The 115343-nt window shown below is 39.3% G+C and carries 77 protein-coding genes (1 of these 77 running past the window's edge); 22 read left to right on the top strand and 55 right to left on the bottom strand.

The features are described from left to right. The 6 genes from F5613_RS14835 to F5613_RS14810 all read right to left on the bottom strand — a co-directional run. On the bottom strand, positions 1-756 hold the 5' portion of the coding sequence (locus F5613_RS14835) for a pyridoxal phosphate-dependent aminotransferase (protein ID WP_079684504.1). Its footprint begins 444 nt before the window's first position; 756 of the gene's 1200 nt are visible here — the first part of the coding sequence; the start codon lies at positions 754-756; its stop codon lies off the left edge, out of view. Positions 757-861: 105 nt separating this feature from the next. Beyond that, a complete protein-coding gene (locus F5613_RS14830; protein ID WP_079684503.1) occupies positions 862-1752 on the bottom strand; it encodes a YitT family protein in 891 nt (296 codons plus the stop codon). A 127-nt stretch (positions 1753-1879) separates the two neighbouring features. Further along, complete coding sequence (locus F5613_RS14825) at positions 1880-2263, bottom strand: hypothetical protein (protein WP_179400342.1); 384 nt, start codon at positions 2261-2263, stop codon at positions 1880-1882. A gap of 186 nt (positions 2264-2449) precedes the next feature. After that, positions 2450-2833, bottom strand: coding sequence for a hypothetical protein (locus F5613_RS14820; protein ID WP_179400341.1), 384 nt, complete (start codon positions 2831-2833; stop codon positions 2450-2452). Between the two features lie 165 nt (positions 2834-2998). Continuing rightward, a complete protein-coding gene (locus F5613_RS14815) occupies positions 2999-4174 on the bottom strand; it encodes an MFS transporter (RefSeq protein ID WP_079684500.1) in 1176 nt (391 codons plus the stop codon). Positions 4175-4190: 16 nt separating this feature from the next. Further along, positions 4191-6074, bottom strand: coding sequence for an ABC-F family ATP-binding cassette domain-containing protein (locus F5613_RS14810; protein ID WP_179400340.1), 1884 nt, complete (start codon positions 6072-6074; stop codon positions 4191-4193). A gap of 180 nt (positions 6075-6254) precedes the next feature. Here F5613_RS14810 and nhaD point away from each other — a divergent pair, with 180 nt between their 5' ends. Next, positions 6255-7685: a sodium:proton antiporter NhaD gene (gene nhaD, locus F5613_RS14805; protein WP_179400339.1), complete on the top strand. Its 1431-nt coding sequence runs from the start codon at positions 6255-6257 to the stop codon at positions 7683-7685. 65 nt (positions 7686-7750) lie between these two features. On the opposite strand, the gene F5613_RS14800 is transcribed toward nhaD, so the two are convergent. From F5613_RS14800 to mtaB, 3 genes are read right to left on the bottom strand one after another with little or no spacing between them, the layout of a single operon-like run. Beyond that, on the bottom strand, positions 7751-8779 hold the full coding sequence (locus F5613_RS14800; protein WP_179400338.1) for a glycosyltransferase family 2 protein: 1029 nt from the start codon (positions 8777-8779) through the stop codon (positions 7751-7753). Further along, entirely contained in the window at positions 8776-9666 is an 891-nt protein-coding gene (locus tag F5613_RS14795; protein WP_079684496.1) for a lysophospholipid acyltransferase family protein, read from the bottom strand. The genes F5613_RS14800 and F5613_RS14795 overlap by 4 nt, the downstream gene beginning before the upstream one ends. A gap of 1 nt (position 9667) precedes the next feature. After that, positions 9668-10990, bottom strand: a complete 1323-nt coding sequence (gene mtaB, locus F5613_RS14790) for a tRNA (N(6)-L-threonylcarbamoyladenosine(37)-C(2))-methylthiotransferase MtaB (RefSeq protein WP_179400337.1) — start codon at positions 10988-10990, stop codon at positions 9668-9670. A 114-nt stretch (positions 10991-11104) separates the two neighbouring features. Between mtaB and F5613_RS14785 the strand changes: the two genes are divergently transcribed. The 3 genes from F5613_RS14785 (at position 11105) to F5613_RS14775 (ending at position 15287) form a co-directional block, all read left to right on the top strand. After that, the gene (locus tag F5613_RS14785) at positions 11105-12769 is read left to right on the top strand and encodes an AMP-binding protein (protein ID WP_179400336.1); all 1665 of its coding nucleotides are present in this window, start codon (positions 11105-11107) and stop codon (positions 12767-12769) included. Positions 12770-12927: 158 nt separating this feature from the next. Beyond that, positions 12928-13134, top strand: coding sequence for a PG1828 family lipoprotein (locus tag F5613_RS14780; RefSeq protein ID WP_068179575.1), 207 nt, complete (start codon positions 12928-12930; stop codon positions 13132-13134). 80 nt (positions 13135-13214) lie between these two features. Then, positions 13215-15287 carry an outer membrane beta-barrel family protein gene (locus F5613_RS14775; RefSeq protein ID WP_179400335.1) on the top strand — a complete coding sequence of 691 codons (2073 nt, stop codon included), beginning with the start codon at positions 13215-13217 and terminating at the stop codon, positions 15285-15287. Between the two features lie 75 nt (positions 15288-15362). On the opposite strand, the gene rplI is transcribed toward F5613_RS14775, so the two are convergent. The 3 genes from rplI to rpsF are packed head-to-tail and all read right to left on the bottom strand — an operon-like array spanning position 15363 to position 16454. Continuing rightward, complete coding sequence (gene rplI / locus F5613_RS14770; RefSeq protein ID WP_079684492.1) at positions 15363-15806, bottom strand: 50S ribosomal protein L9; 444 nt, start codon at positions 15804-15806, stop codon at positions 15363-15365. Between the two features lie 22 nt (positions 15807-15828). Next, entirely contained in the window at positions 15829-16098 is a 270-nt protein-coding gene (gene rpsR / locus F5613_RS14765) for a 30S ribosomal protein S18 (protein ID WP_068179566.1), read from the bottom strand. 2 nt (positions 16099-16100) lie between these two features. Beyond that, positions 16101-16454 (bottom strand): 30S ribosomal protein S6, encoded by a 354-nt coding sequence (rpsF, locus tag F5613_RS14760; RefSeq protein WP_079684513.1) that lies wholly within the window; start codon positions 16452-16454, stop codon positions 16101-16103. 241 nt (positions 16455-16695) lie between these two features. Here rpsF and F5613_RS14755 point away from each other — a divergent pair, with 241 nt between their 5' ends. Further along, positions 16696-17706, top strand: coding sequence for an alpha/beta hydrolase (locus F5613_RS14755; protein ID WP_179400361.1), 1011 nt, complete (start codon positions 16696-16698; stop codon positions 17704-17706). Between the two features lie 10 nt (positions 17707-17716). On the opposite strand, the gene F5613_RS14750 is transcribed toward F5613_RS14755, so the two are convergent. The 11 genes from F5613_RS14750 to F5613_RS14700 all read right to left on the bottom strand — a co-directional run bounded on the left by F5613_RS14750 (position 17717) and on the right by F5613_RS14700 (position 29192). Then, positions 17717-18151: a BT0820 family HAD-type phosphatase gene (locus tag F5613_RS14750; RefSeq protein ID WP_179400334.1), complete on the bottom strand. Its 435-nt coding sequence runs from the start codon at positions 18149-18151 to the stop codon at positions 17717-17719. A 76-nt stretch (positions 18152-18227) separates the two neighbouring features. Beyond that, the gene (locus F5613_RS14745; RefSeq protein WP_246303432.1) at positions 18228-20021 is read right to left on the bottom strand and encodes a polysaccharide biosynthesis protein; all 1794 of its coding nucleotides are present in this window, start codon (positions 20019-20021) and stop codon (positions 18228-18230) included. A gap of 243 nt (positions 20022-20264) precedes the next feature. Then, a complete protein-coding gene (locus F5613_RS14740; RefSeq protein WP_179400333.1) occupies positions 20265-21467 on the bottom strand; it encodes a sugar MFS transporter in 1203 nt (400 codons plus the stop codon). A 107-nt stretch (positions 21468-21574) separates the two neighbouring features. After that, positions 21575-22348: an NIPSNAP family protein gene (locus F5613_RS14735; protein WP_179400332.1), complete on the bottom strand. Its 774-nt coding sequence runs from the start codon at positions 22346-22348 to the stop codon at positions 21575-21577. A 131-nt stretch (positions 22349-22479) separates the two neighbouring features. Beyond that, positions 22480-23004, bottom strand: a complete 525-nt coding sequence (locus F5613_RS14730; RefSeq protein WP_179400331.1) for a DUF1858 domain-containing protein — start codon at positions 23002-23004, stop codon at positions 22480-22482. A 3-nt stretch (positions 23005-23007) separates the two neighbouring features. Then, positions 23008-24276 carry a DUF438 domain-containing protein gene (locus tag F5613_RS14725; RefSeq protein WP_179400330.1) on the bottom strand — a complete coding sequence of 423 codons (1269 nt, stop codon included), beginning with the start codon at positions 24274-24276 and terminating at the stop codon, positions 23008-23010. 199 nt (positions 24277-24475) lie between these two features. Then, a complete protein-coding gene (locus tag F5613_RS14720) occupies positions 24476-24880 on the bottom strand; it encodes a hypothetical protein (protein ID WP_079684486.1) in 405 nt (134 codons plus the stop codon). A 26-nt stretch (positions 24881-24906) separates the two neighbouring features. Next, positions 24907-25281, bottom strand: coding sequence for a hypothetical protein (locus F5613_RS14715; protein WP_068179539.1), 375 nt, complete (start codon positions 25279-25281; stop codon positions 24907-24909). A gap of 114 nt (positions 25282-25395) precedes the next feature. Next, positions 25396-25764 carry a hypothetical protein gene (locus tag F5613_RS14710; protein WP_179400329.1) on the bottom strand — a complete coding sequence of 123 codons (369 nt, stop codon included), beginning with the start codon at positions 25762-25764 and terminating at the stop codon, positions 25396-25398. A 225-nt stretch (positions 25765-25989) separates the two neighbouring features. Further along, complete coding sequence (locus F5613_RS14705; RefSeq protein WP_179400328.1) at positions 25990-27789, bottom strand: tetratricopeptide repeat protein; 1800 nt, start codon at positions 27787-27789, stop codon at positions 25990-25992. 236 nt (positions 27790-28025) lie between these two features. Next, positions 28026-29192: an IS4 family transposase gene (locus tag F5613_RS14700; protein ID WP_179398356.1), complete on the bottom strand. Its 1167-nt coding sequence runs from the start codon at positions 29190-29192 to the stop codon at positions 28026-28028. Between the two features lie 471 nt (positions 29193-29663). Between F5613_RS14700 and F5613_RS14695 the strand changes: the two genes are divergently transcribed. From F5613_RS14695 to F5613_RS14685, 3 genes are all read left to right on the top strand, one after another. Beyond that, positions 29664-29999 (top strand): YegP family protein, encoded by a 336-nt coding sequence (locus F5613_RS14695; RefSeq protein ID WP_079683612.1) that lies wholly within the window; start codon positions 29664-29666, stop codon positions 29997-29999. Between the two features lie 456 nt (positions 30000-30455). Beyond that, positions 30456-33695: a SusC/RagA family TonB-linked outer membrane protein gene (locus F5613_RS14690; RefSeq protein WP_179400327.1), complete on the top strand. Its 3240-nt coding sequence runs from the start codon at positions 30456-30458 to the stop codon at positions 33693-33695. 15 nt (positions 33696-33710) lie between these two features. Then, the gene (locus F5613_RS14685) at positions 33711-35717 is read left to right on the top strand and encodes a RagB/SusD family nutrient uptake outer membrane protein (RefSeq protein ID WP_179400326.1); all 2007 of its coding nucleotides are present in this window, start codon (positions 33711-33713) and stop codon (positions 35715-35717) included. 659 nt (positions 35718-36376) lie between these two features. Here the strand turns inward: F5613_RS14685 and F5613_RS14680 are convergent. Further along, positions 36377-39469 (bottom strand): glycoside hydrolase family 2 TIM barrel-domain containing protein, encoded by a 3093-nt coding sequence (locus F5613_RS14680; protein WP_179400325.1) that lies wholly within the window; start codon positions 39467-39469, stop codon positions 36377-36379. Positions 39470-39817: 348 nt separating this feature from the next. On the opposite strand from F5613_RS14680, the gene F5613_RS14670 reads away from it, so the two are divergent. The 3 genes from F5613_RS14670 to F5613_RS14660 all read left to right on the top strand — a co-directional run bounded on the left by F5613_RS14670 (position 39818) and on the right by F5613_RS14660 (position 46584). Further along, on the top strand, positions 39818-43894 hold the full coding sequence (locus tag F5613_RS14670; protein WP_394353478.1) for a hybrid sensor histidine kinase/response regulator transcription factor: 4077 nt from the start codon (positions 39818-39820) through the stop codon (positions 43892-43894). Between the two features lie 35 nt (positions 43895-43929). After that, complete coding sequence (locus F5613_RS14665; protein WP_179400323.1) at positions 43930-45384, top strand: carbon starvation CstA family protein; 1455 nt, start codon at positions 43930-43932, stop codon at positions 45382-45384. A gap of 219 nt (positions 45385-45603) precedes the next feature. Further along, positions 45604-46584 (top strand): Acg family FMN-binding oxidoreductase, encoded by a 981-nt coding sequence (locus F5613_RS14660; protein WP_179400322.1) that lies wholly within the window; start codon positions 45604-45606, stop codon positions 46582-46584. Between the two features lie 3 nt (positions 46585-46587). On the opposite strand, the gene F5613_RS14655 is transcribed toward F5613_RS14660, so the two are convergent. From F5613_RS14655 to F5613_RS14640, 4 genes are all read right to left on the bottom strand, one after another. After that, positions 46588-47190 (bottom strand): nitroreductase family protein, encoded by a 603-nt coding sequence (locus F5613_RS14655; protein ID WP_179400321.1) that lies wholly within the window; start codon positions 47188-47190, stop codon positions 46588-46590. Positions 47191-47249: 59 nt separating this feature from the next. Next, positions 47250-48152, bottom strand: a complete 903-nt coding sequence (locus F5613_RS14650) for a hypothetical protein (RefSeq protein ID WP_179400320.1) — start codon at positions 48150-48152, stop codon at positions 47250-47252. Between the two features lie 182 nt (positions 48153-48334). Next, positions 48335-49297, bottom strand: coding sequence for a hypothetical protein (locus tag F5613_RS14645; protein WP_179400319.1), 963 nt, complete (start codon positions 49295-49297; stop codon positions 48335-48337). Between the two features lie 4 nt (positions 49298-49301). Next, positions 49302-50771 (bottom strand): MBOAT family O-acyltransferase, encoded by a 1470-nt coding sequence (locus F5613_RS14640; protein WP_179400318.1) that lies wholly within the window; start codon positions 50769-50771, stop codon positions 49302-49304. A gap of 277 nt (positions 50772-51048) precedes the next feature. On the opposite strand from F5613_RS14640, the gene F5613_RS14635 reads away from it, so the two are divergent. From F5613_RS14635 to F5613_RS14605, 7 genes are all read left to right on the top strand, one after another. Further along, positions 51049-51960 (top strand): helix-turn-helix domain-containing protein, encoded by a 912-nt coding sequence (locus tag F5613_RS14635; protein ID WP_179400317.1) that lies wholly within the window; start codon positions 51049-51051, stop codon positions 51958-51960. Between the two features lie 189 nt (positions 51961-52149). Further along, the gene (locus F5613_RS14630) at positions 52150-52320 is read left to right on the top strand and encodes a hypothetical protein (protein ID WP_179400316.1); all 171 of its coding nucleotides are present in this window, start codon (positions 52150-52152) and stop codon (positions 52318-52320) included. 158 nt (positions 52321-52478) lie between these two features. Beyond that, positions 52479-53864: a carboxypeptidase-like regulatory domain-containing protein gene (locus F5613_RS14625; RefSeq protein WP_179400315.1), complete on the top strand. Its 1386-nt coding sequence runs from the start codon at positions 52479-52481 to the stop codon at positions 53862-53864. Beyond that, a complete protein-coding gene (locus F5613_RS14620) occupies positions 53860-54456 on the top strand; it encodes an outer membrane beta-barrel protein (RefSeq protein WP_179400360.1) in 597 nt (198 codons plus the stop codon). Before F5613_RS14625 ends, F5613_RS14620 begins: the two co-directional genes overlap by 5 nt. A gap of 49 nt (positions 54457-54505) precedes the next feature. Further along, positions 54506-55540 carry a sensor histidine kinase gene (locus F5613_RS14615; RefSeq protein ID WP_179400314.1) on the top strand — a complete coding sequence of 345 codons (1035 nt, stop codon included), beginning with the start codon at positions 54506-54508 and terminating at the stop codon, positions 55538-55540. 11 nt (positions 55541-55551) lie between these two features. Next, positions 55552-56259, top strand: coding sequence for a LytR/AlgR family response regulator transcription factor (locus F5613_RS14610; RefSeq protein WP_179400313.1), 708 nt, complete (start codon positions 55552-55554; stop codon positions 56257-56259). A gap of 70 nt (positions 56260-56329) precedes the next feature. Continuing rightward, entirely contained in the window at positions 56330-59185 is a 2856-nt protein-coding gene (locus F5613_RS14605; protein WP_179400359.1) for a bifunctional fucokinase/fucose-1-phosphate guanylyltransferase, read from the top strand. Positions 59186-59351: 166 nt separating this feature from the next. On the opposite strand, the gene F5613_RS14600 is transcribed toward F5613_RS14605, so the two are convergent. The 5 genes from F5613_RS14600 to F5613_RS14580 form a co-directional block, all read right to left on the bottom strand. Continuing rightward, positions 59352-61868 carry a glutaminase domain-containing protein gene (locus F5613_RS14600; RefSeq protein WP_179400312.1) on the bottom strand — a complete coding sequence of 839 codons (2517 nt, stop codon included), beginning with the start codon at positions 61866-61868 and terminating at the stop codon, positions 59352-59354. A 6-nt stretch (positions 61869-61874) separates the two neighbouring features. Continuing rightward, entirely contained in the window at positions 61875-64175 is a 2301-nt protein-coding gene (locus F5613_RS14595) for a GH92 family glycosyl hydrolase (RefSeq protein ID WP_179400311.1), read from the bottom strand. Between the two features lie 156 nt (positions 64176-64331). Further along, a complete protein-coding gene (locus F5613_RS14590; RefSeq protein ID WP_246303431.1) occupies positions 64332-67562 on the bottom strand; it encodes a sugar-binding domain-containing protein in 3231 nt (1076 codons plus the stop codon). A 9-nt stretch (positions 67563-67571) separates the two neighbouring features. After that, on the bottom strand, positions 67572-70880 hold the full coding sequence (locus tag F5613_RS14585) for a DUF5107 domain-containing protein (RefSeq protein WP_179400310.1): 3309 nt from the start codon (positions 70878-70880) through the stop codon (positions 67572-67574). 13 nt (positions 70881-70893) lie between these two features. Then, positions 70894-72267, bottom strand: coding sequence for a sugar porter family MFS transporter (locus F5613_RS14580; protein ID WP_179400309.1), 1374 nt, complete (start codon positions 72265-72267; stop codon positions 70894-70896). A gap of 166 nt (positions 72268-72433) precedes the next feature. On the opposite strand from F5613_RS14580, the gene F5613_RS14575 reads away from it, so the two are divergent. Then, a complete protein-coding gene (locus F5613_RS14575) occupies positions 72434-73321 on the top strand; it encodes an AraC family transcriptional regulator (RefSeq protein ID WP_179400308.1) in 888 nt (295 codons plus the stop codon). Positions 73322-73358: 37 nt separating this feature from the next. Here the strand turns inward: F5613_RS14575 and F5613_RS14570 are convergent, their stop codons facing one another. The 12 genes from F5613_RS14570 to gmd all read right to left on the bottom strand — a co-directional run bounded on the left by F5613_RS14570 (position 73359) and on the right by gmd (position 93105). After that, the gene (locus F5613_RS14570; RefSeq protein ID WP_218858945.1) at positions 73359-74843 is read right to left on the bottom strand and encodes a TolB family protein; all 1485 of its coding nucleotides are present in this window, start codon (positions 74841-74843) and stop codon (positions 73359-73361) included. A gap of 6 nt (positions 74844-74849) precedes the next feature. Then, on the bottom strand, positions 74850-76409 hold the full coding sequence (locus F5613_RS14565; protein ID WP_179400307.1) for a DUF6057 family protein: 1560 nt from the start codon (positions 76407-76409) through the stop codon (positions 74850-74852). 50 nt (positions 76410-76459) lie between these two features. Beyond that, complete coding sequence (locus F5613_RS14560; RefSeq protein ID WP_179400306.1) at positions 76460-78076, bottom strand: RagB/SusD family nutrient uptake outer membrane protein; 1617 nt, start codon at positions 78074-78076, stop codon at positions 76460-76462. Between the two features lie 18 nt (positions 78077-78094). After that, complete coding sequence (locus F5613_RS14555; RefSeq protein ID WP_179400305.1) at positions 78095-81364, bottom strand: TonB-dependent receptor; 3270 nt, start codon at positions 81362-81364, stop codon at positions 78095-78097. 372 nt (positions 81365-81736) lie between these two features. Then, entirely contained in the window at positions 81737-82726 is a 990-nt protein-coding gene (locus tag F5613_RS14550) for a FecR family protein (protein ID WP_246303430.1), read from the bottom strand. A 133-nt stretch (positions 82727-82859) separates the two neighbouring features. Beyond that, the gene (locus tag F5613_RS14545) at positions 82860-83438 is read right to left on the bottom strand and encodes an RNA polymerase sigma-70 factor (RefSeq protein WP_179400303.1); all 579 of its coding nucleotides are present in this window, start codon (positions 83436-83438) and stop codon (positions 82860-82862) included. A 349-nt stretch (positions 83439-83787) separates the two neighbouring features. Next, a complete protein-coding gene (locus F5613_RS14540) occupies positions 83788-85392 on the bottom strand; it encodes a SusD/RagB family nutrient-binding outer membrane lipoprotein (RefSeq protein WP_179400302.1) in 1605 nt (534 codons plus the stop codon). 30 nt (positions 85393-85422) lie between these two features. Beyond that, the gene (locus F5613_RS14535) at positions 85423-88824 is read right to left on the bottom strand and encodes a SusC/RagA family TonB-linked outer membrane protein (protein ID WP_246303429.1); all 3402 of its coding nucleotides are present in this window, start codon (positions 88822-88824) and stop codon (positions 85423-85425) included. 202 nt (positions 88825-89026) lie between these two features. Then, positions 89027-90007 carry a FecR family protein gene (locus tag F5613_RS14530; protein ID WP_179400301.1) on the bottom strand — a complete coding sequence of 327 codons (981 nt, stop codon included), beginning with the start codon at positions 90005-90007 and terminating at the stop codon, positions 89027-89029. A 122-nt stretch (positions 90008-90129) separates the two neighbouring features. Continuing rightward, complete coding sequence (locus tag F5613_RS14525; protein ID WP_068179427.1) at positions 90130-90672, bottom strand: RNA polymerase sigma-70 factor; 543 nt, start codon at positions 90670-90672, stop codon at positions 90130-90132. A 214-nt stretch (positions 90673-90886) separates the two neighbouring features. Continuing rightward, a complete protein-coding gene (locus F5613_RS14520) occupies positions 90887-91954 on the bottom strand; it encodes a GDP-L-fucose synthase family protein (RefSeq protein ID WP_179400300.1) in 1068 nt (355 codons plus the stop codon). Further along, a complete protein-coding gene (gmd, locus tag F5613_RS14515; RefSeq protein WP_179400299.1) occupies positions 91954-93105 on the bottom strand; it encodes a GDP-mannose 4,6-dehydratase in 1152 nt (383 codons plus the stop codon). The genes F5613_RS14520 and gmd overlap by 1 nt, the downstream gene beginning before the upstream one ends. Positions 93106-93436: 331 nt before the next feature. Between gmd and F5613_RS14510 the strand changes: the two genes are divergently transcribed. Further along, positions 93437-93958, top strand: coding sequence for a hypothetical protein (locus F5613_RS14510; RefSeq protein WP_179400298.1), 522 nt, complete (start codon positions 93437-93439; stop codon positions 93956-93958). Between the two features lie 193 nt (positions 93959-94151). Beyond that, positions 94152-95753: an IS66 family transposase gene (gene tnpC, locus F5613_RS14505; RefSeq protein WP_179400355.1), complete on the top strand. Its 1602-nt coding sequence runs from the start codon at positions 94152-94154 to the stop codon at positions 95751-95753. Between the two features lie 541 nt (positions 95754-96294). Here tnpC and F5613_RS14500 read toward each other — a convergent pair. From F5613_RS14500 to F5613_RS14490, 3 genes are all read right to left on the bottom strand, one after another. After that, positions 96295-98211 carry a SusD/RagB family nutrient-binding outer membrane lipoprotein gene (locus tag F5613_RS14500; protein WP_179400297.1) on the bottom strand — a complete coding sequence of 639 codons (1917 nt, stop codon included), beginning with the start codon at positions 98209-98211 and terminating at the stop codon, positions 96295-96297. A gap of 40 nt (positions 98212-98251) precedes the next feature. Continuing rightward, positions 98252-101845 (bottom strand): SusC/RagA family TonB-linked outer membrane protein, encoded by a 3594-nt coding sequence (locus tag F5613_RS14495; RefSeq protein ID WP_218858944.1) that lies wholly within the window; start codon positions 101843-101845, stop codon positions 98252-98254. A 258-nt stretch (positions 101846-102103) separates the two neighbouring features. After that, a complete protein-coding gene (locus tag F5613_RS14490; protein WP_179400295.1) occupies positions 102104-103159 on the bottom strand; it encodes a FecR family protein in 1056 nt (351 codons plus the stop codon). Positions 103160-103320: 161 nt separating this feature from the next. Here F5613_RS14490 and F5613_RS14485 point away from each other — a divergent pair, with 161 nt between their 5' ends. Continuing rightward, positions 103321-103872 (top strand): RNA polymerase sigma-70 factor, encoded by a 552-nt coding sequence (locus F5613_RS14485; RefSeq protein WP_179400294.1) that lies wholly within the window; start codon positions 103321-103323, stop codon positions 103870-103872. A 106-nt stretch (positions 103873-103978) separates the two neighbouring features. Here the strand turns inward: F5613_RS14485 and F5613_RS14480 are convergent, their stop codons facing one another. From F5613_RS14480 to F5613_RS14450, 7 genes are all read right to left on the bottom strand, one after another. Beyond that, positions 103979-106456: an outer membrane protein assembly factor BamB family protein gene (locus F5613_RS14480; RefSeq protein ID WP_179400293.1), complete on the bottom strand. Its 2478-nt coding sequence runs from the start codon at positions 106454-106456 to the stop codon at positions 103979-103981. Between the two features lie 17 nt (positions 106457-106473). Beyond that, on the bottom strand, positions 106474-107370 hold the full coding sequence (locus tag F5613_RS14475) for an alkaline phosphatase (protein ID WP_179400292.1): 897 nt from the start codon (positions 107368-107370) through the stop codon (positions 106474-106476). A 125-nt stretch (positions 107371-107495) separates the two neighbouring features. Beyond that, positions 107496-109295 (bottom strand): RagB/SusD family nutrient uptake outer membrane protein, encoded by a 1800-nt coding sequence (locus F5613_RS14470; RefSeq protein ID WP_179400291.1) that lies wholly within the window; start codon positions 109293-109295, stop codon positions 107496-107498. A 13-nt stretch (positions 109296-109308) separates the two neighbouring features. Further along, positions 109309-112701 (bottom strand): TonB-dependent receptor, encoded by a 3393-nt coding sequence (locus F5613_RS14465; RefSeq protein WP_246303427.1) that lies wholly within the window; start codon positions 112699-112701, stop codon positions 109309-109311. A gap of 227 nt (positions 112702-112928) precedes the next feature. Next, positions 112929-113897 (bottom strand): FecR family protein, encoded by a 969-nt coding sequence (locus tag F5613_RS14460; protein ID WP_179400289.1) that lies wholly within the window; start codon positions 113895-113897, stop codon positions 112929-112931. A gap of 79 nt (positions 113898-113976) precedes the next feature. After that, positions 113977-114528: an RNA polymerase sigma-70 factor gene (locus F5613_RS14455; RefSeq protein WP_179400288.1), complete on the bottom strand. Its 552-nt coding sequence runs from the start codon at positions 114526-114528 to the stop codon at positions 113977-113979. Between the two features lie 193 nt (positions 114529-114721). Beyond that, positions 114722-115343, bottom strand: a 622-nt coding sequence (locus F5613_RS14450) for an SGNH/GDSL hydrolase family protein (RefSeq protein WP_179400287.1), incomplete at its 5' end; no start/stop codon positions are given.

Below are 115343 nucleotides of genomic sequence, written 5' to 3'. Positions count from 1 at the left end.
ATTTTTGGTAATAAGAGCTCCGATACGCAACCCGCATTCGCTGTAACGTTTGGAAACAGAGTCGACCAATACCACATTGTTCTCAATCCCTTTTAAATGAAAAGCAGAAATATAAGGAGCTCCTGTATAACAGAACTCACGGTACACTTCGTCCGAGAACAGGAAAAGATCGTATTTCTTAACTAAATCACGAATCTGATCCATCTCTTTCTGGGTATATAAATAGCCAGTTGGATTGTTTGGGTTGCAGATCAGGATTGCTTTTGTACGAGGCGATATCAACTCTTCAAACTTTTCCATGGATGGAAGAGCAAATCCCTCTTCGATAGTAGATGGAACTGTTTTAATTACAGCTCCGCAGGATATGGCAAATGCCATATAGTTTGCGTAAGCAGGTTCGGGCACGATAATCTCATCACCGGGATCCAGACATGCCATAAATGAAAAGAATACAGCCTCCGATCCTCCGGTTGTAATTATAATGTCATCTACATCAACCTCGATATTAAACTTATGATAATATTTTACCAGTTTTTCACGAAAGCTGCGGATGCCTTCACTGGGAGAATATTCCAGCACGGTGCGGTCCAAATGGCGCGCCGCCTCGATCGCGACTTCAGGCGTAGGTAAATCGGGCTGACCGATGTTGAGGTGATACACCACAGTACCTTTTGCTTTGGCCTTATTGGCAAGCGGAACGAGCTTTCTGATTGGAGAAGCCGGCATATCGACTCCTCGTTGTGAAATATTAGGCATCCTATCCTATGTTAATTAGTAAATAAAAATAAAAATCCAATTATAAAATCACACAAAAGTAGGGCTATTTATAGTATTATGCAAATTATAAATAAACTATCCGCCTTATCTTCCCGGCAGAGGTGAATCTTTGCTGGCATGCATTGTTGAAACAAAAGCATCAGGATCGACTTCTTTGATTTCATTCTTAAGTCTTGGTAAATCTTTTCGTTCGGCAATGGTGAAAATGATCTCTTTCTCTTCGCCGGCATACATTCCTTTACCATGCAGGAAGGTTCCCCTCATTCCCAGTTTGTTGACTAAAATATCTTTCATTTCATTTGTTTTGCGTGAAACGATAAATACCGCCCTGCTGGGATTTTCTGTCTGAAGCATCTCTACTATCTTCCCGAAAACAAATATAGTGAACCACGAATACAAGGGTACTGCCCAATCCTGGAATGCAATCAGACCGATCAGCACAACCGTTGAATCTATCGCAATAATCATATCGCTTACCCTTAAGTTTGAATTATTAGCAAGCACTCTTGCCAACACGTCGGTTCCGGCACTGGTACTCTGGGCCTTGAAAATACAGGTTACCCCCATACCTAAGATCATACCTCCATAAAAACAGGCGATAAACGGATCATTTTCTACAAGCGTTCCTTCTCCTAAGATGTACGACAATGAGTCGGTAAACAAAGAGATCAGTACAAAAGTAAGCACAGTTTTTGGTCCTGATGACAGACCAATTTTCTTCATCGCAAGGAACATCAGCGGAATATTGAAACATAAAGCGGTTGCTCCGATGGGTAATCCTTCCGGAAGCAAAGGGATAAGTCCCTTTGTAGAGTAATGCAAAACAATGGATATTCCATATACCCCTCCAGGAACAATCTTATACGGGGCCAGGAATAATACGTAACTTAAGGCTTGCAAGAAAGAACCAACTATGATAAGTACATAATCGGATGGTTTAATGTTTGGCGCTTTAAACGCTAACTGTGATTTCATGTTATTATTTGTGTCGTTATTTGTGTTGTATTTATCTGCTCTTAAAATTGCGCAAAGATAGATAAAAAAAAGAGATCATATACTTTACATACATAATCTCTTTGTCCAATTTTAACGATCTACCAGTTTACTTCTCTGCATCTGCAAAATAGGTAACCTGTTCCTCTTTTGCAAACAACCGGTTATGGTTATTGGTGACATTAATCAGAACTAAATACTTACGATATTGCTCTTGATTCAGTGCTTTTTTCATAAGTTTCAAATTCCCGTAAACTGCTTTATATAATTTACCATTAAAACTGCTTTCTCTTGCAAATGATGCTTTCCTTAACTGATCATTGAAATAAGTATTAATAGCATACACATCATTCATTTGAGATGGTTTTAACTGCAAATACTGACTTAGCCTGTCATAATTGATTTCAGAAATCAAATGATCATTTTTGCCTTGTGAAAATCCCAATGCCGCAATACAAAATGTTGCGAACAAAATCATACCTAAACGTCTCATAATTCTTGTTGATTGAAATTGTTACATATTCAATTCTTCAACCTTTATTAGCTAATAATAAGTCTGTTAACTACATATAAGACGAGTTCCGCAAAAGAATGGTTACAGCATTAAGTCTTTTTTCAAAAAAAAAGAGACTACATACCTGCGTATGTAATCTCCCGATTCATTGTTTAATGTATTCGATTATTCATTAACCTCTGCCAGGTAAGTATCACCATATCCGGCACTGAACAAACGGTTGTTGTTGTTTGTAACATTAATCAAGGTTAAATATTTACGGTACTGGTCTTCAGAAAGAGTTCCTTTCATCAACTTCAGGTTGCTGTACACAGCCTGGTGAACTTTCTTGTCGTAACGACTTTCGCTTGCACGTGAAGCTTCGGCCAATTGCTCGCTGAAAAATTCATTAATGCTTGCGACCTCATTCATCTGTGATTGTTTCAGCTGCAAATAATTGCTTAGCTTTTCGAAACTAATATCTGAAACCAAATTCACTTTTTTACTCTGTCCAAAACTCATTGTAGCTACCAACACGATAGCGGAAAAGACTAAACCTAAACGTCTCATAATACTTACTAATTAAAATTGTTTCTACTCTTGTTCTCTTGTATTGCCCTAAACATCAGACTGCTGTCTAACTCTTTGACACAAAACTAAGAAAACGTTTAACACAAAAAATAGTGGTTCCGATTAAGAGTTAAAATGTGTCGGCAAAAGGGTTTATTATACCGACTAATTCTCAATCCTGTACTTTTCATAAGAGGGTTTAGCATAAAGCAGATAAACAAAGAGGGAAAGCAAACAACAAAAGGCTCCAACCAGATAAGCAGCAGATAAACTGCTGACTGAGGCTATAAACCCTGTTGACAACATTCCAATACCCATACCCAGATCTAATGACGTGAGGTAAGTAGAGGTTGCTGTTCCCCGTCGGTTAGGGTGTGCCACATTTACAAACAGAGATTGGAAAGCCGGAATACTTACTCCATATCCAATGCCTATAAAAAATGCGGCAACGAAAAAAATAAGAACGTTATGCAAGGTTGCAAAAACAACAAGTGATATTATTATTCCGACTATAGCACTAGTCAGCAATAAATGGAGCTTACCCCTATCAATCATCCTCCCGGAAAATATACGGGCAGAGCCTACACCTGTAGCCATAAAGATAAAGAAATAGCCCGGATTGCTCACATGAATCTCTTTACCATACAACACTGCAAAAGATACAACCATTCCATACCCGATGGAACAAAGCATGTGAGAGATACCTGCAGGAATTGCCTGAATCAGGATAAATCTATCCAAAGAAAAAGGAGGACGAGATACCTTCTCTTTTTGTACATGCTTGATGTTATATACGGCTATCACACCTAACAAGGCTGCAAGTAAACAAATTACAATCAAGGTATGAAACCCGAATGCATTGTAAACAGGCACCGCCAGAAGTGGAGCCAATGTCATAGCCAGACTTAGCGTTAGACCGTAAAAACCGATCCCTTCGCCCCGGCGTTTGGAAGATATTACGTCTATAGCAATGGTGTTGCCAGCCACGGACGATAATCCCACAGAACCTCCCTGAATAAAACGAACCAGCATTATTGATGCTACAGTTGCAGCTACCAAATAACCGGCAAACAAGGCTGTTGTAATAGTAAATGCTACAAGGTAAAGAGGTTTACGTTTAACCGCATCTACCACATAACCCGAAAACGGACGCACACACAACAAACCGATTGTATAACTTGCAAGTACAACTCCTACCCACGAAGACGAAATATTTAACTCCTCAACAAGGTAGACAGGTATTATTGGCATCAGCATATTCATCGGCAAACTCATCAAAAAGTGCGCCATGCATGCAAAAACAAAACTCCGGGTCCAAAGTCCCGGCTTCCGTTCATCCATTTCGTTTACTCTTTTATCAAGCCCACTCGCTTAATTCCAGCCATCGCATTGTCTTTTCATCAATCTCGTCCAGCAACTCTGCAATCCGCTGCGATTTGGCCATCAGGTCGTCATTACTTAAAGAACCGCTGCTCAGCGCTGTTTCCAGCGAAGATTTTTCGGTTTCCAATGAAGAAATCTCTGCCTCGAGAGCTTCGAATTCTCTTCGTTCATTAAAACTTAATTTCTTTTTTTGCTCAACACCACTTGATCGGGCTACCTTCTCAGTGGGAGGATTCAATTTTTGCTTGGCCGACTCTTCAGCTTTTGCGTTTTGCGATTGAATCTCCTTCCATTCGCGGTATTGAGTATAATTACCAGGAAAATCCTGAATATCAGCATTTCCCTTGAAAACTAACAAATGATCAACTACCTTATCCATAAAGTAGCGGTCGTGAGATACAACAATAACACAGCCCTTAAAGTTGCGAAGGTATTCCTCCAGCACATTTAAGGTCACGATATCCAAATCATTCGTTGGCTCATCAAGAACCAGGAAATTGGGGTTTCTCATTAAAACAGTGCAAAGATACAATCTTCTTTTTTCTCCACCGCTCAATTTGTAAACAAAATTGTGCTGTTTATCTACAGAAAACATAAAATATGTCAAAAATTGTGACACATTCATCGTTTTACCATCTCCTAGCTGTACAAATTCCGCTAAATCCTGTACAACATCGATCACTTTCATTTGCTCATCAAACTGTAGCCCATCCTGGCTATAATATCCAAACCTTACGGTTTCACCCACATCGAATCCTCCACTGTCGGGTTCAACCTCACCCATCAACATTTTAATAAAGGTAGACTTTCCTGTTCCGTTGTTCCCCACGATACCCATCTTTTCGTAACGGGCAAAAACATAATCGAAGTCCTTCACAATCTGCAAATTTCCGAAACTTTTGGAAACCTTCACCGCCTCAAAAATCTTAGAACCTATATAAGATGCCTTGACCTCCAAGCTTACGTTTCCATCCATCCGCTGTTGCTTTGCTTTAGCTTCCAGATCATAAAAGGCATCAATCCTATATTTCGCTTTGGTACCTCGTGCCTGAGGTTGTCTGCGCATCCAGTCCAACTCTTTTCTCAACAGGTTATTAGCCCGTTCAATCTCGGTATTGGTAGCTTCAACACGTTCTTGTCTTTTTTCCAGGTAATAGCTGTAATTTCCTTTATATTGAAAAAGTTGTTGACGATCGATCTCTATAATTTCGGAACAAACCCTGTCCAGAAAATAGCGATCATGCGTTACCATAAGCAGACTGATGGTAGAACGGCTGAGATAACCCTCAAGCCACTCCGTCATTTCCAGATCCAGGTGGTTGGTAGGTTCGTCCAGAATAATAAGTTCAGGATCGGTTATCAGCACATTGGCTAAAGCGACCCTTTTTAACTGTCCTCCTGAAAGTTCTTCAACCTTCTGATCGAAATTAGTAATCTTCAACTGAGATAGAATCTGCTTGGCTTTCTGTTCGTAGTCCCAGGCTTTATTGTTATCCATGCGCAACAGAATATCCTCCAGATTGGAATGATCTCCGCTAGCCATTGCCGCCTCGTATTCGGCAATCAGCCGTACTGTTTCGTTAGGAGAATAAAAGCAGGCCTGCATTACTGTAAGACCGGCCGGATATTGCGGAGATTGCTCCAGATAACCCACTCTTAAGTCGTTACGAAAAACAACCGATCCGGCATCGTAATCTTCTTTGCCGGCAATGATGTTTAAGAGTGTGGTCTTTCCGGTACCGTTTTTGGCGATAAGACCTATTTTTTGTCCTTGAACAATACCAAATGTAATCGAATTAAAAAGAACCAGTTCGCCAAAACTCTTAGTTAAACCGTCAATCTGTAAGTAGCTAATCATCTGCAAGTAAAGTTTGTTTCGATTGCAAAGGTAATATAAATAATAAGACGGAGTGAAAAGGATGATTTACCTTTAGTGATCTTTTAAGCTAACAATTACTTAAAACTGATATAAATTGCTAAATTTGCGGCTCAAATCAAGGAGTGAAATACAAACATCAAAACATCATAAACCATCATTATGTTAACAGCAATGACTCTTATCTTTTTAACAGGTTATCTGGCTATTGCTCTGGAGCACCCGTTAAAAATGAATAAAGCAGGAACGGCCTTGCTAACAGGAACCATTCTCTGGGTAATCTATACTTTTGCAGCTCCGGAATGTATTCCTACAGTATCAGCTGATGCATTCAAACTTTTTCTTACAACCAGACCGGAATTGGCAGAACTGTCATTTATCCAACAATGCAATCATTTTGTAGTTGAGCATCAAATCCTGGAAAGTATAGGTGAAATCTGTGAAACACTCATCTTCTTGATCGGAGCAATGATAACAGTGGAATTAGTAGATGCTCATGGAGGTTTTCTATTTGTAACCAACCGGATAACAACCAAAAACAAGCGGAAACTTCTCTGGATTATTGCTATAATCACATTTTTCATGTCGTCGGTGCTGGACAACCTTACAACATCCATTGTGATGATTATGGTAATCCGTAAACTTATCGCCAATTACAAAGAACGTTGGGTATTCGGTAGTATTATTGTAATTGCGGCCAATAGTGGAGGGGCATGGTCTCCCATTGGAGACGTAACAACAATCATGCTATGGGTGAGAGGAAACATTTCCACATCTTCTACAATACCTCATCTCTTTCTGCCAAGTGTAATTTCGGCTGTTATACCGATATTAATTGCTCAAAGATTCCTGCATGGAAATCTCTCTCAAGTTCGCGCTATTGATTTGGCCGAAGAGAACGAAATAATTAAAGAGCTAAAAACAAAAGAAAGGCTCTCTATACTGATTATTGGTGTAGCCTGTCTGCTTTTTGTGCCCGTATTTAAAACTATCACCCATCTTCCTCCATTTGTAGGCATATTATTCGGACTGGGTGTATTATGGTTCTTTACTGAAATGATGTACCGCAGGAAAGAACGCATACACGAAGATTTAAAACTAAGGGTTACTAAAATAGTACAAAGGATTGACGGAACTACCCTTCTGTTTTTTCTCGGTATATTACTTGCAGTCGATGCGCTTCGTTATGCCGGAATTCTAGATATGGTTTCTGAAGGTTTGGATAAATATATTGGAAATGTATATGCGGTGAATATGATTATCGGAACGCTTTCTGCCATAGTCGACAATGTGCCGCTGGTTGCAGGGGCAATCGCGATGTATCCGGTAGCTACAGATGCAATGGTAATGGCTTCTACGAATCCCGAATACCTCAATCACTTTACCCAAGATGGAATATTCTGGCAATTTCTGGCTTATTGCGCAGGAGTGGGAGGAAGTATGTTGATTATCGGATCTGCTGCCGGAGTAGTTGTAATGGGATTAGAGCGCATAAACTTCCTTTGGTATCTGCGGGTAATAACCCCAATGGCTGTTGCTGGATACCTGGCTGGTGCGGGCGTTTACATTATACAAAATTCAATTTTCCCTTAAAACATATTGAATAAAATCTTTTTCAATTTTATCCGTTAATCATTCTTTCTTTAGGGGACGATCGATTAACGGATAAATTTTAAAAGAGAGAATCGTTTCATTCCTTTTATATAGAAACTAACAAGCAGACTTCCTTTCATAATTTCAGGAATCTGTTTAACCACCCGTTGCTCCAGATTGGCCTTACGGATGCTTTCATATCTATATTTGATTCGATAAAACTCACGACGGGCTTCGTATACTGCTTTAGCATTGGAAGGATAGCCGTTCAACAAAAACTTTGCAGCTGCAATATAATCCAATATTCTCCTGGTCAACATTACTCGCCTTAATGCATATTCGGGGATATTCTTATATAACATCAATAAATTATTCCTGAAATTCAAAAATGTTTTTCTGGGACTTTCAGCCTCCAAAGTTCCACCGCCCACATGATATACAACTGAAGCAGGAATACAGCGCAACCTATACCCCCGGCATCTCATAAGCCAGCAAAGATCAATCTCTTCCTGATGCGCAAAAAATGTGGCATCCAGCCCCCCTACTTTAACAAATACATCCCGACGTACAAGCATGCAAGCCCCGGAAGTCCACAATACATCCGTTGGAGTATCATACTGTCCGTTGTCGGTTTCTAAGATATGCAACAAGCGGCCTCTGCAAAACGGATAACCATACCTATCCATGTAACCGCCGCATGCACCGGCATACTCAAATGAACTTTTTTCTTTCCATGAACGAATTTTAGGTTGCACCGCTACCACATCAACATGCTGTTCAACCTCCTCAACAAGCGGATAAAGCCAGTTTGGAGTAACCTCAACATCACTATTCAGCAAAACGACATAGGGAGTCTTAACTGCAGCAATTGCTTGATTGTATCCATCAGCAAACCCAAAATTCTTTTCCAGTTCTATAATGTGGACCGTAGGAAATTGCGTTTTAAGCAAAACGAGGGACTTATCAGTCGACCCATTGTCTGCAACCACAACATCGGCAATATCGTCCGGAGTATACTTCACAACAGAAGGCAGAAATTGCTTCAATAACTGCTCTCCGTTCCAATTAAGAATAATAACAGATACTTTTTTCATACATCAGCCGGTCTTTTATGTTTCCACCTTTTATGTGTCCACAACCAGTACGCTGGATTTCGTAAAATAGTTTTTTCCATTAAACGGGCATACTGTTCTGTGATCCAGAACTCTGAAGTTTCACGAGGGGACTCACAAAGTAATTTCATATCAACTTTATAGTAACCCCTTTTTAATTTTGTAGTATCTAAGTAGATTACAGGCAGATTCAATTTACGCGCGATGCGCTCCGGACCAGTAAGAATGGAACTGTCCTGATTTAAAAAATTCGTCCAATAGTGGAGGTTTGCTTTACTGGGTGTCTGATCGGCAAGGAAAATAACCACACTGGGAGTTTTATCCTGTTTCAATTTCATTATATCCCGAATCGTATCATTCTTCTTTATACCTAAAGATCCGAAACGAGTACGCAGATAAACAAAAAGCCTGTCGAATGCTAAATTAGTAAGCGGTCTGTATATCTGGTATACCCTGGCACTTTTAAAACGGCTGGAAGATGCTGAAAACCATTCCCAGTTACCATAGTGTCCCATCAGTAATATAAACGTTGTATGCCCTTTCTCCATTAAATCGTCGACCAACTCCGGATTACTTAGATAAGCCCGCCGCTGCACCTCTTCAAGCGAAATATGAGACAGTTTTAATGTTTCTACCACATAATCGCAAAAGTGATGGTAAAACTCCTGCTCCAGCTTCTTTAATTCTTCAGCAGATTTATCCGGAAATGACTTTTTCATATTCTTTCTTACAACTTTTAAACGATAGCCTACAAGTTTGTAAATAATAATATAAAACAAATCACTTAATATATATAGTATACGCATGGGCAGTACTCCATGAAGTTTTGCCCATGCATATAAAAAGCTATAAAGAATATTATTCATCATCTTACTCAATTATGGTTACCGTAAGAGCCGTTTTATCTTCGTTAAAATCGTGTAACAACACCCGGCGCGTTTCATTGACCAAATCTTTCCGATAGGGAGCCTCAACCTTTATATAATTCGCTGTGAATCCATGCATCACATCCCCATGTTTAGCCTCTTCGAACAAGACAACCTGTTCCTTACCAATATTTGCCTCATAAAAGGCATGTAATTTCCTTTCGGAGAGGTCAAGTAGTTGCTGACTACGAGTATGTTTTATTTTGGGATCTACCGAATGATCAATTTTGAGAGCCTGTGTACCTGGACGCTCTGAATAGCTAAACACATGTAATTGGGAAATGTCCAACCCTTCAATAAATACTCGTGCATCTTCAAATAATTCGTCGGTTTCTCCACGGGTACCAACTATTACATCCACGCCAATAAAGGCATTTGGCAGCAACTCCTTAATTTTTGAGACTTTGTGCTTAAACAATGAGGTATCATATTTACGCTTCATTAATCGAAGAACCTCATCGTTTCCACTTTGCAACGGTATATGGAAGTGGGGAGCAAATCGCTTGGATTGAGCCACAAAGTGAATCGCTTCATCTGTTATAAGGTTTGGCTCAATAGACGAGATGCGATAACGTACTATTCCTTCCACCTCATCAAGCGCCTTTATAAGATCTAAAAAAGTTTCACCGGTGGTCCGGCCAAAATCTCCAATATTGACTCCGGTAAGCACTATTTCTTTACCCCCTTTGGAAGCTACCTCTTCTGCCTGTTTCACAATGGATGCAATGGATCCGTTTCTACTTCTGCCCCTGGCAAATGGAATCGTACAATAGGTACAGAAATAATCACAACCATCCTGAACCTTAAGGAAATGTCTGGTCCGGTCGTCTGCCGAACACGACGGCGAAAAGGTTTTGATATCTTTTGTCTTGGATGCTACAATAGCCCCTCCCTCATTTTTCTTTTTAAAGTCATTGAGGTAAGACACTATATCCAACTTCTGTTCGGCTCCAAGAACCAAATCAACCCCTTCAATTGACGCAACCTCTTCTGGTTTTAATTGGGCATAGCAGCCCGTTACTACCATGTAGGCTCCGGGATGTTGTTTACTGATACGACGGATCGCCTGCCGGCATTTTTTATCCGCCAATTCGGTCACCGAACATGTATTTATGACGCAGATATCTGCTTTTTCTCCGTTACGTACTTTACGAATGCCTTGCGCAGCAAGTGTTTTGCCAATAGTTGAGGTTTCTGCAAAATTAAGCTTACACCCTAAGGTATAGTATGCTGCAAGTTTATTTTCAAAAACTGTATTATCTATCATTTTATATAGTAAATTTCGATGCAAAGTTACACAAAAGGAGCAAGTTACTCTCTTTTTTAGTTGTATATCTGCACTTTTGTCCATACTTTTGCGCAAATTTCACAATTTTGTGCTATGATTAAAGAGAATTTTATAAAGATTTACGAAGATAGTTTTAAAGCCAATTGGGACCTTCCAGCACTTACAGATTATAGCAAAGGTATCTCATTTTCTTTTGGAGAAGTTGCGACAGAGATAGCCCGCATTCATATCTTATTTGAAGAGTGTCAGATTCGCAGGGGAGATAAGATAGCTCTTATTGGTAAAGACAATTCCCGTTGGTGTATCACCTATATGGCGGCAGTTACTTACGGTGCTATCATTGTTCCGATTCTGCAAGACTTTAATCCTAACGACGTACATCACATTATAAATCATTCCGAATCTGTATTTCTATTTACAAGCGACCGTATATGGGATACGCTGGAAGAAGAAAAGATTGCCAATATACGTGGGGTTTTCTCTTTGACTGATTTTCGTTGCCTGCATCAACGGGACGGAGAAAGTATACAAAAGCTGCTTAAGACCTTGGATTCAAAAATGGCACATAAGTACCCCAAGGGATATTCTATAGAGCACATTAAGTATGCAGATCTTGACAATGAAAAAGTCGTATTACTAAATTATACTTCGGGAACTACAGGATTCAGCAAGGGAGTGATGCTTACTGGAAACAATCTGGCTGGAAATGTCACCTATGCCAAAACACTTGGTTTAATGTTTAAAGGTGATCGTGAACTCTGTTTCCTTCCGCTTGCTCATGCCTACAGCTGTACCTTTAATTTTCTGGTACCTATGGCTGTTGGAGCACATGTATTTTTGTTAGGCAAAACCCCTACTCCCAAAATCCTGCTTACTGCTTTCGAAGAGGTTAAACCTAATCTGATTCTGACAGTACCTCTGATTCTTGAAAAGATTTATAAGAAGATGATTCTACCCCAATTAAATAAACGAACAGTAAAACTGGCTCTGAATATTCCCTTATTGGATAACAGAATATATGCTCAGATACGAAAGAAACTGATTGATGCAATGGGAGGACGTTTCAAAGAAGTTATTGTAGGAGGTGCCGCAATGAATCAGGAGGTAACCGATTTCCTTTATAAAATCAAATTTCCCTTTACAATCGGATACGGAATGACTGAATGTGGACCGCTTATCAGTTACGATTCCAATGAAGCATTTATACCCGGATCTTGTGGCAAAGTATTAAACGGAATAATGGATGTGCGTATTGACTCGGAGGATCCCTATAATCAGGTTGGGGAAATTCAGGTACGGGGAGAAAATGTAATGAAAGGATACTATAAAAATGATGAGGCAACCAATGCCGTTTTTACCCAGGATGGTTGGTTAAAGACAGGCGATCTTGGAACAATTGATGTAGAAAAGCGTATCTACATAAGAGGGCGTTCCAAAACTATGATACTTAGCAGCAGCGGTCAGAATATTTTCCCTGAAGAAATTGAAGCCAAGCTGAATAATTTGCCTTACATTATGGAAAGTCTTGTCATCGAAAGAGACGGAAAACTGATTGCCCTTGTTTATCCGGATTATGACACCGTAGATGGTACTGGAATCATGCATACAGACTTACCTCTTATCATGCAGCAGAATCTGGTTGAGATTAATAAACTGGTTGCTCCTTACGAAAAAGTTGCATCCATACAACTTTATCCAACCGAATTCGAAAAAACGCCGAAGAAAAGTATCAAAAGATATCTTTACAGCAATTTTTAACATTAATGCAAACACTTAATATTCAGCATATTAAAAAATATTTGAAAAAAAACAAAAAAAAAGTGCTCTATGTTGTATAACATAGTCAAATTAATATATACATTTGCATCGTTTTACAACAACAAAGATATTATTGACCGTTTTAATTAAAAGACAAAATGAAAAAGTTATTTGCATTCGCTGCTATCGTTGCAGCTGTTTCTTTCTCTTCATGTGGTAACAAATCTGCTGAATCTACTGAAGCTGTAGCTGAACAACCAGCTGTTGAAGAAGTAGCTCCTGCTGTAGAAGAAGCTCCTGCTGTTGCTGACTCTGCTGCTGTAGCAACTGAAGCTGCTCCTGTTGAAGCTGCTCCTGCTCAGTAATTAGAAACTAAGCGTATTAAAAAATGGTCTGTATGTTAACATACAGGCCTTTTTTTTGTTTAATAAAAAACGGAATACTAATGAAACTTTCAACTTATCTTTTTCTTCTGCCTATTATTACCATACACCATCTTTCGTCCCAGTTTACGACTGATACGGTATTGACAATTCAAAATATAAATATTCAGGGACAATATTTCACTACGATAAACAGTGGAACGATCAAACAACTAAATACGTCGAGCAATATTTCCAGCAATTTGGGAACTACATCCGATATAATAAGCCAGCTCCCTTCTGTCAATACAGATATTGAAGGCTCCGTTTTTTTCAGAGGATCTTCTAAAAGTGCTCAACTGATCAGAGGTATTCCCTATGGATTTTTAGAAGAGCAAAGTGGAGATATTATAATCCAGTTGCCAGCCTCTTTTTTTAGACAAATAACCGTATTGTCTCAACCTGATTTATCTTTTTTGCCGGATGGGGAAAGTGGCGTGTTTTCTTATTCAAGCACTCCTGAATATTTAAAGTCGTCTTCTCTTGACCTGACTTTGGGTGGCGGAAGTAATCAACGATACACCGCAGGAATAAAAGCAACAATAGCTCCTGGGAAATGGTCGGTTACAACCAATTATAATTATAGAAGAGAATACAGGGAACGATCATTTTATAAACTAACCACCAATAGCAGTGGATCTACAGAGATGGATAACAACGCCTCTGCGCATCCGGAAGTACATATCGGAGACATTACAGTAGGGTATTTATTGTCAGACAAAGATTATCTTACAGTTTACACACTACTACAGCACATGCAATATGATAGATATGGTGGAATAAATAACACCAGAAGAAATTCTGTCGGAGACATTACAAACAAAATAATTCGTCACCGTTACAATAATCAAGGTCAGGATGCTTATGCCGCAGAAGCAACATGGTTACATACATTCTGGAATAAAGGAAAACTGAATATTCGATTCAATTATAATAATTTTTCGTACGACGAGAACAATCATTATGAAAATGAACAATTCACTACTGGAAAAATTATCGCACAAGACAACCTGAACGTAAATCAAGACAAGAGCAATTACTTTTTTTCAACGAAGGTGTATTATCCGTTCCAAAACGGTTACACGTTTAATATTGGATACATGGGTCGGATTCAAAATGAGGATTATAAGGCCAAAGCAGATAATCTAACAAATGGAGATTGGATGCCTAATTTATCTAAATCGACTGACTTTAATTTTGTCCGCTACATCAATTTAGGATATGCCTCACTTCAAAAGACAATCGCCCCTTTTACAATCGAAATAGGAATGCAAGCCGAACATACCAAAGAAGAAATAAACAGTCCTGATTTGAATGGAAAAATGAATAAGAATAAAGTTCAGATTTATCCCAAAGCAAACTTTGAATATCAGGTAGCTGAAAATGGGATTTTTAGTTTAGGTTATCAACAACGTACAAATCGGCCAATTGCTTCAGACCTTAATCCTTTTATTGACAGGGCGGATATCACCTATATTAAACAGGGTAATCCGAATTTGGCCCCTGAAGTAATACATTTAGCAGAAGCATCCTATGCATTCACAAATAATTACTTCAGCATTACCCCGGCAATATATTATAGACATAAGAGCAACAGAATTATGGATATTGCCAACCAAGTAAACGATGAAATTCGTTGGACAAAACAAAATACAGGAAATAGTAATACCTGGGGAATTGAGATTTCTACCAACTGGAAACCCATCAATCGGCTGTCAATGAGTGCCTCGTCTGACATTTACCGGGATCAGATTGACGGTCGCACAATTGGATACGATGAGAAAAAGGAGATGACCTGTATACTGGCAAAAGCACTGTTATCTTTCCAACTCACACCCAACACTCAGTTGCAAACTGATGGTTATTACATTTCAGATCAACTTACAGCTCAAGGTGAAATACAAAATCGCTATAGTGTTAATGTCGGAATAGCTCAATACCTATTAAAGAAGAAACTTAAGGCTTCACTGAGTGTAAATAATATTTTTGATAGTCTGGAAGAAACAACCAGAATTCAAACCAGCTCATTTCAGCAAAGACAAATTCGGAACCGCGACTCCCGAGTTACCTGGCTGACACTATCCTATAATTTATAAATAATAGAGGAAAATAGGATACAAAAAAAGAGGTATATCGAATGATATACCTCTTTTATATTTTTAGAATGTTGATTATTCAGCAACAACCTCAAAAGAAATTTCAACAGAAACTTCTTTGTGAAGCTTAACAGTAGCTTTGTAAGTACCAACTTCTTTTACAGATTCTTTGATGTAAATGATCTTACGATCTACTTCGAATCCAGCTTTTGCCAATGCTTCAGCAACCTGAATATTTGTTACAGAACCAAAGATTGTTCCTGTAGAACTTGTTTTTGCACCAATTGTAAGTGAAACACCTTCCAACTTAGCAGCCAATTCCTGAGCATCTGCCTTAATTTTGGCCAACTTGTGAGCACGTTGTTTTAAGTTTTCTGCTAACACTTTTTTAGCAGAATCTGATGCAATCACAGCTTTACCCTGGGGGATTAGAAAGTTACGTCCGTAACCGTCTTTAACTGTTACGATATCGTCTTTGTAGCCTAAGTTAACTACGTCTTCTTTCAAAATAACTTGCATATTCTGTTTCCTCCTTTTAAAATTATTTCATCAAATCGGTTACGAAAGGAAGCAACGCCAAGTGACGAGCTCTCTTTACTGCCTGAGCAATACGACGTTGGAACTTCAATGAAGTACCAGTAATACGACGTGGAAGAATCTTTCCTTGTTCATTCAGGAATTTCTTCAAGAATTCAGGATCTTTGTAATCGATGTACCGGATACCGTTCTTTTTGAAACGGCAATATTTCTTTTTCTTAACGTCTACTGATGGAGGAGTTAAGTATCTGATTTCTGATTGTGCTGCTGCCATAATTAGTTCTCCTTTACTGTTTCTTTAGATGATTTCAAATGTCTTCTCTTTGCTGCGTATTCTGCGGCATACTTATCCTGACGGAAAGTCAGGAAGCGAATCACACGCTCGTCACGACGGAAGTTAACTTCCAATGTAGCGATAGTTTCCGGATTTGCTTTGAATTCAACTAACTGGTAGAAGCCTGTCGTCTTCTTGTCGATAGGATAAGCAAGCTTGCGCAATCCCCAGTTCTCTTCATTCACGATTTCAGCACCTTCAGCTTTCAGAAGGTTTGTGAATTTTTCTACCGCTTCCTTCATCTGTGCGTCAGACAAAACGGGAGTCAAAATGAAAACGGTTTCGTAATTGTTCATAAAACGCTGTTTTGTTTTGTAATTAATAAAATTTAGCGGTGCAAAGGTAGGGAATATAAATTTTGCATGCAACCCTTTCTCTATATTTTTTCATTAAAGTATTTCGTGACTGCTGATTAACTATACAAAGTATTCGTTATCTTTGTGCCAGAAGGTTAATCTGGAAAAAATAGAATACTACCATTTTACCGGCTAACCGTCACTGGTCTGAAACTGAAATTTATCCAAACCAATTACAATGATGATAAAGAAGTTTTTATTTGCTTTTATACTGATATCTATTGGATTTTCTGCTCAAGGACAATATATAACCGAACTTCCCGGAACAGATTACAAATATAGGATACTGCATATGGCTGACGACTATGCAGGTAAAGTAGTTTGCACATTAGTAAAGAGAGAGCCTGTCAGTAAAGACGGACCAGCCATTTTGTATGTTCACGGATACAACGATTATTTCTTTCAACGAGCGCTGGGAGACAGTGCTGCAACACATGGATATAACTTTTATGCACTGGATCTACGGAAGTACGGTCGGTCCATTTTACCTGATCAAGATGCATTTTTCGCAAAAAACCTTTCAGAATATTTTGCCGACCTGGATACAGCAATTGCTATCATCAAAGCGGAAGGTAACCGGGATATTATCCTTATGGCACATTCTACAGGTGGACTTATTACTCCGCTTTACCTACAAAGTAAGGGCAACAAACTTCCTGTAAGTGCATTAATATTAAACAGTCCCTTCCTCGATATGAATATGAGCTGGTTTATGGAAGAGGTTGTCATACCTGTTATTTCATTTATTGGAAACTATTTCCCTAATCTGGAAGTGGAAGGAAAAGGAATTTCCCAATATGCACATAGCTTACTGAAACGCTTTCATGGAGAGTGGGAATATAACGAAAACTGGAAAAAAACAACCGGACATCCCAAAAAGGCAGGATGGATCCATGCAATACACAAAGGACATCAAACCATTCAAAAAGGATTAAACCTAACCTGTCCGATTCTGGTCATGTCGTCCGACAAGTCCATACCTGAAACGAAAATATGGAATGAGCTATATCATACTTCCGACATCGTACTTGATGTAAAAGATATCCAAAAGTACGGAAAGATGCTGGGAAGCCGTGTTACATGCAAGCAAATTCATAACGGCAAACATGACTTGATCTTATCCAACGAGCCTGCAAGAAAGGAAACTTATCAGGTTATATTCAGTTGGTTAAAACAACAATCAGGCAAGTAAGCACAACGTATCAGCGAATCAAACCAAAAAATTTACTTTTCTTAGGTTGTTCCTCCTGTACCATAGCACCCTTTAAAAAAACATCTGTAGAAAAACAGGCTCTGCTGTCATTGTTTTTCAGCGTATTGTAAATCAGCCCCCAATCAGGTAGTCCACCAAAGTTACGGTCGTCAATAAACAGATCGGCGGTCAGCTTACGTGGTGCCTTTCCAGCAACTTCTTCAGGATCATTCTTGTTAACGGCATAAAAGTTTAGCCCCCTCTCTTTACAAAAAGCAACAGCCTCATCTAATAGATCGCCTTCACGAACGGTCCACAAGATAAGTAAATGCCTACCCTCTTTCTGAATCAACTTAAGGGATTCAATGGCGAAAGGAATCTCTTCACCTATTTTAGGATATTTATGAGTTACAATAGTTCCATCAAAATCAACCGCAATTACCATAATTTATATTTCGTAAACTGATTTGAAGCACAAAGGTAGTAAATTCTCGCAACTAACAAAAGTAGATCTGTAATCACTAATTTTTAGGATCATAGATTTCGTATGGAGAATGGTTACTTATAAATTCGGGAACAAGTTTTTTCATTAAGCGAATAACCTGTTCAGATTCTTCCGATTCAGCCATCCGAATCAATTGATCCACAGCTGTACTAACCTCATTCCATTCATATCTTCTCACTTTCGCTATTCGGATTTTAGGGTGTCTGGTAGGAACTGTAAACTCCGAATCGGTCAGCAATTCCTCATAGAGTTTCTCTCCGGGACGCAATCCGGCAAAGACAACCTTCACCTGCTCATCAGGAATAAGCCCGGCCAATTGAATCATCCTCCTGGCCATATCAGCGATCTTCACAGGTTCACCCATGTCAAAAACGAATATTTCTCCACCTCTCCCTAAAGTAACAGCTTCGAGAACCAATCGAGAAGCCTCCGGAATTGTCATAAAATACCTGAAAATATCAGGATGAGTAACAGTAACAGGTCCCCCACGGCGAATCTGTTCCCTGAAACGAGCTACTACCGAACCATTTGACCCAAGAACATTTCCAAATCTGGTAGTAATAAATTGCGTTTTACCCCGTGCTTCATCTATTTTAAAACTAAGACTTTGTACGTACATTTCTGCAATGCGCTTGGATGCCCCCATAACATTGGTAGGATTTACAGCCTTGTCGGTAGATATCATAATAAAGCGCTTAACAGAATGCAAAACAGACATATCTGCAAGCTTTCTGGTTCCGTCAACATTGGTCCGAATCGCCTCACATGGATACTCCTCCATCAAGGGTACATGTTTATAAGCTGCAGCATGGAAAACCACCGTTGGAGCATATTTAGTGAAAACGAACTCCAATCTTGACTTAATACGTACATCTCCTATGATAGGTACAAAACTTTGCATGGGGTACCTATCTTGTATCTCGAGTCTTAAATCATGCATGGGGGTTTCTGCATTATCAAATAAAATAAGTTGTTTCACTCGGATACTTGCCAGCAACCTGCATATCTCGCTTCCAATAGAACCAGCGGCTCCAGTAACAAGAATCACCTCCTCCTTAAGTACTGATGAAATTTCATCCATGTTGATGGATATCTGTTCACGTCCGAGCAAATCCTCTATTTTAATTTCCCTCATATGCTCACGAGTCTTCTCTGGATTATCAAGTAATTCTACAGGAGGAGCTACAAGCAGTTCAATATTGGATTGAAGGCATACTTCAACAAATCGATTACGTTCGTGCTGCACTGTAGCATAATCTGGAAACATCACCGTTTGCAACCTCACATGAGTGAGAAGTTTCCGAAATGAATCAGGTGTACTAATAGCAAAAACGGGAAGTCCACCTATTCGCAATCCGCTTTGTGACATATCTGTAGACAGTAAACCCACAGCTACATAGGGGTGTAATGCACCGCTTCTAACCCAATTTATTAATGCTATGCTATGATTATCAGTGCCGTATATAAATAAAAGGCGATTTCCATTTAAATTACCTCCAACAAGAGTAAAATAGATACTAACCAACAAGGCCCTTACGCTGATTACCAAGAAGAAAGAGATTAGCAAATCCAGCAATACGATAGCAAGCCACTGTGAAGAAAATCCCGAATAAAGCAGGATAGCAATCAACAATATCAGTTCTTTACAAAATAAGGCAGCAAGCAATCTACTGGCTTCCTGAATAGAAGCGTGTCGGATTATACCACGGTATAGTTTAAAGACAAGTTGAATAAGCAGACCTGCTCCTAAAGCAAAACAAACAAAACGATAAAGCTCTCCCCTATTAAATTGAATTTGAAGAAATGCCAAAACAAGCAAGTAAGATACAATTGCCGAAAGGAGAGATAGAGACAAATCGAGTACCAATACAATCCATCAGTTCAGATACTTCATTGTAGAGAGCCATCTTACTAACGACGAAACATAACGAACCATTCGCTGTCTCATACTTTCCTAAATTGTATTAATAGATACCGGCAGATTCGAAGTGGTATCCTCTACTAAAATAACAATATAGAACAAGAATTGTTAGTCAGCTTCAGTATACGAAAATCAAATCTTTCGGTAGCCTCGAAATGCATACAAAGCTACAACCACAAAGCAAATCAAGGGAATCAAGAAACCATTCGCCATCTCGTTTTCTCCTAAAATTCCCATGCCAACGGGAGCAATAGCTCCACCAACTATGGACATAATAAGGAAGGAAGAGGCCTTTTCCGTGTGCTTACCCAAGCTCCGTATAGCCAAAGCAAATATGGTGGGGAACATAATCGATTCAAAAAGGTAACAAGCAAACAGTGCACCTACAGAAATCCACTGCAGCTGCATCATTACAAGCACCATAGTAATAATAGCACCTAAAGCACAGGATGCAAGAAGCTTTGCTGCCTGCATACGACGCATCAACCAGCTGCCAATAATTCTGCCGGTCATAAACAATCCCATCCCTCCCAGGGAGAGTAATAAAGCCGCATCACGATTCGTTATATCAGGAACTTCTTCCGTCACATAATTGATAAAGAAGCTATTGATTCCGGTCTGAGCTGCCACATAAAAGAACAATGCGACGACACCCCATACAAAATGAGGATAATGCCACAACGAAGCTTTCCCTTCATTGTCTTTTGATGACGTGACAGATGTACTTATTACAGGCAAAGGCAATTTCATAAACAATATTGCAAGCACTAAAACGACTACTCCTATAACCAGATAAGGCAACGCAATATCTCCAGCAGAACCATCTTCCGGGAAAATAACAAGTCCCCCTACAAATGGCCCCACAATCCAACCTAATCCATTAAAGGATTGAGAGAGATTAAGCCTGCTGGCACTCGTTTCGGGCTCCCCCAGAATAGTGACATATGGATTAGCCGCTGTTTCCAGACAAGTTAATCCACATCCGATTATAAACAGGGAAAACAGGAAAAAATTGAATGACATCAAAAAACTACCCGGGTAAAACATGAGAGCGCCGATTCCATAGAGTACTAATCCTAGTATTACTCCCCACCGATACCCAAACCGTTTCATAAATATTCCTGCCGGGAGTGCCATCAGGAAGTAACCACCATAGACTACGGCCTGTACCAAAGCAGAACGGGCTTTAGATATCACAAGAACTTCCTGAAAATGTTTATTTAAAACGTCTAGAATACTATGTGCAAATCCCCACAAAAAAAACAACGAGGTGATAACAATAAATGGATATAGATAAGAGACTCCTGTCTTAGTACGAACAATAGAATTTTTCATTTGGCAAATTAAATCGATTAAAGTTGGCTGTTATACCTTATATATACAGCCAACCTAAGTTATGAGGGCAAAGATAGTTTTTTAAATTTTAATAACCGAATTGTTTCTTATATTTGCGAGTATGCAAGCGGAGCAAGATAAATACTCTCCACCTTGGTTGCAGTATACGCATATTCTGGCTTAACCTTCATCTTATTCCACTCCTCACTAGATCCGAATGCTTTCCATGCTGCATCCCGGGATTCCTGATTTTTATTCCATGTAAGATACATCAAAGCCGGCATTTCGGGACCGGATAAGATATCTCCATAGCAAACTGACTGGATTCCTTTTTTATGGAAAAGATCTATTTCCTCTACATTAAACATACGGACTTTACGTCTGTTGGCATCTTCATTCGGACTTTTATAGATACGTAGCTCGTATAGCAAGCTATTCTTTTCTGCTGGTAACATAACCGGTAGCCGGTCGAAAGCTTCACATAGATAAGTATCGAAATGAGAATATACCGGAGCAGAAGCTGTTTGATCAAAATAAGTTTTGGAAGCAGCCAGATAAGTCTTATCCTCCCATATCTTTTTCTGTACCTGATGGTAAGTTTCGATGGATGGGTATACGAACAGATAGAATCGTTTTACAGCCGACTCCTCCTTAAATAATTTAAAAGCTCCAACTTTAACCTTGTATTTATTTAATGCAGGAGTCAAAGCCTTTTCAAGATAGGTATCCAGAACCGAAGCATCACCCGTCATGTTATAAATACGCCATTCGTAAATCTCTTTTTTAAGTTTATTACCGGAAACAGGTAACGCATTAACTCCTTTTGCTCCAGCCAACAGTCCTGCCAGAGCCGATAGTCTGATAAAGTTTCTTCTTTTCATTAAATTAGGTTTTTTACATGATCTAATTCATGCAAAGTAAACATTAATTTCAATTTAAAAAGAACATTTTGATTCTATTATTAAATAAAAAATCAGATACGGGATGATTCATATCTGATTTTTCTTCTGGACTATTTCCGCATAAAATAGGTATTTACTATATCCGGGGCTACCTTTTTACTCCACGAACTATATCCTTTTTTTCTCAATGTATCTATAATCGGTGCCGGATAAAATGGGGTAAGCAATTCAAATACCTCACCAGACTTTAGGTCATCCATCGCTTTAAGGATTTTGGGCATGGGAGTATCTCCGGAATCGATAAGAGGTCTCGCATCAAAAATTACTGAAATCGGAAGTCCCTCAAAACACTCCGGGCAATCTCCAAAGTCGCCCTCTTCTTTATCAGGTACAACCTCAGTGTCCGAAATTCCGGCTGCCCTTCTAAGCTCTTGAATCAGATAGCCGGCATTGAGTCCCCCTACTTTAGCCGCTTGCTGTAGCGTTGTAACACGGGCCACTGTTTTCCTTAGTACTGGATTTTTTAATTTTGCAAACGCCGGTGATAAAGAAAGCAGTGTATCCTCAATTTCAGGATAATCATTCAATAGTTCGGCAACCTTCATTTGAAGGGTTATAGGCAGGCGATCTTCCATATATTATCTCTTTTCGTAGGATAACAGCCGCTGATCACCCTCCAGTGCTCTTAACTGTGTAATATCCTGAGTAACTTCTATAACGCCTAGGTACTCATTATCTTTACCTCTTAATGCAGTATATTCAATATATACAAAACGGCCTTTAAAGGATGAAATCCAAAATGCAGCTTTGTTTTCTTTGCCAGATTTAAAATCGCTAATAATCTGCTCGACAATATGTACGCTTCCGGGAGGGTGACATAAACGCACATCCCTGCCAAGAATTGCTCTGTTACGCTCGAATACCCGGTTCGGACTATGGGAGAAAAATTTAACTTTATCATCTTTGTCGACAAACGTAATATCGACAGGCAATGTTACAAACAATGCCTCCAGCTCTTTGAGGGAGTAACTTCCGGAGGACAGTCGTATCGCCTCTCCTTGTATATAATTTGCACTTTTAGACCCGGTTGAATCTTGTTCGCTTTTAAACGTGCTTTCAGCAAGTGTTGGTGTCCATTCGTCCTGCGGATCATATAAACAAAATCCGAATTCCAGTGTTTCTGTGTAAATCTGATACCAGTTCTCATCGGTAAGTTTATCCAGGCACATCGGCAACAGAATCTCCTCTTCCTTCATTATCATACCTTCAATGGCATCTATGGCAGGTCTTAGTACAAGGTCGGCAACCGTTTGAACCTCCGATAAAGTAATGGAATCGGCGGTTTGCAACACTTCGTGAGCCGACTTTAACAATAACCTTGTTTCGTCGTGTTTACCCCACATAACGGTGGGAGGACCAGTTATACCGTATTTTTCCAGAAACGGGAATAGTAAATATTCTTTTCGTTTATAATGCTTGTCGACATCCGACAGACTGTTGAACAGGCCCTTTATCTTTAAAAAGTTTGTAGGAATATCTTCCGTTTTCCACTGAGACAAATCAGACAGAATAGCATGAAGCTTCTCTGTACACTTTCTCAATTCTATATTTTCTTTTTTGAACGTATCTACAGGATGTCCCGGAGGGTATGATTTTGCAGCAGAAACATCAATACTGCCATCCAATACCGCCGTATGTATATCGCAAAAACGAAGCACCTCTTCTTCTGGAAGTCCTTCCATAATAAGTTCCTGCTCTACTTCAACCACTTCATTATAGGGAATAGATCGTAACAAGTCTACCAGTCTGTTTCTTACCTCACCTGGAGCTTCCCCCTGATGCAATTGTAGAATCATATGCTTAAGCAACTCTTTTCTTTTTTCGGAATTATTTATCAGCTCACTCATAATAAAAGGTTTTATTGATTTATTTAACAAAAGTAGGTGATAGTATATAGGCAAATAGTCTCCTATGTTACAACCGTGTAAATATAAAACACGCCAATATGTGGAATGTTGATAATAACAAGCTAAACAATCATTTAAACAACAAAAAGCACCAGTACCCCGGGGTATCTGGTGCTTTTGAAGAAGCTAACATAAAATATTAGTATGATGCAAATAAAACGGTGCAACCTCTAACGGCAAAAAAAGCTGCCGATAATGATGTAACAAGATAAACAATACAGAAAAAATTACTCATCCACCTTGCGGTTTGGGGCATCTTCTCAATTTCTTTCAATATAGAACGATAACGTTCGTGTCTGCCATAATATAATGTATTAAAAATAAGAATGGCTCCTGTCAGAAACATTCCGCCTAAGTTTACATATATATTAATTTCGTCTAAAGAATCAAACGCCATTAAAATACATAGGCAAATAGTAAATATATTTAATACCTGATAGAACGATATTCCAACAATGGAAGGAAATACCGGAATTCTTAGATTCTGGGCAACAGAACCACTCAGGCTGTATAGTTTGCAAAACAAATAATTGAAGAATTTCATATTAGTTTCTTTTAGTCATTTTTTATTTACGACCACGCACGGGTCTCTATGGCGTTTTTCTTAGCGATTATATGAATCGTGCTTCCAGCAGGAAGCAAGTGAATTTCGTAGGAAATCAGGTCGGAAATGATTCTTTGTCCCAACACCGGATTCCAAACATCAAAAAAATCTTTATCTTTTTCCTGAATACATCCTTTAACAACGTAATTAACCACATCTCCAGCAACAATACCAAAGTTCATCTTCATATCCACTTTATATACATCATTAAAATGTACACTGTAAACAACTCCATCAACCGTTAGTTTCATCAAAAAAGAATCAACTACACCTGCGGCGCGTCTGTCGATATAAAACTCATTTATAATTGCCTTATGTTTTAATACATCATTAATATCCATACCTTGTTTGTTTTAGTATAGTAAGATCGTTTTTAAGTAAACTGCCTCCGGAAAGGATTTCCGGAGGACAGCTCTCCAGTGAACACTATTTAGTAACGGGTTAGTGCCTTTTTTTTATAAGTCTGCTAAAGTGAATACTGTGTACAACATTCCTTCGCTGTTTTCAATCATCAATAAATACATATCTGATGAATTTAATGTGGCAGGAAGAACAAATGAACCATTGGATACCTGTGGATACCCGTTATATAAAGTTTGTCCATCCATTGTTGAGATTGTAAATACCGAACCAACCAATGACTGATCGTACGATACTTTCATTATTCCATTTGCATAGCTAACAGTCAACATCACCGGCTGGTCATCACCAGCTCTTAAATTTTGATAATTAGCTCTCGTCATTGCCAAAATGTTATTTTCAGCAAAAGCTGAAACCGACAGCATCATTGCCATAAACAGTAATAAGAATTTCACTTGTTTCATTTTACATCTAAATTTTATACGTTAATATTTTATGTTCAGACGAACCCACCGCAGATTCATCCAATACAAAATTAGTCTGGACAGAGACTGAAACCTAATAAAATAGCAAAAAGAGTGTCTACAAGGCAAAAATATAAAGCCATGATATTCAGCAGAATACATGGCTAAAAAAAACAAAAGTGTCTACAAGGGGTAAAAAGACTCAAAAAAGAGCTCTTTTTTTGGCTACAGATTACATAAAAATTCTTCTAAAGTAGTTTGCGCATTGGTCAACCCGGCCTTAGCACGGATACGCATTTTACGCTGACGGATGGAAGATGGGTTAATAGATAAGACCACAGAAAGTTCCTTCGTTTCTAACCCGACAAGCAGTAAACAGCAAAAACGGATATCCTCGAAGGTCAGCTCGGGAACAGCCTGCTGAAGAGAAGTAGTAAATGATTTATAAACGGCATTCACCTCATTCAACAAGGAGGTCCAGTCAGCTTCCGAGAGCAATGACTTTCCGTCGTCCGTCCCCACCGTTACCTTCTGGGCACATTTGATAATCTTTTTGGAAATCGCCGTATTTTGAAGCACTTTGAGTTTTAGCGAGTTCACATCGTTCTTTAACGCCTCCACCTCTTTTTCCTGCAAACGGAGCTCTTCTTCCTGTTTTTCTATCTCATGCTCACGAAGTTCCAGGGCTGAGTTTTGTTTTTCAAGCAGGGTGTGATGCTCCTGCATCACCTTTCTTCTGTTAAGCAACTCGTATTCCTTCTTACTTAATTCGGTTTCCATCTGCCGTAACTCAAGCTGCTGCTTTACCAGGAACATATCCTTTTGATGCAGCACCTGCTCCTGTAGTCGTATTTTCTTATCTTTACGACGCATAATCAGCTGGAAAACAACAATAAGCAAAAGAGTGATAGCAATAATGAGAACCAGAGACAAGAAATAACGCTGACTTTTCAACCTTAACAAGTTATTTTCGTTACGAATCTTTTCAGTAGTATATTTCTTTTCTATTTCCAACAAATCAGTTTTTGCTTGGACACTTCGGATAGAATCGACATATGCCATTGATTCCTCGTAGTATTCCAAAGCTTTTCCCCAATTTTTGTCTTCTTTTTCTACAAGATACTGCTGGTAAATTAATCCAGCCTTCGCTTCTGGATTGCTCTCTGATTGTGAAATATTCTGTAATAATTCTCTGGATTTGTCAATTTTCCCCTGAAGCCCATATATATTACTTAGCGTTATATAATTTGGAATATTATCCCCTTTTGAATACTCCATCGATTTCAATAGATACTTTTCTGCTAAATCATACTTTTCCTGAACCCTATAAAAAAGAGCAATTCGATTATTAACCATTGAAGACACAACTGAATCTTTTAGCTCCAAAGCTAAAGAATCCGAAAGAGTGTAATAATTCAATACTATATTATCATTTTCTTTTAGAAAGAAACTCATAAAGCCTGTATTGGTCATAGCAATCACACGACTTCGTAAGTTATTTGCTTTTTCAAAATAAGTTGCTGCTTCCTGGTATTTCTCTTTTGCTTGGTTATATTTTTCTTCAAACTTATATTGGTCTGCCAAGTAAGTATTAATATATCCTGCTAGGTTGTAATCTTGTGAACGGTCTGCTAAATCAAGGGCAACCAGATAAATATTCATGGCTTTATCTCGTTGTTGACTCGCATTGTAAGCGTGTCCTAAAAACATCCCGATTCGGGCTTGTTCATTTATCCGCCCCTTGTTTTTAAAATAATTAAATGCACGAAGCATATAATCCGTAGAAAGAGGTTCTTTAAATAATATATCTCGTACATTAGCATTTGCTAAACACCAGGCTGCAAATGTTTCGTCCGATAAAACATCCAACTCTTCCACCGACTCAAGTAATGTAAATGCGCTGTCCGGATTACTCTGAAGCAGAGCATCCGATTTTGATAGAATATCCTTAACGTCTTTGTCCGAACCACAAGATATCCAAAGGAATATAGAGATACAAATAAGGAAATATCGTGTAAATTTCATATAAGCAGACTTAATCAGCAATTAACGTCCAATAACAAGAAACGCTCTTGAAAGTTCAAAAATAGTATTTATTTTTTTATTAACCGACAAATATTATCTTTATTTTAGAATTAAGAATGAAAAAAGCGTTTATATGTATAGAATTTAGTGATAAGTGGTAGAAACACTATTGTTGGGTAATTATTTCACATTAGTAAATAATAAAAACTCACTAGTGTCCCATTAAAAATAGGACGTTATTTATAATTAAATAAATTTGGCCCATTTGGTCCAAATCGTTCTTTGTCATTTTGAAATTTAGTTTTATCAAAGAGGTCTCGAAGAAGAGTTTTATCAGTCAATGAAATGCTTAATATTTGAAGAACTTCGTATGTACTTCTATCCAGTTGCATATCGTGTTGAACGATTGCCACCAGGCAGTATGTACATATGGCTGAATAGATTTGAACCCGGACAGCGTTTTCGGTAGTACCCCAAAACTTCTTGATTTTGAGGTGCTGCTTCAGCCATTTGAAGAACAACTCTACTTGCCAGCGGTTCTTGTAAAGTTCAGCCACCTGAAGAGCAGAAATGTGCATCGCATTGGTTAGAAATACAAACTCTCGTTTTTGTTCTTCATCCCAGTATCTTACAAGCCGGAACTGCTCGGGATAGTATTGCTTGGGATAAAAACCAATCAATTCGATTGTCACATCTGAAAGTACATTCTTGGGGAGTCTGCGTTTCCATTTGATGGATTTGTATTGCAGGTTTTTCTTTGCCCTGACAACGAAGAATGCGTCAATCTGATGAACCTTATACAACATCTTAAAATTGTTATAAGCCCGGTCAAAGATGTAGTAAGAACCAGATTCATAAGGGATTTCTTTCATTGTCTTTGAATCGTGTACTGCCGCTTCAGTGATATGAATGAATGCAGGTATCTGTGTTTCCACATCGTATAGTGTATGTACTTTGATACCACCTTTTTTCTTGCGGAATTTTGCCCACCAGAATACGGCCAGGCACAAATCAATGGTTGTCGAATCGAAGGCATAGATGTTCCCTCCAAGTTTAAAGATTTCCGTGGCTCGCTTTTGTCTTGCTTCGTTTATCAGGTAGTAGGCATACTCTTCAAAGATGTGATAGTCTCTATCTTGATTGGCTCTTGACAGAGATGATCTTGATACATTCCTTCCTATTCCTAAATGATAACATTTAGAGTGATGGGCATCAAGAGCGATAATCAAATCTCTCAAACTTTCACGATTGGAGAGTTGCCCGAACATCAAAGAAAGTAGTTGATTCCAGCAAGTGAAATGCTTGATGTAACGATTCCCTTGGAACTTGTTGACAATACGTCGGAATTTATCTTCATTCAGAAATGAGATCAACTGGGCAAACACATATTTCTCTTTATTCATTGCAGCCTTTATTATGGGCTGCAAAGTTATCAATTGAAATCGTCGCGCTCGAAAAACCTCTATAACTAACTAAATTTCAAATATTTCAAAGAACTATTTTAGATTTTAATGGGACAGCAATGATAAAAACTATATAAGAAAACTTCCCTCTTATAAGAGTTACATCTGTCTTTATATAAGGGATGTAATCTTTTACTAACGGAGATCTATGCAGTATGCAGCTGTCAAACGTAAAATATCCAATTGTCAAACGCAAGTTCTCCATATGTTGAACTAACAGTATCCAGCTGCCTACTGAATAGAAGCTCGTTATGTATGGAATAATAGATAGGATTATGAATTGTTTTTCATCGTATATGACAAAGTAGTCTTATAAGGTAAGATTTTAATATTGATCCTTAAACCTACATCTACTTCTAATTGTTTAATAATCAAGAAGAAATACTAATCACACCTAAAAAAAATACAATTATGGGGAAATTTATTATTTCAAAACGAACAAACGATGAGTTTCAATTTAACCTGAAAGCATCAAATGGCGAGATCATCCTTTCAAGTGAAGGCTATAAAACAAAAGTATCATGTAAAAACGGGATTGAATCAGTTCAAAAAAATTCGCCCGAAATCAAGATGTACGAAATTAAAGAGGCAAAGAATGGTAAATTCCACTTTAATTTGAAAGCATCCAACGGACAAGTAATCGGAACAAGTCAGCTTTATGCCTCCGAAGCGTCGTGTAAAAACGGAATTGAATCTGTAATGAAAAATGCTCCCACAGCAACTATTGTAGACGAAACGGAACAATAGACAACCATTACACACCAACACACAGATTAGCTTCCTACAATTTTAAGACGTTTATTTGTAAAGAAAGGCCTCCCAATCGGAGGCCTTTCTTTATCCTATTTTGTATATAAAATACATTTTTTATATACTAGAGATGCATTTGTTAAAAATAACAAATAGAATAGTTCTAGTTATTTATCAAATAATCCATGTATCATCAACGTGCTTATTTCAATGTTTTTAGACAATTCTGTAAAACAATTAGACGAAATCAAATCTTAAATCTGGCTTTTAAACCTTCCTTTGCAATGTATAAAATAGAGTCAACACACGAAGTGTTATGAAATATATTAAATTAATCCATGTGCAACACAATTATTATTTAAACAAGAGAAATAAATCACCCCACCTTCAATCAATAAATAAGAAACATTTTTATTAATAATTAAAATCAATATTTGTTAGTAAACTAATTTTATGAATTTAAAATCAAACACAAAAAAGAAAGTCTATGCCTTCAAATTAGGAAATTGGCCATTAGGTCTGGCGTTCCTGGCATTACTTTCGTCGACCTCTGTTTTCGCAGAAAACGGGTCAGAATTAAAAGCCGGTGTTACTGTTACGCAACAAAATTCGCGTACGGTTTCCGGTATCGTTAAAGACGCCACCGGAGAAACCATTATTGGAGCCAACGTTTCGGTAAAAGGTACTACAACCGGTACAATAACCGACATTGATGGTAAATTTTCACTGAATGTACCCGCAGGAAGTACATTAAAGATTTCCTATATTGGCTATCAGGATTTCGAAACGGTTATTACTACACAATCAACACTGGATGTTGTTCTGAAGGTAGATTCAAAAACACTTGACGAAGTAGTAGTTGTAGGTTTCGGCTCACAGAAGAAAGTGAACGTAACCGGTGCTGTTAGCATGGTTGGATCTGAAGTGATCGAATCGCGTCCGGTTCAGAACGTATCTCAGGCTTTGCAAGGGGTTGTTCCCGGTTTGAACTTTTCTGTAAACACATCAGGTGGTGCCCTGGACAATAGTTTAAATGTAAACATCCGTGGAGCAGGTACTATCGGAGACGGATCTAATTCATCTCCATTGGTATTGATTGATGGAGTAGAAGGAAACATGAATGCCATCAACCCGCAGGATATCGAAAGTATTTCTGTTCTTAAGGATGCGGCTTCGGCTTCTATCTACGGAGCCAGAGGTGCTTTCGGGGTAATTTTGATTACTACTAAATCTGGTAAATCAGGAAGAACCAATGTAAACTATTCTGGCAACGTGCGTTTTACAGATGCGTTGGCGGTTCCTGATATGTTGGATTCATACAAATTTGCCCAGTATTTCAACGAAGCAGCCAAGAACTCGGGTCAGGGTGCCGTATTCAGCGAAACACAGATGCAGCGTATTTTAGCTTACCAAAAGGGTGAAATAACTGATGGTGCTACGATAAACACAACAAACAATCGCTGGAACAACTATACCGGAGCTAATGCTGATACAGACTGGTTTAATGAAATGTATAAGGATTGGGTTCCATCCCATGAGCACAATCTAAGTGTTAGCGGTGGTAATGAAAAAGTAACTTATCTTGTTAGTGGTAACTTTTTGGATCAGAATGGTCTAATTGCACACGGAAAAGACAAGTTTAATCGCTACACGTTGAATGGTAAGATTAATGCTACTCTTTCAGATCACGTAAAACTAAATTATAGCTCTAAGTGGATTCGTGAAGATTACAAACGTCCGTCATATATGACAGGTCTATTTTTCCACAACATTGCCCGTCGCTGGCCGACAAACCCCGTATACGATCCAAACGGATATTATATGGAAGGTAATGAAGTAATTCAGATGGAAGATGGTGGTATACAGAAGAACCAGAAGGACTATTCTTACCAACAGTTGCAATTGGTAATTGAACCTATCAAAGATTGGAAGATCTATGCAGAGGGAAATATCAATTCAATTACCAACTTTCAACATTGGGAAGTACTTCCTGTATATGCACACGACGTAAATGGCGATCAATATGCATTTTCATGGGACGGACGTGCTGTAGGTTCAACTACTGTAAACGAGTATGGTTATAAGGAAAACTTCATGACAACCAATATTTACTCTGACTATTTCAAGCAATTCGACAATGGCCACTACTTCAAAGTAATGGCTGGTTTCAATGCTGAAGTAATGAAAACCAGAAGCCTGAGTGCGCAGGGTGATGGTTTAATTACGCCAAATGTTCCCACTGTAAATACTACAACTATCAATCCTACTATAGGTGGAGGTTATGCACATTGGTCAACTGCGGGATTCTTCGGTCGTTTAAACTATAACTACAAAGAGCGTTATTTGGTTGAAGCCAATGTGCGCTACGATGGAACATCTCGTTTCGTAGGTGACGAGCGTTGGGGTGTATTCCCATCCTTCTCATTGGGTTGGAACATTGCTCGTGAAGATTTCTTTGCAGATTATACAGATAAGGTCAGCACTTTGAAATTAAGAGGCTCATGGGGTCAGCTTGGAAATATGAATACTAAGCTTTGGTATCCTTTCTATCAAACCATGAGCGTTGGAACAAACAATGGTTTGTGGCTGATTGACGGTGAAAAGACAAATACAGCCTATGCTCCAGGTATTGTTAGCTCATTGATGACATGGGAAACAATCGAATCGTGGAACATAGGTTTGGACTGGGGTGCATTTAACAACCGTCTGACTGGTACATTCGACTACTTTAAGCGTTCTACAAAAGACATGGTAGGTCCTGCTCCCGAATTATCTTCGGTATTAGGTACAGGAGTTCCTAAAATCAACAATTCAGATATGGAATCGTATGGTTTCGAACTTGAATTATCCTGGAGAGACCGCATCGGAGATTTTTCTTACGGAATGAAAGCCGTGGTATCTGACGCTCAACAGAAAGTAACCCGTTATCCAAACAAAAGCTACAGCTTAGGTACTTGGTACAACGGAAGAATGAATGGCGACATCTGGGGTTATACAACGCTTGGTATTGCAAAATCACAGGAAGAGATGGATGCACACTTGGCTAAGGTAAATCAGAGCCGTCTGGGTAATCAGTGGGGAGCTGGCGATGTTATGTATGCCGACCTGAATGGTGATGGCGAAATCAGCAACGGAGCTAATACGTTAGAAGACCATGGTGATATGAAGATTATCGGTAACAATACGCCTCGTTACAACTATGGTATCACATTGGATGCTGCCTACAAAGGGTTCGACTTCAGCGTATTCTTCCAGGGTATCGGTAAAAGAGACTACTGGGTAAGTGGCGCTTACTTCTGGGGAGCAACTGGTGGTATGTGGCAATCGGCAGGATTTACAGAACATTGGGACTTCTTCCGTGGAGAAGACAATACATTGGGTGCTAACCTGAATGCCTTTTATCCTCGACCATTGTTTAATTCACAAAAAAACATGCAAACTCAGTCGCGCTACTTGCAAGATGCATCCTACCTGCGTTTGAAGAATATTCAGTTGGGTTATACCCTTCCAAAAAGCATAACGAGCAAGGCAGGTATGCAATCTGTTCGTGTATATGTTTCGGGCGATAATCTTGCTACATTCAGCAGTATGTCCAAAATCTTTGATCCTGAAACTATTGGCAGCGATTGGGGTGATGGTAAATTATACCCGTTAAGCAAAACGATTTCTGTTGGTTTGAATGTTAATTTCTAATTTATTTACGATCTTATGAAACTTAAAATAAGCAAAAACATAGCACTATCATGTATTGCAATGGGTGGTTTGTTATTGAGCTCCTGTAACGATTTCCTTGACAGAGAGCCATTAGACCAGGTAACACCTACACAATACTTTAATGCAGAGGCAGATCTGGCCGCCTATACTGTATCCTATTATAGCTTTCCGGTTCACAGCGGATGGGGAGTAGGTACACTTAACCTGGACAACGGAACAGACAACCAGGCAACAAGCAATGCCAACTATAACATGTATGTTAAAGGAAACTGGAAAGTTCCTGAAAATGCAGGAGGAAACTGGAACTTTAGCCGGATCCGCGCCTTCAACTATTTCTTTGAACAGGTATTGCCAAAATACGAAGTAAAATCAATTCAAGGTTCTGAGAAGAATATCAAACATTATATTGGCGAGATGTATTTCCTTCGTGCATTGGAATACTTTAACAAGCTAAAAATGTTTGGCGACTTCCCAATTGTTACATCTACATTGGTTGATCAGCACAATGTATTGATGGAAGCAAGCAAACGTCGTCCTCGTAACGAAGTTGCCCGTTTCATTATCGAAGACCTTGATAAAGCAATCGATCTGATGCAGGAAAGCTTTAAGAATAAAAACAGATTGACCAAAAATGCAGCTTTATTGCTTAAGAGCCGGGTTGCCTTATATGAAGCAAGCTTCCTTACATACCACAGAGGTACTCCTCGTGTTCCGGGAGAAGCCGGATGGCCAGGTGCAAACATGGATTACAACAAAGGATTTTCAATCAATCTGGATGCAGAAATTGATTACTTCCTGACAGAAGCCATGGAATCATCAAAACTGGTAGCAGATCAGATTGATCTTACACCAAATTCTGGAAACTTAAATCCTGCAGGTACTGCCTTCTCAAACTGGAATCCATATTTCGAGATGTTTGCTGCAGAGGATATGTCTAAATTCGACGAAGTTATTTTCTGGAAGTCTTACAATGCAGATTATACCACTCACGGTGTTAGTGTATATATCCGTAACGGTGGTAACTATGGCTTAACTAAAGGTTTTGTTGATGGCTTTGTGATGAAAAACGGCTTACCAATCTATGCGACTGGTTCTGGATATGCAGGAGATGAAAGCATTATGAAGACAAAAGCAGAGCGCGACGATCGTTTACAGTTGTTCCTTGCCGGCGAAGAAGATCGTTTGGCTACATCAAATGATACTACTTTCTTCGGCGCACCCAACATTATCGGTCTTGAAGAAGTTCGTGATGTAACTGGTTACCGCATGCGTAAATGTTTCTCTTATGATCCGGCTCAAGCTCCGGGTTCTGAGTTGATGTGTACTTATGGATCTATTGTTTATCGTGGTGTTGAAGCTTACTTAAACTATTTGGAAGCTTCTTATATGAAAAACAAATCTATAGATGCAACCGCAGCCAACTATTGGAGAGCAATTCGTGAAAGAGCAGGTGTTGACACCGACTTCAACAAAACAATCAATGCAACCAATTTAGCATTGGAAAATGACTGGGGAAAATACTCTGGCGAAAAGTTAGTTGATGCTACCCTGTTCAACATTCGTCGTGAACGTAGAAACGAATTCATGGGCGAAGGAATGCGAATGGATGACCTGAAGCGTTGGAGAGCTATGGATATGGTGAAAAACTATGTAGTTGAAGGGTTCAACCTTTGGGATGAAGCATACAAAGCTAAGAATTATTACGAAGAGGTAAAAGTTAACGGTGTACCAACCGGCGAAATCAAAAATCTTCTAATTTCTGACGGTAGTGCAAAAGCCAATGTAAGCAATAAGAGTCTGAGCAAGTATCTTCGCCCTTACCAAAAGGTACAGGCTAACAATGAGGTTTTCAACGGCTACAACTGGAGCAAAGCAAACTATTTGTATCCTATCGGTGTAAGAGAGCTTCAATTGGCTTCTCCAAATCAGGATGATGCTTCTCAATCAACTATTTATCAAAACCCATACTGGCCTGTTACTTCTGGTCCGGCTGCTGAATAAATACTGATTACAGATAGCTGATTAAGATTAGCTGAATAATAAAAAAAGGACTTAGTTACTATCCATATGGATAGCTGACTAAGTCCTTTCCTTTTCAACCCTATTCCAGCTATTCATTTATGGTATAATATAGATACCTATATTCCAGCCTACTGCTTAAACCAATTCCTCCCCTATTACAGTCAATACAAGGAACGCGCAGGACTTAGGTCCCAGTCTATTGCTTTTACCAATTCCGACCCATACAAACAGCCTCTAAACACACCTAATTACAGGGCTTCTTACCAAGGGATATGTACACACTTCAGATCGGATAAAACGAAACAAGATTCAACAAACAGGAAGTTACTACCAAACAAATAGAACAGTGTATATACATATTTATAATCCTTCATAAAAAGGCAAAGAAAGATTGAAATTAATAACAAAAAATTAATTAAAGCAGAACCCAGATTATAACACCTTATCCACATAGGGGATATCATCTATTAAGGATACTCTTTTAAAGAATATCACAACTTGATAAAGTTTATTTCATATGGGTAAATCCAAGGACTAAACGATCCTAATTAAGAGATAAGTAATCAAAAAAATGAGGATGAAACCTGAAAAGTTTCATCCTCATTTTATAATATCTACCACCGAAATAAGTATTTATCTCATCTGGGTTGTAAAGTGAATTCGAAAGTATGAGTCTTTAATGGAACACGATAAGATTCCTGTACACCAGGTCCGCATGTAGCTGTTCCAACACCCGACTGAACTGCATCGAGGTGAACGGTTACTGTACCATCTTCAACTAAATAATTCAAATGTGTAGCATTATCAATTACACAATCGTTATATGGTAAAGCACTGAATTCGAAAGGCTTTATGCTGTTTATATAAAGACCCCTACCCTGTTCGTCCGACAATTTCACCCAACGGGTATCGGTTCTGTTTCCGGTTGCCTGAGGTGTTATATAGGCATGATACATGGCAGGTACGGTTGTTTCATAGATACCGATACGCCCCGATTGTTTTCGGTCGGCATAGGTCTCATGTTCTCCGCGCCCAAGATAAGATACCTGATAGAATCGATCAGGCATTGCAAATGTAATTCCTACTCTAGCCAGAGATTTTACGACCGAAGTATCCGGTGTATAGGTAGCGCCAATGTGCAATGTTCCATCTTTCTTGATTGTATATATAAAGGAAGATGTACCGGTCTTAACATTCTTAGAATTAATTAAATCAACGGTTGTTTCTACCACCCTGTTATTACCGGTTCCTGTTACCTTAATATCTTTTACTTGTTGTGTCAGGCTATCTAAGCCTGCGGCATACCAATGTTTGCTTCCGAACCGGTCGCGGTTATCATTATCTGTTGGTGCACGGAACAGGTCTAGTCTGATTGGCGAGGTAAGCATTTCCTCTCCTTTAAAAACAAAAGAGGTTAGTTCGCCGGTTTTATCCGAGATAGTTGCAGAAACCAGATCATTGGTTATCGTATATCCATTCACATTTAATTTTTTACCTGCAATTCTATTATTTGCATTATTCATTCCCTTTGTTCCTTCCAGAACAAATTGATCGTACGCAACCTCGTAGTCGGTCGACAAAAACTCAGTTTCTTTTACAGGCGTCCAACGAAGGTTTAAAAATGCTTCACTTACTGAATTGGGCAATATCACTTTCCCGATAGTTATTAATGTTGTATCGTGAGGTGCACAAGCTAAAGACATGGTTCCATTCTTTAATACTATGCCCTGGTCGCTGGTAATATCCCAATGTAATGTATATGCACTTAGATCGGTAAAATCATTCCAGTTCTTAATCTTCACAGTAAGATTTTCTTTGGCTACCAACGTTGTTTTGATATATTGATAGATTTTTTTCACCTCCATCAGATGTGGATGAGGCTCGCGGATTGCATTTACAAGTCCGTTTCCGCAAAAATTCCCAAAACTAGGTACATCCTTTGGTCCGTAATCTCCACCATAGCTCCAGAACCATTTACCGTTGGCATCTACTTCCCTGAAGGACTGGTCCACCCAATCCCAGACACATCCTCCCTGGGCCATGGGTTCGTTTTCAAAAACATCCCAATATTCTTTTAAACCTCCTACGCTATTTCCCATTGCATGCACGTATTCACAAAGAATAAACGGACGATAGGGCTTTGGATTGGTCTGGGTAAGGTAGGCCTTGATTTCGTCAACACTACGATACATCCTACAGTAAATGTCAGTATTATAATTTTGCTCGGCACGCTCATACTGAACCAATCTGTGTTTCTCGACCGATTTCAACCAATCGTATGTCCTTTCAAAATTAATTCCGTTTCCGGCTTCGTTACCCAGCGACCAGATTACAATGCTTGGATGATTTTTCGACCGCTCGTACATACGCTTCGTTCTGTCCATGTGTGCATCCAGCCAGGTTGAGTCTTTCGCCAGCGATGCAGCACCATATCCCATTCCGTGGGATTCGATATTTGCCTCATCTATTACATAAAGGCCATATTGATTACACAGTTCGTACCATAACGGGTCTGTAGGATAATGAGAATTACGAACTGTATTGATATTGTTTTGTTTCATCAGCTTGATGTCTTGTAACATCAGCTCCTTAGTAACAGTTCGTCCTGCCTGAGAATGCTCATGACGATTTGTTCCTTTTACCAAAACCGGTACTCCGTTGATACAGAATCGTCCGTTCTTAATTTCTGAAGTTTTAAATCCAACCTGACATCCGGTGTATTGGACAACTTCTCCCTTTTCATCCAGCAACGAGATGATAAGTGAATAAAGTGTTGGCGATTCTGCACTCCAGGGTTTCACTCCGGGTATATTTTTCTTACTGAAAACGATGGCTTGATTTCCCTGCTCTTTAGATATTTTCTTTGTTTCGGAAAGTATCATATTCATTCCAGCATCCAACAATTCGTATTTTACAGATGATGAAGTGGCAGCTTTGGCAACATTTACAGTCAAATCAAACTGACCGGTTTTATAATCAACAGTATCCAAAGTAGAGATCACTTTATAGTCGGAAACATACTGCTTCGGGGTGCTATACAAATAAACAGAACGCTCTATTCCTGATATACGCCAGAAATCCTGGCATTCAAGATAAGATCCGGCACTCCATCTGTATACTTCAAGCGCAATGATATTCTCTCCATCTTTCAATTCCTTGGTAATATCCCATTCGGCAGCTGTTTTAGATCCTTGATTATATCCCATCAATTTGCCATTGATCCAGACATAATAAAAAGAATTTACACCCTCAAGGCATAAAACAACTCTACGGCCTTTCCATGTTGCAGGAACGGTAAAGGTCCGTCTATACGATCCTACCTCGTTTTCGGCATGAGGCACTACCGGAGGTGTAGGTTTACCAAACTCATACGTTTCATTTACATAAATAGCCGTTCCATACCCCTGACGTTCCCAGTTACCGGGTACTTTTATATCAGCCCAGTTACCTACATAATAAGATGGTTTGTAAAAATCTTTCGGTCGGTTATCGGGGTTTTTCACCCAATGGAATTTCCATTCTCCATCCAGGCTTTTATAAAAAGGAGAGGATGTGTGATCACGCCGAATTACTGATTCTTTTGTTTCATAAGGCCACACGTATGTGTGAGGCGCTAGTTTGTTGAGTCCGATGGCATGCTGACTTTGCCATTCGGGTAGCCCGTTTTCTGATTGGGCAGATAATCCGGAACAAAGCAGCATAAAGCCTAAGGCAGCAATAGTCTTTTTCATGAATTCATATTTAATGTTGAAATGTGTCTGGTGTAGAATCCAGATATCCACTCCTTCTGTTTGGTTAAAATCCGAAGACATTACCAAACAGAAGAGAGCGAACATCCTCTTGTTGTGTTTTTCTTATGTATTATAAATCTAGCTTTGGTAACGTATATCTTTTACCGTAAAACTTGTTACGGTCTGTATTTCAGCGTATTGTTTTAATATTGGCAAAGATAGCACTCCTAGTTCTTCAAAAAGTGTGTTTTTGTCTATTCTTATTACATTTTTGTTTATAATAGAATGAATGAAGTGTGGTTTTTTAATTTTCCAAAATAAAACTGTACTTTTACATTTATATAATTCATGTATATGACAACTAGTATGTATTATAAACGTTTCATCTGTTTCATTGCCTTATTTATTTTTTTTACTGTATCTGGCAATGCAATTCCAGAATATTATTTCAAACAAATTTCATTGCAAGAGGGATTGTCACAGTCAACCGTTTATTGCATGTTGAAAGACAATAAAGGAATGATCTGGATTGGAACGAAATTCGGATTAAACAGATATAACCAATCGGAGGTAAAATCCTATTACAACGAAATAAACAACAACCAGTCGCTCCCGGGGAATTATATCTACTTTATAGCAGAAGATTCACTTAAAAACATCTGGATTGGGACCGACAGAGGGTTGGCAACCTACAACAGGGAGACGGATGACTTTACAACTGTTACATTCGAAAAGCAGCGTATTAATCCTCAAAGTTTTGTTACTATGCATGATCGTATTCTTTTTGGAGAATCCGGTCGTCTTTTCAGCTTTGATTATAAGTCTGAGAAACTATCGATGTTGGAGGCAACAGATAATCCCATAAAAAACGAGATGATAAACAATCTGGCCCTTTGGCGATCTGGAGAATCAGAATACACGGGTAAGGTTATTATTACGTGTAAATGGAAAGGCATGTGGTTGTTCGATCTGCAGGATCAAACACTAAAAAAAATATCATCTATAAATGAAAGTAATATTTCCAGTTCTTATATTGATTCCTCTGATAGGATATGGGTGGCTCCTTATGGTCAAGGACTAAATTGTTATTCGAAAGAAGGAAAACTCATTCATCAGTTTTCAACCAGTAATTCGGGCTTAAGTAATAATGTTGTTCTTCGCATGATTGAAAAAAACAATCAGCTATGGATAGCTACAGACGGTGGAGGATTATCTGTACTTGATTTAAACAACTTTTCTTTCCGTGTTATAGAGCACAGACCAGGCGATCCTTATTCAATTCCAGTCAATTCCATTGTCAGTCTTTACAATGATGATGAAGATTATATGTGGGCCGGAAGTATTCGAAACGGGTTAATAGGCATTAAAGAGATATACATCAAAACATACAAGGAAGCTCCGTTGAATACTCCTTATGGTTTGTCGGACAAAACGGTAACCAGCCTTTTTGAAGATCCATCCGGAATTATCTGGATCGGAACGGATGGAGGCGGAATTAACAGGTTTGATTCCACGAACAAGACTTTTAAACATTACCCCTCTACATATGGTAATAAAATAATTTCACTTTCTCAATACAGCAACAACGAATTGGTTTGCTCTGTTTTCAGTAAAGGGTTATTTCTGTTCGATAAACGCAATGGCAGTTTTCGTAAATTGGAAATATGGAATGCAACGGAAAGTAACCGGATCTTCAATAGTGGATATTCCGTCAATATTGCATTATTAGACAAAGAAAATCTTCTTTTGCTAGCTGACACTCCCTACTTCTACAATTACAAAAGCAAAAAAGTAGAAATACTTCCTTCAGTAAACCAAGAAGTTGGCATTTGGTACCCCCAGAAATTTCATTTTAATGAAACACAAACACATCTCATTGCAGGAAATTCAATTATAGAAATTGATAACAGACAAAAAACGATTCGGACACTCATAACGTTTCCGGATTCTATAAGAAACATCGAAGCATTTTGTAAAGATGATGAAAATTATTTCTGGATTGGCACATCCAACAACGGATTATTTCAAATCAACGCTACCACAAAGAAGATAAAGAAAATTCAGACGCAGTTATTCAGCGGTGTAACATCTCTAACTTCCGATTCGAACGGAAGGATATGGGTAGGTACACACAATTCATTATTTGCCTATCTCCCTTCCGAGAACAAATTTGTTGCTTTCGGAGAATCTGATGGCGTTTTCGCCAATGAATATGTAAACAAATCCACCCTTCTTACTCGTTCGGGAGATTTATTCATCGGAGGAGTAAACGGTCTGGTTCAGATAAAAAACACAATTCCTTTCAATGATTTTCCGGAACCTGTTATCAGTCTGATGAGTGTGGAACTGGACGGAGCTATTTGCAATATAGAAGAAGGTGAGAACACTTTATCCATCCCTTGGAATTATTCAACATTAAGTCTTAATGTGATCGCCCAAGAGAAAGATCCAATGAGAAAAAAGATATTTCGTTACGAAATTATTGGTGAATCTCATGAATTAATCTCCTCACAAAGCAACTCCTTAACATTACACACACTTCCTAGTGGTAAATATCGAATTATGGCTTCTTGTTTAGGACGCGATGGTAATTGGAGTGCTCCTGTTGAGGTACTTAATTTACACGTAAAAGGGCCCTGGTGGAAAAGCGGATGGTTTACCGCTCTTTACTTATTGTTTTTCTTTACTTTAGCCTATGTATTATTCCGTTATAGTATTCTCAGAAAAGAGAATAAATTAAAATGGAAACTAAAAGAACAAGAACAACTCATCTATGAAGAAAAAATAAGTTTCTTAATTAACATCAGTCATGAACTAAGAACCCCACTCACCTTAATTTATGCCCCCTTAAAACGAATGCTTGATAAAAGCAATCTTGAGGAAACTGTAAGTAGTCAGCTAAGCTCCATTTACAAACAAGTGCATAAAATGAAAAATACAATAAACATGGTTCTTGATGCACATAAGATGGATGAAGGACAGAACTCGCTTTCTTTAAAACAGCACGATCTCAACAATTGGATTGTATCAATCGCCGATGATTTCCGGATGGAATATAAATCCTCTGGAATTGAGTTGTCTTACGATTTGGACCCAACGGTTGGATGTATCTCGTTTGATGAAGTTAAGATAGAGATCGTTCTTTCCAATCTGCTGATTAATGCATTGAAATTTAGTGAATCCGGAACTAAAACGATTGTTTCTACACAAAAGAAAGATAATAGTGTGCGAATCAGCATCTCTGATGAGGGAATTGGATTAAATAATGTAGATCCCAATAAACTCTTCAACAGATTATATCAAGGTGTACACGATCGAAGCGGTAGCGGGATTGGCCTTTCTTACGCTAAAGCTCTTGTAAAAATGCATGGTGGCTTCATTGGTGCAGAAAATAATCCCTCAAAAGGAGCTACCTTCTTTATAGAGTTACCTCTATCTCTAAAAGAAACTCAGGTGATAAGCAATAAAACGGGCATGATGAATGAGTTTATTTTCAACAGTTCAGAAGATAAAGCTCCTGTAATAACAGACTCCTTTGAATTAAATAAGTATACTATTTTAATTGTTGAAGATGAACCCGACCTTAGAAACTATCTGAAGCAAACATTAAAGGAGTACTTTAATCAGGTTTATGTGGCAGAAAATGGAGTTAGCGCCCTTAGTATTATAGCACAAAAACATCCTGATATAATTGCGTCGGATGTTATGATGCCTCAAATGGATGGTTTTGAATTATGTAAAAAAATTAAAGAAGATATTGAAATAAGCCATATACCAGTTATTCTTCTTACAGCTTTGAGCGGTCAGGAAAGTTCCGATTTGGGATATAAGTTAGGTGCGGATGTCTATATTTCTAAACCTTTTGAAATTGATTTACTGGTAGCGGTAGCCAAAAACATTATCAGAGGAAGAGAACTTACAAAAATCAGGCATAAGGAAACTTCTGTAGTGATTTCACCTATAGAATCTACATACAGTAATGCAGATGAAAAATTTATGATAAATTTAAATGCTTTGATAAACAAAAACCTAAGTAATTCCACCCTGGATGTTCAGTTTATAGCAGACAATCTGGCAATGAGCCGTGCCTCGATATACAACAAAATGAAAGAACTGGTAGGTATAGGCATAAAAGATTATATTAACAAAATCAGGCTAACGGAAGCTACTCATTTATTAGTCAATACAGATTTAACGATTATGGAAATTGCAGATAAAACAGGTTTCTCCAATCAACAATACTTTAGTACTGTATTTAAACAGGCATACGGTACATCTCCGTCCAAGTATCGATCAGAGCAGACCGGAATGAATGAAAAAATGAAAGCTGATTGTATTGATAAAAATAGGTCCGTATTAAAAAATAATGATAGCAACAGTGCCATAATTATAAAAAAACCACGTAATTTGCCGGGAAAAATATAACACTTTATCTAAAAACTATTAAAACTCAGAATTGTATGATTACATTTATTTGTTCAATCGTCTTATTAATTGGTGGTTATTTTATTTATGGTACTTTTGTGGAGAAACAGTTCGGAGCTGACGGGAACAGGAAGACTCCAGCCTATGAAAGTGAAGATGGGGTTGATTACGTACCCATGAGTTGGAGTAAAATTTTTTTGATTCAGTTTCTTAATATTGCAGGTCTCGGACCTATTTTTGGAGCAGTCTTAGGTGCTGTTTATGGACCATCTGCTTTTATATGGATTGTTTTAGGAAGTATTTTTGGAGGGGCCACTCACGATTATATATCCGGAATGATGTCGTTGCGTAACAATGGTATGAGTTTACCAGAAATAGCCGGCAGGTATATGGGAAACGGATTCAAACAATTAATGAGGGCATTCACACTAATGCTTATGATCTTGGTCGGTGTTGTTTTCGTTGCTGGTCCGGCCAAGTTACTTGCTAACATGACTCCAGATGTTTTGAATTATACATTCTGGATTATTGTTATTTTCATTTATTATACTCTTGCCACAATTCTTCCGATCGACAAATTAATTGGAAGAATCTATCCTTTTTTTGGATTTGCTTTATTATTTATGGCGGTAGGTATTGGTATTTCAATATTTATTCAGGGTGCTCCAATCCCTGAAGCCAGTTTATCCAATTTACATAATATGAATGCCGACCCAGATAAATTTCCAATCTTCCCGATGCTTTTTATTTCTATAGCCTGCGGTGCTATCTCCGGATTTCATGCAACTCAGTCGCCTTTGATGGCTCGTTGCCTCAAAAATGAGAAACAAGGAAGAAGAGTTTTTTACGGAGCCATGATAGCAGAAGCAATTGTCGCACTTATATGGGCTGCTGCAGCCATGAGCTTCTTTGGAAATGTAGGTGGGTTACAACAATTTTTAGCAGATAACGGAAATAATGCTGCTGTCGTAGTAGATAAGATTTCTCATTCCTGGCTCGGTAAATTTGGCGGATTATTAGCGATTATTGGAGTTATTGCCGCCCCCATTACATCCGGAGATACGGCATTTCGTTCTGCAAGATTGATTGTTGCCGATTTCCTGAAGTATAAGCAAAAAAAGGTAATCAACCGCATTATCCTTTCGGCTCCCATTTTTATAGCCGGTTTTTTCATTCTTCAAGTCAATTTTGATGTTATCTGGCGCTATTTCGCATGGTCTAATCAAACATTGGCAGCCTTTACATTATGGATGATTACAATCTATTTTGTCAGAATGAACAAGAATTATTGGATAACCCTGCTTCCGGCGCTGTTTATGACAATGGTAACTACAACTTATCTTATTGTTGCTCCCGAAGGATTCCGTCTTCCTCTGGACTACGGATATGCTATCGGATTTATATCAACAACGTCATTATTGCTCTGTTTTGCCTATTGGGCAACCAAATTAAGAAAAACAGCTACTATCAAAGTAAATTCAAAAGACTGATATCTACAATACCTCTGTAAATACTATTACTTTGTCAGTATATGCAGAGGTATTATATTTATTTATCAGAAAAAAACATCCTTACATACTATTTTAACAATCATTTCGTTTATTATTTCAATATTTAATAATTATATTTGACCGTTTATTTACATTAAATTGACTATTTATTAATTTATTGCACTAATTAGTAACAACCTATTAACATTATCCCAATTTATGGAAAAGCATCTTTCTGATTTGTATACGATGTCCACCTATGCAATTAAAGCTCCTTCAAGTCACAACACTCAACCCTGGATTATTTTTATTAAGGACAACGGCTTGGAAATTTATCCAGATTTTAGGAACCCTCTACCTGTGGCTGACAACTCGAATAGAGAGTTATATATAAGTCTGGGATGTGCAGTTGAAAACATATGCCTTGCGGCTAATGAAAAAGGATATGGAGAATCATTAACATTTATTCAAAATGAAAATCTACAAATAAACGTTCGAATCAATCTATCCAAGGGAACAGCAAATCCTAGTGCCCTATTTTCTCAGATTAGCAAAAGACAAACCAACAGATCGGTATTTTTTGACCGGGAGATCCCGGAAAAAGAAATAACAAAATTAACTAACCTAAAACTGGATGAAGGTATAAAACATTTTATCTATAGGTATAACGATACAGAATTTAACCTGATACGATCTTTCGTAAGAGAAGCCAATGAGATACAATTGGCCGACGATCGATATAAAGACGAACTCTTGAGTTGGATTCGATTTTCTAATAGTCAAATAAATCAATTCCAAAACGGATTATCATATAAAACATTAGGAGTCTCAATAATTCCACCTTTTCTACGTAAAATTATAATTAAGTCTCAGCTCAAGGCATCTGCTCAAAACAAAGCCGACGAAAAAAGGATGCAGACTTCATCTCATTTCGTTCTGTTTACGTGCGAAAATAATACACCTGAAGATTGGATCAGGTTAGGGCGTTCTCTTCAACGATTTTTACTTCTGACATGCAAAATGAAAATTGCTTCCGGATTCTTAAACCAACCCTGTGAAGTAGAAGTTATAGCAGACAAAATGAAAGATTGTCTCCAAATTGAAAACAGACATCCATCTATTCTACTTAGAATAGGTTATGCCCATCCCGTAGCATTTTCGCCACGAAAACAGGCATCATCCTTTATATTCACTAAATAATAATTATTTAAAAATCTTAAAACGTTCGGACAACGGCTTGAATTCCTTTTCTCCAGGTTTTTGAATTGGCACCCCAAATGGCATCTCGGCTATCAGCTTCCAGGAGGATGGTAAATTCCATTCCTCTTGTACGGCCTGATCTATAAGAGGATTATAATGTTGCAAAGATGCGCCGAATCCGGCTTCTTCCAGAAGTGTCCACACCCCAAGTTGGTGCATTCCAGATGTATGTTGAGACCATGCCGGGAAATTATCCGCATAAGAAGGAAATGCTTCTTGTAACCCTTTAACAACCGATTGATCTTCAAAAAACAGGACAGAACCATAACCAGACGCAAATGCTCCGTCAATCTTGGATTCGGTAGCAGCAAAGGATTCTGCCGGAACTATCTTTTTAAGGGCATCTTTTGTTATCTGCCATAGTTTTTTATGATTTTCACCCAATAAAAGAACGATACGTGTCGACTGAGAATTAAATGGAGAGGGAGTATATAATAATACGTGAGATATTATTTCTTCTATCTCCTGATCACTTATCAACGATTTATTACTCAATGCATAATATGTTCTTCTTTGCTTAAGAGCATCTTTAAAGTTAGCAGCCATAGTATCTCTGTTTTTTGATTATTATATCAATAAAACAATCAACGATGGAAAATGTTTACTCAATTCAATTTACGAAGATAAAACTCCAGATACATATACAACAAAATAAACATAACCAGTACGCAAACCATGTACAACCACCGGTAAGGAAAGAGAATAAAATAGCCAGCAACTATCAGTGATTGAACAGATGCATACAAGAATGAGACGATGATTGGAGGAATATTACTTCTTGAAACAAGCAGCTGATAGATATGTCTACCTTCGGATTCAAAGACATTTTCTCGCCGAAAAATCCTATAAGCTACAGTAACAATACTGTCTATAACACAAACCACCATCAGGATTAAATATGAAACATCATTTGTGAGCAGGATAAGTTTCCATAGAGCAAACAATACAATTACGGCCAACATTCCTGCCCCAGCCTCGCCACCTAAAGCCCGACTACGGTATTTAATATTGAAGAATATCAATAAGAAGGATAAAACGATCGCTATCCATAAGTACATTTCGTCAATAAAGGGAACCATTCGTGAATTTATAAAGGCAAGAGTCAGTAATACCACAAAAGAAGTGGCACCGCTTATTCGGTTAACACCATCAATTGCACGAAACGAATACATTATTAATACAGAAACAATTAAGACAAGTAAAAAGGAACAACAGATACTATCGTTGTATATATCAAGATCATTAAACATAAACAACAACGATCCCCACAAAGCCAGATGCTGAATGAGTTTAGAAATTGGCTTTACATTATTCCACAAACCAACTACGGCCAATAAGGTTATAGCAAAAAAGAAACCAGGATATACAAAACCATGGATAACACTAAAAAACAACATGCCAAGGTACAAAAGAAGTCCCGCTCCACTCCATACAGGACGTTGATCCTTTTCCCTTTCATGTATAGCCGCAAAAAAAGATGTTTTATTTACCAACCGTATATAAAACATTTCGGTTAGTATTAAAACAATCGCAATCATCACATAGACCATTTCACCCCTATTTAATTGAAATATAATCCTAAGATAAAGCAACCGATACTTATGCAGCAAATATACTATTATTTCACTAAACAGACAATTTAAGATCTCAATTTTAACAATATCAATGAAATAAGATCACGCATCAAGCTCTATCGGGAATATTCATTTCCCATCAATTTCAAATCAGAACATACTATTTTCGAAAATTGTTCGGCTCCGTCTAAAGTCAGGTGAGTGGAATTATAGAAGCATGATTTATCATAACAAATCGGATGCGATGAATAATCAAGAAAAGGAACACTCATTTTATTGGATATATCCCTGTAAATCTTAACAATTGAATCTCTATTTAATATAAGTTGCTGTCCCTCTATATATTCTGGAGAATATACCATTACAACCCGTATGCCTTCGCCTGCTGTCTGCCTGAGGAAGGAAGTTAAATCTTCAATTACATTCTTATCAACTGGCATTTTTTTACCCATTGGATATTGAGCTTTGAACTGTTCGAAAGTTCCGTCCCATTTATAGTTTTCATTTATAAAACCTTTATACCTCTCTACACCCGATTCCGGAATACCAATAAAGGAAAAAAGGCCCTGTTTCATTGCCTCAAAACAACGATTGTATTTTGTGACCGGATTATAATAGTCGAACCACTGAAAACCATTTTTATAACCCTTTAGCCCCTTTTGAATTTCCGGCTCATTTAAGATTGGAATAAACTGCTGTCTGTCCGGGATACCATCTTCAGTATGTAGCGTTGTTCCTGCATCAACAGATAAAATTACTACAGATGGTTTAAGCGCGAAACGTCTGAAATAATTATACCTTAATCGTTGAAAAGGAAATGTGGCATTTGTTGCTCCCAAATTATAACTATCAACATGCAGGATTGAATCAATTATCTGAGTTGAAAAATGTCTGTATGCTCTTGAGTTTCCAAGGATAATCCAATTTGAACGAATAGAATCGGTACGATACCTGTTCCATTCTCCAAATTCGCCCTTCCTCAGAGATCGCAGCCCATGATCCGCCAACTGTCCGAAAATGATTCCCAGCACAACCAACATAACAGAAAAGAGACCTATTTTAAGTAAAAAATTTCTCATCAGATTAAAATTGGAAATAAATAAATGTTTCTTCACCTCCTCCAAAAAGGAAAATAGCCATCAACAAAAACAAATAAACTGACCATCTCCAAACCCGGGATTTGATTTTATGCAAAACCAAGCCATGCGATTCGAAACGTTGAACCCATTCTACCGTAAGCATAAAAAGAATAAACAACATGCATTTGGTAGAAAGATAAAACAAGTCAGGAATTTCAAACAGTGAACAAGTAAACATGGCCTTCAAATAGCGGACTGCAGCATCGATGTTTTTTGAGCGGAAAAATATCCATCCCAATAAAACCAAAAAGAAGGTAGACAGCATTTGAATAAGCTCTTTAACAGAAGGCAGCAATCTATTCTCGGCAACGATATTAGTAAACCGGCGATTCTTTTTTAATAACAACAAAGGCAAAAACAATAATCCATGATAGCTACCCCAGGCAAGAAATGTCCAGTTTGCACCATGCCAAAATCCGCTCACAACGAATACAGTCAGCGTATTTCTAATGTTAAACAATAAATTACTCCTGCTCCCGCCCATCGGTATATACACGTAATCGCGAAACCAGGTAGAAAGAGATATATGCCACCGTCGCCAGAATTCAGCAATATCTCTTGAAAAATAAGGGTAATTAAAATTTCGCATTAATGAGAACCCAAACAACCGGGCTGTTCCTATTGCTATATCCGAATATCCGGAAAAATCACCATAAATCTGAAAAGCAAAAAACAGAGCACCCAACAACAGTGCACTGCCAGACTGGTAACCAACCCCGTCAAACACCTGATTTGCATATATAGCACAAGTATCAGCGACGACCATTTTCTTAAACAGTCCCCATAAAATTTGTCTCATTCCGTCAACGGCTTTGTCTGAATCAAAAGTTCGTTTCCTATAAAATTGTGGAAGAAGATTGGTTGCTCTTTCGATAGGACCTGCAACTAACTGGGGGAAAAAACTTACATAAGCTAAAAAAGAAATCAGATTGGTTGCCGGTTGTAATTTTCTACGATAGACATCTATGGAGTAACTTAAAGCCTGAAATGTGTAAAAGCTAATTCCTACTGGAAGAATAACTTTCATCGTATGAATATCAAATTCTTTTCCGAACAGGCGAAAAGCTTCAACAAAACTATCCACAAAGAAATTATAGTATTTGAATCCGGCCAGTAATAAAACATTAATAAGGATATTGATGGCAGACACGTACCATGACGCAGAAAAATGCATTTTAGGGCTTGGCTCTATGTCCGCTGTCCTAAACCGTACAATCAATTGCCCGGCTATAAAGCTGCAAACCGAAGTAAATCCTATAAGCAATAAAAAACGCCAGTCCCACCATCCATAAAAAATATAACTGACAAAAACTATAAATAGATTTTGCCATTTTAGATTTGAATTAAAGACAAACCAATAAAGCAAAAAAACGATGGGGAGAAAGAATGCAAACTCCAATGAATTGAATAACATCTACGTATTAGATTCGTTCTATGCAAAAATAGTAAATCAAGCCGAAAGGGTAAAACTTTTTAATCAATTTAGGATCTTATTTATTAATAATTCTAAAATTGTTACACAAAACATCCCGAAATCAAAATCTATTTTGTTTCTTTGCTAGTACTTATGAATTAAATACTCAATATTCATTTTGAATATTTGATTCCTTACATGATGCGCTGACTAATTTATTCGTTTTATCTTACTTCTCAGGAAGGTTAAGTAATAAAATAAACATAATTCTAAAATTATGAATGAATTAGTGTATCGTTCCTATAAAGAGAGTGACAATATGAAAATCATTAATGAATTCGAAATTAACAATGATTTCGGATGTAACAATTATGTAGCGCGAAGTAATTCAATATTTCGCAGCTTTAGCTATAAGAAAGGCGAGCAAGTTAAAATTGAACTTAAAGAAGAAAATTCAATCTTTCTTATTTCTGAAGGAACACTTCAGGTGGAGGATCGTAACCATCAATCAAAAATTCTTCATTCCGGACAGATGTTTTTAAGAACGAAAGACTTCGGAAATATGGAAGGTGTAGCAACAAACGATTTGTTCTTAATATGTATTCAATTCAATAATATATTGAGTACTTGCGAAAAAACTGCACTTGACAAGATTTCTATTTATTGTCCCGCGAAAGCCGATGAATTTGAAATATTGGAAGTCAATGAAGCTATGATCCTGTATATAAATGGGATATCACTTTTGTTTAAATCAGGGGCCTTTTGTAATTTCATGTATGAATTAAAGAAAAGAGAACTAATTTTTATTTTATATACTTTTTACGACAAAGTAAATACGGCCCGTTTTTTACTTCCACTAATTGAAAATCAAAACAATTTCATTAGTTTGGTTTTAAATAAATTCACAATTAATTGCAATGTAATTGAACTTGCCAACAGATGCAATATGTCTCCAAAAACTCTTACCAGAAAATTCAAAGAGCATTTTAATGATACACCCTATCAATGGATTATTCAAGAAAAAAACAAAAATATATTAAGCAGGCTAGCACAACCCAACGTAAACGTACAAGCTATCTCTGAGGAGTTTGGTTTTTCATCTTCTGCACATTTTATCAGTTACTGCAAAAGATATCTTAAACAGACACCGTTGGTTATTCATAAAAAAATATGGAAAAAGACTGTATAACTTAACGCATCTTTTTATTCAATCTTTGTCTCATTACTATAATTAACAGTCTGCGATTTGCATTTTGTTCCAAAACATTATAAATAATTTTGTAGTCTATTTTACATTATACAGAGAGAACTATTACGCTTCGGTTGCTTAATAGATATAGATACAATTGCTTCAGTTTACTAATTTAAAGAATTAAAAATGAAGAATAAGCATTATTTTGAAGATAAAAAGGCCTACGATGCCTACATCAAGAAATGGAGAATCATCCAGACAATATGTGTAGTCATATTTATAATTATTTTCTTGTTTTTAATTTATCTTGTTTATCAGGAAGTCGTTTGTAATAAGCCGGTACTAAACGGGTTGTAAAGCGCCCCCGCTTTAATCGATTTCATTCAACTCTCATCTTGATTTTCTATCTTCACTTAATCCAATTTCTGCAACTTAACATCAGTTTTTTGCAGTTCGTCAAAAAAATTTGACTGCCCACGTTTTCGTTTCATAGATTTGCATCAAAAACAAATCGTATGAAACGAAAACCTATATGCATTTCCCTCCTTATATTAAGCACGCTAACCTGTTTGGCTCAGCAACAATCTTTGATATCAGGGAGCATATTTACAAACGACTATTTACCGGCAGAAGGAGCCAACATAGTATTATTGTCGGACAGCGATTCGGCGTTTATTACGGGAACTGCAGCTAATAAGAACGGAAATTTTCAACTCAGAGAAATACGCCAAGGGTCGTATTATGTTCAGATTTCCATGCTCGGATATCAAAGAAACACATGTAAAGCAAACGTTTTGGCAGGAAAGTCTTTTATGCTTGACACCATTTACCTACAGCCGGAGGCAGTTGGTCTTAATACAATTGTAATCACGGCTAAAAAACCTGCGATCCAAATAGAAGCCGACAAAACCACAATCAATATGGAAGCCGCCATTGTCAATGCCGGAGGAAATGCATTCAGCGTACTGGAGACTCTGCCCGGAGTATATATTAACAGCAACGGAACTGTTTCATTGAATGGGAAGAACGGAACTAAAGTCTTGATTGACGGAAAACCCGCTTATTTGCAAGGGGAAGAACTGGTAAGCTTTCTAAAATCCACACCGGCCACATCCTTAGATAAAATAGAATTAATTACCAATCCTTCGGCCCGATACGATGCAAGCGGTAATTCCGGACTTATTAATATACGGACTAAAAGAACAAAAATAATGGGCTTCAATCTGGGGATTACGTCCAACTTAATGCAAGGCAAATACGAAAAGAGTAACCATTCCATCTCTTTCAACCATCGAAAAGGAAAATTCAACCTTTTTGGGATGTATGGGTATTATAGTGGTAGAAATTACGTTGATCTGCAAGTGATACGTGAATTTGAAGAGGAAAATCCTTCAGAACAAACTACATTCAACCAATTAAGTTATAGGAAGCGGAATGAAGGCTCTCATTATTACAAAGGGGGCGTACACTATTTTGCATCGTCTAAAACCACATTCGAACTGGCTCTAAACGGTTATACATCCAACCAGGCAGAATCCGGGTCTTTAAATTCCAGCTTTATAAACCACATTGGAAAACGGGATTCTTCCATTAAATCGGCCACAATTAACGACAACCTGCGAAACAACATCTCGGGCACCATTGGATTGATACATAAAATAGACAGTACTGGCAAAGAGTTTAGTCTGTCGGCCGACTATCTCCACCATGCTGTAGATAATGATCAGTACCATAATGACCTTTTCCTGTATACCTCTCAAAATGAGGTTATGGCAGAATCGGCTGGAACTAAAAAAGGAACTATCGATTTATTTTCCATGAGAAGCGACTTCACCTATCCGGTAAATGAAAAACTGCTTTTGGAAAGTGGTATTAAATCGGAATATGTGAACATAGATTAATCAGACTAACGACGTAATCGCTAAATCTTTTATTCTGAGCGAAAACAGCAAACGAGTATATGTGATGCCTAAAAACCTTGCTACTTACAAATCTTACGGAGTCCGATTAAGTGCCGGTAATCTCTCGCCTGTAAAGTATGTGCAGTCTACCGCCAGTATCGGCTTAACACACAATCAATATGAATGGAACCTGATACAAGACGCAAACAAAACTGCACAAACAACGCTGATGCTTCACATAGGGAACCGCTTTTTGCTAGGTAAGGGTTGGTTGGCAGAGCTGACCGGATATTATAATGGGCGAATGGCCATGGGGCAAATGAAAATAGCCTCCTTCGGACAGATTACAGCCGGTATTCAAAAAAAGTTATGGAACGACAGAGCCAGCATATCACTTTATTCCAACGACCTGTTCCATACCAACCGGGTAAATATGACCACCCGTATCGGCAACAGCACAGCCCGTACCTTTGAAAAGGAAGATCATTGTATCCTGGGAATTTCATTTACTTGGAAATTCAGTAAAGGATTCGAATCAAAAGAATTCAAACGAAAAGGTGAAGCTTTTGACACAAAACGTATAAATTTGTAATATTCCTACAATTAGTTTATAAAGCATCGGTATAATAAATAAATCTGATATGAAACGTTTTGAAAAATGGTTTTGGATAATCCCTCTATTTGTTGCATTAATTGTAATGGCAGGGATACGTCTTGTTACCGACACCCCCAATGGATACAAATTTTGGGAAAGACCTATCAGTCAGAATCTGATAGAATGGATAGGTGCCACCATTATGGCCTACCTGTTTCAGGCCTTTATGTATTACCTTTTAAAGCGGAATGAAAAGTATACGGATAAGCTGAATGTAAAAAGACTATTGATCGAATATCTGATCATTGTCATTGTTGGGTTACTATTTATAAATCCGTGTGTTATGATAATCCACCACTTTATTAATGACCCGGTGGATCTGGATGATCTTGTTATTGCCAGTGTCATTTTCACCCTGGTTCTCATTTTCATCTATTCCTTTTACAGGGGCAGTCAGATTCTGGATGCGTATATCGAACAACGGCTTCAGAATGAAAAGGTAAAAAGCAACCAAGCCGAAACAGAACTCAAGTACCTGAAAGCTCAATTCCGGCCTCATTTCTTATTCAACACGCTAAATACCATCTACTTTCAGATAGATGAGCAAAATGAGGCTCCACGTCGCACCATAGAAAAACTTTCGGAACTGCTCCGCTACCAACTATACGATGTAAATCATTTGGTTACGATTGAACAGGAATTTCAATTTATCGAAACCTATATGGAGGTACAAAGATTACGAATGAAAGAGAGTCTTAAACTTGAAACCTTTTTCGATCCGGCTTTAAAACCATACCCTATTCAGTCGCTTCTGTTATTACCTTTGGTGGAAAATGCATTTAAATATGTAGGAGGCGATTACTGGATACAGATAGACGCCCGACTTGAAAAAGGAAACAGGCTGACGTTGGAAGTCAGGAATTCCATCCCTGCTAACGCTGTAAATAACGGCAAGAAGGGAATTGGTCTTGAAAACCTTCAACGGCAGCTAGAATTACTGTATGCCGGAAAACACAAACTTCAATATATAAAATCCAATGGAACATATGTAGCTCATATGGAAATTGAATTGGTTAAATAAACAACATTCGGATGAAACTAAAATGCATCATAACAGACGATGAACCTATTGCCAGAAAGGGACTGCAAAGCTATGTGGAAAGAATTGATTTTCTCGAATTGGTAGGTGTTTGCGAAGACGCGATCCAGTTAAATAATCAACTCAAAAGTCAGCAAGCCGACCTGTTATTTCTGGATATAGAAATGCCATATATGACAGGAATCGAGCTGTTGAACAGTTTGAGCAACCCTCCTAAAGTAATTATAACCAGCGCATATGCCGAATATGCGATCAAGGGGTACGATCTCGAAGTAAGCGACTACCTGCTAAAGCCTATCTCTTTCGAGCGTTTTCTCAAGGCTGTAAACAAAGTATACGATCTGTTGATCTCTTCGCAGACTCCGGTTGTGCAGGACTATCTATTTGTAAAAACCAACCTGAAACTGGAGAAAATACGGTTTAATGATATGCGTTTTATCGAAGGTGTCGAAAATTATGTAGCCATCTACACCAGCGATGGGAAAATAATAACGCACACCACCCTGCGTACCATTCTCCAAAAATTACCACCTGAGCGATTTGTTCAGGTACATAAATCCTATCTTGTTAATATCGATAAAATTGATTCCATCGAGGGGAATCTTTTAGGCATCGGGAAAAATAAAATACCCCTTTCGCGTACCTACAAAGAAGCGGCACTGGAAATTATCCTGAAAAACAAACTCCTCAAAGATGGTTAATTTCTTCGTTCTTCCAATTTAAGGAATAATAATGTACATTTGCCATTGGAAAAACAAAAAACAACCTATGATACGTAAACTGCTCTCACTGCCCCCCAACCTGGTGGAAAGTTTTCATGACCTGGAAAATGCTTCACGCGAAGAATGGTTCTGCACTTCAGATCCTGTAGGATCCAAACTTGGGTCGGGAGGTGGAACCGCGTGGCTGCTGGAATCTTGCCGAAAAGAGGAAAACAATTATACAGAACGAAAAACATGGCTTGCTGCCGAAAAACGGATTCTGCTACATGCAGGCGGACAAAGCAGGCGACTGCCGGGCTATGCTCCGTCAGGTAAAATATTAACCCCTGTTCCCGTTTTCAGATGGGAAAGAGGACAGCGTCTGGGACAAAAGCTCCTCGACCTCCAACTTCCGCTCTACGAACGGATCATGAAAATGGCTCCCGATTCATTACATACCCTGATTGCCAGTGGAGATGTATATATCCGTTCCGAAAAAGCACTGCAACCTATACCTGAAGCAGATGTGGTATGCTACGGATTGTGGGTTGAACCATCGCTGGCCACTCACCACGGAGTGTTTGTTTCAGATCGAAAACATCCTGATGCACTCGACTTTATGTTGCAAAAACCCTCTCTCGATGAATTGGGAGCTCTGGCAAAAACACATCTGTTCCTGATGGATATAGGAATCTGGATATTAAGCGACCGGGCTGTAGAGCTATTAATGAAGCGCTCGGAAGGAGAAGGCGAATACGGATTAAAATACTATGATCTGTATTCCGACTTCGGTCGTGCTCTGGGTTGTAACCCCAGCGTTAAAGATCCGGAACTAAATTCGCTTTCCGTAGCCATTCTTCCACTTCAGGGGGGTGAATTCTATCATTACGGTACCAGCAAGGAGCTCATATCCTCTACCCTTTCCGTACAGAATCTGGTTCGGGACCAACGTGAAATCATGCACCGCAAAGTAAAGCCCAATCCGGCTATGTTTGTGCAAAATTCCATAATGAAAAAGCCTCTTACGGCAGAGAATGAAAATATTTGGATAGAAAACAGCTACGTAGGTACTGGTTGGAAAATCAGCAGGAACAATATTCTGACCGGAATACCGGCCAACGACTGGCAACTTTCTGTTCCGCCGGGCATTTGTGTGGATGTAATTCCGTTAAGAGACAAGGGATGGGTAGCCCGCCCCTACGGATTAAACGATGCTTTTAAAGGAGATCTCTTCCATGCTGAGACCCATTGGATGGGTAAACCGGTGGCCGACTGGTTTTCGGCTCGAGAAATAGATCTATCGACAACAATGAGCGGACAAACAGGCGATTTACAATCGGCCCCACTATTCCCCTATTGCGAATCCATCGAACAATTGGGCATGCTCCTTCGCTGGATGATATGCGAGCCCCAACTGGAAGAGGGAAAAACACTTTGGCTAAATGCACCCAGATTATCGGCCGACGAGATATCAGCCTCAGCCAACCTGTCCAGACTCTATGCCCAACGAACTCTGTTTCGACAGGAAAACTGGGTCCAATTAGCATCCAATTACGAGCGAAGCGTATTCTATCAGCTCAACCTCGCTGATGCAGCCGGCGAATTTGCCAAAGGCGGCATACCCTTACCTCCCCCGCTGCCCGAGGATGCAACTCTGCTCAATCGGATGCACAACCATATGTTCCGTGCCAGAACCCTTCGTTTGCTTGGCGACAACCAGTATATAACCGACGAGAAAGCCTCGTTTTCATTGCTTCGCGAAGGGCTTGTAGGATCAATTTCCGAAACTAAGCAAGAACCTCGTCTCAACGTCTATTCCGACCAGATCGTATGGGGAAGAAGTCCGGTTCGTATCGACCTTGCCGGAGGATGGACAGACACTCCTCCATTCTGCCTTTATTCCGGAGGAAATGTGGTGAACATGGCCATCGAATTAAACGGTCAGCCTCCCCTGCAGGTATACATCAAACCCAGCAAAACATTTCAGATTGTTCTGCGTTCTATCGATCTGGGAGCTATGGAGATAATCACTACATACGACGAGCTGAGCGACTTTTCGAAAGTAGGCTCCCCCTTCTCCATACCCAAAGCAGCTCTTTCTTTAGCTGGATTCGTACCCCAATTTGGTCAAGGTAATTATTCCACTCTCGAAGAAAGACTTAAAGCCTTCGGATCCGGCATTGAAGTCACCCTGTTGGCAGCCATCCCTGCGGGCTCGGGACTAGGAACCAGTTCTGTACTTGCGGCAACCGTATTAGGAGCAGTTAACGACTTCTGTGGATTGGCATGGGATAAAAACGAAATCTGCCGGCGTACGTTGGTGCTCGAACAACTTCTCACCACAGGAGGAGGATGGCAGGATCAGTTCGGAGGTGTGCTGCAGGGAGTGAAACTGCTTCAGACAGGCCGGGGCTTCGACCAATTGCCATTGGTACGTTGGTTGCCCGATTTCATCTTCAGTAGTCCGGAATATAAACCCTGCCATCTGCTCTATTACACCGGGATTACACGTACCGCCAAGGGAATTCTGGCCGAAATTGTAAGCAGCATGTTTCTTAATTCCACCGAACACCTCGATCTTTTACAGGAAATGAAGTTACACGCGCTCGACACCTACGAAGCTATCCAAAGGGGTAACTTTACCGAAGTGGCTACATTAGTCGGCAAAACATGGCAACAGAATAAAGCACTCGACAGCGGGACAAATCCTCCGGCCATCGAGGCGATTATCAACCAGATTAAAGACTATACACTTGGATACAAATTACCGGGAGCAGGAGGAGGAGGTTATCTGTACATGATTGCTAAAGATCCGGTTGCCGCAAGCCGAATAAAAGAAATACTTGTCCAAAATCCGCCCAACGCCAATGCGCGCTTCGTAGATATGAGTTTATCGGACAAGGGGCTTCAGATCAGCCGCTCCTGATTAAATAAGTTCTAAGCACAAAATAGCTTTATAGCTCAAAAAAAGTAGGTCACGAAAACGTTTAAAACGTCCGTGACCTACTACACAAAACAAAGTACAAACTTCTTAAGAGAGGAATCTTATTACTCTTAAGCGTTTAAAACTGATCCATATTAATTGAGAACACTTATTTCATTAATTTCTTTTCCAGCATACGCATAAAGTAACCACCTACAACCGAACGGGCCTGGAAGCCACGCTGAGATCCGTTTGACGTCATATGCCAATCACTCAAAGGCACACGGGTAGATGTTTCATTCGCATACTTCCATACCGGATTCACCAATGCATCGAAATCGGCCTGTGAACCGGTAAGACAAGCAGTCCAGATAATCCAGTCGGACTTCGTATAATCTTCGCGGTTATCCAGCGGCAGACCATAAGCATTTTGCTTTGTCTTATAAAATGTAAGTTCGGTTGCAGCAACCTCTGTCGGGAAAATATTGAATCCAAGCAAGCGGTCCCAAACAAGGTTGTACTTCTGACTCCAGGTTCCCGATTTATCAAATGTAAGTTTGTAATGATCGCCATCCTTTGCCATCTCTACCCATTTGGCAGCCATGTCGCGGGCAGTCTGCATATATTTTGCCTCCACATCCTTCTTTCCAAGCATACCGGCCAGTTTTCCGTAACCTGCAACCCCCATGATTGCCTTGATTGAAAGATTGGTGTTATGGGCAAAGTGGCCGGCAAAATCATCTGTACACAACTGATTCTCCGGATCTAACCCCTCTTTTTGCAGGTAATCGGCCCAGGTAGTAAGTACATCCCAGTGTTTCGCAGCATAATCGGCATTACCCTCCACACAAGCGATTGCGGTTGTAAGGATCAACATATTGCCCGATTCCTCTACCGGCATATCGCCTCCGTAAGTCTGACCGTTAGCCAACGGATAAGTACCTACATCGTGGGCGGCAAAGGGTTTTGTCCATTTACCGCTTTCACTGTAATAGAAAATCGGATTAAGCATCCCCTTCAATAAATCAGGATTATACACCAGGAACAAAGGAGCCGAAGGGTAAGTTACATCCACCGTACCGATAGATCCGTTGCTAAAATTTTCTTTGGACAGGAATAACAGATTACCCTCTTTATCGGTAACCAATTTATGAGCTGCTATTGCCTGTCTGTAGGCCAAAGCACACAATTCGGCATACGACTTGCCTCCGGCAGCAGCAGCGTCGGTCATCATCTGCTTATCGAATTCGCCGCAACGCTTCATCAGCTCCGGATACAACCTTTCTCCATCTTCAAATGCTTTCATTATATCCACTTTACCCTCCTGTTTCCAGTAGGCCATTCGGTTATCGTTAAAGTACTGAATGGAATACAAATCATCGTACCCGATCATCAGGTGGCCTCCAGTCTTTTTGTCGCCCACTTTTCCTAAATTATCGGTAAATGCCAAAACCGTCATCTCTTTTTGCATATCACCGGATGTACGTCCGCCGTCCGCACTCAAGGTTCCGGTTTCCATAAACTCCTTCTTGCTATCGTAGTACGCATTCATCTTTAGCGCTGTACGATCACTTTCGGCAGCCGCCAGATAGAAATACCCCCAATCAATCCGTAAATCATCACCTTTCTTACCTAAAACAGCCTGTTCGGCAGTACCCGTCTTAAGGTAACCGATACCTTTTTTACTTCCCCGTTCAAATGTAACCGGCTGTTCCACCTTGTCAACCGCCCATTGAGGGGTGGCCTCCACATAAATCTGCACATCGTGCGAAGCCCCATCTGTAGAGCGAACCTGATAAGTCAGGTAGTTAAACGGAGATGAAAGAATATTCAGATCGTCCATCAATGCCGGTGCCGTAAAGATTACGTCCAGATCAACGGGTCCGCAACGGAACGTATAGAATGTCTGCGTAGGTAACACCTGAGCCGAAAGCTGTTCGGCCACCGCTTCAAAGGTATCACCACGTTTCACCTTCTTCATAATACCGAAATCCACATATCCTCCGCCCACGTCATTCAAGCAATGCGCAGCAATCACATTCCCGGTAGGCTTAAGAGAGGCGATTACCTCGGCCGGAATCTCCTTTATCAGGTCATAATTCAATCCACGTCCGGTGGTGGCAACCTCCATTCCATTGATATAGATTTCGATATTATCATCGTGCGAGAATTTCAGATAGAGAGTCTCTTTACTTACATCTTCACCCAGATCAAAACTGCGGCGCACCCAGATGTCACGTGTATTCCAGGGTGTTTCACGGTTGGGATTACCATCTGTACCGAAGGCTCCCACCCCCTTTTTCCATCCTGCCGGCTGATAATCGGCTGCCATCCAGTTGCCTGTTGGTTTTGTTTCTGTATATACACCTTCCCACTTCATACTTGCCGCTGTTTCCAACACAGGAAGCAAAGGTATCTCCTCCCTGCCCATGAACCGATAAGATTTTCCATCCACCCGTATCCCACCCAACAACGGGAAAGGTTTGCCGGTCCAATGTTTAGTTTCATCCTCATTCAGTTTGTCAGAAAACGACCAGGCACTGGTATAAGGATCAATGGTTACCAGCGGATAAGCCGGTGCACGTAATGAATTCGTTTCCATAGGTTCGTAAACAGCGGTCGGCTTCGACATGTTTCCGCATCCTGTAGCTACGATCAATACAGAAAGTAAAGCTAAATTCTTCATGAATAATTATTTAAGTTTGGTTGATACAGAATAGGGCCTGTCAAAAGAAGCTACACCCCAGGCCCGGTTGGGTTTACTGCCCATCTTAAAACGGATGATACCTCCCTCTGTAAGTTCCTTATAGGTTAACCACGTACGGGTAAAGCTTTTTCCGTTGAGGGAAGCCGACTGAATATAGCGGTTCTCTAAAGAATTACCTGCAGCCTCCAATATGAGTGTTTTGCCATTCTCCAGATGAATTGTCATTTTAGGAAATACAGGCGATCCAATAACATACTGGTCGGTACCCGGACAAACGGAATACAATCCCATGGCACTGATAACATACCACGACGATGTCTGTCCCTGATCCTCATCCCCGGGATAGCCATCCGGTCCCGAGCTATACAGCTTATTCATCACCTCTCTTGCCCAATACTGCGTTTTCCAGGGAGCACCCGCATAGTTATATAGATAAATCATATGCTGAATAGGCTGATTACCATGGGCATACTGCCCCATATTGATCATAGCCATCTCCGTCATCTCATGTATCACCCGACCGTATGTTCCCACCTTAAAAGTGTTGGGAACCGAAAATACCGAGTCAAGTTTGGCTACAAAATTACGGTCTCCGTCCATCAGGTTGATCAATCCCTGCACATCATGAAAAACCGACCAGTGATAATGCCATGCCGAGCCTTCGGTGTAGGGACCACCCCATTCGGTATGATCAAAGTTGCCCACCCAACTTCCATCTTTCTTCCGGCCTCTCATAAACCGGGTTCCGGTATCGTACACTTGCTTGTAATTAAAGATCTGACGGCCAAAAATTGTTTCATAATAACGGTTTCCCGTAAGCTTGGCCAACTGCATCGCACAGAAATCATCGTAACAAAATTCCAGTGTTTTCGCAACCGACTCGCCATATTCGGGATAGGGTACATAACCCAACTGAAAATATTCACGCCATCCATCACGTCCGTTAGACGGACCATGGGGCCCTTTATTCGTTGCTTCATGATACATGGCCGCCAATGCTTTTTCGGGATCGAAGGTGCGAATACCCTTCACCCAGGCATCTGCCAACAACGAAGCAGCATGGTTACCAACCATTCCGCAACTGTGTCCCGGAAACGACCACGATGGCAACCATCCGCTTTGGTCGTATGCATCTATGAGCGATTTAACATATCGTCCGTGCATTTGCGGATGTAGTAACGCATTAAGCGGAAACTGAGCTCTGAAGGTATCCCAGAAACCATTGTCGGTATACATGTATCCTTCATGAAGCTGTCCGTCGTACGGACTATAATAGATAGGATTATTGTTCGCATCCAATTCATAAAATTTGCGGGGAAAAAGCATAGACCGGAAGAAACAGAAATAAAAAGTAGCCACCTCTTCGTCCGTTCCGCCTTCCACCTCCACTTTCCCTAATTGCTCATTCCATGCATTCTGAGCATTTGTTTTAGCCTGCTCTAAAGTCTGCAAACCTTCCAGCTCCTTTGCAAAGCTTAGCTCTGCCTGCTCAATGCTTATAAACGACGAAATTACCTTGGCCTCCACGGTCTCACCGGGTGTAAACTGAATGTATGAACCAACATAATCTCCAAAAGCCTCTTTACTGCCGGGAGTAATATCTCCGGCGGCATTACGCCATACTCCATGGGCCATAAACGGCTTATTGAATTTCACCACAAAGTAATTGGTAAAACCTTTCGGCACCGAATGGTTTGCGTTTCTGCAATAACCAACAATTTTTTGTTCTTCGGGATAGATGCGCACCATGCTTCCGCCATTGTTGGCATCCAGAACCACATATGCATTATCCGCTTTTGGAAAGGTAAATCGAAAATAGACACCCCTCTCGGTAGGCGACATTTCGGTCGTAATCCGGTTATCAAAGGTTACCTTATAATAGTGTGGCTTAGCCACTTCATTCGCATGATTAAATCGCAACGCCCTGTCGTATTGGTTTACCACCAATTTCCCGGAAACCGGCATCAACGAAAAAGCCGCGTAATCGTTTGTCCACGAACTACACTGATGCGTTTGCCTGAATCCACGTATCGAATCCTTAAAATGCTGGTAAATCCATCCATCCCGATTGATCCCCGTCTGCGGGGTCCAGAAATTCATACCCCAGGGCATGGCCAACGTAGGATAAGTATTTCCCCTTGTCAGCTCAAAACGAGAATTTGTACCCTGTAAAGTGTTTACATGGTTAACAAAGTCCTTTACACAAGCATTTAAAGGAAAGACAATCCCTATAAATAGGACTATCCATATCCTATTTAAGCTCAAAGTACCATTAAGTCTTATCATATAATAGTTAATTAAACTATCTATAAGACGCACAAATGCTCTATATCCCCTAAGTGACAAATAGATTTTTAAATAGAACCCCCTTAGAACAATAAAAAGCCCTACTTAAATAATGCATATTTTAGTAGGGCTCAGTAGATTATTTAATACTATACTTTATTCTTCCACAAATGCAACCTGAGTAATCATTAAATTAGGACCTGAGGTGACTTTGGCTTTTAACACAATTACTCCGTCGTTGGAATCTTCTCTCATCACGTGTAATTTTACCCACTGGCCTTTGCCATCATGTTTGTCCAGTTTATAGTCCCTTCCTTCGAAGGTAATCAATCCTTTTCTACCATCATCGCTCCAGTCATGAAAGAATACATAAAGAGAACCAATTACTCCGGCAGGACATTTAATCTCTAAATTCATCTCTTTTCCATGCCAGGCTGTACCCTTTTCATCTTTCCATGTACCGTCACACACAACAGAATAACTCGTACCCTTTTTTGCCTCATATGTGTCATTTGATTTGCTCCACACCAAATCCTGGTTTACCTCCTTTTGTTTCGCGGCACACTTAATATAAAGCAAAGATTGGGTGAACTCTTTGGGAGCCTCACTCTTAACAGGTTCAATAAAAGAAAACCTGGCACGACAATCTGTTATTGTTAACTCTTGATCAGGATTAAAATTCTGCGAATTCATATAGGAAAGTAAACTGCTTTTCAATTGTTTTGCAACCGGATTAGCATCGTCCTTTATACTGAATCCCGAAATCAGTAATTTGCCTTTTGCCACTTTCATTTCAAAGATAGCCCCCAACTTATTATTCCGGTGAAAATCGTCCACAGGCTGAGCTATGGGCTTATAGTTCTCGGGCATATCATTCAAATAAAACGCACGGGCATTCTTATAAATTGACTGCCATTGCCAGTCGCTGTGATAATCTGATGGAAACTGAGCTAAAGCCGGATGATTGTCGCGGACCAGCATTCCAATCGTATTTTTACCCTGACCGGGAAAGAAGGTCAGCGACCAGTAAAGCGGATAAAAGCTGATCGGATCGGATGTAACATCCGTACCCAAAGCTGAAGCATCAAGTAACACATTCTTACCGGCATTCAGCTGTTTTTCGGTTTCAGCGTCAAAACGGTCCGTCACATACACATCCCCCTGTTCAATAGGTTGTTTAGCAGGATAAACCCATATATTCCAGGTATTCTTTATCGGACGCTCAGCCAGACCAACTTCGATCGTTAGCTTGGAAGCCTTGTTGACAGCAGTTAGTTTACTTTGTATTACACCTATCTTGTCAGACGTAGCCTGTTTAAATAATTGAGATGGGAAAATACCCCGGTCAATTACATTTCCCAATTCATCCTTTATTTTCCAATAAACAGCATCGGTAATGTCATAGTCTCCATAATGAGCCAACTGAACAGTAGCCTTAAATGCTTCATCATTTTTCCACACAAATTTAGGCAAACGGAGCAATGGTACAATGGTGTCGTGATGCGCACAGAATTGTTCGGGCGTAGTAATGCCCTTGCTGTCGTAAAAAACATCCAACCATCCAACCAATGCCTCACCCTGCCCCTGATAATCCTGCATGCTTAGCAATTGAATCCCTGCACAAGAGGGCGTCCTTAAAAAAGATTCGATCTCATACTTATACATGATCTGATTTAATGCACCGGAAGCACGCACAAAATCCTCATTTTGTTCTTCCAGCTTATTCTTTCTGGCCTGCAACCGGAACTCTTCTAAATTACGGGCTTTTAGAACACCTGTATATTTTTTTATTTCACTCCAGCGCGGATATACCGGCCATTGCCCTATTTCGTGTGAAAGAACCGGAATGGTTGATTTGGAATATACCTCTTCAAAATCCCAATCCAGGGATGCTCCACCTTTTATACCACGCGTTCCTCCTAACTTGTCTATATAATGTGTGGCCATGTACTGGTCAGTCGGCATTATCTTACGAGCGGTAGATGCGGCATAAAGTCGGCGATTATCGGAATCATGGTATTTTTTCATCCACTTCTCCATCACATCAAAATCGGAATTACCCAGTTCATTACCAATACACATCATAACAAACGAGGGATTGTTTCCATAAGCCTGAACCATGCGATCCAATTCCTTCTGCACATAGATATCACCCGTCGGATTCTTTCCTAAGCCTTGCGGATACCCTTTGGTTTCCATTTCCGGACGATCAGCCGGACCACTCATCCACCAGTCAATCCAGATTGTTTCAGCCTGAATATAGATTCCGATACGGTTGGCCGCAATAAAAGCGGCTTCAGGAGGGCACCACGAGTGAAAACGTACATGATTTAAACCATACGATTTGTAAATTCTGAATATCTTTTCCCAATCCTCTACTTTACAAGATGGATATCCCGTAAGAGGGAAATGTACACAATCCAGATTTCCACGAAGAAAAACCGGTTTCCCATTCAACAGAATCTTTGAGTTTGAAGCAGACACCTCCCGGAATCCAAATTCTATTTCCTTACTGTCTCGTACCTTATCCTTATCAACTATCTCCATTTTCAGGATATACAGATTGGGTGAAATGTCGTTCCACAAACGGATAGACTTGGGCATTTCCGCTTTATATTCCAGCAGGTTCCGTCCCTTTTCCATCTTATAAGGAACCGACTCACTATAAATTAATTCGCCACTTTGGCGATCCATTAGCTTATATTGCAATGAAACAGAAACCCTCTTTCCCGACTCATTGAATAAAGTATCTTTAATAGTCAGGATACACGGATTCACTTTGGTAAACAGCTGTGGGTTACCCAGACGAATCTTATCTTTGGCAACCAGACGAATCTTTCCAACAGCTCCATTCCAGATACTTTGCGTATACTCCGTATAGGCATGGCCTTTATCTCCAATATTATAAATGGTATCATTGTTAATGCGAATAGAAAGCGTATGCTTCCCCGGAGATAAAAAGCCCAAATCGTGCAAGTGAGGAGAATTAAGGGCATCCTGAACAGACACCTTTTTTCCGTCAACAAAAACTTTCGATTGCCAGATAACCCGTTCCAATTCAAGATAAACTCTTTTAGAAGCCCAATTTCCGGGTATCACAATTTCTTGCTGATACCAAGCCGGACCATAGTATTTGTAGGCGCGGGTAAGAATACCGAAATCGGAACCTGTAGTTTTAAAACCATAATGCCCCTCATCTGTAGTACCGGGTAAATAAATCTGTTGGCTAAAATGATTATTTTGCCAATTATTCTTTTCTCCTTCGTCGTGCGAATCCAGTTTAAAACTCCATACCCCAGCTAGAGAAAGCGACTCCTGAGCTTGGACTGAAGTAAATCCTATCAACAAGAAGAAAAGAATAATCAATTTCATTTCTAATCGAATCATAATATTATATTAATTAAATAGGTTATTGCTTATTTTGATATTATTAAATAAAAAGTGAGCAATATGATTACTATCCAAATTTAAAAGTTCGGAAAAATATTCAATAGCCTTTTTCCTGTTACCTAATCCCAAATACCCCAGGCCCATAAGATAATAACAATGTATACGGTTTTTCTTGGTCATATCGTCGTCCCATATTTGCAAATCGGGCAGAGAAACTGCAAAGTAATTCATTTTAAATTCGTCATACAAATGCTTTTCACCATAGGAGATAAGATTATTGAAACGGCTTCGAGCCTCAATTTCCCTATTCAGCTTCAACAAGGCCAACCCCTGATAGAATATCTTATCGGGTTTCTGATCATTATAATATATCGCTACGGCCGGCTGACTATTTCCGGTACTTGCTTTGAGGAATAAAACGGAAGCTTCTTCTTTATGGTTCAGCCCTTCCATAACACAGCCTTTATAATAGTCAAAATCGTTCTCCTGAGCACCATGCAGTTTACCTTCACCCAAATTAGGGGGATAAATATAACATTGATCAATTAACACCAATGCCTCTTCATATTTGTTTTCAGCAATGTATTTCTTTACCAATTCAATGCGTGCCAACTGATATTGTGCCGGAACTTTTCCTTCGCCACCCTCCCAGGGATGGAACTTACGTGCATCAATTAACTGAATAGCCTCTTCATACCGTCCAAGTTGATTCAACAAAGTGACATACTCCAGATAAAGATCATCACGACGAAATGCAGTATCCTTATATTTATTTAGAAAAGATAAGCGGTCCGCGTGCGGTCTGTTCAAGCGTTTATACAGTTGATCCAGCTCCATTAAGATACGTGCATCCAATGTGTCTAGCTGAAAAGCCTTTTCCAAAAGAATTACAACCTCATTTATTTTTGACAGTTTATTAAAACAGGCCAATGACAAATTACGAAGCACTGTGGGGAAAGAAGCATCCTGTTTAACCGACTTTTCCCATGCCTCGATAGCCTCCGGATACTGACGTTTATCGTACCACAAATTACCTAAATAATACAAAGCTTTAGGCGTCGATTGGGAAGTAGAAACAACTGCTTGCAAAGCCAGAATCGCTTCTACGCGATTTGGGAAAAAGTATCCCGGATCTTGCTTCTCGGCCTCTTGTATCGAGAGTGTCAACTCCTCAGTAAGATTCAGTTTAGCCAGGAACCAACTCTTGTAATAATACATAATTGCATTCAGATTGGATACCAACGAAATAGCAACATCAGCCACTTGCAACGCATCCGTCCAACAACCGGCATTGGCATAATCAAGGGCCAATTCTTCATAATTATGCGACTCTCCACGCATCAGCTTGTTTAATATCTGCAGATCTTCTTCCTTTTCAGTGATGAGGTATCTTTCAAAAAGACAACCGAAATTAAAGGGATCAAGCTCCAAGGAATCTTTGATCAACGACAAAGCATCCGATGAGCGTCCAAGGTGACGTAGAATAAGCGTCTTTAAATGGCGTGCGCGATGATTATGCCAGTTCCGAATCAGTGATTTGTCAATTTCACAAAGTGCGTCGTTCCACTCACTTTTCGAAACCGAAAGCTGAGCCAACGAATAATATCCGGCATCTTGCCAAGCTGCATTCCAGCACGCTTTATAAAAAAACTCGTACGCCTCATCGTCTTTTCCCTGAAATTTAAGAGATAAACCTAAGTTATATAACGGCTCACCATCATACGGATTAGGGTTACGTTCGGTAAGTGTTTTTACCGCCCGGCGCAGAAATGGTTCCGCTTTTGCAAACTGACCTTTACGAATAAGAAAAAGTCCCATGGCGTTATTATTGCGAACATCTCCCGCATCACGGCGAAGCGCCTCTTCATAGTAATCGGTCGCTTTATAAGTTGCGTGACGGTATTGCTCCAGATGAAGTCCAGTAAGGTAAAGTTGTTCCGTAGACTGAACATCCGAAGGATCCAGTGCAGGTTTTGCAGGATCAGGAATTTCCTTAATCGCATCCGGCTCGGGCAACCACGAAAGTAATAATTTACCGGAAGAAGCATAGATAAACACTTCTGATTTTGAGACATCTGCAACCGGAACTTCCGATTCAAAAACAGCCTCCGGAGATAAATCGGCCATACAGTCGAAACAAACTTCGCCCAGATACTTTACCACCATCCTGATTTGCTTTTGCAGTGAAGTGGCAAATACTTTCAACAAGGCAATTTTACCAATTGCATCCAGATTCATAAGCAAATCGGATGTTGCATTTTTCACCACACCTAATTCTCTGTAGGGCATGAAATATTGAGTAAATGTCTTCTCTTCGTAAGGTTGAAGCCATGAAAAGTCGGGTTGATTATCGGTAAAAACACCCGTCATCAATTCAATATACGGACCATCCTCATCGGTAAGGTTACGATCCCAGGCCTGACCAAAATCACTGTTTCCCCACGTCCACTGTTTCTTTCCGGGAGATACATGGTGATTGGCCACATGAAGAACACCCGCCTTCGTGTCATTCTCGTATCCACCCACAAAGTCATATTTAGATTTTATGGCCATATAAGAAGTGGGAACCGGAATATTCTTGTAGCGTGAAATATCCACACCTGCCGAATAATCCATTTTATAATAGGTTCCGGTTGCTATCGGATATTTTGACACATCCCTTTTTCCATGATCAAAAACCGCGTTCACATCAGCCGGAAATACGGATTGATAGTGTTCATTAACTGCTACGGCTGGATTTGCCCACCAAAGGAATGTTTGTGGAACCGGAGTAGGATTGTACAATTTCCCTTGTATCTCCAGAACCGCCCGACCGGGCCGCAGGGTAAAACCAGCCATTCCCTTCTGATGAAACATCCGTTCCTGTTCACTTACCCAAACAGTTGCACTACCGTCTTCATTCTTTTCAATGGAGAAATCTATCGGCAAGAAAGTACTTGGCCGGTGATGCTGTGGCCAGTTAAACTCAATTCCCCCCGAAATCCAGGGACCGGTAAGGCCAACCAATGCCGGTTTTATTACCTGATTGTAGTATATAAAGTGACGCTCTTTTATTTTATCATAAGCCATCTGTACCCTTCCTCCCAATTCCGGGAGAATCATAACCTTGATATATTCATTTTCAAGATATACAGCATGATACTTTTTATCAGCGCATGTATCTTCTATCTTTTCAATTACCGGATATGGATATACAACACCACTGCTGCCCTGATACACCCTGTTTTCTAAAAACATAGGATTTTTCTCAGGCTTACCAATTCCATAGGTGGGAAGAAAAATATCTTCTTCCCAAACGTTTACATGATTACACATAAAGAGAATATGTTTATTTTGTTAATTCATTTTCAATTTGTTCCAGGCTTTTTCCTTTCGTTTCGGGAAGATGTAATTTTATAAACAGGAATCCTGCCAAACAAATTCCACCATAAATCCAGAATGTACCTGCGGCTCCCAACATTTCGTTAAACAAGGGGAATGTATAGGTGAGTATAAAACAGGCAACCCAAAGAAAGAAAGTAGACAGAGCCATGGCTGCACCACGTATTTTAACCGGGAATATTTCAGAAAGAACCACCCAAACAACCGGAGCAAGAGACATGGCGTAACAGGCGATTGCCATAACAACCAACAATAACATGGGCCATCCGCTTACCCCCAGAAAGGAACAAGTTCCCAGCAAGGCATATATCAATGCCAGACCTATTGATCCAACAAACATCAGTGCCCTTCGTCCCCATTTGTCGACTGTATAAATGGCAACAAAAGTGAAAATAAGATTTGTAACTCCTGTAACAACTATATTCATTAATACATCGGAGACAGCATAACCTGCGGCCGAAAATATTTCATGTGCGTAGTTAAAAATCACATTTATCCCGCACCATTGCTGTAAAACAGCCAACACCACTCCTATAATCAATACTTTGCGAACACCTGGCTGCATCAAGGTTCGCCAATTTACCTGACTTTCTGCACCGGAAACAATTTGCATATCGGCCAGTGCGTTTTGTGCATACGCCGCCCCTCCAATGTGTGTAAAAACCTTCAGGGCAGCCTGTTCCATCCCATTAACGGCAAGCCAGCGCGGGCTTTCGGGAATCGTAAACGAAAGGACAAAAAACAAACCTGCAGGAATCAGCCCGGCCCAAAACATCCAGCGCCATGCCTGTTCAATACTTTCGGGAGTCAACGTTTCGCTTCCTTGGGTAAAATATTCGCCAATCTGCCAATTTACCAACTGAGCAGCCAAAATCCCTATCACGATTGTTAATTGATTCAGAGATACAAATTTTCCTCTTACTGATGCAGGAGAAACCTCGGCAATGTAAATCGGGGATATATTTGAAGCAATGCCTATACCGAACCCTCCTAAAATGCGGTATATAACAAACCAGGTAAAGCTATTTACAGCACCTGTACCTATAGCCGATGCGACAAACAATGCCGAAGCCAATATCAACATCTTTTTCCGACCATAACGGTCGCTCCAGGCTCCGGCAAGCAAAGCTCCCACCAAACAGCCTATTAACGCGCTGCTCATAGCCCATCCGCGAAGAGCAGCCGATCCTTCCAGATCGAAAAAAGGTTCATAGAAAATTTTAGCTCCGCCAATCACCACCCAGTCATAACCGAAGAGCAGCCCTCCCATAGCAGAGACCAAGCTGATAAGTAAAAGATAAACCGTGTTTGTTTGTTTCATGATATTAAAAAGATAAATAAGATTTCGCATTGCAAAGGAACTTCAAAAGACAATTGGAATAAATAGATAAAAATAATAAAAGATGGATAATATTATGATTTATCTAATATTCATAATAAAACTATTGCAAATAAAAATTACATTTGCTTCACTTATAATCAAGCAGATGAAGAAACGAAAAGATGGATTTAGTGGAGAAAGAGCTTTGATATTACCTCTTGCCATTATTCATGAGATGGAAAAAGACCCGATTTCATCAACTCTTCACATAACAGATATTGGCTACTACCCAAAGGCCGAAAATCATTTCAGGGAAAGAAGTGAGCCTATTTCTCAATATATACTTATCTATTGTGTGGAAGGAGCCGGATGGTTCTCGGTTAACAATGAAATGCATCAGGTCAAGTGTAATCAATATTTTATATTACCTGCAGGTGTTCCGCACAAATATGGCTCAGACGAAAGCAACCCATGGACCATATACTGGATTCATTTTAAAGGAAAGCTTGCTGCTCAATTTTCCGCCGGTTTAAGTTATCCAATAGATATAAAGCCCTCTGTTAATTCCAGAATCAGTGGACGGATAGATTTGTTTGAAGAGATATTTCACACCTATGAAATGGGCTATAGTCACGAGAATTTGCTTTATGCCAGTTCAGTGTATTTTCATTTTCTGGGATCTTTAAGGTATTTGCAACAATACAGAAACGCCATAAAGGACGAATCTACAGAAAACGACCTGGTAACTGCAGCCATTCATTTTATGAAAGAAAATATCGAGAAAAAACTTTCATTAACCGAAATAGCCGATCATATCGGTTACTCTCCGTCACATTTCTCTATTTTGTTTAATAGACGTACCGGATATTCTCCAATTTACTATTTCAATCAGCTTAAAGTACAACAGGCCTGCCGTCTATTGGATTTTACAGACATGAAAATAAATCAGATCTGCCACAAGGTAGGTATCGACGACAGCTATTACTTTACCCGCCTCTTCACCAAAATGATGGGCATGTCACCCAAGAAGTATAAAAAGCAACAAAAGGGTTAAAAAGCCTTATTCTTTAAAAGGGTAATTACATTAACAATCAGGGATTCAATTGCTTAGGATTATTCCGGGCTTCGCGTACAAAAGAATTACTGTCTGTTATAGGACTGACAATCAGCTCGGGCAAATTGAATGTTTTCGTAAAGTTATCATAGAATTCTGGATCGCGTTGCGGTAGGACGAAAGGTTTTTGTGCTTTTCCGGTCTTTGAATCGAAGTAAGCGATGAAAGGCCGGGCCCAAAGGCCATCCTGACGCTTGCTGCTAAATACAAACCACTCACCCGTAGACGACCAGGTATGGTAGCTTTCAACATCGTCGCTGTTCACCTCGTCCATTATTCGCATTTCACCCGTAGAAAGGGTTATCAGACAAAGTTCGCTCTCCGGATGCCAAATGGAAAAATTACCGTAATCAGACTGAGTGAACATCAGGTATTTTCCGTCTGGAGATACTCGAGGAAATGAAACACTTTTCCCATTCGAAGAAGCATTATATACACATTCAGGAGCACCAAAAGCATGCGTACGCTGATCAAAGGTAACACTGTACAGATTGTAACGAATACTATCCAGGGGCATGCCATCTTCATAAGCCTCTGCCCGGCAATAATAGAGATGAGAACCATCCGGACTCCAGTTCGGGAAAGTTTCCATATATCTTCTTCCTGAAATCACAGAATCGGTAATTATTTGATTCCGTTCCACATCATATACCAGAAGATCTGCTTCCAAATCACTTACTTCAATCGGTTTTTTTCCTGTAGAATGAAAGAATTGCTGAATCTCGTTGGCCGAAAAGGCAATATACTTTCCCGATGGATGATAGGCAGCATAAGCACCTCCATTAGGCATTCCTTCACCCTTAACATTCACCTTTGTTATCTTGTCTCCGTGCTTAATGATCGTTCCGCCCAACTTGCCACGTACGTGAATCATCATATTTTCGGGAGAGTTACGGCTGAAGGTATGGCAGTTTACACATCCCTTTTCCAACTCTTTATTTTCTATCAGTGGAGTTTCATCATACGAGGTCAGATCCCGTTGATAGATACCCATTTCGTTCCACAATTCATACCCAGGATAGAGTAAGCGATATACAAGAAAACCATCAATAGCTTTATCAGACATGGTATTTTTCACATCGGCAAACCGGAGCCACTTCTCGTTTCGCAAAACTGTTATGCGTATAAAAAAGTCCTTTCCTGTCGCTGCTTTCTGCAGTTTACGCCAATCCCGCTCTTTTATTATCACTTCGGGCACATCGATTGTATATGAAAAAAGTGTTTGTCCATCCGTTCCGAATTCTACGGAGAAAGCTTCACCCTCTTCTTTTATTAGAAAATTTGGGGGAGCAATATTAGACGGGAAGGATACTCCTGTATAATCTGGAGATAGCACAGGGCAAGTCTTTATTGTGTCATCGGGAGTTACAGGTGCATTTATACAACCTGTTACAAGCAAATTGGTTATTACGACCATTGCAAAGGCAAACGTATAATATTTTCGATAAGAAGAATAGCTCATACAATGCTATTTATTGATAATTTTACTTCCGTACGGACTGGTAAAGTTGAGGTAATACCAGTATGTATCGCCAAATTGCTCTTTGAGCAACTGCATATTGCCGCTTTTAAGAAGCTTATAATAGGCATTAAAACGGTTCACAGTCTGCTTACTCACATTAAATCCCAACGAATTAAACGTTTTCTCGTCTACGCCAAGCTTGTAAATATAGAGAGCTTCCTCATAGAGGGTTGGTAAAGCCGGATAAGAGAAAGCACGGATCCGACCCAGATTTTCCACAAAACGCACCACCTGATTACTCAACAACAAATCACTCATCAAATACTCGAAGGCCATACGGTCTGACGAGTCCCTCTCACAGAGATAGCGTAATTCGGGGCCCAGGTTCATTACATTGGCAAAACGAGCCGGCTTTCCTTCCTGGTGAGAAAGAGCTTTTAATCCCGGAACTTTGCCGGAAGGCAACATTCGTTCGTATGCGATTGCCTCTTTTTTGTAAAATAACGATTGTTTGAGTATATTGATAAATCGTTGTGCCACAAGAGGACGGTTGTTGGCAATATTGTAACGAATCAGATTTGTCAAATTAGGAGCTGTCTCTCCGAAAACAACCATCGCTTCGAAAGCCCATCGGTGTGCCTCATTCAAATACCCCAGTTCTTCGTAAATAAAGTGTCCGTATTCACTTTGACGGCTGTCACTTTTCCAAGGGAAATAAAGGGATTCCACACCGGCAGGCTGAGCATATTTAAATAAATCATAAGGCATACGCCCCTTATGATACAATGCCATATTGGTAAAGTAGCTAAATAGTTGGTTGGTTCCTTGATAGCGGGCGGATATGGCCAGAACACCATTCCAGTCCTTCTCTTTTACACATTTACCGGCTTCAATCATCTGTCTTTCACGTGTACTATATGAATGAACAAAAAAGTAAAAGGTTACACCTGCATATAAAAGTAAAACAGGTAAAGAGAATAATAGTATTGTCTTATCATTTTTAATATGGTGAGTTACAAAACGGGCAAAAAAACAAGGTACGGCTACGATCAGCAAAGTAACCAGCACGATTAACGGGCCTGCCGAATAAATCAGGACAGCCAACAAAAGAACTGCAGTTAACCACCGGAAATATCGGAAAGGAATACATACTATCGCCCAGATTACAAGCAATCCAAGCAAAACACCGACAATCCACGATACCGGGAATTCTACGGATTCGTAGCAAATAAGGAAATATAAGGCAGGTAAAAGGGAAAGCTGAAGGGAATCAGCTTTCCTTGTAATATGTTTACACAATAATGAAGTAATTAAATACTGAAACGAAATGAGCAAGGCAAATAAGATACTGCCTACCCATGGATAATAAAAAAACTGAATAACAAAATCTGTCATATACGACAGAGGTCCCCCTTGAATAATTAAATGTTTAGATAAATTGGCGTTACCGAAAAGGAAGAGATGATGCTGTTCCTGATAATAAAGAATATATGAAAGAGGTCCCGAAAAAAGATACGAGAAAATGAGAGTGATTAAAGTAAAAATAAAATAATCTATTTTTTTCATTGAATAATTTATGGGGATGTATTGCTACATCCCCATATATAGTTTAGACATTAATAACCTGGGTTCTGAGTCAAAGCCTTATTCAAATCAATTTCCTTCTGAGGAACAGGATACAAATAATTGTGATCTTCGTATGAACTACCTGTAAGAATAACATTTTCTCCTTCGTAAAGGGTACAATTTAAACCATCAGCTGATATCTTGTATTTTAAGCCCTTGAACGGAGCATTTAATACTTCTTTAGCGATACCCCAGCGACGGATATCCCATTGGCGTTTTCCTCCTTCCAAAGCAAACTCAACACGCCACTCGTTACGGATACGCTGACGCAAAGCATCTTGCGTTCCACAATAAGTAGGAAGAGCACTATTGGTTTTCTGCAATGCTGGAAGACCCGCACGCTTACGTACACGATTTACTGCTTCGAAAGCACTGTCATCAAGCGGAGAAAGTTCATTCTTTGCTTCAGCATAAGTCAATAGAACTTCGGCAAAACGTATTACATGCCAATCCTTACCCATATCCCATCCATCAGATTGAGGATCTATACTTGGATCAAGCCATTTCTGATCATAATAACCGGTTGCTGTTGCATCGTTATGCTGACCAATACCTGTACTACCACTTGATTTCAGAGGTGCAACTTTAATTGTAGTACCATACATTACTTCGCCATCATGAAGCACGGTAGCTTCGAGACGGGAATCACGGTTTTTGAAAGGATCCTTTTCATTATATAAAGGAGACTGACTGATTGGAGCTCCATCCACACATTCGAATGCGTCGACAAGACTTTGAGTAGGATTAATACCTCCCCATCCTTTTGTAGGGAAACAACCCCATCCAATAATATAAGTGCCATTGTCTTTTGGCTTAAACTGACGAACCAATACGGCTTCACTACAAGCCTCCTGGCTTTCCCAGAACAATTCGGCATATCTGCCTGTACCTTCGGCATCAAACAATTCATATTGATTCAAGTCCATCACAGCCTTCGAAGATGTAGCAGCCACATCAAATTTTCCATAATAAAGAGCGGCTCTTGCCTTCATCGCTAATGCGGCACCTTTTGTAATTCTGCCATAGTTATCATCAGACCATGTTTGGGGCAACTTACTAATAGCATAATCAAAGTCTTGCATAATCTTGGCATACACTTCGGCACGAGGGGTACGTGTAATACCTTCCATCTCATCCAATGCTAAAGCTTTATCAATATAAGGAACATCTCCAAATGTCTGAATTAAACCGAAATACACATATCCCCGTAAGAAACGGGCTTCGCCAATGGTCGCTTCTTTATCTGCAGCGGGATAATTTTCTATTAGTTCTATTTTTTCCAGAAGAACATTGCATGCACGAATCCAGGCATAACTTGAAGCCCATTCGGTATCAGCAGCATCATAAATCCCTTTCGATACGTTTCCAGCAGCCCACTTGATACCATGTACCGCATTATCGGAATTAATATCGCCATCAATATCACCGGCGTCACCACCTGGCAGTGCTTTGTAAATATTGGCTACAAACATTTCGGCATCCTTAGGAGTCTTCCAGAAACTTGCATCAGACAGTTCTTCCTGCGGATATTTATCAAGGAAGTCGCTACAAGAGCTAAATCCCATCATTACAGCAAATAAAGCTATATATAAAATATTCTTTTTCATATTCAATTATTCCATTGTTTAAAATGAGACTTTTAATCCTAAAGAAACTTTCTTAACATTTGAGTAGAAAGCACCTCTATTGGAAGAAGGAGCTTCGGGGTCAATTCCGTCAAGACCAGTAAATGTCAGCAAATTCTCACCAGACACAAATACTTTTACTCTATCGATATTTAATTTATCCAGAATTGATTTTGGCAGATTATATCCGAATGATACATTCTTTAAACGCACATATGAAGCATCCTGCAACCAGAAAGAAGAGGTCTGGAAGTTGATCTGTGAATCTTTAGTAATGCGAGGATATGATGCATCCATATTAGTTGGAGTCCAACGATCCAGGTGACGTTCCAAAACTTTACCACCATTAAAGAATGAATAAGCAGCTTCGCCGGTATAATATCCATCAACATCAAATGCTCCCTGGAAGAACAAGGACAAATCAAAATCTTTATAGAAGAAATTCGCACCAAATCCAGCAGTCCATGAAGGGAAATTCTGACCGATAACCTTGCGATCGTTGGCAGCATCAATTTTACCATCCTTGTTTAAGTCGGCATATTTAATATCTCCCAGTTTTTCTTTACCTGTACGTTTAGCCTGTTTAGCCAGTTCTTCATCAGTATTAAAGAATCCGATGGCTTCGTAACCATAGAATGTACCAATTGGCTGACCTTCAAGATACCAGTACTTGCTGTCATCAGGATTAGGACCTTCAGTTCCACGCATGTCAGTTATTTCATTCTTTACATATGCCAAGTTGAAATTTAACGCATAACTAAAATCTTTGTTTACGCGATTATTATGGAATACACTTAAATCGAAACCTGTATTTTGTACACTACCGGCATTCTGAGCAGGCCCATCCATACCCAATATCCCCTGAACCGGAAGATACAAAAGCATGTCGTTTGTAACCTTTTTATAAGCTGCAAGTTCAAATCCTATCTTATTATCAAGGAAACCGGCTTCTAAAGCAGCTTCATAATTTGTTACTGTAGCCCATTGAAGCAGGCTGTTTACATAACGAGATTCTTTAGCAGTAGAATACAAGGTGTTGCCAAACATATAGGTATCATAGGCATACGTTGAGATGGAAGGATAGATATCATCATCTTTCAACTCCTCATTACCTGTTTGTCCCCAACCTAAACGTAACTTCAGATTACTAATCCAAGTAAGGTCAGATTCTTTCAAGAAATTTTCTTCAGAGATTCTCCATCCTGCCGAGAATGCCGGGAAGAATCCCCAACGATTACCTTTGGGGAAGCGAGAAGATGCATCTGCACGGAAATTGGCTTCAAACAAATATTTATTACTGAAATCATACTGAGCCCGGCCAAAATAAGACTGACGTGCTGTTTCATGACCCCCGTCGTTATTTGTCTGAGATGATTTATCCAACGTGTTCAACGACTCCATCAAGTCATCGTTGCCTCCACCTTTACGGGTAGCTTCTAAATACTTATATTTATAATCCACCTGCTCAAATCCACCTAACAGACCCACTGAATGATTACCAAATGTTTTATTGTAGTTGATCAACACCTGAGAGGTATACCAATTCCAATCATAATTTTTAGCGTAACCTTCACGATCTCCTGAACTAAAAATATTTGAACCCGAACCGTATGTTAAATGCTTTTTAAAAGCATCTTTGTTTCTCATGTCATTGCGGACAGAAAATACCCCCTTCACACTTAATTCAGGAAGAATTTTTACTGTAGTTTGGAAAATGGCATTTAGCTGTTGATTTGTTTCTCTATAAAAACCAGTTGTTCCTCTGTGAGCCACCGGATTATTAAGGCCTACAAAACTATAATCTCCTTGTTCAGTAAACACAGAAACTGTTGGTCTTAGACGGTTGCAGTACTGAAGCAATGATGAGTAACTTTCGTATCCATCGTTAGCAACACCTCTGTAACCCGAAATATTTAAACCTGCAGACAGCCATTGGGTGATTTCAGATTCAATATTTGTACGAATATTATATCGTTGGTACTTGTTTTGTTCTACCAAACCATTCTGTTGAGTATAGCCTATTGATGCATTATAGCTTGTTTTTTCCGTACCTCCGCTAAGAGATAAATGATGCATCTGCTCCATTGCCGTTGACTTGAATGTTTCGTCATACCAATTTGTATTTGGATGTCCTAAAGGATCTGTTCCATTTTTGTAAAGCTCAATATCCTCAGCAGAATAAGGAACTACTGCATTAGGGTTTTCATTTAATACAGCTTCATTATACAACATTGCGTAGTCTGCTGATCCTAAGAACTTAAGTTTGGCTGTTGGAGATGTCCATGCCACAGTTCCTGAATAGTTGATTTTTGCAGCATCTCCCTTTTTACCCTTCTTTGTTGTAATAAGAATTACCCCGTTCGCAGCCTGTACTCCATAAATTGCGGCAGAAGAAGCATCTTTAAGAACGGTAAGAGTAGCAATATCAGAAGGGTCAAGCGTATTCATACTTCCCGGCACACCATCAACTATAACCAGTGGGCTGGCAGCATTGATTGAGTTCTTGCCACGAATGGTTATTGAACCGGCTTGTGCTCCCGGAGCTCCTGAAGACTGAATAGCTGTTACACCTGGCATTTGACCTGCCAAAGCAGCAGAAACACTGGATACAGAACGAGACTCCAATGCCTCAGCATTTAAAGTAGCCACCGAACCTGTCACGTTAGCCTTTTTTTGAACTCCATAACCTACAACAACCACTTCATCCAACGTTTTTGAATCTTCTTTCAAAAATATCTTTGTCCCCTTAACCTGAGAAGCTGCCATTTCCAAAGGCATGTAACCAATGTAACTAATCAAAATTATATCGTTAGGGGAAGAAACTGACAATGTGAATTTACCATCCATATCGGTAACTGTTCCATTAGTAGTCCCTTTTACAACAACATTCGCTCCAATAATTGGCTCATTAAATTTCTGATCCATTACAACACCCGAAATTGTTTGCTGTTGTTGCTGAATGGCAGCAGGTTTATTACTTAAAATAATCTGCTTGTCTTCAACACGGTATTGAACATTTGTGTTATCAAACACTTGTTTTAATACACTTTCAATTGATTTATCTTTTGCATTAACGTTTACTTTTCTGTCAACATTAACCAACTTGCTGTTGTATAAAAAGAAAAAATCAGAATTCTCTTCTATTGTGTTAAGTACTTGCTCTACAGAAGCTCCATTTAAATTTAATGAAATTTTAGCAGATTGCGAGTAACTCATTTCTGCATGTGCCTGAAATAGAAAAGCAAATAACAATACAGTTGTTATTTTCATTGCCATCGGAATTTTTAGTAATAAGTCTAAATAAGGCCTAAAACTTTTGTTGGTAATAAAATTATTCATAAATTCATGCGTCTTTTTAAATTAGGTTTATCAAATAACTTAATTGTGTTTTGCCGTACGTAAGGTGAGATTTTCGATACGGCATTGAATAGATCTTACGGGAGAGTAGTAACAAGCTACTTTCCCGTTTGTTTTGATTTTTTATGTTCCTTCCTCCATTGCATTAGTTTTTCATTAACAAATAAATTCATTTAATAAGATTAATAAGTTAACAAGAAAAATATTTTTCTTAAACTTTCTAACTGGACGAAGTAAGGGTAGGTTTACCCTATAAAAAAGAATAATTTTAACATAATTTTTATTTTATTTATACTCTCGTATAATTACGCGACGTTTTGCGTAAGTAAAATCTGCATTTTTTTCAGGCTCAATAATCTGACAACGGATAGGAGCCGATTTTTCAAGTAAACTTAATATCTCCGGGAGTGTTTCTGATGTAAAAGTCGCTGAATATTCATATTCGTGTAAAGTTTGTCCATGCAACTCTATTAAAACGTTAAAGTGACGCGAAAGTTTTTTTACAATTTCATCAAAGCCTGCTCTTCTAAATACCATTTTCCCTTCTCTCCAGGCTGTATGCACATATACATTGGTTTCTGATACAGAAATCTCTCTAGTCGTTTTATTTAAAACCGCGCTTTCTCCGGCCTTTAATGTAAAAACATTATCAGTATTATATTTTCTTACGTCAACATTCCCTTTGGACAGAATCGCTTCTATCCTATTATCATCTACATAGGCAGATACATTAAACTCGGTTCCATAGGCACTTACAGTCATCCCCCCCGGCACTATTACATCAAACCGATTCTTTTTATCCGATTTTACTTTAAAATAAGCCTCTCCTTCAAGGCAAACAGTTCGGCAATTCTTTAAAAACTGACGAGGATAAGATATCTTACTACCTGCATTTAACCAAACAACAGAGCTATCGGGTAGTAATATTTTGGACACAAGCCCATTCGCTGTTTTAAATTCAATCTGTTCCGGATATAAAACATCTTTGCTAACAGAATCATTCATGAAATAAACAGTTAGCATAATCAGAGGGATTATAAGCAAGGCTGCAACTGTCCGAGAAAGGTTCCAAAGCTTTTGCCGGAAGGAAAGGAAAGCTATTTGCTTAGACATTTTAGCCCAATGAGCATCTGTATCAACTAAACGTTGCTTTTTAAGATTCTCCGTTGCCCTCCAGACAAAACTTATGTCTTTAATTTCCTTACGAAACTCTGGAGAATTTGCAGCTAACAACTCCAAAGCATCCGCTTCTTCTTTTGAAAGCGTTCCTTCCAAGTAAGATATTATATGGTCTTTCGTTATTTCCAAGGTATATTTATACAATTAATTTAATATTAGACGAAATAGCAACAGCCTTACCCTATTTACAAAATATGTTTTATTGAACATTAACATAAAAAAGATAAAGTCAGAAACAAAATAGTAAAATCAATGGAAGATAATCCTTAAGCTCTCGGCGCATCAATTTTAACGATTTACTCATATACAATTCAACCGTTTTAACAGAAATGTTCTGCTTCTCCGCAATCTGAACATATGTATAACCTTCAAAGCGATTCATTTCAAAAACCAAACGTAAGTTATCGGGTAATTGTTCAAGGGCACGCGTGATCATTTCTTCCAGTTCTAATGTTGAATAAATATCATCCTGATAAGTAAGCCACTCTTTGGTAGCTTGGCGTTCCATGTAAGAGTATTCAACTTCTTTTTTCCGAAGGTAATCAATGCAACTATTCTTTACAGTTGTTACTAATAAATTCCGAGCAGAAGAGGTAATCTCTAAAGATTTGCGGGTTCTCCATATCTTTAAAAAAGTATCTTGAACTATATCTTCACAGTCTTCTTTATTATCAATATATCTTCCTGCAAAAACACAAAGAGATGGAAAAAAGCTGTAAAAGAGCGTACGAAAAGCTTCGTTGTCGTCTTTCAAAACAATCCTCCAAAAAAGATTATCTATGGATATTTGACTGGAAATATCAGTCATACAATAAGATATATATCATTTAGTGCCCCCTATGTATTGGCGTTTTTAGTGCAGCGAAAATAAACATAATACATGACCTGAACAAATAATCGAAACAATTTAACGATATATCCTTTAAAACTCAACAGGAAGCTTTCTAAATAAGTCATATCCAGAATCAACTTATAGAAAATAAGACGTTAAGTCAGTAATGAGTTACTCAATATCTTACCACCTAGGCTTACGTATATGATTCAATAGTAAGAAAATGAAATGTGCTTATTTATAAGCTAAAAAAATAAGACAGGTGTCCGAAAGTTGTAATTACAACTTTCTAACACCTGTCCTCAATACTATTTATTTCATATTATCACTTTACATCCCACCAGATACGAGAGGTAAAGGTATCACCATCACTTAATCCACTAACAGCAGCATCATAATTTTTTGTATTAACCTGAGATTCTGTTGACGGATATGCAAAACGGCGGGGAATAGAACCTTTTGTTGCACTTAATCCGTAAGGATTTGCGGGGTCGTATGTAGACTGTAAAGCCGGATATCCGGAACGGCGCCAGTTTGAAAAACTTTCATACTCATCACAGAAACAGTTAATCCAGTATTGAGTGTTGATCTGTTCCAATGTACCATCAAACGGATTTGCAGTCAGGTAAGTATTGATAGCTTCCGGTGTAACATATTGCTGATACAATTTTGTTGCATTAGGGAACTGAGCAAACTGTTCCATAGCCGCACGTACTCCATTTTCGTAATATGTCTTTGCATCACCACTCACCCAACCACGAACAGCAGCTTCAGCTAATAGTAATTGAGTTTGTGCATATGTTACGATAAATGTTGGAGAAGTAGGATCTGAATAGGTATATCTATTCGGAACAGAATACTTGCTTTGGTAGTTTTGAGGATCAAAATTCACAATTTTCTTACCAATATACCAAGCACTGTTCTTGCTGATATTATATCCACCCGGGAGTCCCTGTTGTACTTCCGGATTCGTATTTCCAAATTGGTATCCGGATTTCTGGATAGAAATAGAAGGATCTTCACATACGGTAGCGATCAAGGCCAGACGAGGATCTTGCTTGTTCTTTAATTCGTTGACAAACTTTTCGCTTAAGAAAAACTCCTTGTCTTCGTGTGCAAAGATCTTTGCGTATGGTTCTGCAGAGTCATTTGTTGTAACACCTCCCGGATGATCAAGCTTAACATTTTCACTGTTTGAGGTAATCAGGCCATTAGCCACAGCTTTCTTTACCCAGGTTTGTGCCGTTGACGGATCAACTTTTGAAAGACGCATAGCCAGACGTAGCATTAATGAATTTGCAAATTTCTTCCATTGCGCTGCATTACCTCTGAAATAAACATCGTGGTCTCCCATTTTAGCAACACCACTACCTAAATTTGCCTGTGCTTCATCCAGTTCTTTCAACATATCCATATAGATATCCTGTTGCTTATCGTACTTCGGATAAGAAAACTCTTTCGGACGTCCGGCTTCAGAATAGGGCACATCACCATATAAGTCGGTCAGGCGATGCATTGTATATACACGCATAACACGAGCCATATTGTAATCAATGGAATAACCTTCTTTATCTTTCCACAAATCCAAAACGGTAGTTACATCACGAACAGCACCACGGTCGCCGGCATATATCCCATCCCATAAGGCACCTGAATAGCCATCACTGTAAGCATACAATCCATAATTCCACCACCAATCAACGGATGTGAGGTGCTGCATCCACTGACCGCTTAAAATACAACCGTTACGCCAAACATCCCAGTCTGAACCTAATGCCTGATGTTGCGCATTGGAAAAGACCATCTCATAAGGGACATTCCCTTCATTTATGTGTTCAGGATCAATATTTACATCAGCAAAGTCGCTACAACTTGTGGAGGTCGCAATAAGAGCAAACGCAGCTAACGTATGTTTTATATATTTGTTCATACTATTATTTATTAATTAGTTTATTGGAAATTAAAATTTAACATTCACATTGAATCCGACGCTCCTTGTTGCAGGATAACCGTTCAACTCCAAACCTTGTCCGTTTGAATTGTTATATGCAGATTCCGGATCGATATTATCTGTGTGTTTAACGATCGTCCAAAGATTACGTCCCACCAGAGAAACATTCAGTCCTTTTACTGCTTTAATCTTACCCAATAAGGTCTTAGGGAATTCATAGCCGATAGAAAGTTCGCGCAACTTCAGGAAGCTGGCATTGTAAACAAACTCTTCAGCAATGTTATTGCTCGTAATCCCTTGGTAATAAGTCTGAGCATCTACTCCTACTGTATTAGGTACATAGTTGCCATTACCGTCATCCATCACACCAACACCCACAATATTTGCATTGGGTTCTGCCGATGTACGGCCAACCAAAGTGTTCTTATGTAAACCTTCGCTAAATAATGAATAGTTTGTTCCGGAAAACAGCTTAGCACCAACTTTAAAGTCCAAAAGGAAAGCAAGTGAAAAATCTTTATATTTGAAACTGTTGTTCCATCCACCGGTCAATTTATAAACACCATTACCCAGGCTTGACAATTTATCGTCTGCTTGCGCAATACCATTTTTGAAAACGATATTTCCTTTATCATCACGTTTATACTTATGTCCAATCAGTTCACCATAAGAAGAACCTACTACGTTCTGTACACTTACGTTACCAGAGCGTGAAGATGCTCCGTCAATCTGTAACTGAGCCACACCACCTAAATACTTCACTTCACTATCGTTATATGCAAAGTTTAAAGTTGTGTTCCACATAAAATTTGAACTTTTAACCGGCACTACATCAACCATGAATTCGAATCCCTGGTTTTGTATTTCGCCCACGTTCATTACCTTAGATGTATAACCCGATGCACTTGAGGTTGAAACGACTGCAATATCGTCTTTGGTGTTTTTACGGTAATAGGCCATGTCGAATGACAGACGATTTTGGAAGAACGCTACATTCAATCCAACTTCCTGTTCCGAAATACGAACTGGTTTCAGGTCCGGATTAGGATATTGGTTGTTGTTATTTTGGGTAATCGTATGTTGTCCGTTAATAGTATAATCTCTTAATTTATACAACAATAGATTCTGGTAAGCAGCTGTACCATTTGACGCTGATGCATATGAAGCACGAACTTTTCCAAAAGTAAACCAATCCGGTGTTTCAAAAGCATCTGAGAAAACCCATGACAGAGTGGCTGACGGATAGAAATAATGGTTATTAGCCGGAGATAAAGTAGAGAACCAGTCATTACGTCCGGTCAGGTTCAAAAACACCTGGTTTTTCCAGCCAAAATCGGCTGTTCCATAAATGGAGTTAACCTGATATTCCGTATAGTTTTTAGCAGCACGTTTATCTCCCAGATTATTAACAGACCATAATCCATCAATAATAAACGGACGACCGCCATCAGAAGGGATATATTGTTTCGTGATGTTACGTTGACGGTTACCACCAAATGTTGCAGCAACAGACCAATCATTGAATTCTTTATTAAATCCAACCAAATAGTTCAAGTTAATTTCAGAATACGATTTTGAGTATTCTGTCATCCAACCCGAAGGGTCAGCAGCCGCACCAACTGGCTGTACTTGTTTGAAATCTAAATTATAACCATCACGTTGAACAGCTCCCTGTACATACAGCCAATTTGTAATATCCCACTTCAGGTTCATAGAACCTGTAAGACGATTCTTATTCATGTCATTGGTCTTTCTGTACTGCAACCAATAGGGATTGTTAAAATAAACATTTGTACCTCCCAGCAATTCAGATCCGGATTCTGAAGTACCCCAGTTACTTGTAGCGCTACCACGTTCCAGCCAACGGATGTCAAAAGAATTACCCCGGTGAATTAAAGAAGCATTGGTATTACCATTGCCATCAGACAAATTAGAACGTCCATTGAATTTCTCAAATACATAGTTTGCATTTACTGCTAACTGCAAATTAGATAAAAGATCGTAAGTAGTATTCATATTAATACCCTGTTGATTACTTCCAGAGTTTGGCAGAATACTTTGTTCATACACATTTGATATACCAAAACGATACGCAATTTTATCTGCCGATCCGCTGATAGATACAGAGCTGGCATTATTGATACCGGTACGATAGAAACTATCCCAATTGTCTACATATGAATATTTATAGGTGTCTCCTAAGAAGTTTACAGCGTTACCTCCATCTAATGCTTCACCCCAGCTGGTCATTTCCGACGCTTTGGCCGAGATAGCGTCTGTAGGACGGCTACCGTAAGTTCCCTGACCAAATACCTTCTGGTAATCACGATAATCATATATCGTATTGAAAGTTAAGTTATTATTAAATTCAATGGTAGTAGGTTTTCCTTTCTTACCTGATTTTGTAGTAATCAATACTGCACCATTACCTCCGCGATAACCGTACAGAGCAGATGCAGCAGCACCTTTTAAGACTTGAATTGACTCAATATCATCGGCGTTAATATTATTCAAACCATCTCCCATATCCATACCACCCCACTGACCGGCACTTCCAAGATTTGAATTATCAAAAGGAACACCATCAACTACGTATAAGGGCATATTGTTTCCAGTCAAAGATGCATTACCGCGAATAATCACACGGCTGGAACCACCAGATCCTGTAGCATTACCAGACACACTTACTCCGGCAATCTTTCCGGATAAAGCATTTCCCAAGTTTGGATCACGAGCCATGGTGAAATCTTCACCTCCAACCAAAGTGGTTGAATATCCTAACGAACGTGACTGACGTTTGATACCTAAAGCAGTTACAACCACCTCGTCCAATTTCTGCGTATCTTCAATTAAGATGACATTGATTTGCTTCTGGCCCTTTGTTGCTACTTCCTGATTAATGTAACCCATGTAGCTGATTTGCAAAACTGCATCTGCAGGAACTTCCATGCTGAAATTTCCATCTAAATCGGTTATTACACCATTTGTAGTTCCCTTAATCAGGATATTAGCTCCAATAATTGGCTCTCCTGATTTATCTTTTACCACCCCACTTATTAAGTGACCACTCTGTGGTACTGATTGGATTCTGTTATATGTATTATCGTGATTTCTGGAGTTAGTAAGCACTATGTGGCGGTCTTTTATAGAGTACTTTAAACCCGTTTGTGATTTTACCTCTTCAAGTACCTCCTTAATATCGGAGTTTTGTTTGTCAATGTTGACAATCAAATCCTTATTTACATCGGCAACATTATAAAAAAACAAAAACTCAGTTTGTTTCTCAATTTTTTTCAAGACACTTTCCAATGTTTCGTTTTTTGCCGAAATGGAAAGAGTCGCAGTTTGGGCATACGTGGTAGCAAAAGCTTGAGAAAAACCCATTATTAGCAATAAAATTGTTATTTTCATGATTTTTATAGTTCTTTTTAGCGAATTAAAAATAACTATATGCTGGTTATTCATATATTTGAATGTTTAAAAATTAGACAATATTCCGGGGCACGGAAGTTTAATTGAAACACACAATCCAGAAGGGGGAATCCGGCAAGATTTCCTCTTCTTTTTTTACACCTAACTTGTATTCATTTCTGCTTTATTTAAGATTAACGAATTATTCACTAATTATTACAACTCTGTCATTTATCTCATATTTAATTGGAATCGAAAGACTTATCACCTCCAAAATATTATTCACACTTTGTCCTCTGTAAAATGTTCCGGTAAATATTTTCTTATTCAGATTTTCAGACTTTACGTCAAAAGTTATACCATATACATGACTTAGTTTATAAAATATCGCTTTTAGAGTTTGTTGCGAGAAATAATAATAACCGGTTGTCCACGAAGTAAATCTGGAAGCATCTACATTCGCTATTTCTATAACGTTTCTTATATTATTATACGTAAGTTGCTGATTCGGTTTAAGAACCGTTTCTTTAGCATTATTTCCGGTTGTAAGCCTTACTGATCCCTCTACCAACGTTGTTGTTAACAAAGAATCCGATGGATATGCCATAACATTAAACTTGGTTCCTAAAGCTTCGATACTCTGATTTTTTACTTTCACAATAAATGGTTTACTCTTTTGTTTAGCTACATCAAAATAGGCTTCTCCTTCCAAATGAACAACACGGTCTTTCTTTCCATAATCCGAATCATAAAAAAAGGTCGTATTAGAAGCTACAGTTACAATAGTGCCATCCGGCAACTCCACTTTATCTGCCATTATACCATCTCCGCCAACATATTTAGCCGTAAATTTCTCGGTGTGTGGATTCAGAATATAATTAACAGAAAGCGCAATCAAACCAGCAAAAAAAGCAACAGCAACATAAGAACCAAATCTTTGAAACTCAATACCCAGAAACTTTCTTTTCTTATTTTTAAGTAGCAGGCGTTGCCAACTTTCATTGATATCAATTGTTTTTCTTCCGGCAGATGATTTGCAAGCATCATAAATGGCTTTAGTTTCAAAATATAGTTTTTTGTTTTCGTCATTCTCATTTACCCAGGAATAAAATGAATCCATCTCCTTCCTTGTAAGTTGACTCTGCAAATATCCTATAATTAAATCATGATACTTATCTTCCATTTTCATCCGAATTAGACTGGTTACTTTGCTGTATTTACTATGTAACGAATGGCGAAAGAAAAGTACTCACTAAAATTATTATTTTTTTTGCAATTCAGGAAAGAATGAATAATAGATTAAGATCAGATGATAAACAGATAGACAAACAGATTACTACATTTCTTACGTAATTGTTGTAACGAACGATACAATTGGTTTTCGACGGTTCGGACGGATAAATCCATTTGTTCCGCTATCTCAGAGGCTTTTAAGCCCTCAATATAAGATAAACGGAATATTATTCTACTCTTTTCAGGAAGTTCGTCTATTTTCTCAAGTAAAATATTAAGAATGTCCTGAGTCATAAACAGTTCATCAGAGGCTTCAAAGAAATCCAACTCATCTAATTTAAGCTGAATCATCCTGTTATCAATAATCTCCTGTTCCAGATTGATACGACGTAAAGAATCAATACAAGCATTTCTTACCGAAGTATATAGAACCCGTTTCAACTCATCCTCAGGCAGAATAAAGATTTGCTTATCCCATAGTTTAAGAAAAACATCCTGTACAATATCCTCTGCAAATAGTTCAGAAACAAATTTTTCGGCAAACCGCAGCAACATTGGACCATATTTAAGATAGATATGTTGATAATAGTATGTTTTTTCATTCCTAGCATTCATGTTTCAAATATAAATGTTTTTTTTACTCTAAGAATTCTATTCGTTGAATCAAGCTATAGGGTCCAATTTAATTTGCAGGGCTTCACACAATGACACATTAAAATAAAGTATCATTTTGTCATCACCATTAAAAAGCAAAGCATCTTTAGGGAGACACGGATGAAACGAAACTATTAAACAAGTATCGCTCCATCCAATATCTGCCTGAAATATATTAGCTGATATACCAGCTGTACATCTTGTCAATTCCTTCTTGTATCTCTATCTGATGACGCCATCCCAGGGCATTGAGTTTGGATACATCGGTGAGTTTCCGCATCGTACCGTCGGGCTTGTCGGCATTAAAACGGATCTCTCCCTTATAGCCCACCCTTTGGGCAATAAGTTGAGCTGCCCCGCCAATGGATATCTCCTTCCCTGTTCCGATATTGATATGACAATTGCGTACCTCGGGGCTTGTACCCTTCAGGTCGGCAAAATCCACCTTCTCCATAATGAAAACCGAGGCATCTGCCATCTCTTCACTCCAGAGGAATTCACGCAAAGGCTTGCCGGTACCCCACAATTCCACAAATGAATCGTGGATGCCATACTTGGCCAGCTTATCCAGGATATCACGCTGATTGGATTGTCCGGATATACCTTCCACCGGCAGGCGGTCCAGATCCTTGCGCAGGGCGGTCCAGTCCCCCTGCAACAGACAATGCCCCAGATGAATCTTGCGGATCATGGCCGGCAGCACGTGACTCTTCTCCAGGTCGAAGTTATCGTTGGGACCGTACAGGTTGGTGGGCATCACTGCAATATAGTTGGTGCCATACTGCAGGTTGTAACTTTCGCACATCTTCAATCCGGCAATCTTGGCAATGGCATAGGGCTCGTTGGTGTATTCCAGCGGACCGGTAAGCAGTGCTTCCTCCTTCATGGGTTGGGCCGCATCCCTGGGATAGATACAGGTGCTTCCTAAAAACAGGAGCTTCTTTACACCGTGACGGAAACTTTCGCCTATTACATGCTGCTGAATCTGCAGATTGTCTGCTATAAAATCGGCACGGTACACGTTATTGGCCATAATTCCGCCCACCTTGGCAGCGGCCAGAATCACATACTCCGGCTGTTCGGCATCAAAAAAAGCCTTTACCGCAGCACCGTCCAGCAGATCCAGTTCCCGGTGGGTGCGCCCCACCAGGTTGGTATATCCTTTTGCTTTCAGGTTGTTCCAGATGGCCGAGCCCACAAGTCCGCGGTGACCGGCCACATATATCTTTGCATTCTTATCCATTACTCAAAGTAATTTAAGGTACGGTAACCGCCCTCTTTCAGATACGAATCCTTCTTCATGCCCTTCACATCGCTACGCATCATATCTTCCACCAACCCTTTGAGGTCGTATTTAGGCTCCCAGCCCAACACGGTCTTCGATTTGGTAGGATCGCCGATAAGCAGCTCCACTTCTGTGGGACGGAAATAGGCCGGGTCTACCTTTACCACCGTCTTGTCCATCAGCTCCAACGCCTTGGCTAGGTACGATTCGCCCACACTTTCCGCAAAACGAGCCGGATCGATTGCCGCAACAACCCCAACTTCGTCTACTCCTTCGCCGCTGAATGCAACGGTAATACCCACCTCGGCAAAAGCCATACGTACAAAATCGCGTACGGTGGTGGTTACACCGGTGGCAATCACATAATCCGAAGGCTTGTCCTGCTGCAGGATAAGATGCATGGCACGCACATAATCCTTGGCATGACCCCAGTCACGTTGCGACGAAAGGTTACCCAGATACAACTCGTGCTGCATATCCAGCGCAATCTTGCTCACCGCACGGGTAATCTTGCGTGTAACAAAGGTCTCGCCGCGCAATGGCGACTCATGATTGAACAGAATACCGTTGCTGGCGTGCATATTGTAAGCCTCGCGGTAGTTAACCGTAATCCAGTAGGCATACATCTTAGCCACCGCATAGGGCGAGCGGGGATAAAACGGGGTAGTCTCCTTTTGTGGAATTTCCTGCACCAGACCATATAATTCGGAAGTAGAGGCCTGGTAGATACGTGTCTTATCGGTAAGTCCCAATAAGCGAACGGCTTCCAGAATACGCAAAGTACCCAGTCCGTCGGCATTGGCAGTATATTCCGGCGTATCGAAGCTCACCTTTACGTGGCTCATGGCTGCCAGATTATATATCTCGTCCGGTTGTACCTCCTGTATGATACGGGTGATATTCATGGAATCCGTAAGGTCTCCATAATGAAGGATAAGGTTTCTGTTTTCCACATGCGGATCCTGATATAAGTGGTCGATACGATCCGTGTTAAACATCGAAGCGCGGCGCTTTATTCCATGCACCGTATAGCCCGATTTCAATAAATACTCTGCCAGATAGGCACCATCTTGTCCGGTAATACCGGTAATTAAAGCTACTTTGCTCATAATAAATTAAATTCTATTGTTTTCCAATCACCTTTAAAGGGCTCAAGAGGTTGCAAAATAAGCGATTTATTTATAAATAAACGAAAAATACAGTTGTGAATATTCGATTCATCCAATTATAGCCCTACGGAGATAAGCAATTTACTTCGGATTATTAGCTGCTTTCATGTAAGGTATTAGTTGCTTTCATTAATACAAGTATTTGTTCAACAGCTGTCTGCTTTGCGTTCAACAGTTGTTCAATGCAAGTTATACAGCTGTTGACGTATGTATTCGGTGTAGTACGTGTCTTATTATATAGTATAATAGAGTTTCTTTGTCCTCAAAAAAAATGTCATATAGTGTATTGTATTATCCAGATCGTAATGAGAAGTTACTATCATTACTTTCAGAACGTAATTCATTTGATTCAGTATTATTTATTTTTGATGGTTGTCGGCGTTATAAATTTGAGAAAGAAGATTTAGGTATCCGCTCACCGGCTGATTTATTAATCCGTAACCGTGGTGTGCTTTCATTACTGAATCCAGAGTGGTCCTATTATCTTTACATGTTGCCCGAACGATCCACCTACAGTATCGACAGTCTATGCGGGAAAGTGAAGCGTTGTTGGGGATTTTATCCAAAAGAGGGAGAATGTCATGTGTTTGTAAGAAAAAATAAACATTCTTTGACCCTGCTCTACAGCCTCTCCGGCGAATATATCAGCATCCACCGTCAGCTTCGGCAGGGAGTACTTCGTCTTAAAAAAGAGGAAATTGCAGGGGGCTATCGGACTAGTGACTGGCAAGAAATCAACCGCTTGTTATCTGAGAAAAGAGAGGTTAAAAGAAGGCGGTTAAAAAGAGTGTAACATGCTTTATACAAGCGATTTAATATATGGTTTACTTGTTAAATCCATTGTTTTTACATATCTTTGTGGTATGAAAAAAGATCAGATACAAACTCTTCCTCCCTTGTCTGTAACACTCTCTTTAGAGGAGTATCAAGGCCTGTTGGACAGGCTTCGTTTGAGTGAACAGAAGGATCTGGAGTATGTGCAAAAGATCTTAGAGAATGAGCAAACTATCCGGGCGAAGGAACAAGAGATTCTTGATAAGAAACAAGAGATTCTTGATAAGAAACAAGAGATTCTTGCGAAAGAACAAGAGATCTATGAGAAGAAGCAAGAGGCCTTTGAAAGTAAGCTTGAACTTATAGAAGCGCAGGAAGAGATTGATCGCCTGCGCTGGAAGCTGGTCTGTTTGAATCGTTTCTGCTGGGGAAGCTCCAGTGAAAAACGACGGCTTCCTCTGGATCCTTCCCAATTAAGCATCTGCTTTGTTCAGTCTCCACAAAATGTGAATATAGAACAGGAGAAGCAGAAAGAACAGAAAGAGATAGAAAAGGACAAAGAATATTCCCGTTTTCGTAAAAGCTTCAAGGAGAAAAAGATCTCGCATGCACGCAAACCTATTCCTTCAGAACTTCCACGCATCAGCAAAGTTCTGGAGCCATCGGTTGATCTGAGCGGAGCGATCAGAATGGGGGAAGAGGTTACCGAGCGTTATGCTGTTCAGCCGCGCAAGTTGTATGTGGAGCAATTGGTACGCCCGCGCTACAAACTCCCTGATGGAAGTATTGTAATAGCTCCTCTTCCTACAATGGCCTATCCCCGGAGCAATGCATCGGAGAGCGCGTTGACCCATATCGCCGTATCTAAGTATGCAGACCATCTTCCACTAAACCGTCAGATAGAGATATTTTCACGCGAAGGGGTTCACTTGTCGGCTTCTACGGTCAGCAACTGGATGACTGCGACCGCCCAATGTATAGAGCCTATATATAATGAACTGCGTGAGACGCTGAAAGCGAGTCGTTACGTGCAGGCTGATGAAACTCCTCATAAGGTGTTGGAATCAGAGAAACCCGGATCGTTGCATCAGGGGTATATGTGGGTTTTTTATCTGCCCCATTGCAAAAGTCCATATATTGAATACCACCCGGGCCGTAGCTCTTCAGCGTTAGGTACACTGTTAAGTGGAAAGACCGAGATTGTACAAAGTGATGGTTATGCAGTCTATGATGTTTTCGACAAGCTGGAAGGGAAGATGCATCTGTGCTGCTGGGCCCATGTCCGGCGAAAGTTTGTAGAAGCCGAAAGCTATGATCCGCCATCGGCACGTTATGTGCTTGATGAAATTGGAAAACTTTATGCCGTGGAAGACGAAATACGGAAAAAAGAACTAACAAATGCCCAGGCAACCAACTTGAGGAAGGAAAATGCGTACCCGATAATTAAAGGGCTGGAAGTCTGGACAACAGAAAGCCTGCTGAAAACACCCCCTGACTCTCCACTTGATAAGGCAATACGTTATATGTATACCCGCTTTGAACAGCTATCTCATTATGTCAATGATGCCGAATTGGCTATTGACAACAACGCTGTGGAGCGTGCTATACGCCCAATTACCCTGAGCCGGAAAAATTGCCTCTTCTCCGGATCACACGATGCGGCACATACCGCTGCTATATTTTTCTCTTTACTGGGTGCATGTAAAGAAAACAACGTGAACCCAACACACTGGTTAATGGATTGCCTGACCAGGGTACAAAACTGTGATCCCAAAAATTACAAGGAACTATTACCTCATAACTGGAAAAAGTAATCTAAAAAATTATCTTGCTAAAGCTATAAATAGAATAATACTATTTTAGCACACGTACTACACCGAATACTTACCTGTTGACTTTGCATTCAACAGCTGTCAAACGAATAATTGCCTTAAGGATTCGGGATAGATGTATGAAGGGAAAAGACGAAAGAACTACCGGGAAAGGATTAGTTCTCTTATAGGTTGCAGATGCAAGACAGGTAAAGCAGGAATATGATGATATCGTGGAACGCTTACAATAAAAGTCGGGCGTAGGGAATATCAGATGACATATGACAGATAAAATGCATCCGTCACCGGCATCTATCATTCTCAACAACCCAGACAGGCAAAGGGTTCTGAGCTAAAAAATGACAAATAACAGATGTTTTTGCGATTAATTCATTCTGTGAAAGGGATGGGATGTTTATTCGATATATTAGTTCTTGAACTCATTCGGGGGGAGTTAACTGAATAAAAGAATCCCCGGCAAGTATACGTTTCCGTATTCCTGCCGGGGATTCAATGTATTGTTTAGTATCTATCTGATTCCAGATTAGAAATTAGGACCTGCACCAAAGTTAGGAGCACCCTTGTCTTGCCATACACGTTCTGTATTCAATTTTACAGGATCGTTGTTGGTTCCAACAGAGAATCCCTGACGAGCATAAGCAGCCATCTTGATGTCGTACATCAAGTCGCTCTTTTCTACAGCACTGATTTCGAAACGTCTTGGAATTACATAATCAACCGTTGGTGAGAATCTCACATAAGGAAGAATTGTACTGTTTGCCATAGGCACACCCGAGCGACGAGCACTTACGAACTGATCGTTAGGAATCATTACGAAGTGAATGTACTGTTGGATATAAACCTTTTCCAGGTCGGCAGCCTTGTTACCAGTCAACTGATAAGCAGGATTTGCAAGAAGCGTTTCAACTTCACCATCTTCCAACTTGATGCTCTTTTCGTTACGAGGATCTTCAACGCCATCTTTCTCTCCGTAATTAACATACACTGAATGATAGTAAGGAATCTTATTCAGGTTAGCCAACTTGTCGTAAGCTCTTACAGAAAGTTCCACACCATTCTTGAAATAATCAGCAGCTGTACCAGGAAGGTCGGCACCGATCAATTTCAATTCGGCAAGATACAAGTTCACTTCAGCAGAAGAATAGAACATACCATACCAAGGTTGGTCAACGATATCTTGAGTTACAGATACGTTTGGAGCATCCGGGAAGGTATAATCCTTCATACCTTGTACCATTTCGCGGTTGAAATAAGCATACGGAGTGTATGTTTTTTCTTTACCACCGATGCTGATTTTCCACAAGTTGCTGTCAAAATAATCTTTGTACTCACCCTTTTGAGAAGCCATAACTTCTACAGGGATACCATAGTAACGTACCCATGGTTCGCCGGCACCTTTCCACGCCTTGAAAACCTTCTTTCCGTTTACCACTTCGTAATCAACATTGGCAGCGATGTACGATGGCAATTCTTTGTTTGTATCGAAGAAAGCCTGAACAACCTTCGAGTTGAAATCGTTCTTCTGATAGAAGAAACGAACACGTGGGTCGCGGCTGTTGACCATCAGGTCGACCAATTGTTTGCTTGGTGCACCCATATATCCATCAACATCGTCGCCGAAGTGATATTCATTAGCACCTTTGTTGTAAACAAAATCGTCAGTCAATGAATTCATCAAACCTGCAGGGTTTGCAGCAGCTTCTTTCGCAATAGCCAAAGCTTTTGCTTTGTTCTGGTGTAACAAACGAACGGCAAGTTTAAGTTTAAGGGAGTTGGCGAATTTAGCCCATTTGGCGGCATTACCACCATATACAAAATCCTGAGCACCTAAGGCTGTCTGCGTAATTTGAGTACCATTCACAGTTACAGGGTTTGAAAGCACATTCACAGCTTCAACCAACTGATCGTACCAGATTGTATACAAATCTTCCACAGTATCATACTTTGGAGTAAGCAACATCGGGTTGGTATAACGAGCCATTACTGCTTCAGTATAAGGCATATCGCCATACATATCCGTATCAAACATTCCCAGGTAAACCAAAATAGGGCTGAACATGTGTTTAATATGTTCATATTTTGCAGCTTCGGCCGGATCCATATTGTCTAACAGGTAGCTAACTTCACGGGCACTTTTCAGTACATTTACTGTCATTTCACCCTGACCACCGGCTGCAATCATTACGTTGAACATATCACCGTTACTTCCTGTAGAAGCATACGATTGAACCCATTTGGAAGTGTTAGCTCCATTGTAAAACCAGGTGAGGTATCCCTGAGGTTCAAAATTCTGCAATCCGTTTGTGAAAAGAAACCGGATATCACCTTTGTTGATTACCGAAGGATCTGTATTTGTATCCGAAAAATCGTCTTTACAACCTGTCGAAGTGAACAAAGTCGTACCGATTAATGCGGCGGCTATAATTGATTTAAATCTCATCTTTTTTATTTGTTTTAAATTATACCTTTAAAATCTTAAATTAGAAGCCTACATTAATAGTAAACATGTAGTTAGCAGTATACGGGCTGAATGAACGCTCGCGGAATTCAGTTGCATCGTTACCACGAACACCTTCAGGATTTACATTGTTAGGCATTGTGTTGTACAGGTAACCAAGGTTACGTGCAGACAAAGCCAGGTTCATGCTCTTAGCGCCCAATTTGTTTGCAAAAGTCTGAGGAACACTGTATCCGAAAGAGATTTCGCGCAATGCGATATAATTTAACTTTGTTACCCAATCGTCGTTGATAGTACCCTGACCCCAACTGTTGTTGAAGTAATGGTAACCAGAAGCGTGTGAAGGTTCTACATAACCTTCAGCCATAGCTGCTTCGTAAGTCATACCTCCTACGTTTACAGAAGAACCGTTAGGTTGAGTAATCATTGTACCGGCAGCAAAAATACCATCAGGAATTACACCATCGCTGTAAGTCTTGCCATCATATTTACTGGTCCAAGTTATACCACCGTGTTCAGCATCACGGTATCTTAAGGATGTTTCTGTGTATCCGTAAGCCATACCGTAACGGTTGTTGTAAGATGCTACGTAACCACCAAAACGCATATCCAATGCAGCACGCATGCTTATGTTCTTATAACGAAGACCTGTTGATACAGAACCCAGGAAGTCTGGAGTCAATGATCCGATCTCTTCAATTTTACCGCTACGTGCATAATAAGCAGCACGACCCGTATTTGTGAAACGTAAGATTTTCTTTCCTGTAGCTTTGTCTACAGCTGGTTTCGAGTCTGTCAACAACAAACCGTAAGCACCACCCACCTGGGCAACAGAACCGATACGATAGTTACCATAAGCAACATCACCACGCAAAGCAATGTAATTTGCCACATTAGGGTGAAGTTCGATTACCTTGTTTTCGTTCTTTGTATAGGTGAAATCTAAATTCCATTCCCAATCTTTGTTACGGAAGGGGATTGTGTTCAATGCAATTTCCACACCCTGGTTCTGGATGTTACCAGCGTTGATCAACTGTTGTTTGATACCAGATACACTTGGAACAGAGATATCCATAATCTGATCCTTGGTGTTTTCTTTATAATAGGTAGCATCGATGTTCACACGGCTGTCAAGGAAACGCCAGTCGATACCTACTTCCCATGCATTCTTACGTTCCGGTTTCAAACTTGGATCGTACGCTTTTGTAGGAACAGACAAGTCATAGATGCTTCCGTTGCTCTGCAGAGTAGTTCCCAAAGTATAACCTTGGTTAATGTAGTACGATTGAGTATCGTTACCTACCTGCGCCCATGAAGCACGCACTTTACCCAATGAAATCCATTCCGGCATTTCGAAGGTTTCGCTCAACAACCAAGAACCAGAAACCGAAGGATAGAAGTATGAATAGTTACCAGAACGGTTGCTGTAAACCAATGCAGAAGACCAGTCGTTACGACCTGTTACATCCAGGAACAATTGATTTTTCCAAGATACGTTTGCTGCAAATACGGCAGATAACATCTGCTTGGTTCCGGAAATTTTAGAATCACCAGTAGAAACAGGGTTTTTACTGTTACTTAAGAAGTACTGACCCGGTACGATAAGACCACCTTCTGTCTTTACTGCCAAAGTCTGAACAAAGTTATTGTAGTATTCACCACGAATGAAACCACCCACGTTGAAATCGTTCACCGGTTTGTTGAAAGTAAAAGTACCCGCAACTGTAGTCTGCTCTTTTGTTAGCTGAGACAGTTTATAGCTACCCCCTTCATTGGCATAACCCTCACCCAGCTCCTTGCCTTCGGCACGGTTATAGTAGTAGTTCATGTTGGCTTCTGCCTTGAAACGAACCCAATCGGCCATTTTTACGTTCACTTCCAACATGGGACGAACAGCTGTTTCCTTCTGGGTGTATTCGTTTTCGTAAATACCAAACCAGGTACCTTTTCCAGGTACACTACCATAAGTATCACCATAGTTTGTGCTTGCCAAACCACCGTGTTCGCCTAAGTATTTGTTTCTGTACTGATCCGGATTATATGAACGGTTGAATGTTCCGCTTGCAAAACCTTCACCAATGTTAGGCTGTGCATTACGGGGTCTTGAATTGGCAAAGCTTACAGATCCTGCGATATCAACGATGTCGCTGATTTTGTGTGTAGCCTTCACCAACAAAGACAAACGGTCGAATGAGTTGTTTGGCAATGTTCCTTCTGCATACTTATATGACAAAGAAGAGAAGTAAGAAGTTTTGTCGTTACCACCCTGTACAGAAACGTTGGTGTTACTGTTGAAACCAAGGTCGTACATATCCTTAAAGTTGTTCTTCTGAGGGCTGTAGGTACCGATTGTCTTGTCGTACAATTCAATTTCGCTACCGTCAAACTTAGGTCCGTAAGACATACCCCAAGTATCGATCAACGTGTGCTTGCCCTGTGAGTTCAAAACAAACTGACCCAGGTTGTCAAACTTGTAATAGTTACCGTTTGCATCTTTCTGTCCGTAGTCAACATAACCGGCCATTGCACCTTCACCATAGATATTCTGCAGGTCTGGTGTAGCGAATACATGGTCGATACCGATTGTCTGAGAGAAGTTTACACCGAAACCTTTTGATTTACCACCACCTTTAGTTGTGATAACTACCGCACCGTTCAAACCACGTGAACCATAAAGAGCCGTTGCAGCCGCACCCTTCAAAACAGAAACTGTTTCGAAATCGTCCGGGTTAAGGTTCTTCAATTCGTTACCGTAGTCACCTGCGTTTGCAGACCAGTCGGCATCACCAACACTACCGGTTGAGTTGTCAAGAATTACACCGTCTACAACATAGATTGGCTGATTGTTGCCCTTCAACGTTGAAGCACCACGAATCTGAATCTTAGTAGAACCGAACATACCACCGTCTGAACCGCTGATTTCAACACCGGCAACCTTACCTTGCAATGAAGCAACCGGGTTGATAGTATTGTTCTTCAAATCGTCGCCCTTAAGTTCGGTTACAGCATAACCCAACGCTTTTTGCTCACGCTTCATACCTAAAGCGGTAACAACAACTTCGTCCAATACTTTTGTATCTTCAACAAGTTTTACGTTAAGAACCGGCTGACCTGTATAGCGAATCTCTTGTGTTGTATAACCGATAAAAGAGATCTGAATAGTCTGACCATTAGCTACATCCAATGAATAATTACCGTTGATATCACTAATCGTTCCATTGGTAGTACCTTTCACAATAACAGAAGCTCCTGTAACAGGACCCATCGCATCTGAGATAGTACCTGTAACCTTGTTACCAGCCTGAGGAACGTTTGCTACTTTTGTAAGGATTACATCTTTGTCAACTACCTTGTAAGCAACATCTGTTCCTTTGAACAGCTGATCCAGAATGGCAAATACATCCTTGTTTGTTGCATTTACAGAAACCTTACGATTAACGTTTACAAGCTTGCTGTTATAAAAAAAGTTAAAATCCGACTGATTTTCAATTGTTTCCAAAACATTCGCTACCGTCTGTTCTGACATATTGATTGTTAAAGCCGTATTTTGTGCGTATGACCCTGCTGCGAAAGCCGCATTAATGGATAAGCAAAGAAGAACTAAAGCTATCTTCATGACTTTTGTTATTTTGGGAGGCATTCTGAAAGAATCAGAAAATGCACGAACCGATTGTATATGAAATTTCTTTCTCATATTTTTGTAAGTGATTTAGATTTGTAAAAATATTTCATAAGCAAGTGAACGACCTGTTTGTGATATTTTTAGTACGGGAAGATGCTGGTAACGTCTTTCCGTATTTTTTTTATCACGGTCTGGTTTAATCATGTGTATTCTACATAGGCAGACTGTTTTATTTAGTTATACGATTTATAATTAGCTTCTTTTTCTCAATACGATCGTTGTATACTTTACACCTTCACTATCGTCTTTCTCGGACTGGTTTATAGTGTAATTTATATTGGATGATATTTTCAGGTAATCAAGAATCTGCGACAACTGCCGGTTCGAAAAAGTTCCGGTAAAATTGTAACTCCTGATTATAGGATCGGTCACTTCAAATTTCACATTATAGAAATGAGATAATTTCTTCAGCACTTCGGGTAACGGTGTATCCTTAAATACAAGCCGGCCATCCATCCACGCCGTATCAAATTCTGTATCCACAGTTTTAACCATCATATTTTTGGATAGATGATTAAAGTCGGCCTTTTCCGAAGGCTTCAACGACTGCTCAACCATTTTACCACTCTCATTTTTATATAACAATTTTACAGAGCCTTCTACCAAGGTTGTCTGAATATTTTCTTCATCCTGGTAGGCCTGCACATTAAATTCGGTACCCAATACACGGATATGCATATTATCGTCGGCCACACTTACAACAAAGGGTTGTTCTGCATTATGGCTAACTTTAAAGTAAGCTTCGCCCTTAAGTGCGACGCTACGCTCTTTTTCGTCGAAAGGAATAGTATAGGTAAGTGTACTGTTTGAATTAAGGTAGGCAGTAGTACCATCCGGCAGATGAATGTGTGTGCGCATCCCCGGATTGGCCTCTACAGTAATGAGCTGCGAAATCTGTTGAGCCGGTTTTTGTACTTTGGTAGCCAGCTTCGTAATAAACACTACCCCCGTAAGGCAAGCTGCAGCAACAGCAATCCGCTGGATCCACATTTTGACCTGTCTGCCCTTCTTACGCTTCTGCATAGACTCGAAAGCGGCATGCGGATCACGCGAGGCAATTCGTTGATGTGTACGTTGAGCAAAATAAATGCGACCAAGCTGAAGAACCGCCTGCTCGTTCTCTTCATTTTCCGCCATCCACTCTTCCACCTGCTTCCGTTCGGACGCAGAGGCTCTCCCCTTTATGTAAGAGAGTAAAAGAGATGCATTGGGTTCTCTTTCATTAACTATTAAATCTGATTCCACCATTTATTTGCTGTTACTGTTTATAAGACAATTTATAAGGGGCTATACCCTAAACATAAAAATAAAATTTTTCACATTATTTTCAATATTGATATTTCGCAATAAAATTATACCTTTGCATCCAAGGTTGGTAAAGAGGGATTTATAATCTGAATGTTATTTGAATGGACGAATCTGCATTGCTTGATGAGCTGAGAAGAGGAAACAATGATGCTTATAAACAGCTGTTTATAACGTATTACTCCCCTCTCTGCGAATTTGCCTCTCAGTATATTTCGGACGATGATGCCGAAGAATTAGTTCAGGAGCTGATGCTTTACATCTGGGAAACCAGAGAATCAATTATAATTGAAAGCTCACTTAAGTCCTATTTATTCACTGCAACCAAACATCGTTGTCTTAATTTTATTAAAAAAAACCAGTACCACGAGCAAGTTCACTCCTCCATCTACGAGAAATTAAAAGACCAGTTTGAAGATCCCGACTACTACCTTATAAACGATCTGACGGAACAGATTGAAAAAGCAATCAATGATTTACCCGAAAATTATAAAGAGACATTCACATTGAGCCGCTTTGGCGAGCAGACCAACGTCCAGATCGCAGCCATGCAAGGCGTATCGGTCAAAACCGTAGAATACAGGATCACCCAATCGCTCAAAATCCTCCGTATAAAGCTGAAAGACTACCTGCTGTTTGCCGCTTTTTTATTTTAAAAAATAAGTCGGCATATTAAACAGAAAATACGGGACAAAAGGTATTTTCAACCCAAAGTCCCATATTATTACATATATTCTTTAATAGCCTAGTTTAGGCCGTCTATCATTTAGCAGTAAAGGCATATACATTTCCGGAAAAGTCGGCTGCAATCAGTGAATTTCCAGATATGGCTACAGTAGCAAAAACGGGTGCACCTGTTATGTGTTTCCATATTAATTTACCACTCTCTTTATCTACTCCATAAATTGTTCCATCCGAAGCTCCGAAATAAACAGTATTACCCGACAATACCGGGCTTGTTTCTATAGAAGCAGAAGGACTTCGGGTATATGGAGCTGTATATACCAAAGAAGCTTCGGTTTTGAATGTCCATTTATGCTCCAGAGTTTCGCGATCCAGAGCAATCAAGCCCGATTGAGAAGTACCGAAGATCACTTCTTTATCCGTTACCAGAGGAGTAGAAGTTACATCAACTTTAACAGATAGATCTTTCCGAACTACAACTTTCCCGCTTTTCGCGTCCAAAATAAAAAATGAATTACGAGAAATAATGTATAACAACCCATCTTGTATAGCAGGTGAAGCACCGCGGTCGCTAAGTCCGTTTTGCGAATTCATCCACAGCAATTTTCCGGTCGAAATATCATTACCATAAAGAGCACCCCATTGTGTACCCGTAATCAATACATTTCCTCCAACTGTCCATGTAGAAGTAGCGCCTTCTCTTTGTTTCCAGTCTGTATTGGACCATACTGTTTTTCCTGTTTCGGAATCTACAGCACACAGGCCCAAACCCGTACCTGCATAAACGATGCCTTTAGATACAACTAAACCCTCAATCAGTGCTGGCAAATTATTTACATTAAGCTTTTTTTCCCACTTTATAACTCCCGAAAAAGCATCAATACCATATAAATAACCTTCCACATCTTGGGCCATTATAAGTCCGTTTGAAGCAACGATGGTGTTCTTTATCGAATTCCGGACCGAACACTTCCATTTAATATCTCCCGTTAATCCGTTTAAAGCAAAAACGACTCCTTCTCCAAGCAAGTTTTCGTCTACGGAAGCAATGTATACATTTCCTTCGTAGATAAGAGGTGAGGACATAAAAATAGTGGCCCCCACATTTTTAATCCAGGCCAAAGACAAGGGAGGAACCAATGTGTCTGAAGCAATACCAATATGCTCTGCATTTCCCAACAGGTTATTCCAGTCCTTACCAAACTTTACCTGATTTCTATTTATTGGAGAATATCTAAAGCTTTCTTCTGTTTCTGCTTTCTCTCCATTGCTGAAGAGAGACTTTACCCGAACTGTTATATCGTGACTATCCTTCAACTCCGACAATGAAAGTTGACCATACCAACTCCAATCTGTCTGTTTTTTAAGGTGCTTGGGAGCACTCTCCCCTTTACCGTCAATCGAATAAGTGTAGGAAACTTCTTTAACAGGAGATACAGTTGAATAAGCATTAACAGACAAAGGTATTGAACCTGATGGATATAAAGAAGGGTAACCATTCCCCAATGATGCAATTTTAATTAATTTATCCAGATACGTATATCGTAGTTCTGAAACAAAATCACCCTTTCCATCTACATGCATCACACGAAAAGCCGAAGTGGAATGATCAATCCCCCCTTTGTCTAAAGCTGCCGTTGAAACCGCATACACTTCGCCCTGTTTTTTGATGTAATTGATATGCCAGTGACCAAAAAGCCATGCTTTAAGGTTATGCTCATTCAGATTAATAAATTCTTTATCATTGATTCCATAAATAAATTGGTCTTTATTCGTAAGCAAATCATGATTAAAAACCATGACCGACTTATCTTTACGAACCAATGCTAAATCATTCTTCATCCAGCGATAGACATCTTCTTTTTTGTATCCGGGCGTATAATCGCCCCCAAGCATAGGAGTAACAATATAGTGAACGTTCCCCATGTCGAACGAATAATAAACCGGTCCATACAAACTTTCAAACAATTCTTCGCCGTAAGCTCCTTTCACCAGATCGTGATTGCCGATACAATAAAACATCGGACAGTCCATATTTGCTGTATTCATCAACCGAATATGATTTTTCAATCCGTTGTCGTAGCAAATATCTCCGGTATGAATAATAAAGGCTACCTTTTCGTTCGCAGCGTAATCGCGTATATTACCGGCCCAGCCTTCGTTATTTTCTGTATTAAAAATTTCTGTATCCGAAATATGGACAAATTTATGACTCCCATCTTTTTTAATTCTATCATTATTCACCTGCAAGCCAAAATCGAAATTACCTTTATGGTCGGCAATCTTCCGATAATGTTTATTATCGCTTCGGTAACCTGATGGCGTGGTGATAAATATAAAACGTTCTTTTGAATGACCTGATAATGAAAACGAACCATCAGCTCCTGATTTCACCACATTCAATCCATCAGACACACTCACCCCCTTTAGAGGTTTTTCTCCTCTATCAAAAATTCCATTTCTATTTGAGTCTACAAAAATTCGCCCGGTATGGATTGCATGCACATTGAACGAGAAACACCCTAAAAAGCACAGCCCTGCAATTAATTTATTCATTTACGTAGTAATCTCCTTTATTTATTAAAAATCGACATTATGGGACGAGCAGTCCAGACTTGTGGTTGCTTTACTCCCAGCAAATAAGCCATTGTTCCACCGATATCGTAAACCACATTGCTTTCTTCTATAGTAAAACCTTTTCTTATATTTTTACCATAGAAGACTACTGGTCGTTGCATCTCTTCCATTGTAACGCCTCCATGTCCTGTTTTTATTCCTCCGTGATCCGACGTAACAATAATTACGGTTTCATTCATTATACCGGACTCTTCAACCGCTTTTACAATTTCTGACAGAGACTTGTCCAGTTCAGTAAGTTTGTTCATATATTCCGGCGAACTCCATCCCTTGCTATGTCCCACACCATCGGGTTCGTGATAAATAACTGCACAAAGATTGGGTTTCTTTTCCTTAATATATTTTATTGCCGGAACTGTACAATCTGTTGTATGAAGTCTATAATTAATCGCCAAAGTATCCACCAAATAATTCATCCCCTCCCATTCGAAAATATAACCAATCTCTGCTTTAGGTGTTTTATCTCTGTACAAACCAAATATATTAGGAAAACGATTATCGCTGTTCACTACTCTTGAAGGCAGTTCAGGCTTTTGAGAGCCCCAGGTCGTATAACCATGCAGCTCTGTTCCGGCTCCCATAAACATGGATGCCCAATTACATGCGCTACTTGAAGGAAGTATTGTTCTACCCTCCAAGGTTGAAGAGCCTTCAGACATTAATTTCCTGAGTGTAGGCATATTAGCTCCATCCCGTATACTCTTAGCGCTTAACCCGTCGAAACCAATTAATATAACATGTTTTGGAAGTTCCTTTGCTTTATTTGCTTTCTGGCCGTAAGAAACACCCACTATCAACAACATGTAACATAAAATAATCATCTTTCTTTTCATTTCACTATAAATTATGTAATTAATATACCCCATAATATTTAAATATTAGAAAATTCCTGTATTCTTTTGCCAGCATACTGACAAGAAAAATAGCAGGAATTTTCACATAGAAATAGTTTGGCGAATTATTTCCAGTATTTGTTCTGAATAAGATTTTCGTTAATAAGAATATCTTGCTGATCTAAAGGATAATAATAATATTGAGGTTCTACAAAATGAAACTTGTTAACCTGGGAGATCTGACGCACATATCCCTTTGTTCCTTCTGTTAATTCGAACGTATTTCCTGCCAGTATATATACAGTTAGTTTGTATTTCTCTTTGTCGGCCTGAGGAATTTGATTTGCATCAGCCTGCGTTGCAACTACAGCAATATCAGGCACTCCATCACCAGTCACATCTCTGTAACCAAGTTTATCAATATAACAACCTTCCGGAGCTCTTTCAAGTAATTTACCATTTCCCCACCGCATTAAGTCTCCAAATCTAAACCCTTCGCAAGCCAATTCAATTCTACGTTCACGTCTGATTTCCAGAACAGCACCCTTTTGTTGAGAGCTCACATTTGAGTAACGGTTTGCCTGAACAGGATCGATAGTAGTCAGCCATTCAGAGAGCGTTGAAGTGGGCACGCCTGCTCTTTGTCTGATTAAATTAATTGTTGCATCCATGTCGGCCTGCGTAAATGTACCCAATTCTGCTTTTGCTTCGGCATACATCAGCAATACTTCAGCATAACGAATAACCGGTAGATCTGTATAAGATAATCCCCATGATATCTGATCATACGACCGGGGACTAAATTTAACCTGAGGATAACCACCTAAAGATAATTTAGGACGCGCAGGCAAAGGAGCTCCGGCTCTGGTAAATCCTGGCATCATAAATGTTTGACCCAGACGAGGATCTCTGTTGTCAAAAATTTCAAGAACAGTTTTCTTGTCATAATTTTCCACCTGCTGAAAAGGAATGACTTTACCATCCTTTATAAACAAATAATCTTCCATTAGATCGCGTGAAAGACTGGTAGTCCAATCAAACATAGCTTGTGCATTATGCATTCGGCCCAAAGTCTTATCGTAATCCTCAATTAAAATCATTTCTGAATTCTGTGTAAGATCTAAACTACAAAACAATGACTCGTATGCCGGGATATCCCCCTGCTTTACTTTTGATAATGAATAGATTTTACTATCCATAATTTTTTTACAAGCATCTTCTGCAATTTTAAGATATTTATCCCCATCAGTCAAGTTGAGCTCTGGATGATACTTTCTGAATGTTCCTTCATAAAGTGCTATCCTTGCTTGAATTGCCAGAGCTGCATTTTTGAAAATTCTTGTTTTACTTGACCCACTTTTTATATTATTGACGGCAAAATCAAGATCTGCCATGATCGAATCAACAACCAGGGTTCTCGAATCTTGGGTCTTATACAATAACTCAGTGTCTGTCGTTTGCAAATCGCGTCCGTACCAAGGTACATCAGAATACTTTTTCACCAATTCATAATACAATTGAGCTCTGAATAATCTGGCGACACCAATATAATGGTTAGTCTCAATCGGATCGCCCTGAACTCTGTTTGTTCTACTTAACATATAGTTAACAGTACGAATTCTTGTCCAACTGCTGCCCCATTGTCCAGCATTCTTTTCATTGATTTCTCCTCTCATCATACTATACATTGAGGAATTTTCAATATAGACAACATTATCCGATACAACATCCCAGTAATTTGAACCTATATAACCATACATGCCGTTTGTATAGGCTTCCAAATCCTTGGGCGAATTAAAAAATACTTTATCAGTAATAGAAGTCTCTGGAAAGCGATCCATGTACGAGTCATTACAACCAGCCAAAGACATTATACCTGCAACGCAAAAAATAATTTTTGCTATTTTGTTTATATTTAATTTCATAATTAATTTAATATTAGAATGTAACATTTAAACCAAATGAATACGAGCGTTGGAATGGATAAGTAAAATTACCCAAGGTTTCGGGATCAACTTTATAATTTTTATACAATCCGGAAATTTCACCCAAGTTATCGCCAGAAAAGAATATTCTTAATCTATCTACACCAACTTTGTGAGTGAGCTGTTTGGGCAAAGTATAACCAAAAGTAAGATTCTTCAAACGTGCATATGCGGCATTCTGCAAATAACGGGTTTGAGGAAGTCCGGCTTCTTTACTTCCTTGTTCTGCAACATACGATTTAAACCGGGGAAAATAAGCGTTGGGGGTTTCTTCTGTCCAACGATCTGAATAATTTCCAACTGTAACATTTGTCCAAGGTTGAGCATATATCCCCCAAAAGAACAGGTCTCCCGTTCCTGGCATGTAATCTTTTTTACCTACCCCTTGTACAAACAAACTTAAATCAAAGCCATTCCATTCTGCGGACGTGCTAAATCCGAAAGTAAAACGAGCACGGTTATTACCTATTACGTGATAATCACCATGATCATCGGTAGTCCATTTACCCCAATCAATCTTACCATTATTATCTCTATCTTCAAATTTCAAATCTCCGGGAGCCAAAGGTCTTGTACCGGGATATGAAGTCACTAAAAGCTGATCGGCATGGTTTTTAATATCATCCTCCGAAGTAAAGAACCCTTGAGTGGTTACACCCCAAATTTCACCAATCTGCTGACCTTCATAATAATCATCGAGAGAGCCGGTTTTATTTGCAAATTTTGTAATCCAGGCCCGACTGTCGGCCAAATTAAAATTAACATTATATTGTAAAGGCTTACCTGCAACATTAAACTGGTCTTTCCATCCTAATGTCACTTCCCAGCCTTTAGTTTTTAAGTCGGCTGCGTTTTCCTTCGGTACACTTGTTCCCAGCACACCAGGTAAAGTTGAACCGGCAGTGAGCATATCTAACGTACGTCGGATATAGGCATCAGCACTTACTGTAAGTTTATTGTTCAAGAAATTTATATCTAAACCAATGTTTTGGGTGATAACCTTTTCCCAAGTAAGATTACCAGACACCAAGCCCGGAGCCGATACATAAACAGGTTGTTTACCGTCCAATATTTGAGATGTTTTACCTGATCCCATTGTTGCTAAATAGGCATAATCACTCACATCCTGATTACCCAGACTTCCATAAGATCCTCTTACCTTCAGGAAGCTTACAACATTTTGAAGAGGTTCAAAAAAATTCTCTTTACTAACAACCCAGGCCAAAGAACCTGAAGGATTAAATGCAAATCGTTTAGTCTCCGGGAAGCGCGAAGTTCCATCATATCGACCATTAAACTCAACAATATATTTATCATTAAATGTATAGTTAAAACGGGCAAAAGAACCTCGAAGCGCCCATGTAGAAATAGTTTGTCCAACATTCATATCTCCTGTACCCAGATTAATGGATGGTAGGGAATTCGATATTAATTCTTTTCGGCTTGCCGACATTATATCATATCTGTATTCTTCCTGATTAAAACCAATTAATGTTGTTATTGAATGTTTCTTATTAAATGTTTTCTGAAATGTTCCATAAACATCAAACAAAAGATGTTTAACATTTGCATTATCACCCCAAGCGCTACTTACTTCATCATAATAGCGGGCGGGTAAATCAGGACCATTGTAATAAGTTACCGGAATACTATAACCATTATTCTTAATATTTTTACTCGTGTATGCAAAGTTTCCATTTACAAAAAGAATATCTTTGATAAATTCTACTTTGGTTGTAAACTGCGTAGACAAGTTTGTGTCGTATTTTTTATTTCTACCACCATCTCTCAAACGACCCAAAACGGATGCTCCAGTTGCAGTCCACGTACCATCTGGATTCAAAGGTACATCCATCGGGCTTTTTCGATTTATTTCACGATAAGCAGTCGACATATAACCTGAATAATCATAATCCGAAGTAACAAAATTTGTATTATTACCAACACTCCACCATTTTGTTAATTCAAAATTCAGTTTTGAATGTATATTATAACGATTATACTTATCAGTACCATATTTCACCATTCCATCCTGAAAGTTATAATTACCTGATAAATAATAGCTCAATCGATCCGTCTTCCCGGAAATATCCATACTGTGAATCGTTGAGAATCCAGTATTTTTAAAAGCCTCATTCATCCAATCGGTTGTACCAAAGTAGCTATATGTACCGTCGGGATTAATAAAATACGGGTCTGTATTATCTGGATCTTCCGAACGTTTTTTTGCGTAGGCTAATTGCTCCTCATTGTATAAATTGTACCAGGGAGCAGACATGGTATTGCGGGTTGTAGCAATAAGATATGGATCAGTTACGATTTCGGGCATCCGTGTAATTGTTCTCATTACAAAATTATTATTGTAATTGATTGTTAGCTTCTCGTTTTTACCAGATTTCGTTGTGACCAAAATTACACCGAAGGCTGCACGTGAACCATATATAGCAGATGAAGCTGCGTCCTTAAGCACTGAAACATTTTCAATATCAGAAGGATTCATTCTATTTAGCTGATCTTTATCAGAAACAATTCCGTCTATTATAATTAAAGGTGTTCCTCCATTTAACGATGTTGTACCTCGAATATTAAAAGAAGGAGATTCGTCGGCTTTTCCACTTCCAATACTTACATTCATATTAGCTACAGAACCCTGCAAAGCCTGACCAACATTTACAACCGGTCGGTTTTCCAAAGTTTTTGTGGCAACAGTAGCTACAGCACCAGAAAGATTAACTTTTTTCTGAACCCCATAACCCACTACAACAACCTCATCCAAAGCCTTTGAATCCTCCTTTAATATAATACGAATGGTATTTTCATTTTTTACGAGTATCTGTTGCGATACATATCCTAAAAATGATATTTCCAGGATGGAACCCTTACCAGCATTAAGGCTGAATTTTCCATCCATATCAGTAACAGTTCCATTACTGGTCCCTTTTATCATTACATTAGCACCTATTATTGCCTCTCCTGTTTCGCTGACTATAATTCCGGTAATCTTAGTTGCTTGTTGAACTATGTTTTTTTCTGTCTTGTCGATAGTATTTTTTTGCTTTATCAAAACCTGTCGATCTATAACTTCGTAACTATAACCAGTGTTTTTAAGCACTTGCGTTAACAACTCTTCTAAAGAACCATTCTTTACATTTACGCTAACCTTCTTATTGATATCAACAAGGTTGTTATTAAAAAAGAAGGTAAATTCGCTTGAGCCCTCTATTTCTTTCAAAATATCTATGATAGTACTATTCTGTTTCTGTATAGTTACTTTAAAGCTTTGTGCGTATGTAGACGCAGTTATACTACAGATAGCAACCATCAATAAAAAGGTTGTAATTTTCATGATTCTTATTGTTTTTGTTAATAACGGGACACAATAATCCCAAGTAAATGATTTTTTCATATTTTTGCGTGTTAGTAATTAATATTTGCAGGTTATTGGCCTCGACTCCTTGTTCCTGCGAATTATTAGATTAATATGTTGGAGGATATTCGTATCCTTCAACATTTTTCGTATCACGAATCATTATCAAAGTCCATATTCATTCTGATTTTAATGGTTAACACAATTTAATTAATCAGGTATAATTCATAATTATCCCCTGCTTTCCTATATTTGATTGGCGATGAGTTATTAAGCATATATAATATTCGATCCAAGGATTCATTTCTTACTTTAAATGTGAAGCGATACGTATTTGCTAAATCTTTTTGACAAAAGATCTTTTGTCCATACCACTTTTCCAGACGAGGGATGATCATTGACAACTTTTCATTTTCAAAACTTAAAATTCCCAGATTTCTCCAATCAGAATATTTAGTTGCATTGACCTTCTCTATGGAGATTCTGGCATCACTTCTTGAAAGCGTTAATTTATCATTGGGATTTAAAATTACCTCTCTCTTATGATTACCATGTAAAAGATCAACTTTTACTTTACCATTTAATAATACGGTTTCTATACTGTTTTCCATTTCATAGCTAAACACCTCAAAAGCAGTACCCAAAGCGGTAACATCCATATCTTTTGTTTTAACTACAAATGGTTTACTTTTATCCTTGGCTACATCAAAAAAGGCTTGTCCTTCCAATTTAACTTCTCTGGTTTTTCCATCAAATTCCGAGGGATAAACCAATTTGCTTCCAGGACCCAACTGTACCTGAGAACCATCTGGAAGCAATATTGATTGCATATTCTGGATTCCAGACGTTGCAACAAACATTGTATTACTGGATTGATCGCGGGAGAGTATCCAGGCAAAACATCCAATGCCAATAAGCAGCAGAATTGAAGCCGCAATGCTGTATATTTTATAATACTCATAAGTCTTCGCTTGTTTACTTTCCCATAATTCCTTTTGTATTTTAGCCCAAATACGATTCATATCTGTTTTATCCTTTGCTGTAGCATCTTGGGCGTCTTCCCATTGCTTTTCCAATACATTAGAAAATAACTTTCCTGAATGCAACTTTTCCTTTTCAGTTTCATTCATTGAATTGTTTAGTATTTTCTTTATATATATTTTATTTACTGTCATCTTTTCATTCTTTGATACATATATAAATACACGTAAGAGACTACCATCCCCTACTCAACTATAAAAATAAAATGATTAATTACTGTCCGAGAAGAAAAACGGTAAGCAAAATAAGGTTTTGTCTTAAAAATTTAATGGCAGATGATATCTGATTTTCAACAGTTTTTTCCGAAATATTTAGTTGGGCTGCAATCTCTTTATAGGATAGATTTTCCTTCCGACTCATATTAAAAATCAGTTGTCGCTGCGGAGGTAGGTCTGAAATAAGCTGATCAATATATTCACGTAAATTATTGGCTTCTATTTCGGCTTCCATATCATACGATTGTTCCAAAGTAGAAAGCACTGTCATTTTATAAAAGTCTTCATTAAAATTTTTTCGAGACTGATTAAAAATAAGATTTCTGGTTATAATAAAAAGAAGTCCTTTAAAATTATCATCCTCACGGATAAATTCACGGGTTTCCCATACCTTTACAAACACCTCCTGAACGACCTCCTCGGCGGCCTCTCTGGTAGTTAAATAAAGACGACTAAAGTTATAAACCTGACTCCAGTATTCCTGATAAAGAAGCGTAAAAGAATCTTTATTTCCGGTCTTTAATGTTTGTAAAAGCTGTTTCTGATCCATTTCTATTTTACTTCGTTACAAAAGTATAACAATTATTTAAAAATGTATAGAAAGAGCATACTATTCACAAGTATATTCTAAAACCGAGAAATGACCACCTACTGTTTGTGGTATTACAATTCTAAGAAAAAATACCACTGCCACCTCCCGAAAAGCAGCAATGGTATTTTGTGCATATCCTTAAATAACTTGTTTATTTAAGCACTTTCTGAATGGCTTTCTGAACAATGTTTTCCATTATCTTATAGGCTTCCAGTGTGGGATGTACCTCATCATACGAATATTTAGAAGGAAGTCCATTTCTTTCGTCCTTCAATACAGAATGATAATCCACATACACCAGGTTATGCTTATCCGCATACGCCTTGATCATTTCATTCAGTTTAATGATTTTACCGGCAGGTTCCATTCCTTTACGCCAGCCGAATTCGTAAGCAGGCATTACCGAACAAAGAATCGGGGTAATTTTATTGAACCGGGCAAGTTCTACCATGGAAACGATATTTCCGAAGGCATTCTCCAACGAAATATATCCGTTGTTTTGAGCGATATCATTTGTTCCGGCCATGATTACCACCACTTTCGGTTTTAAGTTGATCACATCGGCACGGAATCGGACAAGCATCTCGGAGGTAGTCTGACCACCGATACCTCTGTCTACATAGCCGTTCGAAATAAAAAAGGCCGAATCTGCCGGCCACCAGCCATCGGTGATGGAATTACCCATAAACACCACTTTAGCCGGAACCTTCACATTTTTGTTGGCTTCCGCATACCGATTAAACTGAGCCCAATCCTTCACCTGAGCAAAGGCT

This window comes from Macellibacteroides fermentans (genome assembly GCF_013409575.1).
Taxonomy (GTDB): Bacteria; Bacteroidota; Bacteroidia; order Bacteroidales; family Tannerellaceae; genus Macellibacteroides; species Macellibacteroides fermentans.
Note: the sequence above shows the minus strand (reverse complement) of the source record. Positions and strands in the feature narration are given on the sequence as shown.

Coding starts and splice junctions, on each gene's coding strand:
- F5613_RS14830 (WP_079684503.1), bottom strand. CDS start 1,752: ATGAAATCACAGTTAGCGTTTAAAGCGCCAAACATTAAACCATCCGAT.
- F5613_RS14825 (WP_179400342.1), bottom strand. CDS start 2,263: ATGAGACGTTTAGGTATGATTTTGTTCGCAACATTTTGTATTGCGGCA.
- F5613_RS14820 (WP_179400341.1), bottom strand. CDS start 2,833: ATGAGACGTTTAGGTTTAGTCTTTTCCGCTATCGTGTTGGTAGCTACA.
- F5613_RS14815 (WP_079684500.1), bottom strand. CDS start 4,174: ATGGATGAACGGAAGCCGGGACTTTGGACCCGGAGTTTTGTTTTTGCA.
- F5613_RS14810 (WP_179400340.1), bottom strand. CDS start 6,074: ATGATTAGCTACTTACAGATTGACGGTTTAACTAAGAGTTTTGGCGAA.
- nhaD (WP_179400339.1), top strand. CDS start 6,255: ATGTTAACAGCAATGACTCTTATCTTTTTAACAGGTTATCTGGCTATT.
- F5613_RS14800 (WP_179400338.1), bottom strand. CDS start 8,779: ATGAAAAAAGTATCTGTTATTATTCTTAATTGGAACGGAGAGCAGTTA.
- F5613_RS14795 (WP_079684496.1), bottom strand. CDS start 9,666: ATGATGAATAATATTCTTTATAGCTTTTTATATGCATGGGCAAAACTT.
- mtaB (WP_179400337.1), bottom strand. CDS start 10,990: ATGATAGATAATACAGTTTTTGAAAATAAACTTGCAGCATACTATACC.
- F5613_RS14785 (WP_179400336.1), top strand. CDS start 11,105: ATGATTAAAGAGAATTTTATAAAGATTTACGAAGATAGTTTTAAAGCC.
- F5613_RS14780 (WP_068179575.1), top strand. CDS start 12,928: ATGAAAAAGTTATTTGCATTCGCTGCTATCGTTGCAGCTGTTTCTTTC.
- F5613_RS14775 (WP_179400335.1), top strand. CDS start 13,215: ATGAAACTTTCAACTTATCTTTTTCTTCTGCCTATTATTACCATACAC.
- rplI (WP_079684492.1), bottom strand. CDS start 15,806: ATGCAAGTTATTTTGAAAGAAGACGTAGTTAACTTAGGCTACAAAGAC.
- rpsR (WP_068179566.1), bottom strand. CDS start 16,098: ATGGCAGCAGCACAATCAGAAATCAGATACTTAACTCCTCCATCAGTA.
- rpsF (WP_079684513.1), bottom strand. CDS start 16,454: ATGAACAATTACGAAACCGTTTTCATTTTGACTCCCGTTTTGTCTGAC.
- F5613_RS14755 (WP_179400361.1), top strand. CDS start 16,696: ATGATAAAGAAGTTTTTATTTGCTTTTATACTGATATCTATTGGATTT.
- F5613_RS14750 (WP_179400334.1), bottom strand. CDS start 18,151: ATGGTAATTGCGGTTGATTTTGATGGAACTATTGTAACTCATAAATAT.
- F5613_RS14740 (WP_179400333.1), bottom strand. CDS start 21,467: ATGAAAAATTCTATTGTTCGTACTAAGACAGGAGTCTCTTATCTATAT.
- F5613_RS14735 (WP_179400332.1), bottom strand. CDS start 22,348: ATGAAAAGAAGAAACTTTATCAGACTATCGGCTCTGGCAGGACTGTTG.
- F5613_RS14730 (WP_179400331.1), bottom strand. CDS start 23,004: ATGGAAGATCGCCTGCCTATAACCCTTCAAATGAAGGTTGCCGAACTA.
- F5613_RS14725 (WP_179400330.1), bottom strand. CDS start 24,276: ATGAGTGAGCTGATAAATAATTCCGAAAAAAGAAAAGAGTTGCTTAAG.
- F5613_RS14720 (WP_079684486.1), bottom strand. CDS start 24,880: ATGAAATTCTTCAATTATTTGTTTTGCAAACTATACAGCCTGAGTGGT.
- F5613_RS14715 (WP_068179539.1), bottom strand. CDS start 25,281: ATGGATATTAATGATGTATTAAAACATAAGGCAATTATAAATGAGTTT.
- F5613_RS14710 (WP_179400329.1), bottom strand. CDS start 25,764: ATGAAACAAGTGAAATTCTTATTACTGTTTATGGCAATGATGCTGTCG.
- F5613_RS14705 (WP_179400328.1), bottom strand. CDS start 27,789: ATGAAATTTACACGATATTTCCTTATTTGTATCTCTATATTCCTTTGG.
- F5613_RS14700 (WP_179398356.1), bottom strand. CDS start 29,192: ATGAATAAAGAGAAATATGTGTTTGCCCAGTTGATCTCATTTCTGAAT.
- F5613_RS14695 (WP_079683612.1), top strand. CDS start 29,664: ATGGGGAAATTTATTATTTCAAAACGAACAAACGATGAGTTTCAATTT.
- F5613_RS14690 (WP_179400327.1), top strand. CDS start 30,456: ATGAATTTAAAATCAAACACAAAAAAGAAAGTCTATGCCTTCAAATTA.
- F5613_RS14685 (WP_179400326.1), top strand. CDS start 33,711: ATGAAACTTAAAATAAGCAAAAACATAGCACTATCATGTATTGCAATG.
- F5613_RS14680 (WP_179400325.1), bottom strand. CDS start 39,469: ATGAAAAAGACTATTGCTGCCTTAGGCTTTATGCTGCTTTGTTCCGGA.
- F5613_RS14670 (WP_394353478.1), top strand. CDS start 39,818: ATGTATATGACAACTAGTATGTATTATAAACGTTTCATCTGTTTCATT.
- F5613_RS14665 (WP_179400323.1), top strand. CDS start 43,930: ATGATTACATTTATTTGTTCAATCGTCTTATTAATTGGTGGTTATTTT.
- F5613_RS14660 (WP_179400322.1), top strand. CDS start 45,604: ATGGAAAAGCATCTTTCTGATTTGTATACGATGTCCACCTATGCAATT.
- F5613_RS14655 (WP_179400321.1), bottom strand. CDS start 47,190: ATGGCTGCTAACTTTAAAGATGCTCTTAAGCAAAGAAGAACATATTAT.
- F5613_RS14650 (WP_179400320.1), bottom strand. CDS start 48,152: ATGTTTTATATACGGTTGGTAAATAAAACATCTTTTTTTGCGGCTATA.
- F5613_RS14645 (WP_179400319.1), bottom strand. CDS start 49,297: ATGAGAAATTTTTTACTTAAAATAGGTCTCTTTTCTGTTATGTTGGTT.
- F5613_RS14640 (WP_179400318.1), bottom strand. CDS start 50,771: ATGTTATTCAATTCATTGGAGTTTGCATTCTTTCTCCCCATCGTTTTT.
- F5613_RS14635 (WP_179400317.1), top strand. CDS start 51,049: ATGAATGAATTAGTGTATCGTTCCTATAAAGAGAGTGACAATATGAAA.
- F5613_RS14630 (WP_179400316.1), top strand. CDS start 52,150: ATGAAGAATAAGCATTATTTTGAAGATAAAAAGGCCTACGATGCCTAC.
- F5613_RS14625 (WP_179400315.1), top strand. CDS start 52,479: ATGAAACGAAAACCTATATGCATTTCCCTCCTTATATTAAGCACGCTA.
- F5613_RS14615 (WP_179400314.1), top strand. CDS start 54,506: ATGAAACGTTTTGAAAAATGGTTTTGGATAATCCCTCTATTTGTTGCA.
- F5613_RS14610 (WP_179400313.1), top strand. CDS start 55,552: ATGAAACTAAAATGCATCATAACAGACGATGAACCTATTGCCAGAAAG.
- F5613_RS14600 (WP_179400312.1), bottom strand. CDS start 61,868: ATGAAGAATTTAGCTTTACTTTCTGTATTGATCGTAGCTACAGGATGC.
- F5613_RS14595 (WP_179400311.1), bottom strand. CDS start 64,175: ATGATAAGACTTAATGGTACTTTGAGCTTAAATAGGATATGGATAGTC.
- F5613_RS14590 (WP_246303431.1), bottom strand. CDS start 67,562: ATGATTCGATTAGAAATGAAATTGATTATTCTTTTCTTCTTGTTGATA.
- F5613_RS14585 (WP_179400310.1), bottom strand. CDS start 70,880: ATGTGTAATCATGTAAACGTTTGGGAAGAAGATATTTTTCTTCCCACC.
- F5613_RS14580 (WP_179400309.1), bottom strand. CDS start 72,267: ATGAAACAAACAAACACGGTTTATCTTTTACTTATCAGCTTGGTCTCT.
- F5613_RS14575 (WP_179400308.1), top strand. CDS start 72,434: ATGAAGAAACGAAAAGATGGATTTAGTGGAGAAAGAGCTTTGATATTA.
- F5613_RS14570 (WP_218858945.1), bottom strand. CDS start 74,843: ATGAGCTATTCTTCTTATCGAAAATATTATACGTTTGCCTTTGCAATG.
- F5613_RS14565 (WP_179400307.1), bottom strand. CDS start 76,409: ATGAAAAAAATAGATTATTTTATTTTTACTTTAATCACTCTCATTTTC.
- F5613_RS14560 (WP_179400306.1), bottom strand. CDS start 78,076: ATGAAAAAGAATATTTTATATATAGCTTTATTTGCTGTAATGATGGGA.
- F5613_RS14555 (WP_179400305.1), bottom strand. CDS start 81,364: ATGAAAATAACAACTGTATTGTTATTTGCTTTTCTATTTCAGGCACAT.
- F5613_RS14545 (WP_179400303.1), bottom strand. CDS start 83,438: ATGACTGATATTTCCAGTCAAATATCCATAGATAATCTTTTTTGGAGG.
- F5613_RS14540 (WP_179400302.1), bottom strand. CDS start 85,392: ATGAACAAATATATAAAACATACGTTAGCTGCGTTTGCTCTTATTGCG.
- F5613_RS14535 (WP_246303429.1), bottom strand. CDS start 88,824: ATGAAAATAACAATTTTATTGCTAATAATGGGTTTTTCTCAAGCTTTT.
- F5613_RS14530 (WP_179400301.1), bottom strand. CDS start 90,007: ATGGAAGATAAGTATCATGATTTAATTATAGGATATTTGCAGAGTCAA.
- F5613_RS14525 (WP_068179427.1), bottom strand. CDS start 90,672: ATGAATGCTAGGAATGAAAAAACATACTATTATCAACATATCTATCTT.
- F5613_RS14520 (WP_179400300.1), bottom strand. CDS start 91,954: ATGGATAAGAATGCAAAGATATATGTGGCCGGTCACCGCGGACTTGTG.
- gmd (WP_179400299.1), bottom strand. CDS start 93,105: ATGAGCAAAGTAGCTTTAATTACCGGTATTACCGGACAAGATGGTGCC.
- F5613_RS14510 (WP_179400298.1), top strand. CDS start 93,437: ATGTCATATAGTGTATTGTATTATCCAGATCGTAATGAGAAGTTACTA.
- F5613_RS14500 (WP_179400297.1), bottom strand. CDS start 98,211: ATGAGATTTAAATCAATTATAGCCGCCGCATTAATCGGTACGACTTTG.
- F5613_RS14495 (WP_218858944.1), bottom strand. CDS start 101,845: ATGAAGATAGCTTTAGTTCTTCTTTGCTTATCCATTAATGCGGCTTTC.
- F5613_RS14490 (WP_179400295.1), bottom strand. CDS start 103,159: ATGGTGGAATCAGATTTAATAGTTAATGAAAGAGAACCCAATGCATCT.
- F5613_RS14485 (WP_179400294.1), top strand. CDS start 103,321: ATGGACGAATCTGCATTGCTTGATGAGCTGAGAAGAGGAAACAATGAT.
- F5613_RS14480 (WP_179400293.1), bottom strand. CDS start 106,456: ATGAATAAATTAATTGCAGGGCTGTGCTTTTTAGGGTGTTTCTCGTTC.
- F5613_RS14475 (WP_179400292.1), bottom strand. CDS start 107,370: ATGAAAAGAAAGATGATTATTTTATGTTACATGTTGTTGATAGTGGGT.
- F5613_RS14470 (WP_179400291.1), bottom strand. CDS start 109,295: ATGAAATTAAATATAAACAAAATAGCAAAAATTATTTTTTGCGTTGCA.
- F5613_RS14465 (WP_246303427.1), bottom strand. CDS start 112,701: ATGAAAATTACAACCTTTTTATTGATGGTTGCTATCTGTAGTATAACT.
- F5613_RS14460 (WP_179400289.1), bottom strand. CDS start 113,897: ATGACAGTAAATAAAATATATATAAAGAAAATACTAAACAATTCAATG.
- F5613_RS14455 (WP_179400288.1), bottom strand. CDS start 114,528: ATGGATCAGAAACAGCTTTTACAAACATTAAAGACCGGAAATAAAGAT.